The sequence below is a fragment of the uncultured Psychroserpens sp. genome, from assembly GCF_947500255.1.
Lineage (GTDB): Bacteria > Bacteroidota > Bacteroidia > Flavobacteriales > Flavobacteriaceae > Psychroserpens.
Genome location: NZ_CANMRL010000004.1, coordinates 1 through 115,343, shown reverse-complemented (window position 1 = coordinate 115,343; position 115,343 = coordinate 1). Strand labels below are relative to the sequence as shown.

The window sequence follows — 115,343 nt, the reverse complement described above, 5'->3', positions numbered from 1 at the left end:
CTTCTGGGAAATGGGAGAACAAGGGCCTTGCGGACCTTGTAGCGAGATTCATGTTGATATTCGTTCTGAAGATGATAAAGCAAAAGTTGACGGAAAGTCACTAGTCAATATGGACCATCCTCAAGTGGTCGAAATTTGGAATTTGGTATTCATGCAATACAATCGTAAAGCAAATAAATCACTTGAAAATTTACCTGAAAAACATATTGATACAGGAATGGGGTTTGAGCGCTTGTGTATGGTATTACAAGGTGTACAATCTAACTATGATACAGATGTATTCACACCAATTATTCGTGAGATTGAAACCATTACTGATAAAGATTATGGTAAAAATGACAAGGTAGATGTTGCCATTCGTGTTATTTCAGATCATGTTCGTGCGGTAGCATTCTCTATTGCAGATGGCCAATTGCCAAGTAATACTGGAGCTGGTTATGTGATTCGTAGAATCTTACGTCGTGCGGTACGTTATGGCTTCACATTTTTAGATAAAAAAGAACCTTTTATTTATAGATTGGTTGATGTACTCGTTAAGAAAATGAGTAAGGCATTTCCAGAATTAAAGGAACAGCGACAACTTATAGAAAATGTAATTAAAGAAGAAGAAACGTCTTTTTTAAGAACACTTGAGCAAGGTTTGATTCTTTTAGATCGTATCGTAGAAAATGCAAAGACTAAAGAGATTTCTGGTGCAAAGGTATTTGAGCTTAAAGATACGTATGGGTTTCCAGAGGATTTAACAGATCTTATCCTTCGTGAAAAAGGATTTACTTACAATGCTGAGGATTTTGAGAAGAAGCTTAAAGAACAGCAGGAACGCGGTAAACAAGCATCAGAGCTAAAATCTGATGATTGGACAGTTCTTATTGAAGATGAAGAGCAGGAGTTTATAGGTTATGATGCTTTAGAAGCAAAAGTAAAGATCACCAAATACCGAAAGGTGACTTCTAAGAAAGATGGAGAATTGTACCAGTTGGTATTTAATATGACACCGTTTTATGCAGAAGGTGGCGGACAAGTAGGTGATAAAGGCTATTTAGAAGATGCTCATGGTGATGTGGTCTACATTATCGATACCAAACGAGAAAATAATGTGGCGATTCATTTTGCTAAAAGTTTGCCTAAACATATCAATGAAACATTCAAAGCTTCGGTAGATGCTAAACAGCGCTATAGAACCGAATGTAATCATACAGCAACACATTTATTACATCAAGCACTTCGTGAGGTTTTAGGAACGCATGTAGAGCAAAAAGGATCTGCTGTACATTCAAAATATTTACGTTTTGATTTTTCTCATTTTTCTAAATTAACTGTTGAAGAACTTAGAGATGTAGAAAATTTTGTAAACAGACGTATTGAAGGGAAATTACCATTACAAGAACAACGTAATATTCCAATGCAACAAGCTATTGACGATGGCGCTATGGCTTTATTTGGTGAAAAGTATGGTGATACTGTTCGTGCAGTTCGTTTTGGACAATCGATAGAGTTATGTGGTGGAACCCATGTGAAAAATACAGGTGATATCTGGCATTTCAAAATTGTATCTGAAGGCGCAGTTGCTGCTGGTATTCGTCGTATTGAAGCTATTACAAGTGATGCTGTAAAAGACTTCTACCATGAAAATAATAGAGCATATTTTGAAATGAGAGATATGCTTAACAATGCCAAAGAACCTGTAAAAGCCTTGCAAAGTCTTCAAGATGAAAACGCAAGTTTAAAAAAGCAGATTGATACCTTGTTAAAAGAAAAAGCTAAGTCTATAAAAGGCGATTTAAAAAGTGAATTAACTGAGGTAAACGGTGTACAATTTTTAGCTAAGAAATTAGATTTAGATGCAGCAGGAATTAAAGATGTATGCTTCGAACTTGGAAGCCAGTTTAATGATTTATTCTTATTATTTGGTGCAGAACATAATGGTAAAGCTATTTTGTCCTGCTATATATCTAAAGAATTGGTAGCTAGTAAAGACTTGAACGCAGGAACCATTGTTAGAGAACTTGGTAAGCATATCCAAGGAGGCGGTGGCGGTCAGCCATTTTTTGCGACAGCAGGAGGGAAAAACCCACAAGGAATTGATGAAGCTCTTAAAGCAGCCAAGGATTATTTAAATTAGATGAATTGAATCTTCAAACCAAAATACCAATACAGCCACAATCGTTTAATCTAATCGATTACAACTCTAAAGTGTTGCTGTTAGGCTCGTGTTTTTCTGAGAATATAGGAGACAAGTTTGCGTATTTCAAATTTCAGAAACTACAAAACCCGTTTGGAATTCTGTTTCACCCTTTGGCTATTGAGACGTTGGTCACCAATGTGATTAATGAAAAAAAGTATACTAAAGACGATATCTTTTTTTATAATGAGCAATGGCATTCTTTTGATGCACATTCTCGTTTGAGTCATACCTCCGAAGAACACCTTCTTCAAGATTTAAATGCTCATATTAAACAGACACATCAATTTTTAAAAGAAGCTTCTCATGTAATCATTACATTAGGAACTGCTTGGGCTTATCGCTTTATAGAAACAGATACACTTGTGGCGAATTGTCATAAAGTTCCGCAGAAAAAATTCTTAAAAGAACTGTTATCTGTCGAACACATATCGGCTTCATTAGATGCTATTATTTCTTTAATTAGAAATATCAATCCCAAAATTTCAATACTATTTACAGTATCTCCTGTACGACATACAAAAGACGGTTTTATCGAAAACACTCAGAGCAAATCACATTTAATTGCTGCAATTCATCAGATAGTAGAACCTAGACATCACAACTACTACTTTCCGTCATATGAAATTATGATGGATGAACTTCGCGATTATAGATTTTATAGTGAAGATATGGTGCATCCAAGTTCCTTAGCTGTAGATTATATATGGGAACGTTTTCAGTCCACTTGGATTTCTGAGGATGCTCAAACCACAATGAATGCTGTAGAGGTTATTCAAAAAGGATTAACACATCGACCGTTTCATTCAGAATCTGATGCACATCAAACATTTATTAAAGAGCTTGATAAAAAAAAAGACCTACTAAAATCTAGGTTTCCTCATATCCAATTTTAGAACTTACAATTTGTAATTTCAACTTGACTTAGACGAAGGCAAAAGCAATCTTGAAAAAGGAATATTGTTATTAAAATTATAATTAGGCGTAATTTTTGTAAGATTACGCTTAATCTTTTTTAATTGCTTCTTGTCGAAAAAATCATACAGAACCTCGAAGTAAGTCATATATTCGTCTTGCTATTAATCAATTTTTATAAAAGAGCGTCAGTTAATTTTGTTGTCCCTAAAGGCCTATCAAATCTGATGCTTTTTTTATACCCAAAAGTGAACGAAAATTACTTATTTATCCTAACACTTTTTGGTACTAACTTTGTATAATCACCATCATTCCTTATCACATCTCTTACAATTGAAGAAGAAATATACGATGTGCTTGCAGCTGTTAATAAGAATACAGTTTCGATAGGTGCTAAATCCCTATTAGTATGAGCAATAGCTTTTTCAAACTCAAAATCTGCTGGATTTCGTAAGCCTCTTAAGATAAATTCAACATTGTTTTTCTTGCAAAAGTCTACAGTAAGCCCTTTATATGTCACGACCTTTACACTTGGTTCATCTTTAAAAGCATTTTCAATAAATTGTTGCCGTTCTTCAAGAGAGAACATGTATTTTTTTTCGGCATTGATACCAATGGCAACAATAACTTCATCAAAAAGTTTTACACTACGTTTTATGATGTCGTAGTGACCAAGTGTGATTGGATCAAATGACCCAGGGAAAATTGCTCGTTTCATAGGATAAAGATACAATTCTGTTTTAATTTGCCGTAGCTATAACTAGTGCCGATCAACTTCATAGATAAATTTCTCATGATATAAGTCTTTAATATCTTGTTTGGAAAAACGATCTTTTGAAAACTCCATATAATTTTTAGCTTTATCGATACTGTAAATTTTTGCTCGCCTGGGCGTACTTTCTATATTGTATATCACAATAATACTATCTTGAGTGATTTCAGTAATTTTCATGGTTGTGTAACGGTCTTTTCGTTCAAGTTTAATCGTGTAAACATCTCCAATCATAGGATTATTTATATAGTTCTTATCATTTATATCATCTTTAACCACAACAAAAATCAATAAAGAAATTAGAGATATAATAGCTACTAAACCACTAAATGACCAAATCGAATGTCGCGTTGATACTTCAGTTTTAAATTTAGCTTTAATGGGTTGTGGGAGATTTTTTAAAAAAAACTGTTCTGTGCATTTATCACATTCTATAATCTTTTTTTTGCCTATCGGAAACGTAGGAATCCAGAATACATCAATATATCTTCCAAATACGATATAATGCATTGAAGTCAAACTGTGACATTCAGGACATGTGACTTGCTGTAACCTGCCCTCCTTCAACTTTTTTTCTCTTTTTCCCCAAAGGATCATGATGCTATTTTAAAGAAGATTCAATAGCATTTTCAAATAATTCATTCAAGCTTATACCAGCTTCGGCTGCTTGTTGAGGCAAAATACTTGCGGCGGTTAAACCAGGGACCGTATTCACTTCTAATAGATGAGGTTCGCCATCTTTGAAAATATATTCACTTCGGCTAAAACCTTCTAATTTTAAAACCTCGTAGACTTTTTTGGCAACAACTCTTACTTTTTTAGCTTTATCATTATCAATTCGTGCTGGAGTAATTTCTTGTGATTCACCTAGATATTTGGCTTTATAATCAAAGAAATCATTATCAGAGACAATTTCGGTAATAGGTAAAACTTTCGTTTCGCCTTTATAGTTTATAACACCTACAGAAACTTCTGTGCCATCAAGAAATGCTTCTATGATTACTTCATCATCCTCTTTAAAGGCTACATCAAGAGCATGTTGAAGTTCATCTTTCTTATACACTTTAGTAATGCCAAAACTACTACCTGCTCTATTGGCTTTAACAAAACAAGGTAGCCCAACTTTATCAATAATGGCGTCTTCATCAATTGCATCTCCTAAATTGACAAAAAAGGATTCAGCGGTTTTAATGCCATAGGGTTTTAATGCGCTTAAACAATCTCTTTTATTAAAGGTTAAAGCTGCTTGATACATGCCACAACTGGTATGCGGAATTTGCAGTAATTCAAAATAGCCTTGCATAAATCCGTCTTCACCAGGAGAACCGTGAATGGCATTGAAGACACAATCAAAAGTAATTCGTGTTTCATTGACAAGTATCGAAAAGTCATTTTTATCTATTTGAAACTCTTCATTAAGATCATTAACAAAAACCCATTTTTCTTTAAAAATATGAATACGGTAAGCATTGTATTTTGACTTGTCCAAGGTATCATAAACGACTTGTCCGCTTTTAAGAGAAATTTCATATTCGCTGGAAAATCCTCCCATAATGATGGCAATATTTTTTTTCATAAGTCTAGTGCGCTGATGTGGAAATCTTTTTGTTTATATTCTAACGTATATCTTATTTAACAATAATATGTCGTAAATCGAGTTAAGCTAAAATAGCATATTAAACCCACAAAAAAAACGCTTTCGTTTTTATATATTTGTCGCACAGCAATTTTTTCGCATGAGTTTTATACAGTTTCTTAAGAGTAAAACATTTTTCAAACAATTGGGATTAGCCTTCGTGGCCATTATTGTCATATTATTCTTGACAATGCAGTGGTTAAAAAGTACGACCAATCATGGAGAATTTATTAAAGTTCCTGATTTAAAAGGTAAAACACTTGAAACTGTTGAGATTGAACTCAATGATAACGACTTAGTAATGGAAATTCAGGATTCTGCTAATTATAATCCAAAGTATCCTAAATATTCTGTTATTGAACAGTATCCCAAAGCAGGAGTACAGGTCAAAGAAGATAGAAAGATATATCTAACTCTAAACCCTTCAGGATATCGCAAAGTTGCGGTTCCTAATGTGGTGCGTCGAACCTTTCGTCAGGCCAAACCAACACTTGAAACACTAGGTTTTAAAGTTGGAAAAATAACTTACGTTGATGATATAGGAAAAGACGAGGTCATTTCTATTAAATTTAAAGGAGAGACAATCGAAGCTGGAAAATTGCTTCCACTTACTTCAGAAATTGACGTTGTTTTAGGAAATGGAAAACGCGGATCTAATTAATGACCACAGAAGATACATCAATTAATCAGAATGACGACGAGTTGTTCGAACATCACGCTTTTACAGTAGATAAAGGTCAAGCGCCACTTCGTATTGATAAATATTTGATGAATCGTATTGAGAATGCAACACGAAATAAAATTCAGACTGCTGCGAAAGGTGGAAGTATATATGTTAATGATACACCAGTAAAGCAAAATTATAAGGTGAAACCATTTGACCAGATTCGTGTGCTTTTCGAACATCCGCCATATGAGTATTTATTGACGCCAGAGAATATTTCGTTGGATATTGTCTATGAAGATGATGAGTTATTAGTGCTTAATAAACCTGCAGGAATGGTTGTGCATCCTGGTCACGGCAATTACTCTGGAACGTTGATCAATGCACTAGTTTATCATTTTGAAAATCTTCCAAATAACTCAAGTGAGCGACCAGGTCTAGTGCATCGTATAGACAAAGATACAAGCGGTCTCTTAGTTGTTGCTAAAACAGAAGAGTCTATGACTCATTTATCTAAGCAATTTTTTGATAAAACTAGTGATCGAGAATACATCGCCATAGTTTGGGGAAATGTTACCGAAGATGAAGGAACGATTGAAGGACATATAGGGCGACATCCTAAAAATAGATTGCAAAATACTGTGTTTGAAGGTGATGATATAGATAAAGGTAAGGCAGCCATTACGCATTATAAAGTCATTGAGCGCTTAGGTTATGTTACTCTTGTATCTTGTAAGTTAGAAACAGGGCGTACACATCAAATACGTGTGCATATGAAACATATTGGTCATACACTTTTTAATGATGAACGTTATGGCGGCGACCGAATTTTAAAAGGGACTACTTTTTCTAAGTATAAGCAGTTTGTTGAAAACTGTTTTAGAGTGTTGCCTAGACAAGCTCTCCATGCTAAAACTTTAGGATTTAAGCATCCAAAGACAGGAAAACAACTTAGTTTTGATTCACCAGTTCCAGATGATATGCAACAATGTATAGAGAAATGGAGGCATTATGCTAAGCACCAAGATGCGAAGTAAAATTTAATTTTGTAATTAAAAAAAAATGCTATTTTTGTGTAAGAAATTTAGTTCAAAAAAATGAAGAGAAGAGACTTTATAAAGAAATCAGGACAAACCTTAATGATAACCTCAGTAGCCAGTATAGTTGGATTGTCTGCAGTATCTTGTTCAACAGATTCTGACGACGATGACAATGGAATGTTTGATGATGGTTACTATGATGATGGGTACTATGACGACGGTTACTATGATGATGGCTATTATGACGATGGTTACTACGACGATGGTTATTATGATGACGGTTACTACGACGGTGGTTACTAATACTCTTCAAAAGAATTTAATACGATAATAGAATTTTAATTCTAGATATTTAGTGTTTTTTAAGTTATACAACGATGTGTAATTTAAAAAACACTTTTAGTTAAAAAACATATTTGTTAATCTTCCCTTACTTTTAACAAATCAAAAATTTTAAAAATGAGCTCTCTTAAAAGCGCTACTAATACATCTATTCTAGTTTATAAAAGTTATGGAGGGATAGGCGATATTTTTTTTACTATCCCGACGCTTTATATGCTAAAACAGCAGTTTAGAGAGGTGACTTACGCCACGCAGCCACGACTAGTTAATCTTTTCAAAACTCATTTGAAAGGCATCACTGTTATTGATGAGACTACAACAAATGAATCTGAATATGATACTGTTATTGAGCTTGGTAATTATCCAAGATTTAATAATGATCTTGAGAAGCAACCACAAATTGTTTATCATACACATAAAAAAGTAAAGCAACATTCTATCGAACATTATAAAGATGGGATCGTTTCTGAATTTCCAGATATTACTAAAACAAAAGACCCTTATCCTTATTTCGAAAGACGGGAAGCTTCAGAGTTATTTTATACTGTTCACCCAGGAGCTGGATTCATTTTAAAAGCCTGGCCAATAGATTATTATGCGCATTTGATTGAGTTAATTCATAGTCATTATCCGAAATTAAAAGCAAAAATTATTATTGGTCCTAATGATCCTAATCCAGAACCTTATTTTGAAAATACAACACTTGATTATGAGCTCATTACCGGAGACATAGATGAGGTGGCACATGAGGTTTCTGGAGCTCAATTTCATATAGGAAATGATGCTGGGATTACACATTTAGCAGGTGCATTTAATATACCAATACTTACAATTTATGGGCCAACTGGTCCCGGATCGTGGGGCGCCTTTTCTGAAAATGTTGAATTAATATGGGGCAAGAGAGGGAATTGTAATTTGAAATGTAATTACGACGTTATTATAAATTGCAATGATAAAGTGTGCTTAAATAAAGTACTTCCAAAAAAGATGCTCTTTCAGCTACTAAAATTACTTAATAAGATATTTAAGTCGCCTACGCAGTTATACATATTAAATCCAGATTTTAAAGTCATAATAGAAGGAGAGAGTTATATATTTAAAAGTAAAGACAACGAATATTTGTTAGAAATTAAAGATTTTGAAAGTCGTAAATTTTTAGCGAATAACTTAACCGATAAGGATATTAACATTCAGGCTATGCCAACACAATTTAATGAGACCTTCAAGGCTTTAGAGCAATTAGATGTGTTTTATCCGTATCCTAATATTAATCATAATATGAATGCCAATGCTTAATTTAGATAAGGTTACATTATTAGGTGTTGATTGTATTGATATTAATAGGTTAATACTAGCTGCAGATATTTCGCAAAAATTTGTCAATTTTAAATCAGTTAAGCTATTAACACATTTAGAGTCTAATGATTCTAGGATAGTTCAAATTCCTCAAATTGATTCTATTGAAGCTTATAGTCAATTTATGATTAAAGATCTTGATAAGTATGTAGATACCGAGTTCGTATTAATTTTTCAATATGATGGTTTTCTACTTAATCCAAATCGTTGGTCTGAAGACTTTTTAAATTACGATTATATCGGAGCTCCTGTTTTTTGGGGAATGGGAAATGGTGGTTTTAGTCTAAGGTCTAAGAAGTTATTACAAGTTCTGAGTGCTGATAATCACATCAAAGAGTACCATCCCGAGGATTTAAAAATATGTAAAACATATCGGTCGCATTTAGAATCTGAAGGTATTCAATTTGCTCCTGTAGATATTGCTCAAAAATTTAGTGTAGAAAATGACAGTTGGAATGGGCAATTTGGATATCATAATGCTGATATTTCACTTTGGGATAGCACGAAGTTTTTAGATACTGAAGCACATAAAGCATTTGTTGACAATATTCAAAATCAAGGGCATGATGCTAATGAAATTAAGCTAAGCTATGTTGTTCAGTTTTATTTAGAAGATAATAAATCTAACCCATTACAAGAACTCATTAGTATATATAGTAGTTATAGTCGAGATATTTTAAATAAAATTCATTTTGTTTTTGTAGATGATCATTCAAAAACCCCAATTGAAATTCCCGAAGATATCGTATTAAATTATACGCTGTTAAGAGTGACATCGGATATTACCTGGAATCAAGGAGGTGCGCGAAATCTAGGTGTAAAATATGCCAAATCTGAACATATCATAGTAACAGATTTAGACATCTTATTTCCCGAAAATCTTTTAGGTAGACTAACAGATTATAAATTACCAGGCAATTCAGTATTTAAGTTTAATACCATTTCTAATTTACAAAAAGTTAGACCTCATGTTAATGTGTTTTTTATGACCAAGTCTATTTACATGAAAACCAATGGAGTTGACGAAGAGTTTTGTGGACATTATGGTTATGAAGATATATTTTTCTATCATCAACAAAAGGCTTTAGGAACTAAGTTCTATTTGTATACGTACTCAAATATTGTACATAAAGAACATAGAAACTCTAAAACTACCCAACACAATAGTTTAATAAGAGATGTAGAAACTAACGAAAAACTTATAGCAGATAAGTTAGAAATTATCAAAACCTCAAAAAACCCTTTAGATGCGAGAAGTGATTTATACCTTAATTTTGAGTGGGAAGTCGTTTCAGAAGAAATTCAAAAATAAGAGCTATAAATTTTAATTATTACTGTATTAGATTTAGCATTAATACGTCTAATCTTATATGAGTATATCGTTGTATCTTTAATCTGAAAAATTAAAGAATTATTGTAATTTAGTTAACGAAAAATATAATATATGAAACTCGTACTCTCTCCAGCAAAATCATTAGACTACGATAGTAAGTTGCCAACAACTAAAACAACCGAAGCTTGTTTTTTAAATGAAGCTTTACGTTTAAATAAGTTGTTGAAGAAAAAATCTGCTAAGAGTTTATCTAAATTGATGAAGATCTCTGATAATTTAGGGCAGTTAAATTATGAACGTAATCAAGAATGGCACTTACCGTTTACTCAAGATAATGCCAGACAAGCAATCTATGCCTTTAGTGGTGATGTTTATAGAGGTCTGGATGCTTACAATATAGATGCAAAAAAAATAGATAAGCTTCAAGATACGGTAAGAATCATTTCGGGATTATATGGCGTACTTAAACCTTTAGATTTAATTCAACCATATCGTTTGGAAATGGGAACCAAGTTTCCCGTCGGAAAAAATAAAAACTTATACGAATTCTGGAAAAAGAAAGTCACTCAAGCTTTAAATGAGGAACTTGAAGATGATGAAGTGTTTCTTAATCTTGCTAGTAACGAGTATTTTAAAGCCATAGATACCAAAGCTCTAAAAGTACCTGTTATTACAGCAAACTTTAAGGATTTTAAAAATGGAGAATATAAAACAATTATGACCTTTGCTAAATTAGCACGAGGTTATATGACACGATATATTATTGATACAAATGCTAAAACCATTGATGATGTCAAAGGTTTTAATTATGAAAACTATCGTTTTTCAGAAGACCTGTCAAGTGAAACAGAACTTGTGTTTACAAGATAATTAGGCCTTTTTTCCTGGCTTGATTTTATCTTCGGTCTTTGGACGTTTTTTTATCCGTGGTCGTCTCACACCAAAAGTGCCTCTGTGTATTTTTCCACGCTTAGTTTTTTTGTCACCTTTTCCCATGGTTTTAAGTTATTTGGTTTACTATAAAATACGAAAAATAAAATTTAATATCAAGTAGAACGTGTTTCTTCACAAACATCCTTACAAACCTTTTATCCAGGACAATACGACTAAACTTATTGTAGGTACGTTGCCTCCTCCACGTTTTAGCACAGGAGAATTACTTGAAAAGGATGTTAATTTTTGCTACGGAAGTTATTACAATTCATTGTGGTTATTTATTGATGAAATCCATCAGCTTGGTCTTAGATATGACAATTCTCAAGAAGCTATTGATGAGCGCAAAGCATTTTTAATTGCAAATAAAATTGGTGTTTGTGATATTGTTGAAAGTGCTAAACGTGAGAAAATAGATGCTTCAGATTTAGGCATGAAAGATATTATACTGAGAGATGTTGTTGGGTATTTAAAACAATTTCCAAATATTAATACGCTTTTATTTACTGGTGGAAATAGTAAAAACGGACCAGAATATTTCTTCCGAAGACACCTTAAAACGTATGATAAAAAGTTAGATCTAGTCTCAAATGAGATTCCTAGAGTTCATGAGTTTAATCTTGATGGTAGACCTATTAAAACAGTATCGCTAACTTCAGGATCTGGTGCTGCAAATATTTCTATAAGTAGGTTGCCTCTATACAAACAACTCAAGGCAAGGAATCCTAAATTCAATACGTTTGATTTTAGAGTGCTACAGTATCGGGAGTTTTTTTAAAACTTAAACTAATGGTTTGGTTTTTTGTAAATACCAAATATGAAATCGGAAGGATTGTTTTTTAAATAGTCGTCTTCAAATTCAAAAAGAGCATCTAAGGCTTTTTTCTTTTCATCATTTAAATCAATAAAATGGTGAGAGATATCTTTAAGAACATTCATTAAAATATTTCCGCCATAAGACTTCTCAACAACACGATCAAAATGCTTGTGAATTGAAGGGATTATACTTTCCGAGTCTACACATTCTGAAGGATCAGCAATAACCATTCTTAAAAGCCCCGAACCAGAGAAACTATTTTTATGGGATGATGATTTGTAGCGTTTTCTGAATGTCTTTGGAATTAATCTAAGCCCTTCATTGATCTTCTGTATTTGCAGTCTTGAAAATTGCAGTCTATTAGGGCCAACATATTCATTAATCACCAGCAGTCCAGATGTATTTAAACAAGGTTTAATTTTTTTAGATAATAAAGCGTCTACATTTTTAAAATGATGAAGTGAAGCATTAAATAGAACAATATCATAATGATCGTCTTTAAAATTAAAATCATCAATATTAGAGCAAATAAACTCTATGTTGTTTAACTGTTTTTGCTCGGCGGTTTTTTTTGCTTCAGAGATTCTATATTCCGATAGGTCGAGACAGGTTATTTTTTCAAAATTATTATATTGAGCCAATTCTATTTCATGACTACAAGTACCACTTCCTAACGACAATAGCTTTAAGTTAGAAGCATCTTTGAGAGCCTCTGCAACAAGATATTGTTTATAGTTTTGATGCTCGTCATTGGTCATCAATTTATTCCATCTTTTTTTTACATATGGAATTTCCCACCAATTAGCACTAATGCTAGCCGAACTATTGAATGCGCTTTTTGTACGTTCACTATTACGCAAGTTGAATTTTGAAAGAATAAAATCCCAACCTCTTTGTTTTCCTTTAAAAAAAGTATCTCTAAAATCGTCTAGTGTAACTAATCTCATTAAGCGTAAAAATAACAACAATGCTTTGCACAAAGTTAACTATTCAACATCTAGGCAAAACCATAAACGGATTATTTTTTTAACTAAATCAAATATATAGAGTTAACCATTAAATTAACAGTACCTTTGCTCAAAATAACAGAGGTGATATTTTAATTAAATGGTCATCTCAAATGCCTTTTACTGGCCCAAATAATTTTTATGTCATTTCAATCTTTAGGCTTATCTGATGCCTTGTTAAAAGCAATTAGCAAAAAAGGATACACATCACCTAGTCCAATACAAGAAAAAGCGATTCCGCCTGTTTTAGAAGGAAGAGATGTTTTAGCTTCGGCGCAAACAGGAACAGGTAAAACTGCAGGTTTTACGTTACCATTATTACATTACTTATCAGAGAATCCTAAGGCTAAGTTTAGACCTATACGTGCTTTGATTTTAACACCGACAAGAGAGCTAGCTGCTCAGGTTTATGAAAGTGTTAAAGACTATAGTGAGTTTTTAAATATTAAAAGCGCTGTTATCTTTGGTGGTGTAAATCAAAAACCACAAGTAGCTACGTTACGACGAGGTGTTGATGTTTTGGTAGCCACACCTGGTCGATTATTAGACCTGCAAAATCAAAATTTATTATCCATAAAACGCGTTGAGATATTTGTGCTTGATGAAGCCGATCGTATGTTAGATATGGGGTTTTTAAGAGATATTGAACGCGTGATGAAACTGATGCCAGATAAACGTCAGAATTTGATGTTTTCAGCTACGTTTTCAAAAGATATCAGAAAACTTGCTAATGGGATTTTGAATCATCCTGTTAAAGTTGAAGCTACTCCGGAGAATTCTACAGTAGATGCCATTTCACAAAAAGTGTATCGCGTGGCTAAAAACAAAAAAACCGGACTTATCATTAAGCTTATTTCCGAAGGAAATTGGAAACAAGTATTAGTATTTACAAGAACCAAGCATGGGGCCAATCGTTTAACAAAAAAAATGATCTCTGCTGGAATTAGTGCAGCAGCTATTCATGGAAATAAAAGTCAAGGCGCAAGAACTAAAGCTTTAGCAGGCTTTAAAAATGGAAGTGTTCGTGTATTGGTAGCGACAGATATTGCAGCACGAGGATTAGATATTCCGTTATTACCACATGTGGTGAATTTCGAATTGCCTAATATTTCTGAAGATTACGTGCATAGAATAGGTAGAACAGGAAGAGCAGGAGCAAACGGACAAGCTATTTCTTTAGTGAGTGCAGACGAAACCTCGTATTTAAAAAGCATAGAGAAACTTATTGGAGAACGAATTGAAGTAGATATTGTCGAAGGCTTTGAACCAGATCCGAATGCTTCAACAGAGCCAATTAAACCAGGTCAAAATAGACAACGCCGTAATTCTAGAAATCCCAATTCAAAAAACCCTGAGCGACATAGAAATCGTAGAAATAAAAACAATAATAATTCTAGAAATCGCAAGGATAGACGTAATTAGCATGACTGAGGTTTTAAAGCAAAAAATAATAGAAGTTTGCAATAAAAAGATTGCGCAAAAAGGCGATAACGTGGGTGTTTCTTTTTATGCTTTTTTCAAGAATAAAAATGACAATCCAAAGTTATTAATGGAAGCTGCAATCTGGTGGATTGAAACACATCAATTAGATCATTTTGAAAAAGCAGTTAAAATCAAAAGTTTAGTAGAGAAATTATAATGACTGCGCAAAAGAACAACCCATTGCATGGTATAAAACTCGAACAAATAGTTACCGAGTTACAAGCCCATTATGGATGGGAATACATGGGTTATCAGGTCAATATTCGCTGTTTTACTCATGATCCATCAATAAAATCTAGTTTGAAGTTTTTAAGACGAACACCTTGGGCAAGAACGAAAGTTGAACAGATGTATTTAACAATGCTCAAAAATAAGCAGCGATAACTACTCTTCTCTAAAGAAGTAAATGGAGTTCTCGTCATCAAACTCAGTTGGTCTTGCAGAGCCACCAAACCCTACTGCCAAATGCATTTTGTTCTCATTTTCAAATTCTACAATACCAAATATTTTATTAGATTCATTAGTTTCTAGAATGGTAATGATAAAATCAAGCTCCATAGGTTTTGTGCTTGTATTTAATTTATAGGTCATTTTAGCTTTTTGACCTTTCATAATAAATTCTTTTCCTCCTATTTTTTGGTCTCCAGTTTCAAATAGAGCATAGCCTTCTTTGTCAAAATGCACAAAGCCAATATCACCTTTGTCTTCACCTTTCCATTTTCCTATAATGCTAACTTCAGTATCTACAGAATGAAACGCAAGAAAGGGAATTGTAAATAATAGTAGTATTAATTTTTTCATGTTAAGTTGTGTTTGTGAGTTATTAAATTTAGTCATAATTATTTTAAAATAATTCTTTAGATATATCTTCGTCGTCCTCTTCTTCTCTTTTTTCGACCTGTTCTATAAGGTCTTTGGGTAAATTATCTTTTTGGTTGAATTGCATCGGAAATGGGACAATACAAGCTAAAACAATTATAAAAATTAAGGCTATTAACCTTAATGTTTTTTTTATTTTCATAGTATAAGTGAATAAGGCATCTACAGAAATGTGATGCAGTTAAAAATAAGTGTGTCATCAACCAAAGATTGATGATTACTGAAATTACACTATGAAATTATTATAAACTATTTTGTTGTTTTTGGGAGTGTACGACTCCATATGAAGTTTTTCCAATCTTATAAAAAAAGCACTGTTCGTATAATATTTATACAAGGTTTGGGCATTTAAATTCTGTGTGTATTTATAATTAGAAAATGAAAATTTGTAATAAATATCAAAGCTAAAACTCAGAATCTTTTTTGCCTTTTGAAATTGAATTGAAAAGCGTGTTTCTGGTTGATAGTCTTCAACTACTAAAGCAGTTGTTACCGATTTGTTTGGTATATTATGTGCAGTACCAGAGAACGAGACTAAACTCAGTACAAGTGTTAGTCCAAAAAACAATACGTTCATGTTTTTCAAGCGTCTCATATTCAAATGTAACAAATAACTTAGAATATTTTAAAGAAGTTATGTTAATTAGAGTTGTTGTTCAGATAGGAACGATGGGAGTTTTTTGTCTTTCTTTTTATTGAGATAACGTCGCAAAACACCACCTCGCACATTGTTGACGTCAAACTCTACTATGAATGCATCTTTGTCTATTTTAGATACTATTCGGTATATTTTTTTAATATCAATACGATTAATGATCGTATGAATAATATCAAAGTCTTGTATTTCACCTGTACTACCAAAGCCCTTTTTTCCTTTATATAGGGTCATACCAGCGCCAAGTTCTTTAATGATAGCCACTTTAATTTGCTCGAATTCTTTTGAGACGATAGTGACTCCTATAAAATCTTCAAAACCTTCAATGACCAAGTCGGTCACCTTGGCTGTAACAATATAAGTGAGAATCGAATACATGGCTACTTCTGTTGATATAATAAAAGCGGTTATAGAGAATAAAATCACGTTAAAAAGGAGAATTACTTTTCCAATACTAACACCAAATCGATCATTTATAAATACGCCTAAAATTTCAGATCCATCTAAAACAGAACCATTTCTAATAGCAATTCCAATACCTGATCCAAGAAATAAACCTCCAAAAATTGAGATAAGGAACTTATCGTCAGTTATGGTGTCAAAGTTCTCAAAATGGATGAAAAGAGCTAATCCCAAGATGCTAATAATAGATTTAACGACAATTCGTTTTGAGACAGTGTAATAACCCAGAATTAAAAACGGGATACTTAAAGCGATTAACAAATAAGACAAGCTGATATCAACTTGAGTGCGAATTAAAAGTGCAACTCCTGTGACGCCACCATCCAAAAATCCGTTTGGAAGCAAAAAAGCTTTTAGACCAATACTGGCAAGAACTATACCTAATGCGATTTGAAAGTATTCGGAAAAAACCCTAAAATATTTGGATAACATGTATTTGCTATTGTAGCTGTCTTAACCCTTCATAAATCACAATACTCACCGCATTTGCAAGGTTTAAACTCCTTATGTGCTTGCTATATAAAGGTATTTTATAAAGCTGAGTCTTGTATTGTTCAATTATTGATTTTGGTAAACCAACCGATTCTTTTCCGAAGATAAGAAACAAATTGTTTTCAAACGGGATTTCCCAATGCGATGTCGAGCCATGGCTTGAGAAAAATGCAAAGTTTCCATTGGCATTTACTTTAAAAAAGTCGTCAACAGAGTCATAGATAGTCACATCTAGATGCTGCCAGTAATCTAATCCAGCCCGTTTGAGCCTGCTATCACTCAACTCGAAACCAAAAGGTTTTACTAAGTGTAATTTTGATCCAGAAGCTAATGCTAATCGACCAATATTACCTGTATTGTTTGGTATTTCAGGTTCAAATAAAACAATATTAAGTGGCATCGTGTCTTCTGTTTAATGTTTTGACGAGTTCTATAGTAATCAACGCAATTATATGTGAGGCTATACACATTGTAATATGTACAAAATGACTTTCTTCAAATATTGGAAAAATATTTTTAGGATCACTTTCTACATTTTTCCATATTATTAAAAAAATGGAGAATAGTACAATTGATAGAATGATATATACATAAATTGAAATTGATCTTTTTTTGGTGCGTTCAAAAGCTAATAAGATTAAAACTGCAAATAGTGACGGAGCACTCAAAACCATAAGAATTAGCATAAAAAAAACAAAACCTCTCAAATCATGAAAGCCCAGTGCATAGATTAAAGGAAATACTAAAACATAAACCAAGGTAAATAGTGCGATATGCCAATCTTTTTTCAAATGATTAATTATATTCTGATTTAATATTTAAAACGTGTTCTTCCAAATAAACCCAAACCTTGTGAATTATATCCTTTTTTTTCCATTTGCTTAGGGTTTAAGCTCCATTGTTCGGCAATTTTTTCCACATAATATTTTCCAGGCCATGGTATGGTATCTGCCACATAAACTTCTGTATCACCTACTGTTTCAACGGCATAGTTAAGATACTTGTATTTCTCTTCAAATCTGGTAGGATTCTTTGAGAATTCTTTGGTTAAGGCTTCATCTAAATTATAGGTAATACTTAAACTCTCCATATTGGTAAGTTGTTCGGCTTTGGTTATATCGCCCTTTTCCATTATTTCGCGAACATCATTATACCAAACAAAACGCTCAATAACTCCATTTTTTGACCAAACAATACACCGTATTTTTTCATGATAGAGATAATAGTGCACTTCGCCAAACTCTAAACTTAGTGTGTTTAAAAAACCAACAACATCTTGAGTTGATGGATGAGGTAAATTATATCCTGAAAGTACCAACCAATTGTTATTGATAACAGGAGATATAAATATACAGCTTTCATTTCGGTTGTTGTTTTTAGCATATTTAAATCCATATTTCCAATTGACAGGTTTGTAATCTTCCAATCCAATTACGGCAGCTACTTTTTTTTGATCTGTAGTTTTTAGCGTAAGCCACATTCCATAATTATATGGATAATCAATAAGAGTATCAGGAGTTTTAGATAATGCAATCTCTAACTCTTCAACAGTTTTGTACTCTTTTTGCCTTGAGTTACAACAAAGAAAAGTACAAATGAAAAAACAGAGGTAGATTAATAGTTTAATACGCATTAGTCTATAATTGATTTGACAAAATTGGTAATAGCATTGACACCTTGATTTGATAAATGTTTAATGAACGCACTTCCAATAATAGCACCTTTAGCATATTGTGTTGCTTGCGTAAAAGTCTCATTATTTGAAATTCCAAAACCTACAATTTGAGGGTTTTTAAGTTTCATGTTAGCAATGCGTTTAAAGTAAGCTGTTTGCTCATCTCCAAAGCCAGAGCTACTGCCTGTAACACTTGCAGAACTTACCATGTATATAAACCCATTGGAAATTGAATCTATAAAATTAATACGTTCTACAGAGGTTTGTGGTGTGATGAGAAATACATTTATTAATCCGTAGGTTTCAAAAATAGCCTTGTATTGATCATTGTATACATCAACAGGAAGGTCGGGAATGATCAATCCATCAATTCCAATGTCCTGACATTTTTTACAAAATGCTTCCACACCATATTGTAACATAGGATTAAAATAACCCATAACAATTAACGGAATAGAAACGGTTTTACGAATGTCCTTTAATTGATCAAAAAGCACATTGGTTGTCATCCCATTTTTTAGAGCCTCTGTCGAACTAGCTTGTATAGTCGGTCCATCTGCTAAGGGGTCGCTAAAAGGCAACCCGATTTCAATCATATCAACACCACTTTTTTCAAGATTTTCGATGATAGATACAGTATCGTTTAAGCTAGGGTATCCTGCAGAAAAGTATATGGAAAGAAGTGTTTTATCTTCTTTTAATTTTTGATTTATTCTATTCATTTTATAATTTAAAATAGTCAATATAATTCTGTAAGTCTTTATCACCACGACCAGACAAATTGATAACTACAATATCATCTGCTTTAAATGTCTTTTGATCTAGAACAGCAAATGCATGTGAGCTTTCAATGGCTGGTATGATTCCTTCTAGTTTACTTAATTCTAAACCTGCGACCATGGCTTCATCATCAGTAATTGAGATGAATTCGGCGCGACCAGAGGCATACAAATGTGCATGCATTGGCCCAACACCTGGATAGTCTAATCCAGCTGAAATAGAATAAGGCTCGGTAATTTGTCCGTCATTTGTTTGCATTAATAAGGTTTTGCTGCCATGAATAATACCTTCTCGGCCTAGAGCAGAAGTTGCAGCACTTTCACCAGAATGCACGCCTTTTCCAGCTGCTTCAACAGCGATAAGCTTAACATCAGTATCATCTAAATAATGATAAAACGCTCCAGCAGCATTACTGCCTCCTCCAACACAAGCCACTACATAATCGGGTTTTGATGTCCCTTCTTTTTCTTTTAGTTGCCATTGAATTTCTTTGGAAACGATAGCTTGAAAGCGAGCTACCATATCTGGATAGGGATGAGGTCCAACGACACTTCCAATGATATAATGCGTGTCCACTGGATTGTTAATCCAATCGCGAATGGCTTCATTGGTAGCATCTTTAAGTGTTCTACTTCCTGATAATGCTGGTCTCACTTGGGCGCCAAGCATTTTCATTCTCGCAACATTGGGTGCTTGTCGAGCAATATCAATTTCACCCATATACACGATGCATTCCATACCCATTAGCGCACAAACAGTAGCTGTAGCTACGCCATGTTGTCCTGCACCAGTTTCAGCAATAATTCTAGATTTTCCTAAACGTTGTGCCATTAAAATCTGTCCAATCGTATTATTGACTTTATGCGCACCAGTATGATTGAGGTCTTCGCGTTTGAGATAGATTCTCGTATTGTGTTTTTCACTTAATCGTTTAGCAAAATAGAGTGGTGATGGACGGCCTACATAATCTTTGAGTAATTGATCGAATTCTTCTTTGAATGAAGGTTCGGCCATAATCTTAAGATAATTTTGTCGTAGCTCTTCAACATTGGGATAGAGCATTTCTGGAATGTATGCGCCTCCAAATTCTCCATAATAGCCTTTGTCGTTAATATTGTAACTCATGTTTAAATGTTTCTAACTCATTTGTGTTTTTTAATCCAGGATCAATTTCAAATTTACTATTCACATCAATTGCATAGCAGTATTTTGAAACTTTAGTATGCTTAAAAGTGCTTAGCTTTTCAATTTCATTTAAACCAATACCACCACTTAAAAAGAAGGGTTTGGTTGATGGATATGATTTTAAAATATCCCAATTGAAGGTATATCCATTTCCGCCAGGTAACTTGCCTTTGGTGTCAAATAAAAAATAATCACAGACATTTTCATAAGTAGCCAAGACCGAAAAGTCAAAATCATTTTTAATACTAAAGACTTTAATGATTTCCATGACATTAATACCTGAGTCTACTAGTAGCTTTCTAAGATTTTTAATGTACTCAGAAGATTCTTGACCGTGTAATTGAATCGCTTGTAAGTTATGAGTATTTATGTTTTCTATCACGAATTTCAGAGGAGCATTAACAAATACACCTACTTTTTTGACGGTTTTTGGTAATTCTGGAATTGTACCATTAAAAAACCGACTTGATTTCTCATAAAATATAAAGCCCAAATAATCGGGTTGCAATTGAGCAACCTCTTTAATATTGTCTTTATATTTCATTCCGCAAACTTTCAGTTTCATTGTTCCAAGTCGTTTATAAATTGCGCTGCACTTTCTCCTGCATTATCAGTTTTCATAAAATTCTCACCAATTAGAAAACCTTTATATCCATAGGGTTGTAATATTTTAATGGCATCAATACTACTAATACCGCTTTCAGAAACTTTTACAAAATCGTTAGGAATCGACTCACTTAATCGTTTACTGGTTTCTAAGCTTACCTCAAAGGTTTTAAGGTTTCTATTATTTACACCTAGCATATCCAGACTAGGCATAATTGATTTATCAAGTTCCTCTTGGTTATGCACCTCGAGTAATACATCTAAATTCAGTTGTTTTGCCAATTCTGAAAACTGTTTGATTTCAGCTTTAGATAGAATTGCAGCAATTAATAATATCACATCGGCACCATGAGCCTTAGCTTCTACAATTTGGTATTCATCGATAATAAATTCTTTGCGAAGTAAGGGCAGATTACAGCTAGAACGTGCTGTTAATAGATCATCTAAGCTTCCGCCAAAATATTTCCCGTCGGTTAGAACAGACATACCACAAACACCTGCATTCTCATAACCTTTAGCAACATCAAATACATTTAAATTATGATTAATGATTTGTTTAGAAGGCGAACGTCGTTTATGCTCAGCAATGATCCCTGTATGGCTTTTTTTAAGTCGTTTTGCTAACGAAATGGTCTCACGTTCAAATAAGATAGATTGCTCTAGTTGTTTGATTGGAATTAATTGTTTCCGCAGAGCAACCTCGATACGTTTGTCCTTTACTATTTTGGTTAAAATATCCATTAATTGCTTAATTCTATTAACTTTTCAAGACTAGCTTTTGCTTTTCCATTATCTAAACTTGCTTTGGCAAGTTTAAATCCTTCTTTATGTGAAATTTGATTTACAGTTGCTATAGCCAAACCAGCATTAGCGCAAACGACATTGTTTTGCGCTGTAGTTCCTTTTCCATTAATAATGTTCTTAAAGATTTTAGCTGCTTCTCTTACTGTAGCACCTCCAAATATGTCAGATTGCTCTATTTGTTCAAGTCCTAAATCTGAAGGGCTTAGCATGGTTTCAGTATTGTTAGAAATGATTTTTGTATTCCCTGTAAGAGAAATTTCATCATAACCATCTAATGCATGAACAATACTGTATTTTTTATCTGTATTCTGGTATAGATATCCATAGATGCGTTGTAATTCTAAATTAAACACACCAACCATTTGATTTTTTGGAAATGCAGGATTTACCATTGGGCCCAACATGTTAAAAAAGGTTTTTACACCAAGTTCTCGTCTAATTGGTGCTACATTTTTCATTGCTGGATGAAATAATGGAGCATGCATAACACAGATTCCAGCTTGATCAATAGTGCGTTTTAATGTGTCGGTATTATTGGTAAATTTAACGCCTAACGCTTCCATGACATTGGAAGATCCTGAAGCCGATGACACGCCATAATTTCCGTGCTTAGCGACTTTTACTCCTGCGCCTGCTGTTATGAAAGATGCTAATGTCGAAATGTTAAACGTATCTTTACCATCACCACCAGTTCCACAAAGATCAATTGCATTAAAATCTGATAAATCTACAGGAATACAAAGTTCTAATAGTGCATCGCGGAAACCCTGAAGTTCTTCAATAGTAATACTTCGCATCATGTATATGGTTAGAAAAGAAGCGATTTGACTTTGGTTGTATTGCCCTTCGGAAATATTAACCAAGACGCGTTTTGCTTCGTCGCTAGAAATGCTTTCTTGATTGATTAATCTGTTTAGTATATGTTTCATGTTAGCTCTTTATCCAGTTTTCCAAAATTTGCTTTCCGTTAGGTGTTAATACCGATTCTGGATGATATTGAACACCTTTTACATCATAGACTTTATGTCGCAAGGACATCACTTGCCCATTACTATCGAAAGATGTGGCTTCTAATACTTCAGGTAAATTAGCATCAACAACCCAAGAATGATAACGACCCACTTCTATGGTTTTATCCATATTGTTAAAAAGGGATTCATCATCAACACAAATGTCTACTTCGGTAGCAACACCATGGTATACATCTTCTAAGTTAATAAGCGAACCACCAAAAACTTCACCAATAGCTTGCTGTCCTAAACATACACCCAAAATACTTTTAGTTGATGCGTAGATTTTTATAATATCCTTTAATAATCCAGCTTCGTTTGGAATACCAGGCCCAGGCGAAAGGACTATTTTTTGAAACGAATCAACCTCTTCAAGAGAAAGTTTATCGTTTCTTTTTACGGTGACTTCACAGTTTAAATCTTCCAAATAGTGGACGAGATTGTAGGTAAAACTGTCGTAGTTATCTATTACTAATACTTTCATATGTTTTCTGCTAATTCTATAGCTTTAGTTAAAGCACCTAATTTGTTATATACTTCTTGTAATTCGTGTTCTGGGTTTGATTTAGAAACCAATCCCGCTCCAGCTTGCCAATGGAGTTTATGGTTTTTACTCATAAAGGTTCTGATCATAATGGCATGATTGTAATTTCCATTAAAATCCATAAAACCAATAGCGCCTCCATAGAATGCTCTGCTTGTTTTTTCATATTGTTCAATAAGTTGCATAGCACGATGTTTTGGTGCTCCACTTAATGTGCCTGCAGGAAATGTATCTGCTACAACTTGCATTGTCGCTGTCTTCTTATGGATTTTCCCTGTGACTTTACTCACTAAGTGAATTACATGAGAGAAAAATTGTGCCTCTCTATAGGTTTCTACTTTTACATCACTTCCATGACGACTTAAGTCGTTACGTGCTAAATCAACTAACATCACATGCTCTGCATTTTCTTTATCATCATCAGCGAGTTGTTTTGCTAATTTCTGATCTTCTTCGTCATTTCCTGTTCTTCTAAATGTCCCAGCAATAGGATGAATTTCCGCTCTTTCGTTTTTTACAACTAATTGGGCTTCAGGTGAACTTCCAAAGATTTTAAAATTTCCGTAGTCAAAATAAAAAAGATAAGGTGATGGGTTGATACTTCGCAAAGCGCGATATACATTAAATTCGTCACCCTTAAAAGCTTGTGAGAACTTTTTGGATAATACTAATTGAAATACATCACCTCGAGCACAGTGTTTTTTAGCCAATTCTACATGACTTTTATATTCTTCATCAGTTAGATTTGATATGATATCAGAATCTTTTTTAAAGCTGTAAGACGCAAAATTTTTAGAACTAATGAGTTGTAAAACTTCATCAATATTATTTTCGGCTTCAAAGCAATGGGCAAAAATATAAGCCTCATTTTTAAAGTGATTAATGGCAATTATATTTTGATAGATGGCATAATAAATGTCTGGGATATCTAAAGAGTCAGGTTTTTTTCTAATATCAACATCTTCAAAATATTTTACAGCATCATAAGCCGTATAACCAAAAATTCCGTTGTTAATAAACTTGAACTCTTCATCAGAATTTACTTTAAAGCGCTTTGTGAACTTATGGATCTCTTCGGTTACAGAGATGTTTTTTGCCTTATTGGTTTTTGTACTTCCGTCTGGATAGTGTTGTTCAATAAGATAATTTTTAACTTTTATAGAGGCAATTGGATTAAAACAGATATAAGAAAAGCTATTATCGTTAGCGTGATAATCACTACTCTCCAATAAAATGCTATTTGGAAACTTGTCTCTGATCTTTAAATAAATACTTACAGGTGTGATAGTGTCTGCTAATATTTTTTTGTAATGTGTGTATAGACTAAATGTTTTCATTTTTTATTATTAAAAAAGGCTTGTCGTGAATGACAAGCCTTTTTGATATGTTATTTTAAATATACCTATAGGGTTAGTTCACGAAGTTTCGTTTCGAGACATCCACCACCAAGTATGATTTAAATTTGTGTTCATTGTTGTAATAAAGTTCAAATATAGAAATCAAATTTTAGTTTTCAAATTTAATTCTATAAAAAAGAAAAGATTCCCATAAACATGGGAATCTTAATCACTAAATGTTGCTATTAATCAAAATTATTTAAAACTTCAATGTGACATTTAGATCAAACTCGTCAGAAATAGCTTTGTCTTTTAGTCCGTCAAAAAAACTTGAAGAACCATACTTAATGCCATATTTAGTTCTATCAATTTTTAGATTAGCAGTAGCAGAGCCTTTTGTCACATTCATATTGAATGTCGACTCATGTGTTTTTCCTTTGATAGTTAAATCTCCTGTTACTTTGTAATTGCCATTGTTACCGTTAACATTTGTGATTCTAAATGTGGCTTTAGGGTAGCTGCGTGTGCCAAAAAAATCATCAGAATTGAGATGCCCTTCTAATTTTTCTTTTCCTTTTCCGGCTTTTAAATCTGTTACAGTAATACTTGTCATATCAATTGTAAAGTTTCCACCAGTAAGCTTTTTATTTTCAAATGTAAGCGTACCATCGCTTAATGTTATAGTACCTTCGTGCGAGCCTGTTATTTTATGACCTTTCCATGTAATTGTTGATTCTTTAACTTTTATTTCCTTTTTCAAAATAGTGGTAAAGGATACAAATGATAAAGCTAATACGACTAAAGTTGCTGATTTTAAAATGGTGTTTTTCATTGTTTTGTAATTTAAATTTGTGTTTGGATTATTATTGTGCTCTTAATTTATCTAGAAGTTTATTTAGTTGAGATAATTCAGAGTTACTTAAACTTTTGGTAATTTCTATGTTGCTTGCTTTTACTTTTTGATCTAATTCTGTCAATAGGTTGAGTCCTTTTTTGGTAATAAAAATTTCTATTTTTCTTCTATTTGATGCGCACGTTTGACGAGTTACTAAATCCTTTTTAAGAAGTTTGTCAATTAAGCGTGTTGTATTACTCATCTTATTAAGCATGCGATCTTGAATGGTGCTTAAATTAGCTGGATGACCTTTTTGGCCTCTTAAAATTCTTAGAACATTATATTGTTCTTGAGATAAATCATAATCTTTAAAAAACACGTGTGCTTTCTCTTTTAACCAATTATTGGTATAAATTAAATTGATAACAGTCTTGTCTTTTTCATCAAGTTTAACTGTGCTTTTAATTTCTTTTTCTATTGACATTTGTATATACAATTGTTGTGTGTACAAATGTAATATAAAAAATGATTCAATTTTCTAATGTTTTGTTAAATTTATTCATGTCCGTAATTTGATTCCTAAATTTATAACATGAAACATATGGCTCTTATAATCACTATTGTTTTAATGTCCTTTGGAAATGGGACATCACAGATAAATTATTTTGAAGAAACACATCTTAATCGTCCCGATAATAGTTTGAAAGTTTTCAATTTTGAAGAACTTCAATCGTATTTAAGCACAAAAGATGCTAAAAAAACCTATGTGATAAATTTTTGGGCAACATGGTGTGCACCATGTGTAAAGGAACTTCCATACTTTGAGCAGTTGAATGCTAAGTATTCTAATCATAATGTTGAAGTTATTTTAGTAAGTTTAGACTTTCCGAAGCAAATTGAAACAAAGCTTAAGCCTTTTCTGAAGAAGAACGCACTAAAAAGTGAAGTCGTTGTTTTAGATGATGTCGACTCAAATACATGGATACCCAAAGTAAATAAAAACTGGTCTGGAGCTATTCCAGCAACCTTGATTTATAATAAAGATAAAAAAGCGTTTTATGAACGCTCTTTCAATTACCAAGAATTAGAAACCGAAGTAAAACAATTCATTAAATAGAATCATCATGAAGAACACATTTAAAACACTATTAGCTATAGTTGCATTTATAGCAACTACTGCATTTACACCTGTTGGAACAGGTTATGATATTGGAGATATCGCCACCGATTTCAAATTAGAAAATATTGACGGAAAAATGGTCTCAATGGCAGATTTTAAAGACGCTAAAGGATTTATTGTCGTATTCACTTGTAATACTTGTCCTTATGCAGTAGCCTATGAAGATCGCGTTGAAGCCTTAAATAAAAAATATGCTGATAAAGGATATCCTGTGATTGCGATTATGCCAAATAATACCGATGTAAAACCTGGAGATAATATGGCAGCTATGAAAGCAAGAGCAAAAGCAAAAGGATTTACATTTCCATATTTAATGGACAAAGGTCAAAAGATTTACCCTCAATATGGTGCTACCAAAACACCTCATGTTTATGTATTAGAAAAAACGAAAAAAGGACCTCTGGTAAAGTATATTGGAGCTATCGATGATAACTATAAAGATGCAAGCGCTGTAACAAAAACCTATGTTGAAGATGCTGTAGATGCATTGTTAGTTGGTAAAGAAGTTCCAGAAGCCAAAACAAGAGCAATAGGCTGCTCAATTAAAGTATAATAACAATTTATTTTTAAATTTTAAGAATCCGAAGTGTAACACTTCGGATTTTTTTTCGTCTTTATCATAAGGAAACGTTAAATTTGCATGATTATTGATGTATAAAAAATATGGCTGATTTAACTCAACAAGAATGGACCTCTAAATTAAACGCAGATGAAAATGCGGTAATATTAGATGTTAGAACACCAGAAGAAGTAGCACTTGGGATTATACCAAATGCTATTGCTATTGATATTTATAAGGGTCAAGGATTTATCTACGAGCTTGAAGAACTCGATAAATCTAAAAACTATTATGTGTATTGTAAAGCAGGTGGTCGAAGTGCTCAGGCTTGTAGTGTAATGAATCAGTTAGGATTTAAAAACACATATAATCTAATTGGAGGCTTCAGCGAATGGAGAGGTGAAGTAGCTTCAATCTAAAAATCAATCAAAATGAAAAACAAGGTACTTATCTACTGTTTTGCACTTTTTGCTTTCGCATTTAGTTGCAAAGAAGAACCACAAAGCGAAATTAAAATGATTTCTGCTGAAGAGATGCAATCACGCTTAGAACTGGAAGATATCCAGTTAGTTGATGTTAGAACACCCGAAGAATACAAAGAAGGCTTTATAGAGCAGTCTCAAAATATAGATTTTAGATCTCCAACCTTTGATGAGGATATTGCCAAGCTTGATAAAACTAAGCCTGTCATTGTATATTGTAAGTCCGGTGGAAGAAGTTCCAGATGCTCAAAAGAACTTAAAGAGAAAGGTTTTGTGAAAATTTATGATTTAGAAGGTGGCTTTGAAAAATGGAAATTTGGTGGAAACCCCATCGAAACCTATCAATAAATAATATCAACCGAACATTATGTTCGGTTTTTTTATGCTTTTAGTTCTCGTTTTATAATCAAATCTTAAAGCTGGCGATTAATCTTTTAGTTTTTCATAAATTAGCGTCTTTCAAAACCTAATTATTTCTAATGAAGAATTTAATTATTACCCTACTTAGTTTATTGGTTTTTACAATAGCTTCAAAAGCCCAGGTATTAGAACCTGTAGAATGGGAAACGTCTGTTGAGAAAATTTCAGATACTGAATATGATCTAATTTCTACAGCAACAATAGATAGTGGCTGGCACTTGTATTCTCAAAACGTACCTGATGGTGGTCCAATACCAACAACATTTGTTTACAAGGTTAATGAAGCTTATGAATTAAGCGGAAAGACGAGTGAAGAAGAAGGGCATACTGTTGATGATCCTGTGTTTGACATGGTTATCAAATTCTTTGAAGATAAAGCCGAATTTAGACAGCGTATCAAAGTATTAAATCAAGAATTATCACTGGTTGAAGGTGAGGTAGAGTTTATGGTGTGTGATGATGAAAAGTGTTTACCACCAACCTATATTGATCTTCAATTTAATTTAAAAAAAAATGATGAGTCACAAGGCGGTTTAAGTTTATCTCCTTTTGATTCGCCAGATGATACTTCACAAATTCTTGAGCCTGTAAAATGGGAGTCCTCGGTTGAGAAAACTTCAGATACCGACTATATTTTAGTCTCAAAAGCTAGTATTGATAAAAACTGGCATTTGTATTCTCAAATACCTCCAAAAGATGCAGGTCCTATACCAACTACTTTTGAATATGATCTTGGAGAAAATGTTGAACTTGTTGGTAAAACTTCAGAAGGCAAAGGAAAAACTGTAGAAGATAAAGTCTTTGGGATTGAGGTAAAATACTTTGAAGATGTTGCAGAGTTCAGACAAAAAATAAAAGTTTCCAATGCAGAGGATGTCAAAACCGTGAAGGCTGAAGTAGGATTCATGGCTTGTGATGACAAGCAATGTTTAACACCTACTTTTATAGATTTAGATTATGATTTAACTAATGCGGTTAAAGTTGCAGATAAAGGAACAGAAGAGGAAGAAGGTGAAACTAGAGGATTGTGGTCTATTTTTTTAGTGGCTTTTCTTTCTGGTTTTGTAGCATTACTTACACCATGTGTATTCCCAATGATTCCAATGACTGTAAGTTTCTTTATCAAACAAAGTCAATCGAAAGCTAAAGGGATTAGAAATGCCATTATTTATGGGTTGTCAATTATTGTAATCTATGTGTTACTAGGTACGATTATAACAGCTATTTTTGGTGCAGATGCATTAAATGCATTAGCTACTAATGTATGGTTTAATCTCATATTCTTTGCATTACTGGTTGTATTCGCTATCTCCTTCTTAGGTGCTTTTGAAATCGTTTTACCTAACTCATGGGCAAACAAAGCAGATCGGCAAGCCGATAGAGGAGGGCTTATTGGAATTTTCTTTATGGCGTTAGCATTGGCTATTGTGTCATTTTCATGCACAGGCCCAATAGTAGGAACCATTTTAGTTGAAGCAGCATCAAAAGGAGGGATTGCTCCTGTTATAGGAATGCTAGGTTTTTCTTCAGCTATTGCATTGCCTTTTGCTTTATTTGCTGCATTTCCAGGTTGGTTAAATTCATTGCCTAAATCTGGAGGATGGCTTAACACTGTTAAAGTGGTTTTAGGGTTTTTAGAACTTGCATTAGCATTTAAATTTTTATCACAAGCCGACTTGGTGTTACAATTGCATTTATTAGAAAGAGAAGTGTTTATTGCAATATGGATTGCCATTTTTGGAGCATTGTCTCTATATCTACTCGGAAAAATAAAGTTACCGCATGATTCACCCTTGGAACATATTTCTGTTGGGCGATTAATGCTTGGGCTATTAACTTTATCATTTACCATTTATATGATTCCTGGGCTTTGGGGCGCACCATTAAATTTAATTAGCGCGTTCCCTCCGCCATTGGATTATAGCGAATCACCTTATGGTGTAGGTAATTCGAGAGGTGGCGGAAGCTCTGCAAGTCATTCAGGATTACCAGATGGAGGACATTTGTTAGCACCTCATGATATTCTGGCTTTTAACGATTATGATAAAGGTCTAGCTTATGCTAAACAAGTAGGTAAGCCAGTTATGATTGATTTTACAGGTTGGGCATGCGTGAATTGCCGTAAAATGGAACAAAATGTTTGGGTTAAACCTAAAGTGCTGTCTACATTAAAAAATGATGTTGTTTTAATCTCTTTGTATGTGGATGAACAAATAAAATTCCCTGAAGGTGAAGCTCCCGATTCTAAATTAAGACCAGGGAAGAAACTAAGGAATACAGGCCAAAAATGGAGTGAGATGCAAACCATAAAATATAAGACAAATACACAGCCCTATTACGTGTTGATGGATCATAATGAGGCAAATCTTATTAAACCTGTAGGTTATACTCCTGACGCTGATGAATATTATGATTGGTTAACTAATGGGATTAAGAATTTTGAAAACTAACTACCTCTCAAAATAAACCTCGTCAAAAGGCACTCTAAAACGAGGGCCATAAATGCCTTTGTCTTCATTACGTATACCACAACCAATCACCATATTGATTTCGGCACCTCTAGGTAAAGATAGAATTTGCTTTACTCTAAGCGTGTCACTTCCTTCCATAGGGCAAGTGTCATAGCCAATAGCCGACATACTTAACATAAAGTTTTCGGCAGCTAATGCGGCACTTTTATGAGCAACAATTCGCATATCACTTAAGCGTGTTTGACGATAAATAGGTCTAAACAACCCAACAATTTGAAAAATTAGATATTTAACAAAACCTAAAATTCCGAAGAGATCTGTATAAATGGTTGGAATGAGTTTGTTGTAATAATTGATTGCCATTTTTTTACGCTTTAACCATCGTTCCTCAAGGTCTGGTTTATCGTAAATCTTATTTATAAATTCAATATTTGCTTTGGCGCGTTTACGCCATAGGTCCTTTCTTGTGACCACAACAACAAGCTGTTTGGCGGTTTTCGCTGCATTTTGACCAAGGCAAGCTACTGTTAGTTTTTCGAGCGTGGTTTTATCTGTAACATGATAGAATTCCCATAATTGAAGGTTACTGCTTGTAGGTGCCAAAGAGGCATTATAGAGACACTGTTTTACTTTTTCAGTATCAATAGGGTCCTCTTTATAAATTCTGGTTGATCTTCTGTATTGTATTGCTTCTGAAACAGTTTTTTCCATAGGAATTGGTTAGTTTATCATTGTTAATATACAATCTTTCTTAATTTGATTCTTGAATGAATTGATGTGTCAAGTTAATTATTTTTTGAGGGATCTCTTCCTGTATAAAATGCTTCCCTTCTATGATATGTATATGCTTTGTTTCAATGTTTAAGGCTTGTTTCACCTGATCTTGTTGAGGTTCCCATTTTAAAAACTCATCATGCTTACCCCAAATAACTAGAACTTGTTGTTCTAATGTTGGAAGTAAACTAGAGTAATCAGGCAAATTATGACAGGTTTTAGAGAAGAAGTAATACATGCCTTTAATTTTCCCTTGTAGTAAAGGCGTCTTATAACCTTCAATATCATCTTTGGAGAGATTGTTTTCTAATAAACCAGATTTAAAAAGCCCTTTCATCAACATATTATTAGTGAGCTTGAAACTGTAAAGATTCATGACAAACTTAGTTATGAAATTATTTCCAAAACGCATTGGAGGAGTAAAACCAGGTTTTAAAATGATTGTATTTAAAATAATAAGTTGTTTGATGGATTTTGGTTGTTGTTTTAAAAGTTCCCAAGTCCACAAGCCGCCAGCATCATGAAGCATATGTGTCCATTTGTTGATGCTTAAATGTTCCATCAGTTTTGAAAGCCGCTCAGCTTGGAGTTTTTCGTGATATTTTTCATAACCCTTTGGAGAATCACTAGATCCATAACCAAACATATCAGGTACAATAACACGATATCCTTTTTGTACTAATTCTGGATGTATATGTCGATATAACCAACCAGAGGTTGGTACACCATGGAGTAACAGTATAGGTTCCCCATGACCTTCATCGATATAAGCGATTCGACCTTCTGGTAATTCAAAAAATTGCTGTTTACTTTTAAATTCAGTATAGGTCATAATCGTTTTGGTTTAGTCTTTCAGAATTAATTTGTTAAGCCATTTTTCAAGATCTTCTTTACGAGGATTACGTAATTTTTTAGAACCAATAGTTAGTGTTGGAAAATTAAGTTTTCTATTTAAATAAAGACCACGCAATTCATCTGCGTGGTCTTTATTAATTTCTACATCCAAAAAATCATATGGGAAGCCAGTTTCGTTAAGGAAACTTAAATAAAACTGTGTTTTATGGCATCGTTTTGCACCATAGAGTTTTATGGATGGAATAGACTCTTTCGTGTTCAATATAGCTTCAATTTATGTCACACGTGTTTTTAACTTATCTGCATGCAATTGTCTCAATTTTGCCAGCTTAGGTGTAATAACAAAACTACAGTAACCTTGTGTTTGGTTGTTTGCATAGTAATTTTGATGTACAGCTTCGGCTTCAAAGAATTCGCCTAAAGGACTAATCTCAGTGACAATAGGCATCTCATAATATGGTGTCATTTCCTTGATTACAACTTCTGCAATTTCTTTTTGCTTGTCGTTATGATAGAAAATTACTGAGCGATATTGTGTTCCAACATCTGCACCTTGACGGTTTAAGGTTGTTGGATCATGGCTTGTCATGAAAATGACCAGTAAGTCTTCATATGAAATCACATTTGGATCAAATGTGACTTGAACAACTTCGGCGTGACCTGTCAAACCCGAGCAAACCTCTCTGTATGTTGGTGTTCCAGGAACAGTACCACCACTATATCCCGATACTACTTTTTCTATGCCTTTTACTTCGTTGTATACAGCTTCAATACACCAAAAGCACCCTGCACCAACAGTTAGCTTTTCTAAGTTTTTATTTGTCATTAGTTTGTCTCCTCTACTTTAGAATCTAGTTGCATAGATTCAGAATTAATACAATAACGTAATCCGCTTGGCTCTGGTCCATCTGGAAATACATGTCCTAAATGTCCATCACAAGTATTGCACATCACTTCTACGCGCACCATACCAAAAGATGAGTCTTTTTCATACTTTATGGCATTTGGTTTGATAGGCTGTGTGAAACTAGGCCACCCTGAACCAGATTCAAATTTAATTGTCGAATCAAACAAAGGTGTGTCACAACATATACAGTTGTATTGACCTTCATCATAAATACTACATAAGGCTCCACTGTGTGGTCTTTCGGTACCTTTTTGACGTGTAATTCTAAATTGTTCAGGAGTTAATTGTTGACGCCATTCGGCATCTGTTTTTTCCACTCTTCGATCTGGCGTTGGATTTCCTTTTACAGCGAAGTTGATAACTTCTTTCCAAGTTAACATAGCTATTTGTCCTTTCTGTTTTAATTAATAAATATTGTATAATTAACTTATCGTTTTAGTCGAAAAACAAGTCATTTTCTTACAATTGGCACTCATGTTATAAAGAGCTTAATCGATCATACTCTATAAAGTTACGAGATTAATTATTGATGTTAAAGCAATAATGCATGTATAACGTCTGTTTTCTCAATTATATCGTATATAAAACATAACCTTAGATAAATACTATTTATGAAATTCACTTTAAAGTCCGTATGGCTCAAACGATTTTTTAAAGTTGGTGTGATTGGATTTTCCTTATTGCTGTTATTTTGGTTTTCGGTGTATATTGGATTGTGGGGAACATTACCTTCTAAAGACGACTTAAAAGATATCAAACAAGCCGAAGCATCATTATTATTAGATGCTGAAAGTGAACTACTAGGTAAATATTTCATTTTTGATAGGCAAATAGTGCCATATGAAGAACTTCCGAAGCATTTGGTTGATGCTCTTGTTGCTACCGAAGATGCTCGCTTTTATGAGCACGATGGCGTAGATTACGCAAGTTTGATGCGTGTGTTTTTTAAATCCATTTTGATGCAAAATAATTCATCAGGAGGTGGAAGTACGATTAGTCAGCAACTGGTTAAAAATATCTATGGAAGACAAGATCATGGTTGGTTTTCAATGCCAGTGAATAAGGTTAAGGAAATGATCGTTGCTAAGCGTTTTGAAAGCTTATATTCGAAACAAGAGATTATAGCCTTGTATTTAAATACAGTACCTTTTAGCGAGAATGTCTTCGGAATAGAAAGCGCGTCTCAGCGATTTTTCAACACCAAAACTAAAAACCTTGATTTAGCACAATCAGCAACGTTAATAGGAACACTTAAGGCAACTCATGGTTTCAATCCAAGGTTGTTTCCAGAGCGAAGCCAGTTGAGACGTGATGTTGTCTTACAGCAAATGGAGAAATATGGTTTTATTGATGAGGTAATTCAAAAAGAGACCAGTAATATGCCTTTAAAAATCAGCTATAAAAAGTTTGACCATACAGACGGTGTAGCTCCATATTTTCGAGAGAAAATACGATTAGAGGTAAAGAGCTTATTAGATAGTGTAAACAAGGCTGAAGACACTAAATATGATTTGTATAAAGACGGCTTAAAAATTCACACCACGCTTGATATTGATATGCAACGCTACGCAGAGTTAGCGATGCAACAACATATGAAAGCCTTACAGTCTCAATTCGAAAAGGCATATGGTAAAAATGCACCATGGCTTAAAAACAAATCATTAGTTAGTAAACGGATTAAAGATTTAGACCTTTATAAAACCTTAAAGAAGAAAAAATGGAGTGAAAAAGCTATCATGGACAGTTTAAATGCTAAAGGCAAATTTAGTCTGTTTTCATGGGAAGGAGATATAGTAAGAGAAGCTTCGGTAATTGATAGTTTGACCCATACCATGAGATTTTTAAATACAGGTTTTGTAGCTGTCGATCCAAGCTCGGGAGCAATAAAAGCTTATGTAGGAGGAATAGATTTTGAGCATTTCAAATTTGACCATGTCTCAGCTTCAAAGCGACAAGTAGGTTCAACATTTAAACCTATTGTTTACACCACGGCTTTAGAGAAAGGGATAGAGCCATGTAGTTATTATTCAGTTAAAGAGGTGACCTATACCAATCAAAAAGGATGGACGCCTACTAATGGAGGTAAAGAAGAAAATGACAGACATCTTAATTATTCCCTAGAAAAGGCAATGAGTCAATCTATTAATACAATTGCTGTAAAGGTATTGGAAGATGTTGGTATAGTCCCAGTGATCGAGCAAGCTCAAAAAATGGGGATTACTTCTTCGCTTCCAGAAGTGCCATCATTGGCTTTAGGTACTGCCCAATTATCGATGCTAGAACTTATAGGTGCTTATACAAGCTATGTTAATCAAGGGAAGGTGTCCAAACCATTTTATATTACTAAAATCACTGATAGATCTGGAGCTGTTATTTATGAGCGTCAGAAAGCAAAAGTAATGCCCGAAGCATTTTCAAAAGAGACAAGGCAAACCATGATTGAGATGATGAAGTCTACCATCAATACAGGTACGGCAAAACGAATGCGCTCTCAATACGGACTCAAGAACGATCTAGCAGGAAAAACAGGGACAACACAAAACAATAAAGACGGTTGGTTTGTTGGTATAAGTCCTAAATTAGTCATGTTGTCTTGGGTTGGGAATGATGATCATCGTATTGGTTTTAGTCATACATCTGTTGGTCAAGGAGCCAATTCTGCTTTGCCAATTGCAGCTTTGTTTTTAAAGCAAATGAATACAGACAAACAATTTAATTATATCACTCAAGCTAAATTTGAAGCACCATCTCAAGACGTTAAAGATGCATTGGCATGTGAAGAAGAAAAACGAGACGGCTTTTTAAAACGCCTCTTTAAGAAAGACAGAAAAGAGCGTGAATTTGAAATCGATTCTGAAGACGAAAAGACGAAAAAAAAGAAAGGTTTATTTGGGTTTTTGAGGAAAAAAGACAAAAAAGAAACCAATCAATAGGTGTGTAGATTTAATTTTAAAAACCTTTATAAGTGTTGTCTTTATTGATGTAATTTACTGCTGTGTCTTTTTTGTAACCCTTTTGTAACCCTATGCAATTAATTAAACAAAAACTGTTTTTATACATTTATACTATAAATGTATACCCCCTTTAAAATGAAACGTTTTTTCATAGGCTTCTTTTTTGTGCTATTATGCCAATCTTTTTTTGCTCAAACAAATAGCAATGACCTTACCAAAGAATCTCTAGACCGAAAGGTTAAAGAACTAAAGCAAAAAATTGAATCCTCTACAGAAGGAAAACGACTTAAATTGTTGGATAGCCTTTCAAGGCTTGTCAATAATAAAACAAAATATAGTTTCGATTCTATTGCTAAAATAACTATAGATTATGCTTACCAGTTGGATTCAATCAATATGGCATTGAGACACACTTCCAGCCTTATGTTTTATTATGCTAATAGAGCTTCTAATGCACAAGCTGGAGTGAAAGTCTTTGAAGATTTTAAAGCAAGAAAAACAAACAGTAAAGATTATGATCTTTTAGGACGGCTTTATACAAATGCTGCAGATAGTTATTATTTTTCAGGAAAAACAAATGAGTCTCTGGATTTATATAATACAGCCGAAAAGTTTTCTCTTAAAGCCAATGATTCTATATCCTATGCTTTAGCACGATCGTACAAATCTGGAGTTTACGACGTGACCGGAGATTACGCTACAGCATCTAAACTACTTTTAGAAACATCACAAATATTTGTTAGAGCTAAGGATACGTCTAATTTATTATGGACCAGAAATCAATTAGCGACTTTATATACTAAAATAGGTTTTACAGAAGAAGCGAAAAAGGAAAGAGACAAAACTATTGCTATTGCTCGCCATAGACATGACCACTTATCATTGATTCCAAACCTATTTAATGCAGCTTTAGAGCAAAACTTTCAAGGTAATCAAATCGCGAGAATTAGTTATTTAAAGGAAGCCTATAAGCATGTTACAGAGCCTGATTATGATTTGCCAAATAAACCAATCATATTTTACGGACTTTTAAATGCTTATGCTGTAACTGATAGTCTAAGTAAAGCCACGTATTTTTTTGACAAAATACAAAACAGTTTTGCAAAACAACACCCAATACCTAATGAATCTCATTACAGAACAGCTTTGGCAGACTATTACATTGCAACTAAAGAATTTAATAAGGCGTTAGACGAAGGATATTGGGTGTTGAATTATCACAAAAGAATAGGAAATGTTTGGGGTAAATACCATATGGATGAAAGGTTGTCAAAAATTTATAAGGCTTTAGGCAATATTGAAAAATCTCATACGCACTATGTAGATTTTGTTACGGTAAGAGACTCTATCAATAGTGTTAAAAGAGCGAATGCCTTATCGTATTACCAAACACTTTATGAAACTGAACGACAAGAATCTGAAATTCAACAACAACAGGCCGAAATAGCTCAACAAGAGTCCGAAATAGAAATCTTAGATGAGCAAAACAAAATTAAACAACAATGGATGCTTTTTGGAGGAATTAGCATTTTAGCGATATTCATCTTTTTTTATGCACGTTATAAACAAAGGTTAAAACTAAAAGTTTTAGAAAATGAGCTGCTAAGTTCTGAAATAGAACATAAGCAAAAAGATCTAAAGCATTTGGCATTAGATATAACAAATAATAAAGAATGGGCATTAACCTTATCAGAACAATTGGAAAGAGTTAAAGCCTCTACGGGGAAAAAAAGATCTAAAGAGTTGATGAATCTGGAGACAGAAATTAAAAATAAAATCTGGGTAGACGAGAGTACGGAAGATTTTCATAATAAGATAGAAACTTTAAGTAGTTCGTTTTATGAAAAGCTAAGAAGTAATTATCCCGATCTAACAAAAACCGAAATTAGATTGTGTTCATTAATCAGGATGAAAATGGACACAAAACAAATAGCTATTCTTCAAAATATCAATCCGTCATCAGTTAAAATGAGTCGTAATCGATTACGCAAAAAACTAAACCTTACACCTGGAGAAGATTTATACGCATTTTTATTGTCCTATTAAAATATGTCAAAAAACTCAGTATTTATAGGGGTTAGGTCTTTTTTTACGAAGCTTTTGTAACCCTTTTGTAACCCTGTATTTCTTTCATGTAACCCTTTTGTAAGCCTTTGGATTTCTTCTAAAGGAGGTGCCTTCATATAATTTTATCAAAAAATTAAACCCTTTTAATTATGAAAAATTATTTCTCAATTTATTCACTGAGTAACATATTAAAAATTATGAATGCCCCTTTTTTCGGTTTAAACAATCGACTTCTATTAACTTTTGTAGCTTTTATGCTTATGGTCTTTCAGTTACAAGCTCAAACATTTACAGTTACCAAAGTTGAAGACACCGATGACGGTGTGTGTGATACTGCAGACTGCTCATTGAGGGAAGCACTAAAAGCTGCTTACCTAGCCAATGGAGACAATATTATAAATTTTGCCTCTCCGTATTTTGACACACCTAGAACCATCACCTTGACACTTGGACAACTCGAGATCGGACCACCTTCTGGAGGTCATGGAGGTGATTATATTATTAATGGACCAGGTCAAGACCTATTAACTATTGATGGTAATTTACAGCATAGAGTATTTTATGCTGGGTTTGGACATATAGATGTTGAGATCAATAACTTAACTATAACTAATGGAAAACCCGATCAGCCAGGAACCGACAATGACAGCCAACCTTATCCACAATGGGGTGGTGGTATCATGAAATTAGGTGGAGATCCGGGATCTTATTGTCGATTGGTTAATGTCACCATTGAAAATTGCCAGGCCCTTAGAGGTGGAGCAATCTCATCTTACGGTGGTAATATGTATCTAGATGGCGTTACTCTTAGAAATAATCATTCTGATGGATACGGTTCGGCAATCGAAGAGGAAGGAAGGATTTTCGAGATCAAGAATTCTGCAATTTATGGCAATACAGGAAGTTCGCCCATACGAATGCATGCTAATATTGCAGATGTTGATTTTAAAATGGAAAATTCGACCATTAGTGGAAATACTACACCAAGTGGCGCTTCGGCGATTGAATTTATTACCAACGGAGGGCGAACGCAAATACATAATATAAACAGTAATACGATTACCAACAATACCTCAGGAAGTGATGGTGTAGCTGGTGCTGCAATTACTTTTGGTGGAACAGGCACAATTGATGGAACTATGGATAATTCTATTGTTTCAGGGAACCTAGCAAACGGCTCACCTTCAGATATTGGTTCAGATTTGTTTGATGCTGATAGTGATTATAATCTTATTGGAACAGGTGCTACCCAAATTGCCGGGCCAAATAATATTCTAAATGTCAATGACCCATTGTTGACTCCTTTAGCCGATAATGGAGGTAATACACTTAGCCATACGCCGTATGGGAATAGTCCTGTATTAAATGAAGGATTTACAAGCCTTACTACCGATCAGGTTGGTAATGCCAGAGGTATTTTTGGTACATCCGATATTGGTTCTATTGAGCTACAATCTGTGGGGAGTTATGTCGTGACTAAAACAGAAGATACTAATGATGGTGTTTGTGATACGGATTGTTCACTTAGAGAAGCATTTATAGCAGCTAATAACGATTCAGGAACAGATGTTATTGAATTTTCATCACTATTTAATTCACCTCAAACCATTATGGTTAGAGCACCAGAATATCAAGATCCAAATAATACATCGTCTCCCGTGCTTTTTGGTCAGATGGAAGTTGGAGCGGCTGGAGGATTTGGAGGCTCATTGATTATTCAAGGACCAGGCCAGGATTTATTGACTATTGATGGTAACAACGCTTCAAGAGTATTCTACAATGGTTTTGCACATTTAAATTTAAGTATAAGCGATTTAACCATTGCCAATGGTAATTCTTCAACTATACAAGGTCCGTATACAACCTATGGTGGTGGTATCCTGTTATTGGGGACTAACACAACGACTTTAAACAACGTAACAATTGCGTCGTGCACATCGCCTAATGGTGGTGGTATCTCTTCATGGACAGGTACTATCAACTTAGATGGAGTGACACTCAGAGATAATAGTGCTAGTTATGGTGCTGCTATAGAGAGCGAAGCCGGAACATTAAATATCAATAATTCAGCAATTGTTAACAACTCAGGTGCAGAGGCACTTATAGTTTGGGCTTCAAATTCATCATCAAGTCAAACCTTTATCATAAATAATTCCACAGTTAGTGGAAACACAGCGCCAACTGGAGGTTCAGCGATTGAAACGCGTACAAATTCAGGACGCACCACCACAATGATCATTACTAATAGTACGATAACCAATAATACAACTGAAGGCTCAGGAGATTCGGCAGCCATAAGCCATCAAGGTGCTCTCAATAGCACAACATGGACGGCACATAATTCAATAATTTCTGGTAATACAGCTGAAGATATTCCCGCAGATTTAGCATTTCATGATTTCGCAGAAGGAAGTAGCTACAATATTATAGGTACTGGAACAGCCATAACTGACGGTACTGATAATAATATTGTAGGTGTAGATGACCCATTGTTAGTACCATTGACGGATAATGGTGGTAATACATTGAGCCATCTATTTTATGAAAATAGCCCAGCTTATAACAATGGAAACTCTTCGGAATCTACAGATCAGATAGGGAATCCTAGAAATCAAGATGGTGGTTATGATATTGGAGCTGTAGAGTTTACGCCACCTCTTTTTCGGGGTCGTGTATTTTTGCAAGGTGCTGCGCTTAATCGAAGTACGAATGAGGATGAAGAGAACTTGATGCGAGACGATTTGAGAGTTTCTGATTTAATTCCTACCACCAGTCCTTATTCAGATGGATTGACCTGTGATGACAGTGTTTTTGCGGCTATTGATGACGAGAGTATTGTCGATTGGATATGGGTGGAGTTTAGAGACGTAGACGATAACACAATTGTAGTACATGGTCAGTCAGCATTGTTAAATCGTAGTGGCTACATTTTAGGCGTTAACGGACAAAATAATTTGAGACCTTCTGTCCCTAATGGAGATTATTACATAGTCATAAAGCATCGTAATCATTTAGGGATTATGACTGCATCTCCTATTACAATAAATAATAGTTCAGTCTTGGTTGACTTTGCAGATGCTAATAATGACATTACCTATGGTACAAATGCTCAATCGACTTATGGTATGCCAGAAGATATTTCGAGTATGTGGGCTGGTGATGCCAATAATGATGGTATCATACAATACTCTGGAGGAATTCCTGATAACCCAAGTATATTATCATATGCACTAAATGATTCAGGAAACTTCTTGAATTTACCCACACATTCGGTCAACGGATACTCAAAGAACGATATCAATATGAATGGAATCATTCAGTATGCAGGAGGTGATTCAGAATTACCATTCATTTTACAGAACGTGATTGGTTTTCCGGGAAACTTTTTAGGATTGAGTACCTGGCCTATTGTAGAACAATTACCAGAAAATGTTAATGGAAACGTCGGACGTTATATGGAACGAAGAAATGAATTTGAACAATCAAAACATTAATCCTATGACACCTCAAACTATATATATATACAACGAAAAAGAAAAATAAAATTTAACAATGTGTTTAACCCTTTTAAATCAGTTAATATGAAACAAATTACCCCTTTAAAAATGATAGTTGTACTAATAATGAGTATGCTATCAACAAAAAGTATATCTCAAAATTATGATTTTACATTGATACAAAATAGCAACTATAATTTTACAGTAGCCGCAGTGTCTCAATTTGATTCAGGAAGTTTTCAACCCATCACACAGTCTTATGGCTTTGTATTGGTCTTGCCAGATGGTATTTCGATAACAGTAGATCAAGCCCTACCAGCAGGAACTAGTGAAACAGTAACGCCTATACCAGGAACTAATGTTGCAGGATTAGATGCAAGTATGGCAGATAAAGAGTTGTTTTTAATTACAACAGATACCTCAGGAGGAACATTAAGTCCCCATGGAAATGGAGTTATTATTCCTTTGGTAACAATCACAGTTAATGGAACACCCACATCAGGTGAGATTAGGTTGTTAGAAAATGACTCAAACTTAGCGAGTCACCCAGCGCTTAATGGATCTTTAGACGCTTTTATGCAAATTGATGTTACCGATGATGCTACTGTAAATTTCTCTAATGAATTTAATATCGTAAGCGGAACGATGGCATTTAGTTTTGATACACTTTCTATAGAAACGGTAACAGAAGACTTAGATATTTCATTATATCCAAATCCTGCACAACATGAAATAACTATTGTTTCAACCAACATCATTATTAATCAAGTAGAAATCTACAATGTAAATGGAAAAATGGTGATGTTAATTGATAACCAATTTCAAAAAATAGATATAAGTCAATTACAATCTGCATTATATTTTGTGAAGTTGTACAGCAATAGTGGAAAATACAAAATGATAAAACTTTTAAAAAAATAAGAATTGAATGTTCAAGTCTTTTAATCCCCAAATTTCCCCTTAAGAATTGGATTAATTAATAGCCAAAGTAACTATTTATGATTAAAAGGGGCAAAAATGGTTGCTTAGTAATGCCTCCTTATTTAAAAGTAGGGAGGTTTTTTACTCAAACTTTTAATGTCTGTGTTATTATGAAAAAAGTAAACCTCGAATATTACAAAATGAGAATATTCTTAGTCTTATTTTATGGTTTAATTGTATTAGGGATATACATGTCTAATTAAAGCTTTATAAATCTAAACTTTAACATTTGGTTAGTTGTATGTCCTTATATTCTTTTGAAGGGTTATACAGTAAACCCATAGCATGGGAAGGCTATGGGTTTTTTTTAATTTGCAATGAGTTAAATTACAGCTTCATTTTAGATCTATAAATAAGATTAATAGGTTTCTTTAGAAATGCTTTCGTCTCTAATTAATCTATATCCAGAATTTAAATTCCAATTAGGCCATGTTGTCGTGTTTGCGATTTCAAGCCCGGTAAGAAAGTTTAATTGTGCATCAAATGTGATGTTGGCAGGATTAAAACCTTTATAAAATTCATCGGTTACTTTGTGATAATGATTTCTTACGTAGGCACCAATTTTCTCTTCTTCTTTTTTGTCGCCATTCATAGGTTCAAAATTTCCAATATTCCAGACTGCAGGAACCCCTTTTTTAACAAATGGATAATGATCAGATCTCTTAAACACGTTATTCGGAGGCATTTTTCCGTCACCTTTAAAAATAGCTCTGTCAAGTTTTGCAGCCGCAATGTTGACCAAAGTGTCTAGTTCTGTGAAACCTTCAATAACATTGACGACCATTTTCATTCGCTCTACTGCAAAACTCGCATCGGCATTAATGACACATGCGGTTTTGTGCAAAGGAAATATAGGATGATTCGCATAGTATTCTGATCCTAAAAGTCCCATTTCTTCGGCTGAAGTAAATAAAAAAATAATGGAACGCTCAGGTTTGTTTTTAAGTTTTGAAAAAGCTCTTGCAACTTCTAGTTGCATAGCAGTACCAGAAGCATTATCTATCGCGCCATTAAAAATTGAATCTTGTCCTAAATGCGCATCTCTTGTACCAATGTGGTCCCAATGGGCAGTATAGATCAAATACTCTTTAGGTCTTTTAGAGCCTTTTAATAACCCAACAACGTTTTTTGTTTTCATAACCTCTTTTCCAGTAGATTTAAGAGAGAGTGATGCTTTAGATTTTAAGGGAATAATTGAAAAATCTTTATCAAGAGCTTTATTAATATAATTAAATTGATTCCCTGAGGAAGCGATTAAATCTTCCATCATTGGTATCGATATCTGTCCAGAAAATTTAAGCCCGTCAGATGCTAAGGTTTCTTGACCTTTAATAAAAAGTGGTGTGTCACTTGTGTTATTTATTTTATTCCAATCTAAAGATTTATCATGAACCATCAATAATCCAATAGCACCTCTTTTTAAAGCTTCACGTTTTTTATATTTAAGACTGCCATAATAGGTTGGTTGTTTCCCTCTGAAAAGTTTGGGATCATTAGTGTAAAATCCAGGGTCATTATAAAGAACAATGACAATTTTTCCATGAACATCGATGTCTTTATAGTCGTCCCAGTTTTGATTTGAAGCAGTTATACCAAATCCTGCAAATACTATTTCAGTTGTGTCAATTTTTACAATTTTATCTAATTCAAAAGATGTATTAGCGTAGAAGTCCTTTGAGTGAGTATATATATTTTTTGAGTTTTCTGATACTATTTCGAGGTTACTACAATTTAAAAAGTTTACTTTTTGGATTGTAAATTCTTGAAAATAGCTACTATTATTTCCAGGACTAATATTTAAGTCTTCTAATTGATTTTTGATGTAATTGACGGTTTTGTGTTCGCCTTTTGTCCCAGGTTTTCTTCCTAAAAAAGCATCAGAGGCTAACCTTTCAATATGTTTACTAATATTTTCATTTGTAATAGTATTTTCAGGGTTTATATCTTGTTGTTTACATGAACATATCAATAGAATATTAGTTATAATTAAGAGCGTTAGCTTTTTCATTTTTAATGTTTTTGATTCTTAGTTTATTTTTAATCCGCTTTTATCTTCAAACTTACCAGTAATGAGCCAGCCTCCAAAATCTTCGGAAACGGCCATTAATAAAGTGTTTTTTCCTTTTTTTAAGTCTAAATAAATGCCATCAAATAGTCCTATGGTTCCTAAGTAGCGGTAATCTCTAGACCTCCATTTATTTGTGCCTCTATAAATAGGTTTACCGTTTAAAATAGTAACAACTCGATCACTATATCCGAAAGAAAAAAACTTTAGCTGGTCTTTATCTGAGTTAATTTCAATTTTTGCAAAAACAGTATTTCCAGGTTGTCCATTTCTCAATAATTGAATTCTTGAAATATTGGCGGCTGTACCTTCTTCAACATGTATATATCCTTGCCAATTTCTGTTATTGATTAAGCTTTTGTAGTTATTAGGATCATCAAGTAGTTGTTCTTCGAACATATCTGATATTTCCCATTTTGGAATAAGGTTTTCTATTGGCTTTCTTTCTTTAGGGTTGAAATTTTTTATCTCATGATTTGTTTTGTCTACAATAACATTTGCAATATGCATTGCTGTTCTACCGCCTCTAATCATTACATCTCCTTCTTTTGGTTTGTGAAAAAGCTTCCATGATAAATTTGGTGTTTCAGAATGATCCAGAAAAACTTGAGCTTTATCATTATTGACTACAATTTTTACATGAGTCCAATCATCATATTTAAACTCATGAGCGAATGAGTATTTTTCACCAAAATAGAATTGAAAAGCTGTAATACCTTTAATTGCTGGTGCTGCTTGAGTAGCATCTTCTAATCCAGATAGATGTGCTCTCATAAACCATAGCTCGCCATCTTGAAAATTATTTACGGCTCTAAAAAAAACGCCAGGATACATTCGATCTTCTTTTAAAAAGATATCAAATTCAATTGTTCCATTTAAAAATTTTGAATCTTTAAGAATAATTGCTCCATTTTGAATATAAATAGCATCTTTTCCTTTATAGTTTTCAAACATATATGACTTGGCACGAATATCCCAATTTGTGGTGTCTAGTGGAATTATATGTTGAGCGATGTGGACTTGTGTAAATACAACGAAAGTAATTATACATGCTGCAATGTGTTTTTTGAGTATCATGGTTTTAGGTTTTTTATAAAATTGTAAAAAGAATGCTAGATTCCTTAAAACAAGTTGGTACAAATTGATTCAATGTTGTACACATCATATTTTTTGAAGATTTTTGTGTTTAACTATGAGTGATAACAACGAACATAAACTATTATTAAAGTGTTTGCAGCTAATTGAAGACAAATTGGATTGGGGACCAGCAGCACAATGGCATAGTGATGTTTTTATCGAATTAAGTGAAGCTATTCAAAAGGAGACCCAAGTGTTATTGAGTCCCGTGACTTTAAAACGTGTTTGGGGTAAGGTAAATTATAAAAGTGCACCAAGCATAAGCACATTAAATACCTTGTCTCAATTTGCAGGTTACAGTAATTGGAGAGATTTTAAGAACTCGCAACACTTAAAAAAAGCATCTTGGTTTGAAACTAATATATCTCCAAATTTGGGTGTTATAATGTTTAGTGCGGCTATTATGACCATTGTATTTATATCACTTTACTCATTAACTGGATCTGAAAACAGTACTAATGAGATCGATGTGTCTAAAATTCAATTTAGCAGTAAACCTATTGTTGATGGCTTGCCTAATTCTGTGGTTTTTGATTTCGATTTAAATAGCACACAATCCGATAGTATTTATATTCAGCAGTTTTGGGATCCAACAAAAATCATAAAGTTAACTCAAGATCAAGTACAGGCTACAGGACAGTATTACTATCCAGGGTATTTTAGAGCAAAACTTATAGTTGACGGCATCATATTAAAAGAACATGATTTATTTATTAAGTCAAATGGATGGATTGGAACTTTAGATTATGACCCCATTCCTAAATATATAAATGATAAAAGGTTGAATTCAGGGAAATTATCATTTTCAAATTCAATTTCAGAAGAGATTAAAACAAGTGACAAACCACTTTTGGCATCATTTCACTATATAAATGATATTCCTAAAATATCTGGTGATGACTTCACTTTACAATCTTCAATAAAGTCGATTTATCATGATAAATGGGCTGTCTGTCAGAAAACATCAATTGTTGTTGTTGGGACTAAGAGTGCTTTTATTATTCCATTCTCCATACCAGGCTGTACTTCAGAATTAAATGGAATGGTAAGTGAAAAGGCTTTAAAAGGAAAAAACATGGACTTATCATCTTTAGGAATCGATTTTTCTTCTGAAAGACGAGTTCTAATTACTTCAAAGGATAAGGTTTTAAAAGTATATATTGATGATCTTGAAGTGTTTTCAAAAGACTATGCAGAGTCTATTGGAAATATTGTTGGTATACGATATCGCTTTTTAGGTATTTCTGAAATTAGAGATATTAAACTTTTAGACGAGTTTAAGCGTGAAAGATCTATTAAATGATTTATTAATTTTCAAGCTTAGCTACTTATTGGTAACGTCATATCGTAATTATTACTATTTTCATTACACTGAAAAACTATAGTATTAATGAACATTCTATCTGTCATATTCTTAATTAATGTTATTCAAGGTTTCTTTTTAGCGTCAATTTTAGCATTTAATTTAAAGAAGCAAAAGAAGAGTAATCTATTTTTAGTGATTTTGATAACTATTATTTCGCTTTACCAAATTAAGGCGATAATAGTACTTGAAGGGTATTATAATTCGTTTCCGTTTTTAATACAATTTTTCTTGCCCTTCCATTTTTTATTAGGACCATTGTTCTTTTTTTATATAAAATATACAGCTAGTATAGGTGATAAGTTTAAGAAAAAAGATGTATTACATTTCATTCCAGCTGTAATTTGTTTATTGACTTTGCTTCCATTTTATTTAAAGTCGGGAGCCGAAAAATTAGCAATTTATAGTCATCCAGAACCTGATAATTTTAGTGTTGATTCACAAAAAATCTACTATTATGTACCAATTTTGATATCCATTATTTTTTATTGTTGGAAATCATGGACATTTATTAAATCAAAAAACAAAAAAATAGATGGTAGGGCAAATAAAGATTATTTAGAAAAATTGATATGGTTACAAAAGTATACCACTATGTTTTTAGTGTTCATATGCTGCTTTTTAGGAGCCTTCCTTATTTTTGTTTTTACCGATTTCCATCAATTCTATGTTATGCTTGCCACTGTATTTGCGTCTTCAATTTTAATACATTATATCGCCTATTGGACTATAAAAGAATCGGGAGTTATGCAAAATCATGCCACTACAACAAAAACTACTAAAGGCATTCTAATGCAAGATCGAATTTTGGACTTAAAAAAAGAGATTGTAAGTATTTTAGAAGACGAGCAGCTATTTTTGAATAGTGATCTAACAGCCCGTTATTTTTGTGAGCGTTTAAAGATTAATTCACACTACCTGTCTCAAATCATCAATAATGAGTTTCAATGTAATATGTCTTATTTAATTAATTCGTATCGTGTAAGTTATGCTCAAAATATCATAAAAAGTGGTGCATATAATCACCTCAATTTTTTAGGTATTGCTAATATGTCTGGTTTTAATTCGGCAAATGCGTTTGCGAGAGTATTTAAACAACATGTTGGACAAACACCTTCACAATTCAAAAAGTGCCATGCGCTTTAATCACTCAATTTATAAATTGTAGTGTTTTAGACCCCTTTTCACTGAAACAGATTATTAATTTTCAAGTCTCATAATTATAGACTTAGTATAACGCATGTCAATTTATGAAGGTAGTTTGCATGTTTTTGAAATGAAAACAATTAAATTAATAATCATGAAAAAGTTCAAAGTAAAAAAGCGAATTTGGGTATTAATAATCGTTCTATTATTAGGAGGCTATTTTTTATACAATGTCATTTTTGTTAGTGATATTCCTATAACACAGCCTAATGTTAATCACAAAGAAGTTAGTGCTTTAGAGATAACTACAGATACGTTACATGATTATTTGAATAATAGACTAGCCATAATAGAGCAGGGAAGGTTAGTTGTTAAAGAAGACAGATCAGATTCACTTTCAAATCATATAGAACTCTATTTTGAACGCTTTAAATGTACCTCTAAAAATAACTTAGCGCCAATCATATTTTTGGCTGGAGGTCCTGGTTCTGCTTCCACTGATATTGGACGAACACCGTATTTTTATTTGTTTAGAGCTCTTTCAAAATACACTGATGTTATTTTATTAGATCAACGTGGCGTGGGGAATTCTATTCCTAATTTAGCTTGCAGAAATTCTCTAGATACACCAACAGATATTACCACAAATGTCCAAGAAGACATTTTAAAAGACATTATAAAAAAATGTAAAGCATGTGCTGATGAGTTTACCGATATGGGAATTAAACTAAACGCTTATAATTCGTATCAAAGTGTTTTAGATATAGAAGACTTAAGATTAGCACTTGGCTATGATACAATTTCGTTGTATGGTTATAGTTATGGTACAGAGTTAGCTCAATTATATATTAAATACTATGAAGATCATGTAGAAAAAGCTATTCTTGCTGGACCACTAGCGCCAGATCATGGTTTGAAGTTGCCATTTGAAATGCAAGGGCAATTCGAAAAAATGGATTCATTAATTAAGTTAGACAAGAAGTTGTCTAAATATATTCCTGATTTTATGCAATTGGTCAAGAACACACATAAAGATCTACAAGCTAATCCTAAATTTATTCAAGTGCCTTTGCAAGATGCCTTTAATCAGGATGAAGCTTCTGAACGATTTCTAGGAGACCTGATATCAAAAGTTAGGCCTACTTGGGATATGACATTGACACATGATCATTTTCAAATGATGATTTCAGATTATATAGGGAAAGATCAATGGATACAAGATTTTCCTAGTTTATACTATCAAATAAATCAAGACAGTTGTCGCAATGTTGGTAATTTACTCAGAAATTTTAGACGACGACGGCTGCCTAATGCTTTATTCTTTACAGTAAATGCGGCTTCAGGATATTCTGATAAGCGTTGGAAAATGTCTAAAGAACAAGAGCAGTCTTCGGTGTTTTCTCATTTCGGAATCTCATATGGGAGATATCCAGAAGTATACAATGCTTTTGGAGTTAATAAAATAAAAGACTTAAATTACCCAGTTTCAGCTGCAACTAAAACCTTACTAATTGGTGGTACTTTAGATGGTAGAACACCACCTAATTTAACCGATTCTATTGCAGTTAGGTTTCCAAATTACAATAGGATTATAGTAGAGAATGCTGGTCATAACAGCTTGATAGATAATACGATTATGGGACATATTATTGCTTTCATTACTAATAATTCATTGCAACGTCAGATTAAAATTCATCGAAACATTAAATTTAAACCTCCAGTGCCATATCGATATTCAATTACAGATACAATTATTCAAACGATAAACAAGAATGGAGTTAAAGAAGCCCTAAGTTTATATCAAAATTTATATAATGAATATGTGTCTGTTCAAGATTATACTTACGAATTTAGCGCAGATGCTATTGCTATGATTTATGCTAATTTAGTTGAAAAAGAAAACTATAATGCTGCTGTTGAATTTCTAGAATTTATGCTACATAAATTCCCAAAGGATAGTAGACTGTATCGAAATTTAGGCGAAGCCTATTATCATAACAATAACAAAATACAGGCTAAATTTTATTTAGAAAAAGCGTTAGATAAAGATTTTTTTGATCCCAAAACACAAGCTTTAATTTCTAAATTAAAAAACTGAGTTTTGTCTCCTATTTGTTTTTAACCCATCTTAATCACTAAAATTTAAACACCAATATCTTCATTCCAGAGCTCTGGACGATTTTCGATGAAGTCAGTCATCATTGTAATACATTCTTCATCATTTAGTACAACAACCTCGACGCCATTTGCTTTTAAATGGTCTTCAGCACCTAAAAAGGTTGTGTTCTCACCAATAATTACTTTTGGGATGCCATAGAGTAAAATAGCACCTGTACACATAGGGCATGGGGAAAGTGTTGTATAGATAACCGATTCTCTATAGACTGATGCTGGCTGCCGACCTGCATTTTCTAAAGCATCCATTTCACCATGTAAAACAACACTACCATCTTGAACTCTTTTATTATGTCCTTGACCTAAAATGTTGCCATTATGAATAAGGACACTTCCAATAGGGATACCACCTTCCTGTAATCCTTTTTTTGCTTCGGAAATAGCTATTTTTAAAAATTCGTCTTGCATATACAACAGTTTTACTAGTTAAGAATTGAAGGGATAAGATAGTAAATTTAAGATTGTTAAACCTATGTTGCTATGTATTAGAAAAACTTTTACGGCTTCATGATTTTAATCATTTTTTAAAGAGTGGTCATAGGCTAAATTTGTAAATAGTCTTATAATGAACGTATCAGTTTTTAAAGCTAAAAAATAATGTCATGCGGATATGAAAAAAGAACATCCAAATACCAGAATTTTAAAGCAATTTAATCCTGCAAATCCAAACACCTTGTCTGAGGTGTTAGACGAAGATTTCGTTTGGCATTATATTAACCCCAAATTGAAGGAGCTAGAAGGCGATTATTTTGGGCTTTCTGGTTTGACCGATTTTTTCAATACATTGTCTGGTCGTACAAAAGGTTCCTTTAAGGTAAATCCCTTATCTATAACGCCTTTAGGAGATGAGCTAATTATCACACATGTTAAAGACACAATGTTATTGGAAGATAAACAAATGCAGATCGATGCTATTGTTGTATGGTGTATTATTGATGGTAAGATTAAAGAGGCTTGGGATATTCCAATAGCACACACTGCTAAGGCTGTAGAATTATAATTCAAGTATTATGAAACTAGTTGAGGTTACACCAGAAAATGCATTAAAAGAAACATTCTTTTGTATCAAAGACACTAAAAGGATGGGATTTAAAGATAAACTTAAGTGGTTTGAAAAGCGTTACAATGAAGGCTTAAGAATAAAGATTCTTAAAAATAGTGAAGACAAAATGATTGGCTTTATTGAATATGTCCCAGCCAAATATGCCTGGCGACCAATAGACGCTGATAATTATATGTTTATTCATTGTACGTACATATATTCTAAAAAGGAAAGAAACAAAGGATATGGCTCAATGCTTATTGAAGATGCAGAAAATGAAGCAAAGCTCAAAGGATTTGATGGTTTGTGTGTCATGACAAGTAAGGGTGGATGGTTAGCTAATGCATCTCTTTTTGAAAACAATGGCTTCAAACAAATTGAAACGAAAGACCGATTCGAGTTATTATCAAAATCATGGAATAACCACTCTAAAACACCTAAATTTTGTGATTGGACTAGTCAGCAAAAAAAATACAAAGGTTGGCATATAGTCTATGCAGACCAATGCCCTTGGAATGAAAAATCGGTAGCGGCAATTTTGAATGTGGCTATGGATTATGATATAGATATAAAAGTATCAAAGATTAGCACAGTAAAAGAAGCAAAACGGGCACCTTCTGGATTTGGTGTTTTTAATCTTCTACGCGATGGCAAATTGTTAGAAGATCATTACATCAGCGCGACGCGATTTAGAAATATTTTGAAAAAAGAGCTTGATCTTTAAATACAACTGCATGAATCTTTGATTCTAGTATACAAAAACAACAAAATCCGTTCAAGCGAGCTTGACGGATTTCTTTTGTTTTCATTCACAAACAGTTATGAGTGTTGTGGATCCAACGGGACGAAAGTCGAACTATTTTGATGAAGACTTAAATGATTTAAGTAAAGTTTTAACTGTTTATTCAGACTTCATAATATGTTTAACTATGTTATCTAAATTTTTCAAGTCAGCTTTAGTTTTGAGATAATTATCTGTTATATATTCTCCCATATCTTGTACTCGATAATTAGGCAGATATGCTTTGAAGTTTAAAAGTATGAAAGTGTCTACTATGCGTTCTTTTATTGAATGAGGAACATTGTATTTAGCTATAATTGATTCTTCAATTCCAATATGAGTTATTTCATGTATGATTGTATTTGCTGGATTGTCATAATTTTTAAATTGTCCATTTTGTGTTGTGTAAATTAAGATTGAGCCTTCATCAGGGTTATAGCTTCCACCAGGACCATATAATGTTAGGTTTATTTGGTAGATGTCAAACACTTTAAAATCCCAGTTTCGTTCTGATTTATGTATTATAGAAACCATTTCATTGATGAGAGGACGTTGTTTTTCTATTTTATGATAACCTTGCTTATAATCCGATTTTTTATAAACACTATCTTTTATAAAAGTTTTCAAGGTTTCGTAATCATAATCGGAAAGGCTCTTTGCTTTTGCCTTATTTTTTAATAATTCGATATATGTGCCTTTTGGAAGGCTCACCTGATAACCATTTTGTTCAAAGAAGTCAATATCTTGGATAGTTCTCCAAATATAGTCTGTTTCATCATCAACAGTTGGGATATTAATTTGTATTCTGTTTTGACTTTTTGCTTCACATGAAATAAGTAAAATAGTCATTATTAATACATAAAATTTACACTTCATTTTTTGATGTTTTTTTAGATACTATTAAATAAAATGATATCATACCAATAATAATCCACAATCCTAAATTTGAAAAATTACCCTCAAGTTTTTGATTACCAAAATCCATTTCAAACAAGAAAATCATTACCGAATTTAGGGCACCATGAGCAAAAACTGCTGGCCATACACTTTTTGAATTAATGGTTAACCAACCAAAAAAGTAAGAAATAAATACAGTAGTTAATGGAAGAATTAGGAAAGCTCCCAATACTGGATATTCAGGATAGTTGAACCCATTAATGACGAGAGGAAAATGCCAAAACCCCCAAAGTAACCCTAAAAATGTTAGTGATGCAAATAAACTATTTCTCTCCAATAATTTCTTTTGAAGAAACCCTCTCCATCCAATTTCTTCACCTATAGCTAAGAGACTCATAATTAAAGAAGACATAATTCCTGTAACAAAAAAATTAAGAAGGAAAAAAGGAATACCTTGTTCGTTTGTGCCTAGTATGAGAAATATTTCAATACTATGAACTTTTCCGTTATCAATTAGAAAAACATTATTTGATGCTAATCCTGTGTATTCAAATATTAAAATTCCAAGAAGCGTAAAAAGAATTGGCAAAATTAGACTGAGGACTATGAATTTTATCTTACCAATATTCCAATTAATATACTTAAGACCTTGTTTAGTCTTTACTAAATAAATAATAGATCCAATACCAGGAAAGAACATTGTAAGACCTATAAATAAAGGGTGTAGTGCAAAATCTTTTCCGCTATTTGTTATAGTAATAATCTGAAACGCATAGGTGAAGAGAAATACTAAACCAATGTATAACCAAACGTTTTTTTCTAGTTTTATCATAATTATTATTTGAATCGAATTTATAGAAGGCTTATTATAAGGACTTCCAAAAGATTTTCAAATATGGCTATCTAAGAAGAGATAGTATAATTAAGTTAGTTCCAAATCGTCATTTGAAACTATTTAGTGCAGAGAATTTAGATATTCAGATGGGGTCATACCAGTTTCTTTCTTAAAAACCCTGTAAAATGAAGTCTTAGAATTAAAGCCTGACTTCTCGCTCAAACCTAAAATCGAGTATTTTTCATTATCATTATTGATTAGGTTTTTTTTAAATGCTTCAACTCTATAGCTGTTTATTAAATCAATGAAGGTTGTATGAAGTGTGTCATTTATGATTCTTGAAAGATTGTTTGTCGGCCAACCAAGATGTGTTGCTAGTTTTGATATTGTGAGTTCAGAATCCCTATAAAGTTCATCTTTAGTTAATACATAGAGTAACTCTTCTTTCTTTTGTCTCAAATCATTTTCAGAGAAATGAATTCTTAACATTCTATTTGAATAGTTTTCAATGACCTTGAGGTATTTTAATAAATATAAATACCCTAAGAAATAAATAAAGAGCCCTAAAATTATTCCAAGTGGTTTATAGAAATACGAAGAATTTTCATCTATGTTCTTTATGAAAAATAGTGCAATTGGGATAGCAAAAATTAGAAAGCCAACAAGAAAACACCAAGATATAATTAAATATTTAAGCCACCTTCTTACGGTTTTAAACTCTATCAATAGGTTTTTGGAGGTAATTGATTCACGATAAATCAAATAGGTATAGATAATTATCTGTACCATACCAATTAGGCCCATGATTAGTGCGAGTTTTTGAATGAAAGAAATATTAGAATAAGCCCAATCAGTATTAAATCTAATATAAGTGAAAAGCAAAGTAAAAAAAACACCATCTAAAAGCAAAGAGGGTAAAAAATGAAGAAAATCCTTCCATTTAAATATTCTCATAGGGTTTTTAATATACAATACATGAAAATAAGCCAAAGGACCGTACGATAGGCTAAATTCCATTGGAATAGGGAACTTTGAATTAAACGCTTGAACGGATTCCTCTAAGATTAAATGTAAAAGAGAAAGAGAGAATAAAAAAACAAGTATACCAAAAAAAAGATTTGGCATGCTATTTTTAAAACGAAATATAATAATACACGACAGCACAAAGCCTTGAAAAACAGCAATTAAAAAGTAGAAATTTGTTGAGTCTAGTGAGGTGTCTATCATTAACTTTGGTGATTTTTTTGAATAGTTTAATATATAAAGTTACAAGATAATTATTGAATTAAATATTAATTAAAAAAGCATCGTAAAGGTACTTTTAGATTGAAGTGATTGAGAACAGCAAAGCTAATCTCAATCACTTCAAAGTTGCAAATACAACTGCATGAATCTTTGATTCAAGTGTCTAAAAACAACGAAATCCGTTCAAGCAAACTTGACGGATTTCTTTTGTTTTCATTCATAAACAGTTGTGAGTGTTGTGGAGTCGGAGAGAATCGAACTCTCGTCCAAACAAGCTATTAAAGAGCTTTCTACACGTTTATTCTATTATTAGATTTTCGATTGTAAGCTGGCAAAAGACAACCCACTTACAACTTAGCTTCTTAATCTCGACAATACATCAAAGCGCTACACTGTCTTAGTTAATATTTACGATGCCTCTAAATAGAACGCCATTAACCAAGGCTTTCTGGAGACATTTAGCATTCCTACCTAGTAGGACGAGGCTTAATCTTACTATAATTCAGATTATGCAGCTAAAGCGTAGTTATTCTCGCCGTTTAAAATTTGGTCTAGCCTTTAACGTGTTTCAATGCCATTACACGACGTGCTTACCGTTTAATGAGTCTCGCTGTCAAAACCAGTCGACCCCATTTTAGTAATTTTATTTTGCGTTCCCTTTCAGGTCAGGCTCTCACTACTCACTCTCTGCGAGGAGTTCAAACAAACCGTTCCATCCTTAACGCGGGATGCAAAGTTATTAAAAAGTTTGTATAACCCTACTTTTACTAGTATTTTCGTGCAAATTTTGTACCAATAAAATGCACGAGCAAATTTGTCAGTTCGTTCATCTGTAAATCCAGTCACTATATGAAATTCGCCATCATAAAAGAACGTAAAAATCCACCAGATCGACGTGTTGTATTTTCACCAGAAAAGCTCGCCGAAGCTAGAGCGCAATTTCCGCAGGCAGAATTTGTTGTGGAGTCTTCAGATATTCGCGTATTTTCAGACGATGACTATAGAAATCAAGGATTTATAGTGACAGAAGATGTGTCAGATTGTGATGTGATGATTGGCGTAAAGGAAGTCCCTCTCGATGCATTAATTCCAAATAAAAAGTATTTCTATTTTTCACATACCATAAAAAAACAACCTTACAATCGTAAATTACTTCAAGTAATGCTTCAAAAGAATATCGAAATGTTTGATCATGAAACGATTGTCAAACAAAGTGGTGCCAGACTTATTGGTTTTGGTCGCTATGCTGGATTGGTTGGTGCTTATAACGGATTTAGAGCTTTAGGACTTAGAGATGGGTTATTTAATTTACCAAAGGTCGAACAGCTTGCCGATCTCAATGAGGTAAAAGCCGAACTTGATAAAATTACCTTGCCTAATATCAAGATTGTACTTACTGGAACAGGTAAAGTAGCCTTAGGAGCTAAGGAAATCTTAGATCATTTAAAGATAAAACAAGTAAGTGATGCATTGTATTTGACCTCTCAATTTACAGAGCCAGTTTATGTGATGGCAGATGTTATGGAATATGCCAAACGTCTAGATGGAAAGGTTGGTGATAAGTACGAATTCTATAAAGACCCTAGCGGTTATGAAAGTAATTTTATGCCGTATGCAAAAGAATCTGATATGTTCATTGCTGGTCATTTTTATGGTGATGGAGCTCCTTTTATTTTTACCAGAGAGGATGCAAAAGATCCAAATTTTAGAATCAATTTAGTGTCTGATGTGTCTTGTGATATAGATGGTCCAGTGGCTAGTACAATAAGGCCTTCAACAATTGCAGATCCATTCTATGGTTACGATCCACACACCGAAAGTGAAGTTCCTTTTAATGCCGATGAAGCCATAACGGTTATGGCTGTCGATAACTTGCCTTGTGAATTGCCAAAAGATGCTAGCGAGGGATTTGGAGAGATGTTTTTAGAACATGTTATTCCAGCATTCTTTAATGGAGACCAACGCGGTATTTTAAAACGAGCGCAGATGACCACAGCCGATGGAAAACTTACCGAGCGTTTTAGTTATTTACAAGATTATGTAAATGGCTTTTAGTTACTAATTAAATAGGATAGTACTCTACAACTTTTGAATGTTCATCACTAAGATCTAAATAAAAGTAATGCATTTTGTCTTTTTTATTGAATTCTCCATTACGATCAGTGTCTTCAATACTTTTAAAGAATAGTTTATTGGCTTCTAATATCATCTTCCATGTTACTAAATCTTGAAGATGAGGTGATAGTTTTCTAAATGCTGTACCGTTCAAATTACTAATATAAATTGATTTTAAATCATTGAAATCAAGGTCACCATCGGCATTAGTGTCTTTGTCAATAACTTCATAGAGGAAATAACCTTTGCCATTTTTTTTGAAAACCTTACGTAAAAATAAGATTGACCTTATGCTTACGGTGTTTTCTGTTAGAGGTTTTAATTCATTAGAATTGACATTTTGAAATTTTAAGTTAGAGATGTCACCAGTAATTCTATCACCACTATTGCTCGAAACATCAAAGGTGTTTGAATAGGAATCAGACCTATAATCGTCATATTCTGAATAGTCGGATTTGTTTCTGCTGAACACATAATTTCCTATAGGATGAATCAAGTAGTTTGTACTATCGATGTGAATAGGCAGATCTGCCATAACAACAGTCTTACGCTCGTTTTTTTCTTTTGTAATACCATCTGTCTGTTCAACCACTTTTCTATTGTCTGTTTTAGTGCATGCCGACAATAAAATAATACTGATAAATACTGTGATACAATTTTTCATAATAGTTTAAATTTTAGAGTTTGAAAAGGCTTTTAGCATCCAATAGCTTATGGCTAGAAATGATGCAAAAGTTAAAGTGAATATCCATGCTTCAAGGTTAGGCTCAAATAGGAGCCAAAACATGTCCGAAAGAATATCGATAGGGTTATTTACTATTTCCCATGAATTATACCTAAGGAATCGACCTAGATAAATACCAAAGGCTGTCAGTCCAAAAATGGAGAGCATTATAGGAAAAACAAATATGGGTTTTAGATACTGCTTTAATAATTTTTCCATATCAGAAAGTGATAGAAAAAATAAGATCAATCCATTAAAAGCAAATGATATAATAACCAATATGTCTAACCACATCAAATGAAATTTTGAATTGATCAAATGGAGTAAATCTGTTACGATATAAGGTGCATTAGGTAAAAAAAGGAGCCAGACACCAAACCAAAGTAAAAACAAGAATTTATTGATTTTTGATGTACTTGTAAGTCCTGTGCTAATAGCATATGGAATAATGGCTAAAAATAGATTCCAAACTAAAAACAACAAGTAAAAAGAATGGTGCAACTTCATGCGTATCATAAGTAAAACAATACTTAAGGCCATAGAAATGGTCAATAAGGATAAAATTTTGAATCTAGTAAAGATGAGTGTTTTTATTGTGTTCATGAGCTACTTGTTCTTTTGTCAATTAATAAAATGGTTAGGATGCCTAAGGTATAGGCAATAAGATCTGAAACTTCGAAAGTGCTTCCTAAAATAATGGTAGCCATTTCGTTATGTCTGAGATTCAAATAATCTAAAAGGTTAAACAGTTGCAGAAATTCTATTACAAAGGCGATGATAAACACAACAATGGCAATGTAAATAGGTTTGGTTTGAATAAAACTTCGCAAAAAGCAATAGATCAAAATGACCACCAAAAAATCTCCAAAGGTATGTCTAATAAAACCTTCAGATAAAAATGCTGCTATACCCACTTCTGTAAGTAACAGCAGCAGACTTGATGCAAAAAAGGGTTTGTTGAATTTGATGGTCATTTGATTTCTATTTTTTCTCCTAAAAATTTAGGTTCTACGTTAAATAATACATCCATAGATGCTTTTGCTCTGGCAAGGTATTCGCGAAGCTGTACTTTAAGTCCGTAACGCCCTTGAACATCTTTGGCATTATAAGCGATAGCATTGATGTTGTTGTGTTTTGCTAGGTAAATAGCACGTTCATTATGAAATTGCTGTGATATAATAGTTACCGAATCTTGACTAAATATTTTTTTAGAACGTATCACAGAATCTAATGTTCGAAATCCTGCATAGTCTAAAAAGATTTTGTCTTCAGGAATGCCTTGTGCTATCAAATCAGTTTTGAATGTGGTGGGTTCGTCATAACTCTTACTTCCATTATCGCCACTTATAAGTACAAATTCTATTTTACTAGCATTGTAAAGTGCTACAGCTGCATTAATTCTATAGGTATAATACAAGTTGATGTTTCCGTTAGATAAGAATTTTGAAGTTCCTAATAGTAAGCCCACTTTGTTTTTTGGAATGTCTGTTACCGAATCATAGATATAATCTTTAGCTTGATAGCTGACCATGTAATTGGTGATGATCAAGGCAAATAAAATAAATACGGCCAGTAATACTAGGAGTCTCAGTTTCTTCATAATTTTTAAAGTATATAGTCGATTACAATAATAGTATACAACATTGCAATAGGGATGTTAAGGATTAAAAGGAAAGTGCCTGTTGTAAAAGAAATTAGTGCTGTTTTTTTTGTCAGTGTTAGTCTATCCATTTGCGTTTGGTATTAATATATTACGTTGTTGCTTCGAAAAAATGGCATGTCTTAGATCTTCAATATTTACATGTAGTAAGTTCTTATAATTAAAATGATGAAACGGATTTGCGTTTTTTCCAATATGGTATGAACGGTAGTAATATTTATAGTAATCTGGTAAAATAAGGATGCCTAAAATCATAGCGCCATATAAATATAAACTTCGTTTTCCGTTTCCAAAACAAAGACATTGCAAAGCAATTTCATCTTCAACTCGAGTTCCATATCCTGTTAGCGTATGGTAGGCATCATGTCGTTCTACTTTGGCGATAAGTTCAAAATCATTTTCATCCAAAAACTCGCCTAGAGATCTACCAAATGATGCTTTGGGATAGGTGAGGAGCTCTTGTTTGTAAATTCCCCAAGGCTCATGGTTTTTAAATAGTCTTGTGTACAACTTTTGCGAGTGTACAAATAACCATTCTATAAATTGTTTTCGTATATGCTTCATCTTTGTTTTTCTTTAGCGAACCAAATCCAGGACTGACTCGTGGTTATAAAAGCGGAAGTAAAAAAAGCAATGATGTAGATGTCAAAACCGGAACTAATAATTCCAAATACGGCGATTCCAAAAGCTATTATAGCGTAATACGGATAAAAGGTTTTATAGACTTGTCTCTTGCTAAAATTCTCATTTACCCTTAGCCAAAAAATAACATATATAGAACCTAAAATTACTATAGTCGCTATAAAAAATATCGGTATGAAAGACAGAAAAATAACAAGAATCATGTCCATGTCCATATAGTCTGTACCTGCAATTATCCAGAAAATAACTGTAGCTAAAAGGCAAGATTTTGCGAGATTACTTACAACATGCATACTATTCAGAATTAGAGTTGTTATCTTCAATTAAAAAATTCTCATAACTCCACTCTTGCCAATCGCGCTGTCTAAGTGTAATCATATAGGTTCGGTATTTTGTGCTAATTCGGTTTTTGTCGCTTTCAGAAATACTTAAAGCGTCCTTTTTATCGTTAAGCAAAATGGCATTTCTATTTGAGAGGTTAATCAAATAATTGACATCAAAACCATTGGCATGTTTAAGATTGTATGCTGTTATAGTTTGATCCCAGTTGATGGTACTCATTAGTATGAGTACGATAAAAGCAATTTGGGTGTTTCTTCTAAAAAGGAAGACCATGTTTTTAATATTCAATACTTTTAAGAAAGTGGTAATGAGGCCAGCCAGAGTCAATAAAATATAAATGTGAACACCAATACGTTTATAGGTTAAACCAAAAGAAGTAATGTAGTTTTGATTTTTAATAGCGATTAAAGCAATGAGTATGATATTGAGAAAGATCCATAAAAAAGTCAAATTCTTTAAGGTTCTATTTTCAGTATAAAAGTTGAGGTTACCTCTAAAAAAGTAGAGAATAATAACAATAGCAATGACTATTGAAGCAATAAGCGTGTAGATTCCATTATGTACCAAGCTAGAAAGTGTTGGAGCACTGGTGTCCTCTCCAATGATAAGTGATGCAATATCGGTGATTATGTAGAGAACGATTAACAGGTTGAGTAAGCCTAGTAAAGTTGTTCCTAATTGTTTTTCTTTTTTTAATTTTTCTTCGGAAACGTCATCAGGTTTGACCAATTCATTTTTAGTATTCAAATCTGCTAAGGTTGCAGATTCAACTATGATAGGTTTTGAGATATTACTAAATAAATAATAACCTAAAACACAAAATAAGATCCACTGAACGTTAATGAACTCAAAACTTATCTTAGAAACCAAATTGTTAAACATTGGATTCCCATTTTTATATAAAAGAATAAATACGACAATAAAGACTAATGGGATACCAATAAGCTTTGTGAGATGAATGATATCTATGTCTTTTTTTAGACTTACTTTTTCGACATCATCATTGACTTCAAAATTTCTATGAAAGAAACCAGCAATAGAAGTATAAAGACCATTAAGCCAATACACATAAATTGAAGTTTTACCCTCTGATACAGCACCAATTAAAGTGAAAAACGCCACGCAATTTGCTATAATCGAAATGTAAGAGTGTTGCATAAATGCAACTATTGCCGTAGCGATGTATAGTATTGTGTGTATAATAGTGTATCTGTTTTTAAATGCTTTCGGGTTGTAAAAAGCTAATATAGCTATGGTAGCTAATGAAAAAATCGAAAGATTTAATCCGATACGCTGTTCATAAAAAAGAATGCTAAATAGGATTGCTGCAATACCAATTAAAATATGTTTCATAATATATGTTTTAAAGTACTTTGAATTTCAAAGTTTGATAATAAAAAAATAGTTGATTTCTATGAGTTTAAATGATTTAATGATTTTATATCTTCTTTATAGTTTGATGGTAATATCATCGCTTTTAGTAGGCGGTCTAGATGTATGAGCCTACTAAGCTTGTAAACCAAAATTAACGGACTTATAAGCGATACGTTTCTAAGTTCTAAAAATTGGCATACAGCTTTTGGTACAATTAGAATTTGTGATTCTAGTAACAATCGATATCTCATAAACCCAAGATGTTTTCTATATTGTTTGTATAGGTCTTTGGTAAATTCTCCATTATAAAGATGATGTTTGATATGGTGATGTCGCATATGTTTAAAAGCTTCATAGTCTTTAGGAAGGTCTTTTATATGCATTCGTTTACCTACTTCTAAAAACACATTAAAAATGTCTTGTCTTTCATGAGTTTTGAGTTGGCGTTCTAATAGTTCAAAAGACCTAATCGAGTAATCGATAAGCATAAATAAAACATCTCTATAGGCCCAATCTGGAATAGACTGACCACGTTTTTTTTCAACTGAACGGTGAATATTATTAATTGTTTCTATGGCTTTGTATGCAGATTCTTTTTCAGAGAACACAATTTTACGCGCATAAGAAACAGTCGAAAATAGGCGATCTAAAGGATCTTTAGGTAAGCGACCAGTAAAATAAAGCCAATCTACAGCTTTATTGAGCGCAAATTCAGCTGAAGCACCAGCAAATATGAGAAGTATAGTGTCGCTATTTCCCCAAATTTCTCGTACTATTGAGTTTTTATCTACAAAGTGTTTCATTGAATTTAGTTATTTTCTACTTTGAAATTCAAAGTAGATATATAAATTTTTTTATTGTTTATTAATTAGTTTTTCAAGTGCTTCTATGTGTTTTTTAAATTCTGCTCTACCTAATTTGGTAGTAGAGTAGCGTGTGTTTGGTTTTCGTCCAATAAATTGTTTTTCTACTTTAATATATTCTGCATTTTCTAATGCTTTGGTATGGCTTGCTAGATTACCATCGGTTGCTCCTAATAGTTCTTTTAACATGTTGAAATCGGCATATTCATTTACCATTAAAACTGACATGATGCCCAATCTAATACGATGGTCAAAGGCTTTGTTTATGTTATTGATAATGCTCACGCTTATGGTTTCAGATTAATGGTTCAAAGTTATGAAATGGCTAACTTATGTTGTTCTGTCGTATTTAAAATGCATAATTGTTCCATAGAAAATATGACAAACACCAAAGCCAAAGGCCCAAAAAAATAATCCGTAGCCTAAAAAATACGTTGAGATTAAACCAAGAACAATCATAGTAATTCCCAAATATCTGATATAACCTAAAGTATATTTGCTAGCATTCACACAGGCCAAACCATAAAAGATCATTGTAAGCGGTGCCACTAGAGCATACACGTTTTTTTCTAATAAAAGCATAATGAAAATCCCACCAGTAACCAGAGGAATCATGAAATTAATAATGAGACGCTTTGATGTAGAATCCCACATGCTTTCATTTTGCTTTTTTGCTTTTGCATAGCTTAAAACAATACCAGTAAGTATAGACATAACTACAACGGATATGGCAATTAAAAAAATTTGATTTGTACCTTGTTTTGTAATGATCAAAGTGTTGTAGCCATCTATAGTAACCAAATTATCAGAATAGATAATGCGATACCCTATATAGGCTCCAATTAAAGCATAGATTCCTGCTAAGATACCAGATAGGCCACTAATGGATAAAAAACGAGACGATTTACTCATCATGTTTTTGATATCACTTATATCCTGAAGATAGTTTTTTGATTCCATATTAAAGTACTTTGAAATACAAAGTAAAAAAATAAAAATGAAACAAACAATTATTTTTCAATTTTAAAATCTAAAATCTTTTCATTTTCATAATACAGACTCAATATATTTGAAGTATTTGATCGATACTTTAATGAAGCAACGTAGAGATTATTGTCTTTTTTTATGAGGTTGAGTTCTTTTGAATGCTTTTTGTTTTTAAACTTATAATAGATTTTTGAAGTATTTGCTTTTTCTTTAAAAACAATTCTAATGGTATTGTTCTTTTCTTTTAATTCTATAAGTCCTTTTTGATTATTGGCAACCCTCACGCCACTTTCGAAATATTTAGAATAAAAAATAGGGGTTTCAAAAAATGATTTGATGTTTATAGGGTGTGTTACAAACTGTAACACCGGATTTTCGGGTAGATGAGAATTTAAAAACTCATTTGGATTTGTAAAAAAGTAAAAATCGTTAAATCGCTTAGTCCATGATCTTGTATTCATATTTTCATAACCATTAGACCAGGTCACATCCACTAGTTGCCATTTGTCATTAATTTTAACAGCGTTCCAAGCATGATTTTTTATGTTTCGTGTAGAGTTAATTTCGTTTGTAGACAATTTGGTTATGCCTTTTATAATCTGTGAATCAATCCCAGATCTTAAGCAAAGTTCATTAAACAGTGTACTAAAACCTAAACAGATTGCCTTTTTACTAGTCAATGTTTTTTGTATTAATTTTTCATTTTTTTGCCTTTGAATACTTTTATTGAGACGCTCAGAATCAAAAGTAATTTGCATTTCAGGAGGACTAAAACTGTAGTATCTATTTAGGTCGTAGCTTATGTTATGTGAGATCCAAGTATAATAGGCTCTCACTTTTTCTTCATCTGTATTAAAATCGTTTGAAACTCTTAAGAGGAGCACTTCTATATTACTAAAGTTTGGGTATTTTTTTACTTTATTATCTATCCATTCATAGTTTTGTGAAAAGACAGTATTTACTAGAAACAGTGATAATGTTAAAAAAATGTATCTCATAAACTAAAGATAATAATTATATTTATAGGATAACAATAAATACTTTAAGATCATGATTGGACTACTATTAACTATTGCAAATATTTCTGGAGGTGTACTATTAGGTTTAGCAACCTTAGATAAATGGGATGGTGAGAGCAATTTCTTTAATAAAATTGCAGGTGTGTTAGCACCATTTCAAACAGTTATTGGAGGTGCACTTATTGTACTGGCGATACTGAAATTTTGGAATGGAACTTTGTATAATGTTGTAAGTATTTTAGGTGGAATCCTGCTCTTAGCGCATTCTATTGGTAAAGTGCCTGCTTTAGGTGATGGTCTAAAAAAATTGTCCGATAAATTAATGCCATTTAAAGCTATTATTGGTATAGCACTGCTAGTGATTGGTATTATAAGAATTTTCTAAATTGAGTGAACCCAGCTGAAGCCTACATATTAAAACAGCCTGAACCTTATAAGTCTATATTATTGCACTTGCAGATACTCATTGAGCATACCTTTCCAAATGCCGAAATGAAGTATAAGTGGCGAATCCCTTGCTATTATGTAGATTCTCGACCTATTTGCTATCTCAATCAGAGTAAGGATTATGTTGATGTTGGATTTTGGCATTCGGCACATCTCACAAAGTATACCGAATTTATGGTTTCTGAAAAACGCAAAGTTGTTAAGTCTATGCGTTATAAAGCGTTACAAGATATTAATGATGAACTGTTCATTAATATTCTTAAAGAAGTTGAAAAGCATAAGAACAAATCGTTTTTGAAATAAAACCTATAGATCTTTATACACGATATAGTTTTCAAAAACCTGCCCTTTATGTGATTTTTTCTGTTTTTTTTCGACCTCATAAAAATGGGAATCAAAAAAATCGAGCGCAGTAATACTCACATCAGATTTGATGGTATCAAAACCATTTATAGACACTCTTGATTCCATAATTCGCAATAGCTTTGAGGCTATGGTTCGTCTCTGGAAATCTTTATGAACAAATAAACCGTCTAAATAATAACCTTTACTTAGGTAGGAGAAACCCACAATGTTAGTTCCTATTTCTGCAACTAAAAAGTAAAACTTCTTAATGCGTTCTTCCCATTTCTCAATATCGTCAGCTCCAGAAGCCCAGACTTCAATTTGCTTTTCGTTGTAATCTCTACTGTTAACAGTTCTAACGGTATCTCTAAAAATCGATGTGATTTCTGGAATATCATCCAGCGTAGCTTCCCTAATTTCTATGTCTTCTACCATGATTTATAAACTATTCACCGTTTTTCTAATAGCAACTAGGTTGGTCAATAATGGCTCAAGATTATCCAAATGTAGCATATTGGCACCATCACTTTTAGCATTTGCTGGATCGAAATGAGTCTCTATAAATAAACCATCAACATTATTGACCACTCCGGCTCTCGCAATAGTTTCAATCATATCTGGTCGTCCACCAGTTACACCAACACTTTGATTAGGTTGTTGCAGAGAATGGGTGACATCTAAAACCGTTGGTGCAATAGCGCGCATTGTTGGAATACCTCTAAAATCAACAATCATGTCTTGGTAGCCAAACATAGTACCACGATCTGTAATCCAAGCTTTATCACTTCCGGAGTCTTTTACTTTTTGAACAGCATGTTTCATAGCTTCAGGACTCATGAACTGACCTTTTTTGAGGTTAACCACTTTACCAGTCTTGGCAGCAGCAACTACCAAATCGGTTTGGCGAACTAAAAATGCCGGAATTTGAAGCACATCAACATATTCTGCCGCTTTATCAGCATCAGAAGCTTCGTGAATATCAGTTACTGTTGGGATATCAAAAGTTTGGGATACCTTTTGCAAAATTTTAAGTGCTTTTTCATCTCCAATACCAGTAAAACTGTCAATTCTACTTCGGTTGGCTTTTTTAAAACTACCTTTAAAAACGTATGGTATATCTAATTTATCAGTTATAGATATGACCTTTTCAGCTATACGTAAAGCCATATCTTCCCCTTCAATGGCACAAGGGCCACAAAGTAAAAAGAAGTTGTTAGAATTAGTGTGTTTCAGTTTTGGAACGTCTGATAGATGCATCTGCTTAAAATTTCAAATTTCAGCGCAAAGATACAAATCACGAATGGTATTAAAAGCTTCTATTGAGACTATTTCGAATCATCCATAGCGCCATAACAAAGTTTGCAATAACAAATATGCCACCATAAACGATAAATTGTTTAGCTAACGACAGGCTTACTATATTAAAAATGTCTGAAAGATACGCTAGAATCAAATAAGAAGATAAGCACACAAAGGTGATGCCCAATGTGAAATTTAGTTTTTTATTAGGTTTTATCAATTGCCATAAAAATGGAATTCCAAATAAGAGAATAGGATACGCTGTCAGGCCTTCACTTCTATTTACATCGGTAAACCAATAGGCAATTACCGCTAAAAAGTAGAGGTAAGGCACAAATTTTGAATATTTACTAATCGTTTGCATCTGTTATTAAATTCAGATGTAAATCGCCAAATTTGTGGTTGGTAAGGAGGCTATTTACTATTAATCAACTTGATAACGAAAGATACGTATGGAAATTATATTCTGTTATGAGAATAACATTTAATTAACTTAAGCTTCGGAAATTTTAACACATCAACATAAAAACTTTAATTGTATTAATTATCAGACGATTATACAGTTTGTAAGGCCTTGAAGTTGCTTCAGAAGGCAATTAGAAAGTGAGAATTTTAATTATTCGCAAAGATTGATTGTTTAAGCGGAATTTAACGTACCTTTGCACGCTTAAAATAAGGCATTATTATGGCTACTATTAAAAACATTGCAATTATTGCGCACGTCGATCACGGAAAAACAACATTGGTTGATAAAATCATGTACCACTGTCAGTTATTTCGTGAAAATGAAAATACAGGAGATTTAATTCTTGATAACAACGATCTTGAGAGAGAAAGAGGTATTACTATTACCTCTAAAAATGTTTCTGTAAAATACAAAGACACTAAAATCAATATTATTGATACACCTGGTCACGCCGATTTTGGAGGAGAAGTAGAGCGTGTATTAAATATGGCCGATGGCGTATTACTTTTAGTTGATGCATTTGAAGGACCAATGCCGCAAACACGTTTCGTGTTACAAAAAGCGATCGATTTAGGTTTGAAACCTTGTGTAGTTATTAATAAGGTTGATAAAGAGAACTGTACGCCTGACGAAGTTCATGAAAAGGTATTTGATTTAATGTTTGAATTAGGCGCAGAAGAATGGCAGTTAGACTTTCCAACAGTTTATGGTTCGGCTAAGAACAACTGGATGAGTGACGATTGGCAAAATGAAACTGAAAATATCGAACCGCTTTTAGATATGGTGATTGAGCATATTCCTGAGCCAAAGATCGAAGATGGGACAACACAAATGTTAATTACATCTTTAGATTTCTCTTCGTTTACCGGTCGTATTGCGATTGGTCGTTTAACACGTGGTGAATTAAAGGTTGGTCAAAACATTTCATTAGTGAAACGTGATGGCAGTGTGGTGAAATCTAAAATAAAAGAATTACATACGTTTGAAGGTTTAGGACGAAAGAAAGTAGATGAAGTACAAGCCGGAGATATTTGTGCTATTGTTGGATTAGAAGGTTTTGAAATTGGTGATACTGTTGCCGATTGGGAAGCACCAGAAGGTCTTAAAACTATTGCGATTGATGAGCCAACAATGAGTATGCTTTTTACTATTAATGATTCTCCTTTCTTTGGGAAAGATGGTAAATATGTAACTTCAAGACATATTAAGGAACGTTTAACCAAAGAGCTTGAAAAGAACTTAGCATTACGAGTTGAAGAAACTGATAGTGCAGATAAGTTTATGGTTTTTGGACGTGGTGTATTGCATTTATCGGTTCTAATCGAAACGATGCGTCGAGAGGGTTATGAACTACAAATAGGACAACCACAAGTAATCATTAAAGAAATTGATGGTGTGAAATGTGAACCAGTAGAGGAGATGACTATCGATTTACCTGAAACAGTATCTGGAAAAGCCATTGAAATGGTGACCATGCGTAAAGGTGAAATGCTAAGTATGGAGGCTAAAGGTGAACGTATGGTATGTGAGTTTATGGTGCCTTCAAGAGGAATTATAGGGTTGCGTAACCAGTTGCTAACAGCTACTGCTGGAGAAGCGATTATGGCGCACCGTTTTAAAGAATACCAACCATTAAAAGGTGGAATTCCTGAACGTCAAAATGGAAGTTTAGTGTCTATGGAAAATGGTCAAGCCATTCCATATTCTATCGATAAATTACAGGATAGAGGTAAATTCTTTATTGATCCAGGAGAAGATATTTATGAAGGTCAAGTTATTGGAGAGAATTCTCGTGGTGATGATATGACAGTTAACGTTACTAAAACTAAAAAATTAAGTAACGTACGTAGTGCTGGTGCAGATGATAAAGCCAAGATTGTTCCTGCAATTAAATTTTCTCTAGAAGAAGCCTTAGAGTACATACAAAAAGACGAATATGTTGAGGTGACACCAAATCACTTAAGACTTCGTAAAATCTACTTAAAAGAAGTAGAACGTAAGCGTAATAAAAGCATTTAGTAAGTCATTATAAATAGGAATCTAAATTTAGATTCCTATTTTATTTTGAGTTTTCTATATTTACATCATGTTAGAAACAATACATATCTTATATTTTGATCCAGGATTAGGCGCAATGATTGTTCAAGCAATTGTCGCAGCAGTTGCAGGCGTTGTGTTATTTTCTAAAAATTTAATGTTCAAAATAAAATCATTTTTAGGAATTGCTAAACAAGAAGATGATGTGTTTGATGACATTGATGTTAAAGATTCTGACATAGAAAGCAAATCTCATAGTGACCAATAATAATAGACATTCTTCATCATTTAGAGATCCTTCAGGTTTTATTTTTGTTGACCGAGGTACTGTAAAACGGTCTATTTCTCCACTCTATTTTGAGCAATATAATGCTCTAAAAGATTCAGGTTTTTTTAAAAAGCTACATCATGCAGGACTATTAATCATGCATAAAGAAATTTCGACGTCTGATTCTGAAATCATTATTGAACCAGAACAGATTTCGTTTTTTACTTATCCTTACGAATGGAGCTTTGATATGTATAAAGAGGCCGCTTTGTTGACCTTGAAAATTCAGAAATTTGCTCTAGAAAATGGGTTTTCATTAAAAGATGCTTCGGCATTTAATGTGACATTTTATAAAGGTCGTATGGTATTTATTGATACACTTTCTTTTGATTTTTATCAAGAAAATACGCCTTGGAGAGCTTATAAACAATTTATATCTCACTTTTTCGGCCCATTAGTGCTAGCAAAATATAGTGGTGCAGAATCTTTAAAACTGATGAATACGTTTATAGATGGGATTCCAATTAAAATGTTATCGTCATTGTTACCTTATAAAACTAAATTAAACCCGTTTTTATATTCTAATATTCACTTATTAGCGAAATATGAAGATAAGCATAATGAGGACTACAAAGGAGAATTTAAAGCAGCACGACTAACAAAAAAAGCACAATTAAATATTGTAAAAGGACTTTACAATTATATTAAGAAACTGTCCTTGAATGAGACTAGTGAATGGGGAAATTACTACGATAAGACTAATTATGAGGATGACGCGTTTAATCAAAAATCGGTCATTATAAATAATTGGATTCATCAACAAAAAGCAACATCTGTTATTGATATAGGAGGAAACGATGGGACCTTCGTAAGACGGATAGACCAAAATTTACAGGAAGCATTGGTATGTGATATTGATAATAATGCTGTTGATGCCAATTTCAGATATACAAAACAGCAAAAAGAAACATTCATGCTACCGTTTGTGTTTGATGTTTTAAATCCGTCAGCAAATATTGGGTTCAATAATAAAGAACGAGACTCCTTTTTAGAACGTATTAAAACCTTTGCGCCAGATGTGAGCATGGCTTTAGCTGTGATTCATCACATGACTTTAAGTGGTAATATCCCTTTTGAAATGTCGGCACAATTTTTTGCATCATTTTCAAAGGTTCTTGTTATCGAATTTCCAAAACGCAATGATTCTTGGGTACAACGCTTATTAAATACCAAGGCCGAGTTTAAAAGTCATTTTGATTTTTATTCTATTGAGAATTTTGAGAAAGCTTATCTCAATCATTTTAAGTTAGAGGAGAAGTTACCTATTAATAATTCTGAACGAGTAATGTATCTATTTAAATCTGCCAAATAATGGGAGTTTTAACAAACTTAAAAACAAAAATAAGATCCTTTGCAAACAGCAATAAGGAATATCCAATTATTGCTGCTTTGGGTGCTGGGCTATATCCTTTTTTACATAATTATATTTCTAATTTTACATTAGTTAATTCCTGGAGTCAATTATGGTTTTTTTTGGTATTCTTTATTGGTCTACCAATGCTCGTTTTTTTATTGGCTAATCTTGCTACAAGACGTATTGAATTTCTAAAGAAATATCATCCGTATGTTCTTCCCATTTTAAATCTTACGACTTTAGTTTTCTTGATTATCATAAGTATTTATGGTCCTAAAAAAAAGCTCATAGCTTTAGGACTATTGGTTGCTGTTTTTTTAGCAATAATTTTGCGCAAACATTTTAAGAAAATTATAATATTCCAACTAATTTTAGCTGTAATCGGTTTTTTTAATTTGATTCCGAAATTTATGTTACCATTGAACTACTCTAACCAATGGATGACATCTAAAGATGATATTATTAGCGTCAAATTTAAAAAAACGCCTAATGTTTACATCATTCAACCAGATGGTTACACTAATTTTTCGGAACTAAAAAAGGAGAATTATGATATTGATAATTCCAAATTTGAAGCCTATTTAGAAAGTAATGATTTTAAGCTCTACAATGACTTTAGGAGCAATTACTTTTCGACGTTGAGCTCAAATAGTTCGATGTTTGCCATGAATCACCATTATTACAATAATGTAAAAGGACATACACACGAATTTTATAACGCCAGAAAAATTATAATTGGTGATAACCCCGTAGTATCTATATTTAAAGAGAATGATTACAAAACATTTTTAATACTTGAAAATTCCTATTTATTGGTCAATAGGTCTGAAATAAAATATGATTATTGTAATATTAATTATAACGAAGTTCCTTTTTTGGCTAGAGGATTTGGAATAAATAAGGATACTCAGGCAGATTTGGAGCAGGCTATTATCAATAATAAAAAAACTAACAATTTTTATTTTATAGAACAAATCTCACCTGGACATATTTCAACATTTAAACGAAACTCAAAAGGAAAAGAAGAAGAACGTAATATCTATATCGATAAATTGAAGGAAGCTAATCAATGGTTAACAAGTGTTATAAAAACAATTGATGAGAATGATAAGGATGCTATTGTAGTTATTGTTGCGGATCATGGTGGTTTCGTAGGTTATGACTATTCTTTAGAAAGTACAATAAAACAGGACGATCCAACTTTAATTAATTCTGCTTTTAGTGCTGCCTTAGCTATAAAATGGCCTGACAATAATCCACCAGAATACGATAGTAAGTTAAAAACTAATGTCAATTTGTTTCGTATTTTGTTTTCCTATTTAGGTGAGAATAAAGACGCCTTAAATTATCTAGAAAAGGACGATAGTTATATCATCATAAAGGAAGGTGCTCCAAATGGTATTTATAAAGCAATTGATGAGAAAGGCAATATTACATTTGATAAAATTGTTAATGATTAAAGTTAAATAATTTCAATTCTATTATTAGAGTAGAAACATATCATCCTGATAAAAAAGCAGAGTGGAACGCTTTTGTTTTTAGTTCTGAAACAACTACTTTTTTGTTTCATCGTGACTTTATGGAGTATCATCAAGATCGTTTTGATGATTTCTCTTTGTTGATTTTTGACAACAATAAACTTTTAGCTGTTTTCCCTGCGAATATGTCAAATGATGTCGTGTATTCGCATCAAGGGTTAACCTATGGAGGACTTATTTTTAAAAGAGACCTTGATACCAATCAAAAAGATGAGATATGTGCTGAAGTTATTCATTATTTAAAAACTCAAAAGGTGAAATCTCTAATTGTTAAACCTCTGCCAGAATTTTATAATTCTAAAACAGAGGAGGTAAGTAACTTTTGGCAAAGCCATAGTAATGTGATAAAGCAGCATCTTATTTTAGCGATTGATTATAATTCAGACTTCAAGATTCACAAAACAAAACTTAAACGGTTTAATAAATTAAAATCTAACGGATTCATTATCAAAGAAAACCCTGAAGAATTGAGAGTATTTTGGAATGAGATTCTCGTCAATCGCCTAAATGACAAACACAACGCTAAACCAGTACATAGCTTAACCGAAATAGAATACTTGAACAGCAAATTTAAGCAAGAAATACGTCAGTACAATATCTATCGTGATGATGAGGTATTAGCTGGAATTACCATTTTTAAAAAGGGTGACGTTGTAAAATCTCAATATGGAATGGCTTCTACTATTGGTGAAAAATTAAATGCCTTGGATATACTTTTTGTATATTTAATATACCTATTTCAAGATGAGGGGTTGAACTATTTTTCGATGGGAACAGTTAATGATAATTCAGAACGGGGTTATAGCGAAGGTATGCTAAAGCAGAAACAGGAACTGGGTTGTCGTATATTTACACAAGATATATGGAAAATAGACATTAATGATTAAATTTTTAGACTTAAATAAAATCAATGCTAGATATGAGGACGTATTTTTATCTCGATTTAAAACGTTTTTAGATTCTGGGTATTACATAAAAGGTTCTGAAGTAAAACAGTTTGAAAAACAGTTCGCGGCCTATTGTGGTACGCAGTACTGTATTGGTGTAGGTAATGGTTTAGATGCACTTACGTTAATCTTTAAAGCCTATATAGACCTAGGTAAATTAAATAAAGGGGATGAGGTTATTGTGCCAGCAAATACCTATATCGCGTCAATTTTATCCCTAATTAACACAGGTTTAAAGCCTGTTTTTGTTGAACCAGATGAAGCTACATTTAATATAGATCCTTCAGAAATAGAAAAGCATATTTCTGTAAGGACTAAAGCCATTTTGGCTGTTCACTTGTATGGGCAGTTGGCAGATATGACCGCAATAAATGCTATAGCCAAAATTCATGATTTACTGGTTGTGGAGGACGCTGCTCAAGCTCATGGAGCTTTATCAATTTCAGAAGGAAAAAAAGCCGGAAATCTCTCTCATGCTGCTGCTTTTAGCTTTTACCCAACTAAAAATCTTGGAGCCCTCGGTGATGCAGGGGCAGTAACGACAAATGATACAGAGTTGGCACATTATATTTCCTTATTACATAACTATGGAAGTTCAAAAAAATACGTGAATGAAACCATAGGTATCAATAGTCGATTAGATGAATTACAAGCTGCTTTTTTAAATGTTAAGTTAACTGATCTTGATGAAGACAATAAAATCAGACAAGGTATAGCAAAACGTTATTTAGAGGGTGTTACGAATGCGAAAATCAAGTTGCCATTTTATGATCTATCTGCCAATCACGTGTTCCATGTATTTGTTATTCGCGTACAAAATAGAGAGGATTTCATAGACTATTTAAATAAGAAACATATAGGGTATTTAATTCACTATCCTATAGCACCTCACCACCAAAAAGCTTTATTGCCATTTAAATCTTTATATTTGCCGTTAACAGAGGCCATTCATGAGACTGTGGTGAGTATACCAATGAGTCCAGTAATGACAAATGATGAGATTGAAACAATTGTTAATGCCCTAAACCTTTATTAATTGAAAAACTTAATAAAATACATTAATACTAATGTATTGTTTAAAGTTGCGCATCTTAACTCGGCAACTATTGTTACCAAGATCATAGCTGGCATTTTAACATCAAAAGCTATAGCTATTTTTATTGGTGTAGAAGGAATGGCGCTTATTGGAAACCTTAGAAACTTTCTAAGTGCAGCACAATCAGTATCTATTTTAGGATTTTATAATGGTGTTGTTAAGACTATAGCTAAGTTTAAAGAAGACAGTGTTAAGCTAAGTCAAACCTTATCAACAGCATATTATCTGTGCTTTTTTTCAACGATACTCGTATCGTTTCTCACGTATTATAATGCACAATATGTAAACGATTTCTTGTTTTCTTCTAATTATAATTTTGCATACATCATAAAAATAATGGCTTTAGCATTGCCATTTTATGCATTAAATATGATGAGTTTTTCAATAATGAATGGGTTTTCTAATTATAAAATGTTACTCATTATAAATATTATTGGTCAAATTTTAGGCTTACTAATCACTTTACTTTTAATCTACCAAAATCATATTGATGGCGCTCTAATTGCTGCTGTCGTTGCGCCTTCGTTAATATTTCTAATTACTCTTGTTGGAATTATGAATCGAAGAAATTTGATGACTTATATCAAAGCAGATCATATAAGCTTTACCATTTTGAAATCGTTTGGTCCATATGCAGCAATGGCATTAGTATCTGCTATTGCTTTGCCAATTATTTCAATTTACATTCGTAATTATATTATAGCTGAAGTTGGTATTAAAGAAGCCGGTTATTGGGAAGCGATGAATAGAATATCTGATTATTATTTGATGTTCATTACTTCAATTATTACGCTCTATATAGTGCCTAGGTTTAGCGAGATAGACAGTAAAAAAGAATTTAGAAAGGAAGTATTTGGATTTTATAAATCGGTGATGCCTATTTTTGGATTAGGCTTAGTCTTACTTTATTTTTTAAAACCATTCATAGTGCCACTTATTTTTTCTGATGAATTCAAACCTGTAGAAAATCTATTCTTTTGGCAACTTCTTGGTGATTTTGTAAAAGTGTTGTCTATTGTTATCGCTTATCAATTCTTAGCTAAGAAAATGTTTACCCACTTTATCATAATTGAAGTGTTCCTTGTAGTAATGCTATACATATCTAGTATCTATCTTATTGATGTTTTTGGTGTTGAAGGAGCAGTTATTGGCCATTTTTTAAGCTATTTAATGCACTTTGGAATTGTATTGCTTATTTTTGGTTCATCCCTATTTGGGATAATTACTGAAAGTTCTAAAGAGTGATAACAGGTAATGCCTAAACATAATAGCGATTATACGAATATTTTAAAATCTACTTCTCTCTTTGGAGCAGTGCAAGTATTTAATATTTTAATTTCTATCGTTCGTTCTAAAGTCGTAGCACTTTGGATAGGACCTGCAGGTATGGGAATTATCGGTCTTTTATCTTCGACATTGAAAGTCGTTGGAGAAGTCACCCGATTAGGCTTAGATACTACAGCCGTTCGTGAAATAGCTTTATCTGATAATCAAGATGATCAGAATAAAGTATCTGAGGTTGTTGCTACGATTCGAAAAGTAGTTTGGTTTACAGGGCTGCTAGGTGTTGTTATAACTATTGTCCTTTCTCCGTTTTTAAGTCAGTTAGCATTTGATAATTATGAGTACACTATCGGATTTATATGGATCTCTTTATCTCTACTATTTAATCAATTGTCATCAGGGCAGTTAGCATTACTCCAAGGATTTAGGAAACTAAAATTGTTGGCCAAAGCTAATCTCCTCGGAAATTTTCTTGCACTATTAGTAAGTCTTCCACTATATTATTTTTTTAGATTGGATGCCATCGTTCCAGTAATCATTATCTCATCTCTTGTGAGTTTGATTGTTAGTTGGATATATTCCAATAGTCTAAAATTTAAAACATTAAAACTAACAAATAAGGAAGCCTTTTCAAAAGCAAAAGACATGCTTAATTTAGGACTCATGTTGAGTTTAAGAGGATCTATAACTTTAATTACTGCTTACATTTTTCAAGTGTACTTGAGTAAAGTTGGTGGTATAGATGAAGTGGGGTATTATGTAGCAGGTTTTATGATTATAAATGCTTATGTAGGAATGATTTTTAATGCGATGCAAACAGATTATTTTCCAAAGTTATCGGGAATTATTTCGTCTGAAGAAAAAATCAATACAACCGTTAGTCAACAAGCCGTTATAGGTATTTTGCTTATAGGACCATTAATTGTAGTGTTCTTATCGTTTTTACCAATACTGGTAAGGTTGTTATACTCAAAAGAGTTTTTGGTGATTATAGGCTTTATTTCTTGGGCAATTTTAGGAATATTGTTTAAAACCCTATCTTGGTCAATGGGATATGTGATTTTAGCAAAAGGAGACTCAAAGTTGTTTATTAAAACAGCTGTTTTTTTTAATTCTTTAATGCTGTTTCTCAATATCGTAGGCTATTATTTTTATGGATTAGAAGGTTTAGGAGTTAGTTTTTTGGTATACTATATTGTGCATTTCATTGGATTAAAAATGATTACAAATAAGTTTTATAAATTAGAACTCAATTCCGAAGTATGGTCAGTATTTGTTGTCATTTTATTATTGGCAATAGCAGTATTTGCAGCGACTTATATAACTTCAGATTTGTATAGATATAGTGTTTGTGGTGTGCTAACTTTTGTTACAGTAGTATATTCGTATGCTCAGCTAAACAAAAGAGTTAATTTTCAAGCATTAAAAGAACGGATTTTTAATAAAAACAATAAATAACGATTTAGAATTGATTAGAACGGTGCTTAATAAATTGAAATTTTCATTATCGATTAATTGGTACAAAACCCTGTATTTCAATTTTAAGATGTTGCCATTCAATCAAGCTAAAAAGCTGCCATTTTATTTCTTCGGAAAAGTTAAATTTTCAAGCTTGACTGGAACTGTGAAAATAGAGGCTCCTATAAAAAGGGGAATGATAGGTTTTGGACAGAGATTTGAACAAATGACCAAGGCAAAGGGGATAGCCGAAATAATCTTGGATGGAACACTTGTGTTTAAAGGCCATGCGCATTTTGGAAAAGATGTGTTTTTAGCAATTAAAAAAGATGCTTATTGCGAATTTGGATTCATGGGCTGTTTGGGTTCAGATGTAAAATTATTGTGTACACAAAAAATTAGTATCGGAAATTGGACAGGCATTGGTTATGAGTCTCAAGTTGTTGACACTAATTCTCATCCTATGATCAATAGCAAAACAGGCGAGGCGTACCCAATTTCTGGACCAATACAATTAGGAGACTATAATGCGGTCTCTAATCGAGTGTCTATAATGCCAAATACCAAAACACCTAATCACTGTGTTATTGCCTCAAACAGTTTGTGTAACAAAGATTATACAGACTTGGGTAGTGAGGTTTTAATAGGAGGTGTTCCTGCTAAACTTATTAAAAGAGATTTTACTAGAGATTGGGAATCTGAAAAAGAGAACCTTATGTTTTATAAAAGGGTTAAACTTTAAACCTTTCTTTGGAATTTGGCGGGATTACCAAACCACACCTCGTCATTCGGTATATTTTTATTTACATAAGACAATGCACCCAAAATACAATTATCTCCTATGCTTATGCCGTGGTGAATAACACAATTTGTACCTATAAATACATTTTTTCCAATATCAGCACCGCCAATTTGTTCCTTATTGGTATTTAAGTTATTAGTCATTACTCTCGGACAAATATAACTGTGATCACCAATTTTTAAACCTCTGGCAAGAATACTATCATAGCGCACAATAACATGGTCACCAATCCAATTATCGCCAGAAGAACTAACTCTAGAATCAATCAAACAATTTTTGCCAATAACAGTGCCTTTTCTAAGTTCCACATAACTTTTGATAACGGTGTTATCTCCAATAACGACGTCGTCTTCAATGACACAATATGGACCAATTTCCACATTTTTTCCTATAGTTGCTTTATCTGAAATCATCTGCCAAATTCAATTTTTTGAAATTCTTTGTGTCCAAAGGGTAACATATTCATGAGCAATATTAATATAATTATGCTTGTCTTCTATAAATCGCCTAGCATTTTTTGAAATTATACCAATTTGTTCTGGATTATTAATTAACCATTCCAATTGTTCAACTAGGCTTTGAATCTCAGGTTCAGCATTAATAACTACAGTGTTTTTTTTCAAATTGTAGTATTCTAACCATTCTTGTTCGGCACCAGTAAATACGACCTTTCCAGCAGCCATAGCTTCAAGAGCGTTATAACCTTGGTCGTATGCATAGACCATATCCAGTAAGATGTGAGCCTTTTTATAATGATTTAAATAATCGCTGTATGGAATATTTCTAGTTGTAATAATGTTTACCTTATTGGCATAGTTTTTTGAAATAATGTCAAGAGCTTTTTCAAAGATGTCATTGCCTTTCTTGTAATAATTATCGGTATTGATCCCATGAAAAATCACAATCTTGTCGTCTATTGGGTTGTCAATCTTCACTATTTTTTCAGTATTAACTGGGTTTGGAATAAAACCTAAATACTGTGCATGATGTTCCAAAGGAAGATGGTAATCCATGTCAGATGCAATAACACCTTGAATGTTTTTATAGATATATGTATGTAAATTAACATAGGATTCCTCCATATATTTTAGCACAGGAAAAAAAGCTTTTTTCGATACTTTATTCTCAAAAAAAGGAGTGAGAACAGAGTATTTAAACTTTTTAGCAAAAGCGTATTGCACGCTTGGGAAATCACAACCACATGATAGTAGAAAAACAGATTTATTATTCTGAAATATAAACTCTAGAAGTCTTTTTTCCACTGAAGGAACAGTTTTAAAGGCATTTTCATTAATGAGCTGAACAATATCATAACCGACAAGATGGGGTTTATTAGTCTCAAATTGTTGACGTATTGCCAATGAGTTTAAATCTATCTTAAATAGCTTGTAAACCAATCTTTTAATGAATTTACCAAAGCCTCTTTTGTACTTATTCTTAATTTTAATATCAACGGGATAATCCTTAAAGCCGTCGCCATCTGCAATAAGAGTAACGTCATGTCCAATAGCTGTCAACCCCTCCTTTAAAGAGTTGTGCAATCTACTGTATTCGCCAATAAGAAGAATCTTCATTTATATTAGTACATTTGTTTCAAAGATAGTTTTTAATGGTAAAAACCAATAAAAAAAAGATTTGTATTGTAGTTTCATCATTATCTAAAGGAGGCGCAGAACGTTCGACTGCAATTTTATCACAAATGCTAGCTGCCTTAGAACATGATATTCACATTATCACAATACTGGATGGTGTAGATTATGATCATGCCGGAACAGTATACAACTTAGGTGAAATAAAAAAACAAAATGACACCTTTTTTGGTAGGTTAAACCGTTTCCGTCTTTTCAAAGCATATGTGTCAAAGCATAATTTCGACTTGATTATAGATAATAGAGCTAGAATAATTGCTTACAGAGAAGTTTTACTGTCTAAGGTGATATATCGTGGTGTTCCTGTTATCTATGTTATTCATAATTACAATACAAAAAAAGCATTTACAAAATATAAATGGTTGAATAAGTGGTTGTTCAAAAACCAATATATGACAGTGGTTTCTGAAGCTGCGCGCAAAAAATTTAAAAAGAAATTTGATTTAAAAGATATTCGTACTATCTACAATGGTTTCAATTTTCATGATATCAAGATGTCAGCAAATGAAACAATTTCAGTAGAAATCCCTGAGCATTTTATTGTGTTTTTTGGACGAATTGATGACAAACATAAAAATCTGAAATTGCTTTTAGATGCCTATGCGCAATCTAGGCTTAAAAAGCACGATGTGAAATTATTGATTTTAGGAAATGGTCCTGATATGGATAGTATACAAGCTTATGCGAATCAATTAGAACTTTCAGAAAGCACTATATTTATGGGATATATAAATAACCCTTATCCTTATGTGAAAAAAGCTAAATTTGCAACCTTGACTAGTAGATTTGAAGGATTTCCTATGGTTATACCAGAGAGTTTGTCATTGGGTGTTCCTGTGGTTTCAGTAGATTGTAACTCTGGGCCTAACGAAGTTATCAAAACTGGTTACAATGGTATGTTAGTAGAAAACTATAATGCTACTAAACTATCAGATGCTTTTAATAAAATGATAGAAGACGATGAGTTTTATAATACTTGTGCTTCTAATGCGAGCTTAAGTGTGCAAAAGTTTTCACAAGATAAAGTGAAGCAATCATGGGATGAATTAATAAATGAGATATGTCAATGACCAATTTAAACGAAATTAAATTAATAGATATTCCTAAAATCACTGATCCTAGAGGGAATCTTGCAGTTATTGAAAAAGATACTATTCCTTATGCTATTAAGAGGGTTTACTATCTTTATGATGTGCCTAGCGACGCTTATAGAGGCGGACATGCTCATAAAGAACAACAGGAATTTTTAATAGCATTAAGTGGAAGTTTTGAAGTTGTTCTTGATGATGGGGTAAATAAGAAAAAAGTAATGCTTAATAAACCTGATAAAGGACTGTTAATACCCACTGGTATATGGAGGGAGTTGGAGAATTTTTCATCAGGTGCAGTATGCCTAGTCTTAGCTTCTGACGATTTTGAAGAACAGGATTATATTAGAAACTATAAAGATTTTAAAGCCTACAAAGATTTATAATACACTTTTTTACCATTCAAACTTTTGATGTTGAGAAGTACATTCAAAACCCATTTTGGTAATAGTAATAACACATTTTGTTTCCAGGAGAGGTTCTTAGTGTCGATATTGTTCTTGTAATAATTATACGCCTGTTTATCGTTGTACAATTTGCTAAAAATTGCCAGCGTATATCTATTTCGATCCAGATATTTTTTTAGATGGATATTCTCTTTTTCTTCCTCGTAATATTTGTTGTGTTTAGGTTTATCATTAACATTGAAAGTCGTATTCGATAAACTTTTATCATTATAGACATAATAGACAAGAAGCTTATTTATGAATACAACGGGATAATGCAACCCTATTCTAATCCACAAATCAGTATCCTGACCAGATTTGATGCTTACATCAAAATTACCAGTCGTGTCTAAAACGGTCGTATTAAAAACAGTACTAGAGCCAGATAGTATGGCATGTTTTTTACTGGCCTCAAAGAAATCTAAAACTAGTACGTCATCATAGGTTTTAAAGCTGTATGGAACCGGAACTATATTATCGTCGTATTTATGCGCAATAGCACATGAGAATACAGATTGTTTTGGATGATTTTTTATGGCATTACCAATGTGCTCTAGAAATGTACTGTCCCAAATGTCGTCACCATCTAAAAGTGCAATAAATTGACCCTTAGCGACGCTCATTCCTTTATTTCTAGCTTCGGATGCGCCAAGATTATCTTGGTTAATAACAGTAATTCTAGAATCTTGAAATTGATGTATTAAATCTAAACTGTTGTCGGTAGAGCCATCATTCACAATGATTATTTCAAAATCATCATAGGTTTGATCTAGTACAGAATTAATGGTGTTAGAAATGTACTTCTCTTTATTATAAACCGAAATGATAACAGAAAAAAAGGGAGTCATTAGTTTGAATCTTGATAGCAAATGTAACTCAATTTATATAATTGAAGCATAAGCATACTTGGTTTTTTACTCAGTAAATTGGATGCAAAACGACCTTTAAATTTTTTGAATATCCAAGAAAAAAGAACATTCAGCTTCCATTGTTTTATTGTTCTAAACACAACAACTAAACTGTTTTCTGTAGTATTGATTAACCCTTGATTATCCAATTTCAACAAGGTGTCTACAGATTGTTCTACTTTATTTAAATAGGAAGCATTGGATTCTAAACCTAAGTGAAATACCTCATTGTCAATATGAAATATATTTGACTTTTCGGTTTTTAAAAGCGATCCAAAATAGTTATCATAACCATAGCCTTTGTAAGTGATTTTTGAATTGATGTTCTTAAACACTGATTTTTTTATCAGGAAATTTGCCGAAATAGTAATCTTATAAGGCTTCTTGTTTCTAATATCTGCTTTTACTTGCTCTTTAGATCTTCCATAAGTCCAACGCAATAAAAAGTCTGTTTGAGGTACTTCTTTGTTGTAAGCAAAGCCGCCATAAACAGCATCGTAATCGGAAGTCAAATACGCCAAGTAACTAGATACAAATGCGTCTGAAGTTGGCAATACATCAGCATCCAAAAATAAGAGCCAATCAAATGAGGCTTGTGCTGCCAATGCATGTCGTGTAGCCACTCTTCCCTTATTACTGGATGATACATGGTAAGAGGTATGTGCAAGTTGTTGTATTTCAGAATTAATAGAACCTATTTCCGCTTTAGAGCAATCATCAACACAAATGATCTCGAAGCTAATTTGTGCAGACATCAGTTGGTCGTGAAGTGTATTCACGAGTCCTCTAACATCATAATTATAAACAGGGATAAGTACAGATAGCATGCTAAGATCTTATTATCCAAAAATACACTTTTTATGGTATTAACTATTTTGAATGTCTATTTTTGGTACAGTAATTGGAAATACTAGTTTATGATACAACGATTACTCTATATTTTGTTATTCTTAGTTGGGCTTTCTCTAAATGCACAACAGGAATTTCATGTCTTTCCTAAAGATCATAAAGAAACACCTGGTACAGCCAATGGAACTGGTGCAATAGATGATCCATGGGATCTTCAAACCGCTTTAAAACAAAAGCCTAAAAATGTTAATGCTGGTGATATTATTTGGTTGCATGAAGGCATTTATAATGGAAAATTTGTGAGTACACTTAGATGTTTAGAACCTAATAAATATATTACAGTTTCTGCTTACAAAAATGATAAGGTTGTTCTCAACGGAAATGTGAGTTCTAATAAGAGGCATGTGCTTGAAGTACGCGGACAACAAGTTATTTATAAAAATTTCGACATTACGTGTTTGGGAGATTTCTCAAGAAATGGGGAGGATCCAGACTTTGTGCGTATTAATGGGTTAGAGCATTCCATTGGTGAAGATTGTCAGTTTATAAACCTAAAAATCTACAATAATCCAGGTCTTGGCGTTGGCTCATGGAAACATACAGGTGGTACTATTTTTAACGGTTGCTTGATTTATAATAATGGCTATATGTACAGAGGAAAAGGTGTTGGAGAAGGTGTGTACACCCAAAATAATAGTGAGAAAACGAGAGTGTTTGAAAATTGTATCATTTTCAATAATTATTATAAGGGCATTGAGGTATGGTCGGCCAATAAAAGGGCTAAGGTAGAATACGTCAAAAATTATCAGTTGAGAAGTAACGTCTTTTTTAATAATGGTTCACCTGCTGGTAGAACTAAAGATAATTTGATTGTGGCTTCTGGTGATAGAAATGGGATTAACATTGCAAAAAACATCAAGGTGTTAAATAATATTTTGTATCACAATACTAATGTGGCTAATGCTCAAGTTGCTGGTGATGGTGCATCCTTAACACTAGGATTTCATAAAAATGCACCTATTGAAAATGTGACAGTGAAAAACAACATTATTATTGGGAGAAATAACGGACTCCGAATTTTACATGCAAAATCATTAACCTTCGAAAATAATAAAGTGTATTGTGGTTATGTACATATGCAACCTTCAGTTTTAGAACATATATCGAAATGGAAGTTGAAAAAGAACACCTATTATACTAAAAACAATACAGGGTTTAGGATTTTAAAACATGAAGATTATGATTTAAAAAAGTGGCAATCAAATTTTGGTTTAGACGGAAATAGTAAATCTAAAAATATCGAGCAGTTTGATATGAAAACTGTCAGAAGTCTTGTGAGATTTAAACACCGTGAAAACGCGTTTAAAGTTGTGGTACTTGAAAAAGAAGGAGAATCTGTTTTGGTCGATTTCTCAAAAACTGGTCTGGCAGCTGGAATGGTCTACACTATTTATGATGTTGAAAACTTAAGTTCGGTTCTAAGTACAGGGACACTTTCCGAAGACCTTAAAGTGACGCTTCCAATGCAACAGACTGCATTTGAAAAACCGCTTCACAATACTAAAGCAAATAAAACCTTATCTAATTTTGGCGTGTTCATAGTCGAATTTGAAACACAGGAGATCGTAGAAGCATCTACCAAAAAAAAAGATAATGCTTTTAAAAGATTTTTTAAGTGGTTAGGATTTTAGCCTTTACGCTGTACAACTTCAAACACTTTGTTTTCGTCGCACTTTAACGTCTTACTTGGATATTTCAGTAATAAGGCATAATCGTGAGTGGCCATTAAAATAGTATTTCCATTCTTATTAATGTCAAGTAATACTTCCATGACTTCGATACTTGTTTGAGGATCTAAATTACCTGTAGGCTCATCGGCTAGAATCAATTCTGGATCATTTAATAATGCCCTAGCAATAGCAATACGTTGCTGTTCTCCTCCTGATAATTCATGCGGAAATTTAAAGCCCTTGGTTTTCATAGCTACTTTATCTAAAACAGCTTCAATACGTTCTTGTATTTCAGTCTTGTCTTTCCATCCTGTAGCTTTTAAAACAAATTCAAGATTACCATTGATGGTACGATCAGGTAACAATTTAAAATCCTGAAAAACAATACCCAATTTTCGTCTTAAAAATGGAATGTCTTTTTCTTGCATTGTTCTCAAATTGTAATCTACAATGTGACCTTCACCTTCAGTAAGTTCTAAATCGCCATAAAGCGTTTTCATGAAACTACTTTTTCCACTTCCTGTTTTACCAATAAGATAAACAAAATCCCCTTTATTCATTTCAAAATTCACATCAGATAATACCATGCTATCCCCTTGGTAGATAGATGCATTTTTGAGTTGTAAAACAGTTTCAGACATAATGTTTGGTGACGATTTAATAGAAATGTAAATGTATTATAAAAACTAGCAACTACCAATAGCCAAAAACTAAATTCTAAATGGCTTTAGATAAAACGTAAAGTGTAACAGAATCTTGCCTAAACAGTCTATTTAATAAGTCCGTGTATAATTATAGCACGATTGTTGCGTTATAGGTAGGAGATAAATTATCTTTGACATCAATTAAAAATCGAACTTAATGACTTTCAGAAAAATAAGTTTTGTACTTAGCTTTTTGTTACTGGCTTCTTATTTGCAAGCCCAGCAAACAGCTGCATATACTAGTGATCTAGTCGACTATCAAAAAGCACTCACACTCTATAATAATAAGCAGTATCAAGCAGCTCAATCTATGTTTGAAGCTATAAAAAATGATGCGCCAAATGAAACTGTAGAGTCAGAATGTGCCTATTATATTGCCAACTGTGCAGTGCGTTTAAATCAGAAAAATGCTGATGATCTTATTCAGGAATTTGTGGATAATTATCCAACGAGTACCAAAAGGAATACGGCATTTTTAGATGTGGCCGATTACTATTTCACAAATGAAAAGTATGCGTATGCTCGAAAATGGTATGATAAAGTAGATGAAAATAGTGTGTCGCGTTCCGAACGTGATAAATTTAATTTTAATTATGGTTATGCTTTGTATTCTACAGGTGACGAAACAGGAGCCAATAAGTATTTAAACCGAGTAATCACATCAAAAAAATACGGCTCACAGGCAAAATATTATATCGGTTTTATGGCTTATGAAGGCGACGACTATGACAAGGCCAATGAGTACTTTGATCAAGTTAGTGATCAAGAAAAATACAAAGAGAAGCTATCGTATTATCAAGCCGATTTAAATTTTAAACTAGGTAAATTTGAGAAGGCCATTACCTTAGCCAAAGCACAATTAGATAATAGTAGCCCGAAGGAAAAATCGGAACTGTCTAAAATTATAGGTGAGAGTCATTTCAACTTAGAACAGTATACCCAAGCTATTCCGTATTTAAAAGACTATAAAGGAAGACGTGGCAAATGGAATAATGTCGATTATTACCAGTTGGGTTATGCTTATTATAAGCAAGACGACTTTGAAAGTGCCATTTCGGAGTTCAATAAAATTATTGGAGGTGACAATAGCGTAGCACAAAATGCTTACTATCATTTGGGTGAGAGCTATATTAATTTAGATAAAAAGCAAGAGGCCTTAAATGCTTTTAGAAACGCTTCTCAAATGGATTATGATTTGAAGATCCAAGAGGATGCATGGCTAAACTATGCTAAGATTAGCTACGAGATTGGTAACCCTTATCAGTCGGTTCCACAAGTACTAACAAGTTATCTAGATAAGTACCCAGAGACGAGTTATAAAGAAGAAATAGAAACCTTATTGATAGATTCTTACATCACTTCTAGAAACTATAAGGAAGCTATAAAACTCTTAGAAAATAAACGAAGTTTTGAAAATCGTGTGGCTTATCAAAAAGTAGCATTTTACAGAGGTATTGAGGTATATAACGAGGGGAATTATAACGAAGCAAAAACTTTATTTAATAAATCAATAGATGAAGCTAAAGATCCTGTTTTTACAACAAGAGCAACATTTTGGAAAGCTGAAACAGATTACCATTTGAATAATTTTGATGAGGCGCTTATCGGTTTTAAACAATTCATGTTGCAAAGTGGGGCAGAAAATGTAAATGAAATTAATAATATCGATTATAACATCGCCTATACCTATTTTAAACTTAAAGATTATAATCAGGCTACAGCGAGCTTTCAAAAGTTTATTGCTAACCATAAAGATGATAAGCTACGCTTAAATGATGCTTATCTAAGACTTGGCGATGGGCATTTTGTGTCTACCAATTATAATAAAGCTATAGCTGCTTATGATAGAGCCATTGGGATTAACGAAATAGAAGGAGATTATGCCTCTTTTCAAAAGACAATGAGTTATGGTTATGTTGGTCAAGGCTCTAAAAAAATTCAAGGGTTACAATCGTTTATCGATGATTTTCCTAGATCTTCCTTACGAGATGACGCCATGTATGAGCTAGCAAATTCGTATGTAAAATCAAATGAAACAGATAAGGCGATGACGATGTATGAACGACTTATATCAGAATATAGAACAAGTGTTTTTATCTCTAAAGCCTTGTTACGTCAAGGGTTATCGTACTACAATGCTAATGACAATGAACGTGCCTTGCGTAAATTAAAAAAAGTAGCCAATAATTATCCATCTACAGGTGAAGCTAATCAAGCCGTTTCAACCGCACGACTCATCTATATTGATCTTGGTCGTGTTGACGAATATGCTGCTTGGGTTAAAACCTTGGATTATGTTGATGTTACAGATGCAGAGTTAGATAATACGGCCTATTTAGCTGCAGAGAAGCAGTATTTAGATAATAATACCGATGGTGCAATTCGTCAGTTTAATAAATATTTGAATGAATTTCCAAATGGAATACATGCGTTAAAATCACATTTTTATGTTGCCGAATTGTATTCGAAAAAGGAATTACCTGAGAATGCCAGATCACACTATGAATATGTGGTGAATAAACAAAAAGGTGAATTTACGGAGCAATCGATAGTAAAATTATCTGAGATCTATTTAAACGCATCAGATTGGGATAGAGCCATTCCGTTACTTAAACAATTAGAATCAGATGCCGACTATCCTCAAAATATCACTTATGCGCAATCTAATTTGATGAATGCTTACTATCAAAGAGAGAACTACACTGAAGCTGTTAACTATGCTGAAAAAGTACTCCAGAATTCAAAAATCGACAATAAAGTAAAGAGTGATGCGCAGATTATTATTGCGCGTTCGGCCATAAAAACAGGAGACGAAAACAAAGCTAAAGATGCTTATGCTAAAGTTGAAAAAATAGCTACCGGAGTTGTAGCTGCCGAAGCCTTGTATTACAATGCTTATTTCAAACACAAAGAAGGAAAATTCCAATCGTCCAATACAACGGTTCAAAAATTAGCCAGAGATTATAGCAGTTATAAATACTATAGTGCAAAAGGATTAGTTGTAATGGCAAAAAACTATGATGCTTTAGGAGATGCTTTTCAAGCGACCTATATTTTAGAAAGTGTCATTACCAACTTTGCCGAATTTGATGATGTAGTTGACGATGCTAAAGAAGAATTGAATAGAATTAAAGCCGAAGAAGCCAAGACAAATGCCTCTGTCGAATCCGAACAAAATTAGAACTATGCAAAACAAACTTAAATATATTGTCTTAGTCATTTTAGCATTAAGCGTTACTAAGACCTTCGCGCAAGAGCGAGAAAAAGATACGATTGATACTGATGTGGTAAACGTGGTTAAACCATACACACCAAAGATTTCTGATGCGTTTAAAATTAAAGAAACGCCATCATTAAACGATTCTACCACAACAAAAAAGAAGGAAATCAAGTATAATATTTTTTCAATACCAGTGGCATCAACATTTACACCTGCAAAAGGAAAGGCTGCTAATGTCGATAAAGAAAAGCCTGTAAAATTGTTCGATAACTATGCTTCTTTGGGTGTTGGAACCTACACTACGATTCTCGGTGAAGTCTACCTTAATCATGCCTTAAGTAATTCGGAACGAGTAGGTGGATATTTTAGTCATCATTCATCTGCTGGAGAAATTGATGGCGTGAATTTCGATAATAATTTTTCGGAAACTGGCTTAAATGCACATTACAGTCAGAAACTCAATGACTACTCATGGAAAGTTGAAGGTGGGTTCCAATTGCAAACCTTTAATTGGTATGGTGTTCCAGACCAAAGTATTCCAACCTTTGATGTCGATCATTCATTTTACGCAGCTAATTTTGGTGGAAATATCAATTTTGAAGATGCTATTATCAATAAAGGTAGTGTGTTGTATAGACGTTTTGGTGATAATCAAGATTCTGGTGAAAACAGGTTTGTTTTAAAATCAGAATTTGATGTACCTGTAAATGATGAGGTGATCAATACCGAAGTGACTATCGATTATATTGGAGGTTCATTTGATAGAGCTTACTTTAATACCAATGAGTTAAACTATAGCAATATCAATTTTGGATTGGCACCGAGCTATCAAATAATACAAGATGATCTTACAGTGAATTTAGGTGTTAATTTGGTATATCTTAATGATACTGAAGCTAGTGATGGTAAGTTTTTTATCTATCCTAATTTTACCGCGAGCTATCGTTTAGTTGATGAGTTATTAATTGCCTATGGAGGTATAGAAGGCGGATTGATTCAAAATTCATATTATGATTTTGCACAAGAAAACCCGTTTGTTTCCCCGACCTTATTTATCATTCCAACAGATCAAGCTTATAATGTATCTCTTGGATTAAAAGGAAGACTTTCTAATAGTGTGAGCTATGATGTTAGTGGACATTATTTAGCCGATAACAATCGCGCTTTATTTAAAGCTAACCCAGATGCAGGTGTTGATCGTGAAAACTATCAATATGGAAATTCTTTCGGAATAACTTATGATGATGTTACAACTTTTTCAGTGGCTGGAGCATTAAATATAGATGTGAATAGAAATTTTAAGTTAGGTCTAAAAGCTGAATATTTTGCCTATGATACTGATAATGAAGCCGAACCTTGGAACTTGCCAGATATTAAAGCCTCTGCCTTTTTAGATTATCAAATTAATAGACATTGGTTTGCTGGTGCCAACTTATTCTTTATTGGAGAGCGAAAGGACGAATTTATTACAGGCGTTGGTACATTAACACTTCCAATACGGGAAACAATTACGTTAGATAGTTATTTTGATCTAAACGCGCATTTAGGATATCGAATTAATGATCAATTGTCGGCATTTGCTAAAGCAAACAATATCGCAAACCAAGATTACAACCGTTGGTTAAATTATCCAGTGCAAGGCATTCAGTTTTTGGCTGGAGCGACGTATCAGTTTGATTTTTAAAATGTAGATTTAATAAATTATAGAAAGCATTCAACTTCTAAACTAAGAGATTGAATGCTTTTTGTATTTTTATACGTCTAAATATTCCAACTATGAAAAAACTAACCATTCTTTTACTTTTAATTGTGTCTTTCTCTTGTTCTAAAGAGCAGCAATCTGTAGATGCCATTGTAATTAATGCTAATGTGTATACTGTTAATGATGCTTTTACCAAAGCAGAAGCTTTTGCCATTAAAGATGGAAAATTCTTTGAAGTCGGAACTACTGAAGAGATTAAAGCGAAGTATACTTCAGCACGTGAAATCGATGCTGAAGGTAAAACAATCGTTCCTGGGTTTATTGATGCACATTGCCATTTTTTAGGTTTAGGATTTAACCAACAAGCAGTAAATCTTGTAGGAACAAAAAGTTTTGAAGACGTTGTAAAGCGTGTTTTAGATTTTCAGAATAAAAACAATGTGTCATTCATCACTGGACGAGGTTGGGATCAAAACGATTGGGAGGAAAAGAAGTTTCCAAATAACACACTGTTAAATAAAATGTTCCCAGATACTCCTGTCGCTCTAACACGTGTTGATGGTCATGCGATACTGTGTAATCAAGCTGCTTTAGATCTAGGGAAAGTTACTGTTGATAGTAAAGTAGAAGGAGGAGAAGTCGTTATTGAAAACGGTGAGCTTACAGGAGTTTTAGTAGATAATGCCGAGAATTTAGTCATGAATTATTGGCCTAAACCTACACGCGATGATACTGTAAAAGCGTTAATGGCAGCTCAAGATATTTGTTTTGATTTAGGATTAACTACAGTTGATGACGCAGGACTTAGTCAAGCTTCAATTGAAATTATTGATAGTTTGCAACAAGCAGGAGATTTAAAAATGCGTGTATATGCGATGGTGTCGTTTTCGAAAGACAATGTAGAGTATTACACAAAAAAAGGAATTATTAAAACCGATAGATTAAATGTACGTTCATTTAAGTTTTATGCTGATGGTGCTTTAGGATCACGTGGAGCTATGCTAAGAGCTCCTTATAGTGATAAACCTAATCATTTTGGATTATTGGTAACCGATTTAGAAACATTTAATGCTTCGGCTCAAAAAATTGCAGATTCAGAGTATCAAATGAATACACACGCCATAGGTGATTCGGCAAATCATGCGGTTTTAGAGACTTATAATAAGGTCTTAAACGGCAAACCTGATAGACGTTGGCGTGTAGAGCATGCCCAAGTGGTTTCTCAAGAAGATTTCAATCTCTATAAAAATGTCTTGCCATCCATTCAACCTACACATGCAACTAGTGATATGTATTGGGCTGAAGATCGTTTGGGAAGTGAGCGTGTTAAAGGCGCTTATGCTTATAAACAATTGCTAAATGCTTACGGAAAAGTAGCTTTGGGTACCGATTTCCCTGTCGAACAAGTGAGTCCGTTTTTAACGTTTTATGCGGCTGTAGCACGACAAGATTTAGAGCAATTCCCTGAAGATGGATTTCAGAAAGAAAATGGATTGACCAGAGAAGAAACCCTAAAAGGAATGACCATTTGGGCTGCGTATTCTAATTTTGAAGAAAACGAAAAGGGAAGTATAGAACAAGGAAAGCTAGCCGATTTTATCATTTTAGATAAAGATATCATGACGGTTGATCAAAATGAAATTCCTAATATTAAAGTAGAACAAACATTTGTTAATGGAGAAGAGCAGTAATTTTTACCAAATAATCAAAATGCTCACCCTCCATAATCTTTTCGCATTGTAAACCTACAGATTCACAAGCCAATTGTAAACGATCAAAATCGAGATATAGCCATTTCATTGGAGTTTCATCTTCGTTTTTGTAACTTAAAAAATAATCCAATTCGCCATAATAGTTAGCATTGGTGTCAATCCATAAGCCACCATCGTCATCTTCATACATATATTTTATATCTGAAGAATCTATTAAAATTTGACCTTCCGAATTTAAAAGTGATTTTAAATGTTTCAAATAGGTTGGTACTTGAGATAGTTCCTGAAAAACACCAGTCCCATTCATTAAGAGCAAAACGGTATCAAAGGTGTCAGTTTCATCTAGAATTGCTTTTAGTTCTATATGTTTAACACCTCTGGCTTTAGAGACGGCAACTGCACCTTTAGAAATATCAATAGCTTTAACATTAAACCCTTTCTCCTGTAAGTATAAACTATGATTCCCAGAGCCACAACCAACATCTAATATAGTTCCTTTGCACAATTGTAAGGCCTTTTGTTCTAGTTTGGGCATTTCAGAATAGCTTCTAAATAAGTAAGGAAGCGGTAATTCATCTTCTCCCGAAATATTAGTGGACGTAATGAGGTCTTCGGTATAATTATTGGTGTGATAATCTAGTAAGGCTTTCCCAAAAAGGTCTTTCATAAAAGTAGTATTTTTGTGTTATGCAAGACCTGATACATCATCTTCCAAAACTCGCCAAAGATAAGCATAAGGAAAATAAGACATTCTTTGTAAAGCTTAAAAAAAAGCCGCCTAAGCAATTAGATTATCTTATGCAAGAACTCCATGAGGCAGAATTTGAACGTACAGACTGCCTAGAATGTGCAAACTGTTGTAAAACTACAGGCCCTTTATTTACACCTAAAGATATTGAACGCATTGCTAAATTTTTTAAAATGAAGCAGCAACAATTTATAGATACTTACTTGCGTTTGGATGAAGAAAATGATTACGTATTGCAGTCTGTGCCATGTACATTTTTGGGAACAGATAATTATTGTTCTATTTATGATGTGAGACCAAAGGCTTGTCGTGAGTTTCCACATACAGATCGAAAGAAATTTCAACAGATATCTAATCTTACACTAAAGAATGTTGCTATTTGTCCTGCAGCATTTCATATAGTTGAAGAGATGAAACAACGCATTAAACTATGATTTAATATGAAAAAAATTGTATTATTTTTATTATTAACTTTTCCTATTCTTGGTGTCTCACAAGAAACAGATTGGTACACATCTCTTGAAGCAGCAAAACGATTGGCGCTTATTCAAGACAAGTTAATTCTTATGGTTTGGGAAGAATCTACACTATATCCAGAACCAGTTAAAGTAAGTAATGATAGAGGTGGTAGCATTGTCATTGAAAACATGTTCAAAAACGAATATATTAATAATTTAATTTGGGAGCACTTTATACCAGTAGTTGTAAATGAATCTCAGTATACAGAACTTTACGAAAAGATAAAAGGCAAGCACAGTAAAAAGTATATTGACAAATTTAATGATGATTCTATTAAAATTTTAGATGCTAATGGCACAATAATTAACAGGATTGTTGTGTATGATAACTTCTATCTAAATATAACAACTTTCGTCGAACGATATGCTTTAAGTACCTCTATTTTAAAAGGAGAACTAACTAATTACTCCAAACAAAAAGACTTTTATACTACATTTCGTTTAGCTTCTAAATATATAGATTTTGGTATTTACGTGAACAAAGAGGTTAGAGCCGAAATTATCAAGGTGTCTTCAATATATTTAGATGAGGCTAATACCTATTTAAATGACACAATAGAAAATAAGCAGACTTTGCTTCAAAGAATGGATTTGCTAAGAATAAAGCAAAGCCTTGTTCTAAATAAGCCCCGAAAAGCTTTACGACAGCTTAAACGCATGGATCCTTCCGAGATTATAGAAGCAAATACTGCGCTAGTTGATTTTCTTTATTACACTGCTTATGGTTTACTTAAAGATGAAAAGAATGCTAGTGCCTTGAGAAGTAAACTTTCTTTAGTAAATTTGAAAAAAGCAACTCAAATCATTAACAAGAACTTTTAGAACTATTGGAATCGATTGTCACTTATTTTGAAACCATACCATCGCTACACAGGAGTTTGATCCTTGTAGGTGGATTAACCTTATTCTGGCTTCTCGAAGGTACATTACCACTATTTAATTTTAAATATAAAAAATGGAAACATGCGGTTCCAAATTTGTTTTTTACACTAACTACGATCATTATTAATTTTGGTTTAGCATTTATGTTAGTTAAAACAGCAGATTGGGTGAAGGCAAATGATTTTGGTATCATTAATTGGATTCCTAATTTACCGCTTTGGGCTTATGTGCTCTTGGGTGTATTGCTTTTAGACTTTATTGGTGCTTATCTCGCACATTATGTTGAGCATAAAGTGAAACCACTTTGGATGGTGCATTTAGTGCATCATACAGATCATAATGTTGATACGACTACGGCAAATAGACATCATCCATTAGAAAGCGTTATTCGTTTTGCATTTACTTTGATTGGTGTCTTTGTTATTGGCGCTCCAATCGCCATTGTAATGTTATATCAATCGATGTCTTTGGTCGCAACTCAGTTTAGTCATGCTAATATCAAATTGCCTAAAACGATAGATAAAGCAATTAGCTATGTATTAGTTTCTCCAGATATGCATAAGGTTCACCATCATTATATGTTACCTTACACCGATTCTAACTACGGAAATATCTTCTCTATTTGGGACCGACTCTTTGGAACGTTCATGACTCTTGATAGAGATGCCATTGTTTATGGTGTTGATACTTTTCCAGATGAAGAGGCTAACGGTAAAATAGGAGAACTATTAAAGCAACCATTTCATAAATACAGAAAACCTACAACTATTAATTCTTCTGAATGATGCGTTATCTATGGTTGTTATGTGTTATTTGCTTAACGAGTTGCAATTCTGATAAGGTATTCGATGTTCAAGGGCATCGTGGCTATAGAGGCCTCTACCCCGAAAATTCATTACTTGGGTTTAAAAAGGCACTGGACTTGAATATTCAAACTTTAGAGTTAGATGTTGTCATCTCTAAAGATTATGAAGTCGTCGTATCTCATGAACCATTTATGAGTCATGACATTGCTTTAGATCCCTTCGGAAATGAGATTCTTCAAAATAACGAAAGGACATTCAATATATATGCTATGACCTATGATAGCATTAAACGATATTATGACTGCGGAACTAAACCTCACGCAAGATTTCCATTGCAAGAAAAAGTAAAACTCTCTAAACCATTGCTTGAAGAAGTAATTGATTTAGGCGAACATAAATCAAACCAAACCATTAATTATAATATTGAAATTAAAAGTAAGCCTGAATATGATGGTATTTACACACCTCAAGTTAACCATTTTGTTCAGCTTGTTCTTAATGTAATCAAGTCTAAAGGCGTCGAAAATAGGGTCATCATACAATCTTTTGACCTGAGAGCATTGGAGGAGGTGAAAAGGCAAAATGAAAGGATACAAATAGCACTGTTGGTTGATGAAAATGAATCGATTGCAACAAAGCTTTCGGTTCTATCTTTTAGCCCTGAAATTATTAGTCCGAATTTTAAACTCCTCAATCAGCAGATCATTTCAAATTATCAAGAAGAAGGGTTTAAAATTATTCCATGGACGGTAAATGAGATAGGAGATATTAATCTAATGATCGACTATAAAGTAGACGGAATCATATCAGATTATCCCAATCGAGTTCTTCAACTTAAAACATTAAAAAAGTAATAGCAGTGTTCGTTTAAGTGTTCATTTTTAAGGTTTTACGTAATTTTAAATTCAAATAAAATGTTTGATTTTTTGTAGTTTATCTATTTTTTAAACCAAAATTTTCTGTTCATCGTTGGTTTATCTTCTTTTAACCAACAACTTAGATTCTAGTCTTAGCCTCTTTTAACTTTGTAATATATTATTAATCCAATTCCCTCAAAAAAGAGGTTGGAATTGTTTTTAGTTTAATCTTTAAATGACCCCAATCATGAACAAGTTAACTATCCTTGGCGTGCCAATACATCGCCTATGCGTTATAGTGATGTTTCTACTTATGAGCAGTACCATTTTTGCTCAAGAAGAAACCTACACTACTATTCGAAAAAATGTAAACCCATTAGCATTTGATCTAGATCACAATCTGTCAAGCACTCAAGATTCTTTAGTGCTTGAAAACAAGTATTTGTTTAAAAAGGTACGTTTTCTCAATAAAACAACAGAAAAGGTATTTGAGTTTAAACCTGCTGTTAAACGTGTAAAGATTCCATTAGATGAATTGCCTTTAGGTAGCTATACCGTTATGTTCTACCAAGCAGATAAGATAATCGTTTTCCAAATTGATAGGGTATTACCATTTGATTATAAGTCTGCATTAGACACAAGAGTTGCTCTAAATGATGAATTAATTAAAAAAACGACTGATGCCGCTATGGCAGATATTATCAATCATGCTTTAGATTATGATTCAGCTAATCTCAGTTTGACAGTTGCTAATGCTGATAATGGATTTGAAACTTTTCAAACGCGAACTAAAAGAGCCTATAATATTTCAGATTCTAATCGCTCTAATATGATATCTAGAGCCGAATATAGACGTACGCATCTTAGGCCAAACGGAAAGCCTTATACTGATTAATCTATGAGAAAATGCTTTACTTCGGTTTTATTTACCGTTCATGGAGTTTTTTGCCAACCAACCAAAAAAGAAATTAGTTTTAAGGTTCGGGATTATAAAAATGCTATTAGTTCAAGTTTGTTGACGTTAACCAACGTTTGTAAATGAGAACAGTATTTATTATAATCTTTTTTAGTTTAATCACTTCGTTAAACTTTAGTATTCAAGCCCAAAATGACTTTGCAAAGCTTGAAAAAAATGTCAACACAAGAGCAAAAGGCTTAATTCAAGAACTTAATTCCTCTAAAGACACATTAATCCTTAAAAGTGATGCACTAATCAATAAAGTGTATGCTGTGAGTTCAGATTATGAGCGCGAAGTGGATATGATTATCAACAAAAAATATATTGAAATTCCACTTAATAACTTGTCAAAAGGAAAGCATGTTTTTGTTGCTGTACAATCTCCAATACGTATCGTATTTGTGGTTAAGATTTTTAGAGATAATGAATGGTTGTTGACAATGGAAAAGGAGCGACTTGCTTCTAAGAATGAAAAAAAATAGCTTCTAGTCGTAGACTAAATACTTTGCTCTAGTTTTTTTAAACGTATTGAGGCCTTTAATCCAAGTGTCCTTGATCTCTTTTTGAGACATACCAGATTCTATTTGCAATTGTAGTTCTTTTGTGCCTGCAAGTTTGATAAAGAAATCATTAAAAAAAACAGATTTGTCGATTGAGTTTTTATAAGCACGAATAAGATAGTTTAAATCTAGCGTGTTCATTTTTTCATGCGCACTTAGGTCCTCACCATAGCATAGTACTCCATCATGTTTCGGATATTTAGCGCCTTCATTTGGTGATGGAATATATTTGAAATTGTAAACGGTTTTATCTAGATACGGACTTCCATAAATCTGAAATTGCTTAGACGTACCACGACCAGCATTCACATTAGTGCCTTCAAAAAAACAAAGACTAGGATAAAGATTAATACTCGTATCATTTGGTAGATTTGGCGATGGTTTTATAGGTAAGCCATAAGTCTTATTATGATTATAGTTTTGCATTCCAATTACAGTAATGTCACAAGTAATACCATTTTTAAGCCAACCTTCTCCATTAATCATTTTGGCATATTCACCTATAGTCATACCATGTACAATAGGAATGGGGTGCATGCCTACAAAACTCTTATGTTCTGGTTCTAAAATAGGACCATCAATGTAGTGACCGTTTGGGTTTGGTCTATCTAAAATAAGCATAGGAATATTAGCCTCGGCACAAGCCTCCATTACATAATGTAAGCTAGAGATATAGGTGTAAAAACGTGCGCCAACATCCTGGATATCAAAGACAACTAGATCTAAATTTGCTAATTGTTCTGCAGATGGCTTTTTGTTTTTTCCATAGAGTGATACAATTGGGATTCCGGTTTTGGTGTCAATACCGTCTTTAACGACCTCTCCAGCGTCTGCTTTACCTCTAAAACCGTGTTCTGGAGCAAACACTTTTTTAATCTTGATATCTCGTTTTAAAAGGGAATCTACAAGGTGAGTATACGGCTTAGTTTTAATTGTATACTCGCGAAGATAACTATTGAAATAACTTTTATTAAAAATTACACTTGTTTGATTGGCAACAATTCCAACGCTCTTGCCTTTTAACAAGGATGTATAAGAGTCGGTCAAATTTGCTCCTACCACAATTTTTGTTAAATCGGCATCAGGAATTTGAGCTAAGTAAGGACTATTTTCAAGGACTTCATTCTGCCATTCTGTGATGTCTTTTGCAATAGTATGCTCTTTTGTTTTGTTTCCACAGGAAATCAAGACTAAAACAATCACGATAATTATTGGGAAAACCCTATTTTTGAACATCGATAAACGCATTTTTTAAATTTTGAATTACGAGTTTTTTATAGCTAAACGCATTATTGGCAGTAAAGCGTATAAAAGTAGTGTTTCGGCTCCAATAATAAAAATTGGTATTGCAGCTATTACTATTGGTATGATTGTGATGCTTATTGCGATTGCGACAGGTTTAGGGCTTCAAAAAAAAGTACGTGAAAAGGTAGTTGCTTTTAATGGTCATCTCACTATAAATGAGTTTAACAGTAACGAGTCGAACGAATCTTTTGTTCCTATTTCTATTGAGCAAGATTTTTACCCTAAGTTTAATTCTGTAGAAGGAGTCAAGCATATTCAAGCTGTAGCCACAAAATTTGGTGTGATTAGAACCGAAACCGATTTTGAAGGTATTGTGCTTAAAGGTGTAGGCTCAGATTACGACTGGACCTATGTTCAAGAATTTTTAGTTGAAGGAAAATTGCCAACCTATGAAGGTAAGCTAAGTAATGATGTTGTCATCTCTAGCTATTTGGCGAATCGATTAGGATTTAAGCTTGGCGACCGATTTCAAACAGTTTTTGGTAAAGAGAGTATTGACGAGATTCCATTCCAGCGAACCTTTAAAATTGTTGGAATTTTTAATTCTGGATTTCAAGAGATTGATAAAACCTTTGTGATTGGTGACCTCAGTCATATTCAGCGTATGAATAAATGGACGGCAACACAAATTGGTAATTTTGAAGTGTATCTTGAAGACTTCTCTCAACTCACCCAAATGGAAAAGAAAATTAGGGATAATACACCATCTCTTTTAAATACTCAAACCATAGAAGAGAAGTTTGACACTACATTTGAATGGATTAAAATTTTTGACAAAAACACTTATGGAATTATTACCATTATGATCATAGTAGCTGGAATTAATATGATTACTGCACTATTAGTACTCATTTTAGAACGTACCCAAATGATAGGAATTTTAAAGGCCTTGGGTAGTAGTAATTTTAGTATAAGGAAGATGTTTTTGTATAATGCGGCATATCTGGTTTGTTTAGGGTTATTTTGGGGAAACTTAATTGGTCTCGCTCTTTTATTTGCTCAACAACAATTTGGATTACTGAAATTTCCAGATCCAGAGCAATATTATGTGTCTATCATCCCTGTGCATATAGGATTGGACTATATTATTTTGCTTAATCTAGGAACCTTTATCGCTTGTTTCCTTATGCTACTAATCCCTTCAATAATTATCACAAAAATTTCTCCTGTTAAAGCGATTCGATTCGAGTAATTTTCCGAAGAAAACCTAATTAAATCTTGAGTTTTGTCTATTTTTGCATCGCAAAATAAATTAAATGGACTACGCAGAAAATATATTAGGTACAATTGGTAACACACCACTGGTAAAATTAAACAAGCTTACAGCAGATTTACCATGTTTAGTATTGTCAAAATACGAAACTTTCAATCCAGGTAATTCGGTTAAGGATCGTATGGCATTAAAGATGATTGAAGATGCTGAGGCTGATGGTCGTTTAAAACCTGGAGGTACTATTATTGAAGGTACTTCAGGAAATACAGGAATGGGTTTAGCTCTAGCTGCTATTGTTAAGGGTTACAAGTGTATTTTCGTAATTAGTGATAAGCAATCTAAAGAGAAAATGGATATTCTTCGTGCTGTAGGTGCCGAAGTTGTCATTTGTCCAACAGATGTTGAACCCGATGATCCAAGAAGTTATTATTCGGTTTCAAAGCGTTTAGGTCAAGAGACACCAAATTCTTGGTATGTGAATCAATATGATAATCCGAGTAATGCCACAGCACATTACGAAAGTACTGGTCCGGAAATTTGGAAACAAACCGATGGAAAAGTTACCCATTTTATTGTTGGAGTAGGTACAGGTGGAACGATTTCTGGTGTTGGAAAATATTTGAAAGAACAAAATCCTAATGTAAAGGTTTGGGGAGTAGATACCTATGGAAGTGTTTTTAAAAAATACCATGAGACGGGTGTTTTTGATGAAAATGAAATCTACCCTTATGTCACTGAGGGTATTGGAGAGGATATTTTACCAGAAAATGTTGATTTTTCAATTATTGACGGATTCACAAAGGTAACCGATAAAGATGCTGCAGTTTACACACAATTACTAGCCAAGGAAGAAGGTATGTTCTTAGGAAATAGTGCAGGAGCTGCTATAAAAGGGTTACTACAATTAAAAGAACATTTTACTAAAGATGATGTTGTTGTTGTGTTATTTCATGATCATGGCAGCCGTTATGTTGGTAAAATGTTTAATAATGATTGGATGCGTGAGATGGGTTATATAGAGTAGCCATCATAACACTGTATAATAATTCTAAAGCCTAATTGTATTAGGCTTTTTTTGTACAAAAGAATGACCATGTTAAATACCATAGATACGAATCCATTAGATTTGTAATCGATTGATAATTCGTTTACCCTTCTTCATTAAAAAACACTTTGTAATAGTGCATTTTTTTCTCTTCATCATAGCCGCGCTCTAAATATTCGGCAGACGCATCTGGTGCATCGACATCCAATTTAATTTCAATATTGGTATCTAATTTAATTTCTGTTTTAATTTTCTGCTTTTGCTTTTTTAGTACTTTTTCAGACACATCAAACTGATTTCTTATGAGAATATTATGGTCATTTTCATATGTTTTTTTGTAATCTTCAAATAGCTGAATAGTATCTTCCTTTTCAAAAACTTCTTCCTTAAATGATTCTATATTTACAATGTCATGCTCTTTAAAAAAGTCAACTGTTTTAGCTAAAAAATTACTTTGTTCTTGTCCGCCAAATTGTGGTTGCATGATTTCTTTTGAAAACTCTCGACACATCTCAATATAATGCTTAGTGTGTTGATTAGAATCGTCTGGATATTTAATATTCAAAAAACTCTTAATCCAATACTGTGCGTCATAATTGTTGTTATCTACACTCAATACTATTTTGCCCTCAGTATCTGCAGCATTTAAAATTAAAACCCCTTTATCTACTTTTTTTGTTGCGATTCCTTTTTGAGTGATAATATCATAGCTTCCATTTTCTAAATAAGTTTGAAAGAAATGCGATTTGTTTTCAATTTTAAAAATACCAATAGCATCGGTTTGATAATCTTCGTATTGGATGTCATGAAATAGACATATGATGACATCCCCAGTCTTTATTTGTGCAGAATTTGATTGTTCAAACAAATGCGTCACAATATGCTTGGAAATGTCTACAAAGTCTGTGTCATCTTGTAATAACTGTGAAGCATAACTATTTATCTCATTAAGCTCAACATTAGAATGATGATTGAACCTGTATGATTCTGCTAAACTAGTAAATGGTCGTAATAAATACGGAAGCATCAAGTCGTAACTTACCTCTTCGAAGTCGATAGGCTGTTCAGAAAAGGCATTTTTAGTGCTATTAAATTTGTTACCAACTTTATGAAGAATACACTTCGATATTGATGCTTTATTGCGTTTAATCATGACAAAAATTTAGAGGCACAATACTACTAATTTTGTCATTAATAAATAAGAAAACGCCAAAGAAATACTCTTTGGCGCCTTCATAAAGACTGAGGCATCGATTTGGTTGCCTTAAATACGTTATTGCGCTATAAATTCTACACGACGGTTTTGTGCTTTACCTTCTGGAGTTGAATTATCACCTACAGGTTCACTTTCTCCTTTTCCATCTGAAATGAGCCTGCTTGAATCAATTTTATAGACTTTGATTAGTGCTTGTTTAACGGCTTCGGCTCTAGATTTCGAAAGTTTTATGTTGTTTTCATCTGTACCATCAGCATCTGTGTGACCTATAATCTTCAATTGTATAGTCGCATCTTGTTGTAATACCTGTGATATTTGACGAATGATACCATAAGATTGCACTTGGATATTAGATGAGCCTGAATCGAAAAGGATACCATTGGTAGAGATTTTGCCTTCAGAGAGTAATTTACGTCTAAGATCAACGCCTCCTTCTGCAACTTTTAAGTTTTTTATAAATACACGCTCTTCACCATCTTTAAAATTATTGATATGGAATTTGATATGATTGAGTACGTTTGGAACTTCAATAAATCTAGGAATATCAACATATTTTGTTTGATTGACCCATAATCTATAACGTTTTTTAGTTACAGATATTGAAATATGAGGTTGGTTTAAAACGTCGTTTCGAATATCAGACTTTAATGCAGCTTTTATATCGCCACCACCTCTGTTAAAGTAGTTGGCAACTCTTATATTAAACGCTCCAAATTGTCCAAAAGGTAATGAAACATCTACATAATGTTCTAAGCCAGTATTAAATTTAAGATTGTCGCTTAGGTAAACATGAAATCTTGCTGTAGACGATGTTTTATTATCCAATCCACTAGTAAGTAAGTCAAACTCGATTGTAAAATCTTCTGGAAGATTTTCAATATCTGGAACGAAAAAAAGACCATAGCCAGATTTTAGTTCAAACCAATTTTCGCCTTTAATGTTTACTATTTCACCAGATCCATTGGTGTTCCACTTAGATGGAAAATCACCAACAAAGTCTTTAGAGAAGTCATCAAAAAATAACAGTTTATCTCCTGGGACAAAATCATATTTACTTAATATCTCTAGGTCATCAGATATATTTTTATTGTCTTCTACTTCGGAATCATCTTTGTCACTATTCGAATTCTCACTAGAATCAGCATCATTGTCTGAGTCTTTGGTGGAGTTATCCGTATCGCCTTTTTCTTCCTCCTCCTTGCGTTTACGCTCGCCTAAAAGAAGCTCTTTAGCAGTTTTTATGCTGTACTTCAATGCCTTTTTAGCTCTATTAATTTGTAATGTTGCTTTTCCTTGTTTGAGTACACTTTGTCCTTTTATATCTGATAGAATATCTGGAGCACTTTCACTTAAAACAGTGAGGTCTTCTAGGGCTTCCTCTAAAACATCAATATCGTCATCATCTAATGGTGTTCCAGCTGCAGCATAGCCATCATACATGTAAACTTTGTCATAAAGATCAAAAGATTCACGTACAAAATTGTCGACACTGGAAATACCTACTCTGCTTTTTGGTCTTTTGATTTTTTTTGTTTGCGAGTATGATAAGGGAATTATAAATAGAAACGCAAAACATGATAAAACAAGTTTTGAGCATGTGAATTTATATAGCATGAGGATTATAACAAATTGATTAATAGCATGTTTAAAGGTAATTAATCAAAATCAAACAGCAAAGAATGATGTATAAATAGTTGTCTTTTTTGTATAGTTGGTTAAAATGAGATTGCAGTCTTTTATCTAATCTCATAAACAATGATTGCATCATTATCTCCTTTAGTAATAACTTCTAAAGCATTATCTCGATCTATATTGTTCAACTCTAATTGTGAGTTTGCATACACTGGAAAATTAGCGATAGGTTTAGCTTGACTATCAAAAAGATAACCTCTTTTGGACTGTAAATCAGTTACTGTTATATATAATTTATCATTGATATAGAAAATTTTTGGAGCAGTATAATCTCCAAAATCTAATTCTATAGTTTTAGATTTTATCGTCAGTTTATTGTCATTCAGGACAACTAGTGTTTTGCTGGTTGTTGCAATTTTATGCTCGCTATTAGCATTTAGATTTTTGTGGTTCACATGGCCAGATTGATTTATTTCTAGAAGTTCACCGTTTGTATTAGACGTAGTAAATCGATTATTGTAGAGGTAGATTTCGTTTTCGGAAAAACTAATATTCTCCTTTGCAGTCACTCTTTTTCTGCCAACTCGATCCAAGATTTCAATCTTGTTTCCGTGAGCAAAAACAATATAGTCTTTGCGTCCAATTCTAAAATGTTTTGGCTGAGAAGAAATTGTATTCTGAGCAGATTTGTAAGTAAAGCCTGTTACAATTTTACCGTTTTTATCATACATCGATACAGATTTACCTTGTGTAATCATCAATCGATAATTTTTCTTTTTATCATAGTCGAACACTGATGCTGGTTGAGTGATAGGAGTGTTAAAACTCAAAGGAAAAGGCTTGACTTCATTGCCATTTCTGTCTAAAACATAAAGACGTTTTGAAGTGTTAAAAACAAGTTGTAAACGTCCATTTTTATAGATGTCGATTTGTTTGATGTCACCAATGATTTTGTCATTCAATTGTTTTTTCCAAAACACTTTTCCAGTATTGGAAATTAAATATAAATTGTTGTTTACATCTTGAACAACAATATCCATTTGATTGTTAGTGTGGTTTTTTATTAGCTGAGGTTTAGATAATAGATCAGCGTCAATTGAAATATTGAGTTCTTCATTTACAGAATTACTACGTGTTTTGTTTTTGTGAGTTTTAAAAACAGCATTTACATGTGCAAAGTTTGTGTCATAAACATATTGTATCGCTGATGTTTTAAATTGGGATGGATTTAATTTTTTATCGTCAGTAAAATTTGTGTTTAAGATTGCATTTAATTCGGTTGAATTACCAAAAATTAACAGTGAGGATTCGTCACTTAAATCTTGTTTTAGATTCTTGTAAGAAACATCTTCAGATAAAGTCGTGTTATTCTGATAGTTTGATATTATTGATTTTAAAAATGAAATATCATCTGAGAAAATAATGAAATCACTTATGGTTATGACGTTTTCATTTAATGATTTGGATTTTAGAATGGGATTGAAGCTATTCAAAATAGAATTTGAGTTTTCTAGTTCGTAAATAACGACAGATCTAAATTCGTTCCCTGTATAAGAAACGTTTAGGTTTTCCAATGTATGGGATGGGTCTATGGATTTCAATATAATAGCTTCTTGTCCTTTCTTTTTTATTTGTCCAATCTCTACAACATTCTGCAGTGCTTCATGTGTTGTCGTTGAATCTTGAAATTGATGTTTAATCAAATTTTGATGAAAGATGTCATAATTATCAAATGTTACACTTTTGAAATAATCTATGGTAGCTGGAGTAATTGTGGGGATTTGATTTTCTTGAGGTATGGTGTGCTTGAATATGTTGATTAAGCTTTTTGTAGAATCAGAAGCTTTAGTAATACCATTAATAAGAATTGAGTTTTGCGATATGTCGCTGTCAATCATCGTATAATTTGAAAATTGTTTATTATTTAATGTTGTGTCATTAAATATGATAGGTTTAATGTTTCCGTTTTTGTGATTGTAACATATGGAAACCATTTTTTTTGTGTCAGATGTATTTAATAAGGTTTCTAATTCTTGATGATCTGTCTTTTTTTTATTTGAAGCTTTTTTGGTGAGTTCTAATTTATTTGAAATAAATAGAGTACTATCTATAATTGTACTGTAAAAACTGTTGTTATTAAAATAAAACTTCTGTATGTTTTGATTTGAAACATACGATGAGTCTATTTTGAGTTCAGTGATTGAATCTGTCGAAATTCCATTTTTGGAAATGGGAATAATAAAACTTATATCTAAACTGTCATTTTCATTTTTAGATACCGCAATAAGGTTATTATTATTCTGAGTCTTATTTAATGGTATAAGTAACGAACTGAATTCTTCAATTCTAGTATAGTTTTTTATAGTTTGAATAAGTGCATTATTTTTCAAACCATTTTCTAGGCCCTCAGTAGAATTTATCTTAATTATAAGTTGTGTGTTTTCTGGAATAAGTGATACGTGGCTTGATGACTTTGACTTAGAATTTTTGCAGCTAACTATTAAAGTGCAACATAAAAAGACGAACCAGAATTTTTTCATGTAAAAAGATTTTTACAAATATAAAAAGTTACAATTCTAATTTGAGTTGTTCTGGCAATAATCTAAAAGATTTTCTATGATATTTTGTAATGCCATATTTTTTAATTGCTGCTCGATGTTCTTTTGTAGGATAGCCTTTGTTTTGTTTCCAATTGTACATTGGGAATTCTTTATGAATTTGTTCCATGTAATCATCTCTATATGTTTTGGCTAATACAGAAGCAGCAGCTATAGAAAGATATTTTGCATCACCTTTAATAATAGTTTCGTAGGCAATATCATTATAAGGTTTAAATCTATTCCCATCTACAATTATAAAATCGGGAGTAGTATCGAGTTGAGCTATGGATTTGTGCATAGCGAGTATTGAGGCGTTTAAAATATTGATGCTGTCAATTTTATCTGGAAATATATGGTAGAAAGAGTAGGCGATAGCCTGTTCTTCTATTAGCGGTTTTAGGGTGTTTCTTTTCTTTTCTGAAAGTTGCTTAGAGTCATTTAAGATCGTATTGGTGTATTCGATTGGTAAGATAACTGCAGCAGCAGTTACTGGGCCAGCTAAACAACCACGTCCAGCTTCATCTGTGCCACATTCGAATTTTGAATTTGAAAAAGTTGGTTTTAGTGTCAAAATGTTAAAGTTTGAGCAAAGTTAAAATTTTAACGCAACCTATTTAAGGTTTATGTATCTAATTACTAGTAATTATAAGGTTTTGCAAGCTAAAAATCGATTAAAGCCATTTCATTACTTGTTAACATTTTTTTAGTATAAATACTTGTTTATTTAATATATTATTAAGATGTTTGCGCTAGACTAACTCAAATAATTGTTTTATGAAATTAAAGTTAACATGGTTAATGACGCTATTTATGGCGTTTGTGATGCAACTCTCTTTCGCGCAAGAGAAAACGGTCACAGGAACAGTTACATCGGCTGTAGACGGGTTTCCGTTGCCTGGTGTAAGTGTAATAGTAAAAGGAACTACACGTGGAGTTCAAACAGATTTTGATGGTAATTATTCTATCAAAGCAAGTGCAAATGAAACTTTAGTGTTTACATATGTAGGTACTAAAACTATTGAAGAGGTTGTAGGAAGTAGATCTTCTATCAATGTTTCAATGCAGGAAGATGCAGCTGTTTTAGACGAAGTAGTAGTTACAGGGTATAGAACCCAAAGTAAAGCGACTTCAAGTGCTGCGACTGTAAGAGTAACAGCAGAGACTATTGAAAACAGACCGAATGCGAGTTTTGTTCAAACATTATCTGGTCAAGCACCAGGTTTGAATATTACAACTAGTTCAGGTCAGCCAGGTGGTAATTCATTAGTTCAACTTCGTGGTGTGGCATCTATTAATGGTAACACTGAGCCATTATTTATTATAGATGGTGCTCCTGTAGATGAGGACAACTTTAGATCTCTTAACCCACAAGATATTGCGTCTATCGACATCTTAAAGGATGCTGGTGCAACTGCAATTTATGGTAACAGAGGTGCAAACGGTGTAATTATCATTAAGACTCGTCAAGGTAATTTTGGAGAAGGACTTAAAGTAAACTACAACGGTTTTGTGGCTTACAGTACACTTCAAGATAATGACTATGACTTAATGGACGCTCAAGATCTACTTCGTTATGAAAGATCTAGAGGTAATGGTGCAGGTGCTGGTAACAGTACAGGTGTATTTAACCCTGGAAACGGGACACCTTTAACAGATGCTCAAATTGCAGCAGCTCCAAACTTTGACTGGAAAGACTTCTTTTTCCGTACTGGTGTAACTCAGAGTCATACATTATCATTAACAAGTGGTAGTGAGAATGCTTCTCAATTTACATCTATTGGTTTCCAAGATACTGAAGGTGTTTTAGAAGATTCAGATTTAAAGCGTTTTAACTTAAGAACAAACGTTTCTGGAAAATCAAACAATCAGAAATTTAGATATGGTATCAACTTAAGTATTAACTACTCTAAGTCTAATGAGCCAAATAGTATTGGTAGTGGAGCAATTAACAGAAACTATGTATTAGGTGCATATGAGTCTGTTCCTTACATTACTGCTTCTGATTATACAAATGGTGCAGATTTATTATCACCATTATCATTTACAAATACACCATTATTCTTATTAGATAGACTTAGAACTTATACTCGTTTCGAGGAAGAGGTTAAAGCGATTGGTAGTATTAACTTCAGTTATGATATTACAGACTGGTTAACAGCTGGTGTTGTATTATCTGGTGATTATCAAAGTGAGTTCTTAACTCGTGCTGAAGGGCCAGAATCATTTAACGCGATCTTATTCGGTGGTGCTGAAAACCCAACATCTGGTTTCCAAGATCAACAATCAACAAGACAGTTTGCTTATAACCAAGTAACGTCTTTAAACTTCAACAAGACTTTTGCAGATAAGCATACAGTTGATGTTGGATTATATACAGAGTACTTTAAAGCTCACTTTAGAACTTTTGGATATAGACAAAATGGTTTAGATCCTAAGACATTCTTCCCTGGAGATGGTAGTGGATTTATTGCTCCTGCTAACGGTTTATTCGGAGATTTTGCTAATGCAAACATCTTAAATGCAGGTTTATTCTCTTACTTTGCTTCATTAGATTACGATTACGATACGAAGTATGGTTTATCTGCGACTGTTCGTCGTGATGCATCTTACCGTTTCGCAGGTTCTAATAGATGGGCAACTTTCTATTCTGTTTCTGGTCGTTGGAATATCTCTAACGAAGCATTTATGGATGACTCAGCAATTGATAACTTAAAGTTAAGAGCATCTTGGGGTACAGCAGGTAACCAAAACGTAGCAGGTGGTGGATACTTTACAGGTCCAGATTTAACTGAAGATTTCTTCGCTACTGGTGCTGGTTATGGTAATGCTAACTCTATTGGACTAGCTCAATTAGGTAACCGTTCATTAGAATGGGAAACTGTTACTCAAACAAACATTGGTATTGACTTTGGTGTTTGGAATTCTAGATTACGTGGTGCTATTGATGTATATGAAAAAGAAACTTCTGATCTTTTCCAAAGTACACCATTATCAGCAACTACAGGTGTAACTCAGCAAAATGCAAACACTGGTTTATTATATAACAGAGGTGTTGATTTTACTGTTGATTATGATTTATTCCAAGCAAAATCTGAAGGAGGTTTCGCAATGAATGTTGGAATTGTAGGTAACTACAACATCACAGAATTAGAAGATCTTCCAAATGCGGAAGGTGAAATTATAGGACTAGGTCGTAATGGAGGTATCTTAAATGAAATCTTTACATTACGTTATGTTGGTGTTAACCCAGCAAACGGTGAATTATTATACTTAACAGCAAACGGTGACGTTACTGAATCTCCAGATGCTGATACTGACCGTGTATGGTTAGATAAAAACTTAACTCCTGAGTGGAATGGTAGTTTCAAAGTTAATTTTGATTACAAGAACTTCTTCTTACAAACTCAATTCAACTATATACTTGGTGTAGATCGTTTTGATAATGACTATGCAAGTTTCATAGATGAAGATGATGTAGGACAGTTTAACTTTTCAAGAGATATCCTAAGAGCTTGGTCTCAACCAGGTGATGTTACAGATATTCCTTCTCCAACAGCAGCGAACAGAAACTCTTTTGGATCTGATCGTTTCTTAAGAAGTGCTGATTATTTAAGATTACGTTTTGCAAGTTTTGGATACAATGTTCCTGCTAAATTTTTAGAGAACACAGGTATTTCTAATGCAAGAGTATTTGTAAACGGAGAGAACTTGATCACATGGTCTGAGTGGAGAGGTTTTGATGCTGAATCTAACGGTGGACAGAGATCATATCCAACTCCAAGAACAATATCTGTAGGATTTGAATTAGGATTTTAAAAAAAAAAACACATGAAAAAATTTAGTAAAATATTATTTGTCGGACTCTTAACAGTAGTTATGGGTTGTAACGACGCAATCGATATCAGACAGCCAGGTAGACTGGATGCACAGAATGCTTTCCGTTCGGTTGAAGATTTAAGGCTAGGATTATTAGCCGTATACAACCAATGGGATTTAACACCTGAGATTTCATTATCTGCTAACTTTACTGATGAAGTATCAGTAGGGTTTGATAGTGGTGGACAAGGATTTGCATTATACGATTTTGTATTAAATGCAGGTAGTGCTGCTGCTCAGGATTTCTGGGTACGTAACTTTAGAGTGAACAACAGAGCAACGATTCTTATTGAAGCTGCTACTCTTATTACACCTGAAGCTGGAGAAGAAGATTTATATAACAATGTATTAGCTCAAACTTATGCAATTAGAGCTTATGCAAACTTAGAGTTATTAACTTACTTTAGTCCAGATCCATCTGATGACACAACTTTAGCAGCTCCTGTTGTTGATTTTGTTGCTCCATTAGATTACCAGCCACTTAGAAATACAACTGGTGAAATGTGGACTTATATTAATGATGATTTAGCGACTGCTTTAAGTTTAAGTAATGAGCAATCTAATGCAACATTTATCTCTACAGATGCTATTAACGCTATGAGAGCTAGAGCTGCTTTAACTAGAGGTGATTACGGTACTGTTCAAACTTTAGCTAGTCAGTTATTATCTTCTTATCCTTTAGCTAACACTGCTCAATATCAAGCAATGTGGTTAGATAATGATAATTCTGAAGTTATCTTCAAATTAGAAAGAGCTGTTAATGACGGATATGATGGTCAAGTTAATACTGGTTCTGTTGCCACTGGTGGTGGATGGGCTGGTTCTGTATTTGCTTTCGTAGATGCAACATTATCTGGTTCTCCATATTTTGAAATGGATAGAGGTGTATTTAACTTATTAGATACTGATGACGTAAGATTTGATGTAATTGTTGCACCAACATCTGTTATCAATCCTAATTATGCTACTGATCCTGATCCAGTAAATACTGATATTTTAGTAATTCAAAAATACCCAGGATCTGAAGGTAGACCATTAATGAACGATTTAAAAGTATTTAGATCTTCTGAAATGTTATTAATGTTAGCTGAAGCTAGAGTTGCTACAAACAACGATTTATCTGGTGCTGCTAACTTAATCAAGCAATTAAGAGATGCAAGATTTGGTTCTGCTCAAGCGACACCATCTTATGGTTCTGCTCAAGAAGCTTATGCTGCTATCCTTGATGAAAGAAGAATAGAGCTTGCATATGAAGGTCACCGTTATAAGGATTTAAAACGTTTAGGTGTTGCTGCTAATAGAGGTGTAAACAGAGATCAAACAGATTGTACTACTCAAAGTGGAGCTTGTACATTAGCTGCGTCTGATTTCAGATTTACGTTACCTATTCCAATTATTGAGATCAATGCAAACGCTGGAATTGGAACACAACAAAATCCTGGTTATTAATAAAAAATTCTTATAATTATGAAAAATAATATATTAAAATTAACCCTTGCTTTATTAGTTGTATTCTCGTACACTAGTTGTGAGGAAGACTTAGTCATCTACGATGCAGATGGTGGTCAAACAGGATTATCTTTCGCTAGAGCTTCTCAAACTATTGAGTTCTGTGCTGGAAGTGGTACTGTTACTGTAGAGTCTACAACAAGATCTAACGCAGATAGAACAATTTCTATTAACGTGAATTCTGATCTTACATCAGCAATGGCTGGTGAGTACACTGTTGCAAATTCTGTAACGATTCCTGCTGGTGAGTTTGTTGGATCAACACCTATTGATGTTGACTTTTCAGCAATACCTGAAGGATCATCTAGAGTATTAGCATTAGATGTTGTTGCTCCTGATGGAACAGTTATTAATACAAGAGGTACAACACAGATTTCTTTTTCTAGTGCTTGTACTTTAAATGAAGTTAAGTTTGACTTTATCTTTGATAACTACCCAGAAGAGACAGCATGGCAATTATACGATGCTGATTCTGGAGACTTTATCGATGGTGATACTGGATTTGGAAACTATGATGACTTAGAGACATTCTCTGTAACATTATGTATTCCTGATGGAAACTATGATTTCGTAATTTTCGATCAGTTCGGTGATGGTATTTGCTGTGCTTATGGTAATGGTTCTATCAATGGTAATCTTATAGCTTGTGATGGTAATTCATCTCTATTTGATCAAATTGATGAATTTGGAGGACAGGTTGTTAGATCGTTCTCGGTAGGTAACTAATACATTTCACATATAAATATAAAAAGCGACCAATTTGGTCGCTTTTTTATTTTTTTTATGATTTCCTTATTGCAGAATTATTAATTTGCGCATTAATTGAATTTTATTAATATGTTCAGAACATTTATTGTTTATTTCTTTATCATTTTTTCTGTGAGTGTTTTACATGCTCAAACTTTAGAACCAAATAAGAATGTAAAAAGCAATAAAAAAGTATTGCAGCCTAATAGTTTTAATGATAGTACATCTGCAAGAAAAAAAAGTAATAAGGTAAATAACAGTATTGCAAAAATTGAGCAATATAAAACCTATGATCTAGAAGGAAATGTAGAATATATTGATACATCCTTAACAATTCAAAAAGAGTACAAGTTTAATTATTTAAGGAAAGATAATTTTGGCCTGATGCAATTCGCTAATATAGGTCAGACTTATAATCAATTATCTAGAGATATCTCACATGATAGATTACTTCCGCAATTTGGTGCCAGAGCTAGGCATTTTAATTACATGGAAGTTGAAGATATTAGGTATTATGAGGTGCCTACACCTTTGACTGAGTTATTTTTTAAGACAGCATTTAAGCAAGGTCAGTTATTAGATGCATTCTTCACTGTAAATACTTCAAGGTATTTTAATTTTTCTATTGCCTATAAAGGTTTAAGATCACTAGGAAACTATCAACATGCACTTACTAGTACGGGTAATTTAAGATTTACCACAAATTACAGAACTAAAAATGGTAAGTATAAAGCTAAAGCACACATTACAACGCAAGATTTAGAAAACCAAGAAAATGGAGGTTTAAAAGAAGATGATATACCAAACTTCACCTCTGGGAATGAGGATTTTATTGATAGAGGTGTATTTGATCCAAATTTTGAAAATGCAGAAAACATTTTAGTAGGCAAAAGGTTTTATTTAAATCATCAATATGAGATTATTCAACCAAATGACTCTTTGGGAAGCACACTATCATTAAAAAATATTATCAATTTTGAAGATAAATATTTTCAGTTTGATCAAACGACTAGATCAGACTTCTTTGGAGATTCATTTAATCAAAGTAATATTAAAGATAGAGCCACACTAGAAAATTTTCATACAGAACTGTCTTTAAATTTTGCACAGCCATTATTAGGTAGTATTGATTTCGGAATAGGATACAATGATATTAATTACGGTTATGACAAAGTAACTATTCTTAATAATCAACAAATACCGAATAGGATTAAAGATCAAATACTGAACTTAAATGGTAATTATTACAATGAGTTCGATAAATTCAGAGTTGATTTTCGTTTTGGAGTCAATGTCATTGGTGATTTTGAAGGGAATTACTTTTTAGGTCAAGTTCAATATAAGTTTAGTGAAGATTTAGATCTTAAGGGAACACTTGGAACAAGTTCTCAGGCTCCGAATTATAATTTATTGCTCAATCAAAGCGATTATATTAACTACAATTGGGATAACATATCAAACTTCAAAAATCAAAAGAACACCAGCTTAACATTTGACTTTGCTTCAAAAAAACTGCTCGATATCTCTTTAAAGTACATGTCCATCGATAATTTTTCATTTTTTGTTACTGAAGAAGAGTCAGGCGCTGTTAAGCCTAATCAATTATCTGAATCTCTTAATATATTTAAAGTTAGACTCGATAAAGAATTGAAGTATGGTAAGTTTGCATTAGACAATTCTATATTATATCAAAAGGTGGGTGATGAAAGTAAATCTTTGAATTTGCCTGAATTTGTTATAAGAAATACATTGTACTATTCAAATCATTTTTTCAAGAAGAAAGCACTGTATCTTCAAACAGGAATAACATTCAATTATTTTACAGATTATTATATGGACAGTTATGATCCATTACTTGCAGAGTTTTATACGCAGAATCAAACTAAAATTGGAGGATTTCCAAGGTTGGACTTTTTTGTTAATGCAAAAATAAGACAGACAAGATTCTTTTTTAAGTTTGAGCACTTTAATGCTTCATTTACAGGCTACGATTACTTTTCAGCTCCTAACAATCCTTATAGGGATTTTAATTTTCGTTTTGGTTTAGTGTGGGATTTCTTTCTTTAAACCAAACTCCTAACCGCTTCATATTAAGGCGTTCATGAGGGTTAAGAAAAAGATTTTAAAAAAAGATTAAAAAAGGTTTGGTGTAATAAAAAT

At 33.0% G+C, this 115,343-nt stretch carries 112 protein-coding genes and 1 other RNA gene (1 of these 113 running past the window's edge); 56 read left to right on the top strand and 57 right to left on the bottom strand.

Annotated features, from left to right (window positions below; translation table 11 throughout):
- Both alaS and Q0783_RS12605 read left to right on the top strand, forming a co-directional pair.
- Positions 1 to 2,122 carry the 3' portion of an alanine--tRNA ligase gene (gene alaS, locus Q0783_RS12610; protein WP_298895670.1) on the top strand. 494 nt of this gene lie to the left of the window's left edge, so only the last 2,122 of its 2,616 coding nucleotides appear in the window; its start codon lies off the left edge, out of view; its stop codon occupies positions 2,120 to 2,122.
- Positions 2,123 to 2,127: 5 nt separating this feature from the next.
- The gene (locus Q0783_RS12605; RefSeq protein ID WP_298895669.1) at positions 2,128 to 3,078 is read left to right on the top strand and encodes a GSCFA domain-containing protein; all 951 of its coding nucleotides are present in this window, start codon (positions 2,128 to 2,130) and stop codon (positions 3,076 to 3,078) included.
- 278 nt (positions 3,079 to 3,356) lie between these two features.
- Here the strand turns inward: Q0783_RS12605 and coaD are convergent, their stop codons facing one another.
- The 3 genes from coaD to Q0783_RS12590 are packed head-to-tail and all read right to left on the bottom strand — an operon-like array spanning position 3,357 to position 5,445.
- On the bottom strand, positions 3,357 to 3,815 hold the full coding sequence (gene coaD / locus Q0783_RS12600) for a pantetheine-phosphate adenylyltransferase (RefSeq protein WP_298895668.1): 459 nt from the start codon (positions 3,813 to 3,815) through the stop codon (positions 3,357 to 3,359).
- A 42-nt stretch (positions 3,816 to 3,857) separates the two neighbouring features.
- Entirely contained in the window at positions 3,858 to 4,466 is a 609-nt protein-coding gene (locus tag Q0783_RS12595) for a zinc-ribbon domain-containing protein (protein WP_298895666.1), read from the bottom strand.
- 4 nt (positions 4,467 to 4,470) lie between these two features.
- A complete protein-coding gene (locus Q0783_RS12590; protein ID WP_298895665.1) occupies positions 4,471 to 5,445 on the bottom strand; it encodes a D-alanine--D-alanine ligase in 975 nt (324 codons plus the stop codon).
- Positions 5,446 to 5,605: 160 nt separating this feature from the next.
- Between Q0783_RS12590 and Q0783_RS12585 the strand changes: the two genes are divergently transcribed.
- The 6 genes from Q0783_RS12585 to yaaA all read left to right on the top strand — a co-directional run bounded on the left by Q0783_RS12585 (position 5,606) and on the right by yaaA (position 11,110).
- On the top strand, positions 5,606 to 6,166 hold the full coding sequence (locus tag Q0783_RS12585; protein WP_298761557.1) for a PASTA domain-containing protein: 561 nt from the start codon (positions 5,606 to 5,608) through the stop codon (positions 6,164 to 6,166).
- On the top strand, positions 6,166 to 7,206 hold the full coding sequence (locus Q0783_RS12580; RefSeq protein ID WP_298761558.1) for an RluA family pseudouridine synthase: 1,041 nt from the start codon (positions 6,166 to 6,168) through the stop codon (positions 7,204 to 7,206). The genes Q0783_RS12585 and Q0783_RS12580 overlap by 1 nt, the downstream gene beginning before the upstream one ends.
- Before the next feature lie 60 nt (positions 7,207 to 7,266).
- Positions 7,267 to 7,512, top strand: coding sequence for a hypothetical protein (locus Q0783_RS12575; protein ID WP_230936508.1), 246 nt, complete (start codon positions 7,267 to 7,269; stop codon positions 7,510 to 7,512).
- Positions 7,513 to 7,668: 156 nt separating this feature from the next.
- The gene (locus tag Q0783_RS12570) at positions 7,669 to 8,847 is read left to right on the top strand and encodes a glycosyltransferase family 9 protein (protein ID WP_298895664.1); all 1,179 of its coding nucleotides are present in this window, start codon (positions 7,669 to 7,671) and stop codon (positions 8,845 to 8,847) included.
- Entirely contained in the window at positions 8,840 to 10,219 is a 1,380-nt protein-coding gene (locus tag Q0783_RS12565; protein WP_298895663.1) for a DUF5672 family protein, read from the top strand. The genes Q0783_RS12570 and Q0783_RS12565 overlap by 8 nt, the downstream gene beginning before the upstream one ends.
- 132 nt (positions 10,220 to 10,351) lie before the next feature.
- On the top strand, positions 10,352 to 11,110 hold the full coding sequence (gene yaaA / locus Q0783_RS12560; protein WP_298895662.1) for a peroxide stress protein YaaA: 759 nt from the start codon (positions 10,352 to 10,354) through the stop codon (positions 11,108 to 11,110).
- On the opposite strand, the gene Q0783_RS12555 is transcribed toward yaaA, so the two are convergent.
- Positions 11,111 to 11,236, bottom strand: coding sequence for a 30S ribosomal protein THX (locus tag Q0783_RS12555; RefSeq protein ID WP_230936504.1), 126 nt, complete (start codon positions 11,234 to 11,236; stop codon positions 11,111 to 11,113).
- Between the two features lie 61 nt (positions 11,237 to 11,297).
- Here Q0783_RS12555 and Q0783_RS12550 point away from each other — a divergent pair, with 61 nt between their 5' ends.
- A complete protein-coding gene (locus Q0783_RS12550; protein WP_298895660.1) occupies positions 11,298 to 11,951 on the top strand; it encodes a uracil-DNA glycosylase family protein in 654 nt (217 codons plus the stop codon).
- A gap of 8 nt (positions 11,952 to 11,959) precedes the next feature.
- Here the strand turns inward: Q0783_RS12550 and Q0783_RS12545 are convergent, their stop codons facing one another.
- Positions 11,960 to 12,937, bottom strand: coding sequence for a class I SAM-dependent methyltransferase (locus Q0783_RS12545; RefSeq protein WP_298895658.1), 978 nt, complete (start codon positions 12,935 to 12,937; stop codon positions 11,960 to 11,962).
- A gap of 201 nt (positions 12,938 to 13,138) precedes the next feature.
- On the opposite strand from Q0783_RS12545, the gene Q0783_RS12540 reads away from it, so the two are divergent.
- Genes Q0783_RS12540 through Q0783_RS12530 form a run of 3 tightly spaced genes read left to right on the top strand, consistent with a single transcriptional unit; the run spans position 13,139 to position 14,863 of the window.
- Complete coding sequence (locus Q0783_RS12540; protein ID WP_298895656.1) at positions 13,139 to 14,419, top strand: DEAD/DEAH box helicase; 1,281 nt, start codon at positions 13,139 to 13,141, stop codon at positions 14,417 to 14,419.
- A gap of 1 nt (position 14,420) precedes the next feature.
- Positions 14,421 to 14,636, top strand: coding sequence for a DUF6500 family protein (locus tag Q0783_RS12535; RefSeq protein WP_298895655.1), 216 nt, complete (start codon positions 14,421 to 14,423; stop codon positions 14,634 to 14,636).
- The gene (locus Q0783_RS12530) at positions 14,636 to 14,863 is read left to right on the top strand and encodes a VF530 family protein (RefSeq protein ID WP_298895653.1); all 228 of its coding nucleotides are present in this window, start codon (positions 14,636 to 14,638) and stop codon (positions 14,861 to 14,863) included. Before Q0783_RS12535 ends, Q0783_RS12530 begins: the two co-directional genes overlap by 1 nt.
- On the opposite strand, the gene Q0783_RS12525 is transcribed toward Q0783_RS12530, so the two are convergent.
- From Q0783_RS12525 to Q0783_RS12450, 16 genes are all read right to left on the bottom strand, one after another.
- Positions 14,864 to 15,280, bottom strand: coding sequence for a hypothetical protein (locus Q0783_RS12525; RefSeq protein WP_298895651.1), 417 nt, complete (start codon positions 15,278 to 15,280; stop codon positions 14,864 to 14,866).
- 43 nt (positions 15,281 to 15,323) lie between these two features.
- Positions 15,324 to 15,500, bottom strand: a complete 177-nt coding sequence (locus tag Q0783_RS12520; RefSeq protein ID WP_298761581.1) for a hypothetical protein — start codon at positions 15,498 to 15,500, stop codon at positions 15,324 to 15,326.
- Positions 15,501 to 15,584: 84 nt separating this feature from the next.
- A complete protein-coding gene (locus Q0783_RS12515; protein ID WP_298895649.1) occupies positions 15,585 to 15,935 on the bottom strand; it encodes a hypothetical protein in 351 nt (116 codons plus the stop codon).
- Between the two features lie 66 nt (positions 15,936 to 16,001).
- The gene (locus Q0783_RS12510) at positions 16,002 to 16,907 is read right to left on the bottom strand and encodes a YitT family protein (protein WP_298895646.1); all 906 of its coding nucleotides are present in this window, start codon (positions 16,905 to 16,907) and stop codon (positions 16,002 to 16,004) included.
- A 7-nt stretch (positions 16,908 to 16,914) separates the two neighbouring features.
- A complete protein-coding gene (locus tag Q0783_RS12505; RefSeq protein WP_298895644.1) occupies positions 16,915 to 17,367 on the bottom strand; it encodes a tRNA (cytidine(34)-2'-O)-methyltransferase in 453 nt (150 codons plus the stop codon).
- Positions 17,357 to 17,758 (bottom strand): hypothetical protein, encoded by a 402-nt coding sequence (locus tag Q0783_RS12500; protein WP_298895642.1) that lies wholly within the window; start codon positions 17,756 to 17,758, stop codon positions 17,357 to 17,359. The genes Q0783_RS12505 and Q0783_RS12500 overlap by 11 nt, the downstream gene beginning before the upstream one ends.
- A 20-nt stretch (positions 17,759 to 17,778) precedes the next feature.
- Entirely contained in the window at positions 17,779 to 18,600 is an 822-nt protein-coding gene (locus Q0783_RS12495) for a hypothetical protein (protein WP_298895641.1), read from the bottom strand.
- Positions 18,600 to 19,364 (bottom strand): tryptophan synthase subunit alpha, encoded by a 765-nt coding sequence (gene trpA, locus Q0783_RS12490; protein ID WP_298895639.1) that lies wholly within the window; start codon positions 19,362 to 19,364, stop codon positions 18,600 to 18,602. The genes Q0783_RS12495 and trpA overlap by 1 nt, the downstream gene beginning before the upstream one ends.
- A gap of 1 nt (position 19,365) precedes the next feature.
- Positions 19,366 to 20,547 carry a tryptophan synthase subunit beta gene (trpB, locus tag Q0783_RS12485; protein ID WP_298895637.1) on the bottom strand — a complete coding sequence of 394 codons (1,182 nt, stop codon included), beginning with the start codon at positions 20,545 to 20,547 and terminating at the stop codon, positions 19,366 to 19,368.
- A complete protein-coding gene (locus Q0783_RS12480; protein WP_298895635.1) occupies positions 20,531 to 21,172 on the bottom strand; it encodes a phosphoribosylanthranilate isomerase in 642 nt (213 codons plus the stop codon). The genes trpB and Q0783_RS12480 overlap by 17 nt, the downstream gene beginning before the upstream one ends.
- Positions 21,169 to 21,954, bottom strand: coding sequence for an indole-3-glycerol phosphate synthase TrpC (gene trpC / locus Q0783_RS12475; protein ID WP_298761597.1), 786 nt, complete (start codon positions 21,952 to 21,954; stop codon positions 21,169 to 21,171). Before trpC ends, Q0783_RS12480 begins: the two co-directional genes overlap by 4 nt.
- On the bottom strand, positions 21,954 to 22,946 hold the full coding sequence (trpD, locus tag Q0783_RS12470; RefSeq protein WP_298895633.1) for an anthranilate phosphoribosyltransferase: 993 nt from the start codon (positions 22,944 to 22,946) through the stop codon (positions 21,954 to 21,956). The genes trpC and trpD overlap by 1 nt, the downstream gene beginning before the upstream one ends.
- A 1-nt stretch (position 22,947) precedes the next feature.
- Positions 22,948 to 23,511, bottom strand: coding sequence for an aminodeoxychorismate/anthranilate synthase component II (locus Q0783_RS12465; protein WP_298895631.1), 564 nt, complete (start codon positions 23,509 to 23,511; stop codon positions 22,948 to 22,950).
- Entirely contained in the window at positions 23,508 to 24,908 is a 1,401-nt protein-coding gene (locus tag Q0783_RS12460) for an anthranilate synthase component I family protein (protein ID WP_298895629.1), read from the bottom strand. Before Q0783_RS12460 ends, Q0783_RS12465 begins: the two co-directional genes overlap by 4 nt.
- Positions 24,909 to 25,167: 259 nt before the next feature.
- Entirely contained in the window at positions 25,168 to 25,740 is a 573-nt protein-coding gene (locus Q0783_RS12455; RefSeq protein ID WP_298895627.1) for a YceI family protein, read from the bottom strand.
- Positions 25,741 to 25,771: 31 nt separating this feature from the next.
- Positions 25,772 to 26,227, bottom strand: coding sequence for a MarR family transcriptional regulator (locus Q0783_RS12450; protein ID WP_298895626.1), 456 nt, complete (start codon positions 26,225 to 26,227; stop codon positions 25,772 to 25,774).
- A gap of 108 nt (positions 26,228 to 26,335) precedes the next feature.
- On the opposite strand from Q0783_RS12450, the gene Q0783_RS12445 reads away from it, so the two are divergent.
- The 5 genes from Q0783_RS12445 to Q0783_RS12425 all read left to right on the top strand — a co-directional run bounded on the left by Q0783_RS12445 (position 26,336) and on the right by Q0783_RS12425 (position 30,834).
- Positions 26,336 to 26,860: a redoxin domain-containing protein gene (locus tag Q0783_RS12445; protein WP_298895624.1), complete on the top strand. Its 525-nt coding sequence runs from the start codon at positions 26,336 to 26,338 to the stop codon at positions 26,858 to 26,860.
- 7 nt (positions 26,861 to 26,867) lie between these two features.
- The gene (locus tag Q0783_RS12440) at positions 26,868 to 27,476 is read left to right on the top strand and encodes a thioredoxin family protein (protein ID WP_298895622.1); all 609 of its coding nucleotides are present in this window, start codon (positions 26,868 to 26,870) and stop codon (positions 27,474 to 27,476) included.
- A gap of 110 nt (positions 27,477 to 27,586) precedes the next feature.
- Positions 27,587 to 27,901: a rhodanese-like domain-containing protein gene (locus tag Q0783_RS12435; protein WP_298895620.1), complete on the top strand. Its 315-nt coding sequence runs from the start codon at positions 27,587 to 27,589 to the stop codon at positions 27,899 to 27,901.
- Between the two features lie 12 nt (positions 27,902 to 27,913).
- Positions 27,914 to 28,312, top strand: a complete 399-nt coding sequence (locus Q0783_RS12430) for a rhodanese-like domain-containing protein (RefSeq protein ID WP_298761612.1) — start codon at positions 27,914 to 27,916, stop codon at positions 28,310 to 28,312.
- A gap of 131 nt (positions 28,313 to 28,443) precedes the next feature.
- The gene (locus Q0783_RS12425) at positions 28,444 to 30,834 is read left to right on the top strand and encodes a thioredoxin family protein (protein ID WP_298895618.1); all 2,391 of its coding nucleotides are present in this window, start codon (positions 28,444 to 28,446) and stop codon (positions 30,832 to 30,834) included.
- Here Q0783_RS12425 and Q0783_RS12420 read toward each other — a convergent pair whose 3' ends face one another.
- Genes Q0783_RS12420 through msrB form a run of 5 tightly spaced genes read right to left on the bottom strand, consistent with a single transcriptional unit; the run spans position 30,835 to position 33,771 of the window.
- Positions 30,835 to 31,566, bottom strand: coding sequence for a nitroreductase family protein (locus tag Q0783_RS12420; protein WP_298895616.1), 732 nt, complete (start codon positions 31,564 to 31,566; stop codon positions 30,835 to 30,837). It lies immediately after the preceding gene.
- A gap of 40 nt (positions 31,567 to 31,606) precedes the next feature.
- Positions 31,607 to 32,461, bottom strand: coding sequence for an alpha/beta fold hydrolase (locus Q0783_RS12415; protein WP_298895614.1), 855 nt, complete (start codon positions 32,459 to 32,461; stop codon positions 31,607 to 31,609).
- A gap of 12 nt (positions 32,462 to 32,473) precedes the next feature.
- Positions 32,474 to 32,746 carry a glutaredoxin family protein gene (locus tag Q0783_RS12410; RefSeq protein WP_298895612.1) on the bottom strand — a complete coding sequence of 91 codons (273 nt, stop codon included), beginning with the start codon at positions 32,744 to 32,746 and terminating at the stop codon, positions 32,474 to 32,476.
- 12 nt (positions 32,747 to 32,758) lie between these two features.
- Positions 32,759 to 33,310 carry a peptide-methionine (S)-S-oxide reductase MsrA gene (gene msrA, locus Q0783_RS12405; RefSeq protein WP_298895610.1) on the bottom strand — a complete coding sequence of 184 codons (552 nt, stop codon included), beginning with the start codon at positions 33,308 to 33,310 and terminating at the stop codon, positions 32,759 to 32,761.
- A complete protein-coding gene (gene msrB, locus Q0783_RS12400; protein WP_298895608.1) occupies positions 33,310 to 33,771 on the bottom strand; it encodes a peptide-methionine (R)-S-oxide reductase MsrB in 462 nt (153 codons plus the stop codon). The genes msrA and msrB overlap by 1 nt, the downstream gene beginning before the upstream one ends.
- A gap of 231 nt (positions 33,772 to 34,002) precedes the next feature.
- On the opposite strand from msrB, the gene Q0783_RS12395 reads away from it, so the two are divergent.
- The 4 genes from Q0783_RS12395 (at position 34,003) to Q0783_RS12380 (ending at position 42,830) form a co-directional block, all read left to right on the top strand.
- On the top strand, positions 34,003 to 36,324 hold the full coding sequence (locus tag Q0783_RS12395) for a transglycosylase domain-containing protein (RefSeq protein WP_298895606.1): 2,322 nt from the start codon (positions 34,003 to 34,005) through the stop codon (positions 36,322 to 36,324).
- Positions 36,325 to 36,480: 156 nt separating this feature from the next.
- Positions 36,481 to 38,391 (top strand): helix-turn-helix transcriptional regulator, encoded by a 1,911-nt coding sequence (locus Q0783_RS12390; protein WP_298895603.1) that lies wholly within the window; start codon positions 36,481 to 36,483, stop codon positions 38,389 to 38,391.
- 170 nt (positions 38,392 to 38,561) lie between these two features.
- Positions 38,562 to 41,906, top strand: coding sequence for a CSLREA domain-containing protein (locus tag Q0783_RS12385; RefSeq protein WP_298895601.1), 3,345 nt, complete (start codon positions 38,562 to 38,564; stop codon positions 41,904 to 41,906).
- A gap of 87 nt (positions 41,907 to 41,993) precedes the next feature.
- The gene (locus Q0783_RS12380; protein ID WP_298895600.1) at positions 41,994 to 42,830 is read left to right on the top strand and encodes a T9SS type A sorting domain-containing protein; all 837 of its coding nucleotides are present in this window, start codon (positions 41,994 to 41,996) and stop codon (positions 42,828 to 42,830) included.
- Positions 42,831 to 43,248: 418 nt separating this feature from the next.
- On the opposite strand, the gene Q0783_RS12375 is transcribed toward Q0783_RS12380, so the two are convergent.
- Positions 43,249 to 44,898: a M20/M25/M40 family metallo-hydrolase gene (locus tag Q0783_RS12375; protein WP_298895597.1), complete on the bottom strand. Its 1,650-nt coding sequence runs from the start codon at positions 44,896 to 44,898 to the stop codon at positions 43,249 to 43,251.
- Positions 44,899 to 44,916: 18 nt separating this feature from the next.
- A complete protein-coding gene (locus Q0783_RS12370; protein WP_298895596.1) occupies positions 44,917 to 46,032 on the bottom strand; it encodes a hypothetical protein in 1,116 nt (371 codons plus the stop codon).
- A gap of 115 nt (positions 46,033 to 46,147) precedes the next feature.
- Between Q0783_RS12370 and Q0783_RS12365 the strand changes: the two genes are divergently transcribed.
- The 3 genes from Q0783_RS12365 to Q0783_RS12355 all read left to right on the top strand — a co-directional run bounded on the left by Q0783_RS12365 (position 46,148) and on the right by Q0783_RS12355 (position 50,699).
- Entirely contained in the window at positions 46,148 to 47,395 is a 1,248-nt protein-coding gene (locus Q0783_RS12365; RefSeq protein WP_298895595.1) for a hypothetical protein, read from the top strand.
- An 87-nt stretch (positions 47,396 to 47,482) separates the two neighbouring features.
- A complete protein-coding gene (locus Q0783_RS12360; RefSeq protein WP_298895594.1) occupies positions 47,483 to 48,601 on the top strand; it encodes a helix-turn-helix domain-containing protein in 1,119 nt (372 codons plus the stop codon).
- A 154-nt stretch (positions 48,602 to 48,755) separates the two neighbouring features.
- Positions 48,756 to 50,699 carry an alpha/beta fold hydrolase gene (locus Q0783_RS12355; protein ID WP_298895593.1) on the top strand — a complete coding sequence of 648 codons (1,944 nt, stop codon included), beginning with the start codon at positions 48,756 to 48,758 and terminating at the stop codon, positions 50,697 to 50,699.
- 44 nt (positions 50,700 to 50,743) lie between these two features.
- Here Q0783_RS12355 and Q0783_RS12350 read toward each other — a convergent pair whose 3' ends face one another.
- Positions 50,744 to 51,184 carry a nucleoside deaminase gene (locus Q0783_RS12350; protein WP_298895591.1) on the bottom strand — a complete coding sequence of 147 codons (441 nt, stop codon included), beginning with the start codon at positions 51,182 to 51,184 and terminating at the stop codon, positions 50,744 to 50,746.
- Between the two features lie 202 nt (positions 51,185 to 51,386).
- Here Q0783_RS12350 and Q0783_RS12345 point away from each other — a divergent pair, with 202 nt between their 5' ends.
- Both Q0783_RS12345 and Q0783_RS12340 read left to right on the top strand, forming a co-directional pair.
- Entirely contained in the window at positions 51,387 to 51,776 is a 390-nt protein-coding gene (locus tag Q0783_RS12345; protein WP_298895589.1) for a nuclear transport factor 2 family protein, read from the top strand.
- A 10-nt stretch (positions 51,777 to 51,786) separates the two neighbouring features.
- The gene (locus Q0783_RS12340; RefSeq protein WP_298895587.1) at positions 51,787 to 52,542 is read left to right on the top strand and encodes a GNAT family N-acetyltransferase; all 756 of its coding nucleotides are present in this window, start codon (positions 51,787 to 51,789) and stop codon (positions 52,540 to 52,542) included.
- Between the two features lie 177 nt (positions 52,543 to 52,719).
- Here the strand turns inward: Q0783_RS12340 and Q0783_RS12335 are convergent, their stop codons facing one another.
- The 4 genes from Q0783_RS12335 to ssrA form a co-directional block, all read right to left on the bottom strand.
- A complete protein-coding gene (locus Q0783_RS12335; protein WP_298895585.1) occupies positions 52,720 to 53,475 on the bottom strand; it encodes a hypothetical protein in 756 nt (251 codons plus the stop codon).
- A complete protein-coding gene (locus tag Q0783_RS12330) occupies positions 53,465 to 54,328 on the bottom strand; it encodes a type II CAAX endopeptidase family protein (protein ID WP_298895583.1) in 864 nt (287 codons plus the stop codon). The genes Q0783_RS12335 and Q0783_RS12330 overlap by 11 nt, the downstream gene beginning before the upstream one ends.
- A gap of 123 nt (positions 54,329 to 54,451) precedes the next feature.
- Complete coding sequence (locus Q0783_RS12325; protein WP_298895581.1) at positions 54,452 to 55,558, bottom strand: helix-turn-helix domain-containing protein; 1,107 nt, start codon at positions 55,556 to 55,558, stop codon at positions 54,452 to 54,454.
- A gap of 254 nt (positions 55,559 to 55,812) precedes the next feature.
- Positions 55,813 to 56,207, bottom strand: a transfer-messenger RNA (tmRNA) gene (gene ssrA, locus Q0783_RS12320).
- A gap of 218 nt (positions 56,208 to 56,425) precedes the next feature.
- Between ssrA and Q0783_RS12315 the strand changes: the two genes are divergently transcribed.
- The gene (locus Q0783_RS12315; RefSeq protein WP_298895579.1) at positions 56,426 to 57,631 is read left to right on the top strand and encodes an NAD(P)-dependent oxidoreductase; all 1,206 of its coding nucleotides are present in this window, start codon (positions 56,426 to 56,428) and stop codon (positions 57,629 to 57,631) included.
- A gap of 7 nt (positions 57,632 to 57,638) precedes the next feature.
- Here Q0783_RS12315 and Q0783_RS12310 read toward each other — a convergent pair whose 3' ends face one another.
- The 10 genes from Q0783_RS12310 to Q0783_RS12265 form a co-directional block, all read right to left on the bottom strand.
- Entirely contained in the window at positions 57,639 to 58,355 is a 717-nt protein-coding gene (locus tag Q0783_RS12310) for a hypothetical protein (RefSeq protein ID WP_298895577.1), read from the bottom strand.
- A 6-nt stretch (positions 58,356 to 58,361) separates the two neighbouring features.
- The gene (locus Q0783_RS12305) at positions 58,362 to 59,018 is read right to left on the bottom strand and encodes a DUF1361 domain-containing protein (protein WP_298895575.1); all 657 of its coding nucleotides are present in this window, start codon (positions 59,016 to 59,018) and stop codon (positions 58,362 to 58,364) included.
- A complete protein-coding gene (locus tag Q0783_RS12300; RefSeq protein WP_298895571.1) occupies positions 59,015 to 59,389 on the bottom strand; it encodes a DUF2809 domain-containing protein in 375 nt (124 codons plus the stop codon). The genes Q0783_RS12305 and Q0783_RS12300 overlap by 4 nt, the downstream gene beginning before the upstream one ends.
- On the bottom strand, positions 59,386 to 60,015 hold the full coding sequence (locus tag Q0783_RS12295) for an ElyC/SanA/YdcF family protein (RefSeq protein WP_298895569.1): 630 nt from the start codon (positions 60,013 to 60,015) through the stop codon (positions 59,386 to 59,388). The genes Q0783_RS12300 and Q0783_RS12295 overlap by 4 nt, the downstream gene beginning before the upstream one ends.
- A gap of 123 nt (positions 60,016 to 60,138) precedes the next feature.
- Positions 60,139 to 60,639 (bottom strand): Coq4 family protein, encoded by a 501-nt coding sequence (locus tag Q0783_RS12290; RefSeq protein WP_298895567.1) that lies wholly within the window; start codon positions 60,637 to 60,639, stop codon positions 60,139 to 60,141.
- A gap of 372 nt (positions 60,640 to 61,011) precedes the next feature.
- The gene (locus Q0783_RS12285; protein WP_298895565.1) at positions 61,012 to 62,412 is read right to left on the bottom strand and encodes a DUF4153 domain-containing protein; all 1,401 of its coding nucleotides are present in this window, start codon (positions 62,410 to 62,412) and stop codon (positions 61,012 to 61,014) included.
- A 59-nt stretch (positions 62,413 to 62,471) separates the two neighbouring features.
- Positions 62,472 to 63,236, bottom strand: coding sequence for an oxygenase MpaB family protein (locus Q0783_RS12280; protein WP_298895563.1), 765 nt, complete (start codon positions 63,234 to 63,236; stop codon positions 62,472 to 62,474).
- A 51-nt stretch (positions 63,237 to 63,287) separates the two neighbouring features.
- On the bottom strand, positions 63,288 to 63,581 hold the full coding sequence (locus Q0783_RS12275; RefSeq protein WP_230936455.1) for a transcriptional regulator: 294 nt from the start codon (positions 63,579 to 63,581) through the stop codon (positions 63,288 to 63,290).
- A 45-nt stretch (positions 63,582 to 63,626) separates the two neighbouring features.
- Complete coding sequence (locus tag Q0783_RS12270) at positions 63,627 to 64,256, bottom strand: hypothetical protein (RefSeq protein ID WP_298895559.1); 630 nt, start codon at positions 64,254 to 64,256, stop codon at positions 63,627 to 63,629.
- 50 nt (positions 64,257 to 64,306) lie between these two features.
- A complete protein-coding gene (locus Q0783_RS12265; RefSeq protein WP_298895557.1) occupies positions 64,307 to 65,281 on the bottom strand; it encodes a transglutaminase domain-containing protein in 975 nt (324 codons plus the stop codon).
- A gap of 52 nt (positions 65,282 to 65,333) precedes the next feature.
- Between Q0783_RS12265 and Q0783_RS12260 the strand changes: the two genes are divergently transcribed.
- Together Q0783_RS12260 and Q0783_RS12255 are read left to right on the top strand one after the other, a co-directional pair.
- On the top strand, positions 65,334 to 65,687 hold the full coding sequence (locus tag Q0783_RS12260) for a hypothetical protein (protein WP_230936452.1): 354 nt from the start codon (positions 65,334 to 65,336) through the stop codon (positions 65,685 to 65,687).
- A 5-nt stretch (positions 65,688 to 65,692) separates the two neighbouring features.
- On the top strand, positions 65,693 to 66,052 hold the full coding sequence (locus Q0783_RS12255) for a DUF1801 domain-containing protein (protein ID WP_298895555.1): 360 nt from the start codon (positions 65,693 to 65,695) through the stop codon (positions 66,050 to 66,052).
- A gap of 3 nt (positions 66,053 to 66,055) precedes the next feature.
- Here the strand turns inward: Q0783_RS12255 and Q0783_RS12250 are convergent, their stop codons facing one another.
- Genes Q0783_RS12250 through Q0783_RS12240 form a run of 3 tightly spaced genes read right to left on the bottom strand, consistent with a single transcriptional unit; the run spans position 66,056 to position 67,757 of the window.
- Entirely contained in the window at positions 66,056 to 66,529 is a 474-nt protein-coding gene (locus tag Q0783_RS12250) for a GNAT family N-acetyltransferase (RefSeq protein WP_298895553.1), read from the bottom strand.
- A 3-nt stretch (positions 66,530 to 66,532) separates the two neighbouring features.
- Positions 66,533 to 67,351 carry a 3-deoxy-8-phosphooctulonate synthase gene (kdsA, locus tag Q0783_RS12245; RefSeq protein WP_298895551.1) on the bottom strand — a complete coding sequence of 273 codons (819 nt, stop codon included), beginning with the start codon at positions 67,349 to 67,351 and terminating at the stop codon, positions 66,533 to 66,535.
- Positions 67,352 to 67,400: 49 nt separating this feature from the next.
- Entirely contained in the window at positions 67,401 to 67,757 is a 357-nt protein-coding gene (locus tag Q0783_RS12240) for a hypothetical protein (RefSeq protein WP_298895549.1), read from the bottom strand.
- Positions 67,758 to 68,078: 321 nt separating this feature from the next.
- Between Q0783_RS12240 and typA the strand changes: the two genes are divergently transcribed.
- The 9 genes from typA (at position 68,079) to Q0783_RS12195 (ending at position 78,643) form a co-directional block, all read left to right on the top strand.
- Positions 68,079 to 69,878, top strand: a complete 1,800-nt coding sequence (typA, locus tag Q0783_RS12235; protein WP_298895547.1) for a translational GTPase TypA — start codon at positions 68,079 to 68,081, stop codon at positions 69,876 to 69,878.
- Positions 69,879 to 69,945: 67 nt separating this feature from the next.
- Entirely contained in the window at positions 69,946 to 70,164 is a 219-nt protein-coding gene (locus Q0783_RS12230; RefSeq protein WP_298895545.1) for a hypothetical protein, read from the top strand.
- The gene (locus Q0783_RS12225; RefSeq protein ID WP_298895541.1) at positions 70,154 to 71,536 is read left to right on the top strand and encodes a class I SAM-dependent methyltransferase; all 1,383 of its coding nucleotides are present in this window, start codon (positions 70,154 to 70,156) and stop codon (positions 71,534 to 71,536) included. The genes Q0783_RS12230 and Q0783_RS12225 overlap by 11 nt, the downstream gene beginning before the upstream one ends.
- Entirely contained in the window at positions 71,536 to 73,038 is a 1,503-nt protein-coding gene (locus Q0783_RS12220; RefSeq protein ID WP_298895539.1) for a sulfatase-like hydrolase/transferase, read from the top strand. The genes Q0783_RS12225 and Q0783_RS12220 overlap by 1 nt, the downstream gene beginning before the upstream one ends.
- Positions 73,039 to 73,157: 119 nt before the next feature.
- Entirely contained in the window at positions 73,158 to 74,003 is an 846-nt protein-coding gene (locus tag Q0783_RS12215; RefSeq protein ID WP_298895537.1) for a GNAT family N-acetyltransferase, read from the top strand.
- Positions 73,996 to 75,099: a DegT/DnrJ/EryC1/StrS family aminotransferase gene (locus Q0783_RS12210; RefSeq protein WP_298895535.1), complete on the top strand. Its 1,104-nt coding sequence runs from the start codon at positions 73,996 to 73,998 to the stop codon at positions 75,097 to 75,099. The genes Q0783_RS12215 and Q0783_RS12210 overlap by 8 nt, the downstream gene beginning before the upstream one ends.
- On the top strand, positions 75,100 to 76,404 hold the full coding sequence (locus Q0783_RS12205) for an O-antigen translocase (protein WP_298895533.1): 1,305 nt from the start codon (positions 75,100 to 75,102) through the stop codon (positions 76,402 to 76,404).
- A 9-nt stretch (positions 76,405 to 76,413) separates the two neighbouring features.
- A complete protein-coding gene (locus Q0783_RS12200) occupies positions 76,414 to 77,901 on the top strand; it encodes an oligosaccharide flippase family protein (protein WP_298895531.1) in 1,488 nt (495 codons plus the stop codon).
- 34 nt (positions 77,902 to 77,935) lie between these two features.
- Positions 77,936 to 78,643 (top strand): transferase, encoded by a 708-nt coding sequence (locus Q0783_RS12195; protein ID WP_298895529.1) that lies wholly within the window; start codon positions 77,936 to 77,938, stop codon positions 78,641 to 78,643.
- Here the strand turns inward: Q0783_RS12195 and Q0783_RS12190 are convergent.
- Both Q0783_RS12190 and Q0783_RS12185 read right to left on the bottom strand, forming a co-directional pair.
- Positions 78,640 to 79,116, bottom strand: coding sequence for a DapH/DapD/GlmU-related protein (locus tag Q0783_RS12190; protein ID WP_298761906.1), 477 nt, complete (start codon positions 79,114 to 79,116; stop codon positions 78,640 to 78,642). The genes Q0783_RS12195 and Q0783_RS12190 overlap by 4 nt on opposite strands.
- A 9-nt stretch (positions 79,117 to 79,125) precedes the next feature.
- Positions 79,126 to 80,277: a glycosyltransferase gene (locus tag Q0783_RS12185; protein WP_298895527.1), complete on the bottom strand. Its 1,152-nt coding sequence runs from the start codon at positions 80,275 to 80,277 to the stop codon at positions 79,126 to 79,128.
- Positions 80,278 to 80,312: 35 nt separating this feature from the next.
- On the opposite strand from Q0783_RS12185, the gene Q0783_RS12180 reads away from it, so the two are divergent.
- Together Q0783_RS12180 and Q0783_RS12175 are read left to right on the top strand one after the other, a co-directional pair.
- Positions 80,313 to 81,422 carry a glycosyltransferase gene (locus Q0783_RS12180; RefSeq protein ID WP_298895525.1) on the top strand — a complete coding sequence of 370 codons (1,110 nt, stop codon included), beginning with the start codon at positions 80,313 to 80,315 and terminating at the stop codon, positions 81,420 to 81,422.
- Positions 81,419 to 81,826: an FdtA/QdtA family cupin domain-containing protein gene (locus tag Q0783_RS12175; protein ID WP_298895522.1), complete on the top strand. Its 408-nt coding sequence runs from the start codon at positions 81,419 to 81,421 to the stop codon at positions 81,824 to 81,826. The genes Q0783_RS12180 and Q0783_RS12175 overlap by 4 nt, the downstream gene beginning before the upstream one ends.
- Here Q0783_RS12175 and Q0783_RS12170 read toward each other — a convergent pair.
- Together Q0783_RS12170 and Q0783_RS12165 are read right to left on the bottom strand one after the other, a co-directional pair.
- Complete coding sequence (locus Q0783_RS12170; RefSeq protein WP_298895520.1) at positions 81,811 to 82,734, bottom strand: glycosyltransferase family 2 protein; 924 nt, start codon at positions 82,732 to 82,734, stop codon at positions 81,811 to 81,813. The two genes, Q0783_RS12175 and Q0783_RS12170, sit on opposite strands and share 16 nt — an antisense overlap.
- Positions 82,734 to 83,621 carry a glycosyltransferase family 2 protein gene (locus Q0783_RS12165; RefSeq protein WP_298895519.1) on the bottom strand — a complete coding sequence of 296 codons (888 nt, stop codon included), beginning with the start codon at positions 83,619 to 83,621 and terminating at the stop codon, positions 82,734 to 82,736. Before Q0783_RS12165 ends, Q0783_RS12170 begins: the two co-directional genes overlap by 1 nt.
- A gap of 90 nt (positions 83,622 to 83,711) precedes the next feature.
- Here Q0783_RS12165 and Q0783_RS12160 point away from each other — a divergent pair, with 90 nt between their 5' ends.
- Complete coding sequence (locus Q0783_RS12160; RefSeq protein ID WP_298895516.1) at positions 83,712 to 85,334, top strand: hypothetical protein; 1,623 nt, start codon at positions 83,712 to 83,714, stop codon at positions 85,332 to 85,334.
- Here Q0783_RS12160 and Q0783_RS12155 read toward each other — a convergent pair.
- Positions 85,331 to 86,014: an ATP-binding cassette domain-containing protein gene (locus Q0783_RS12155; protein WP_298761914.1), complete on the bottom strand. Its 684-nt coding sequence runs from the start codon at positions 86,012 to 86,014 to the stop codon at positions 85,331 to 85,333. The two genes, Q0783_RS12160 and Q0783_RS12155, sit on opposite strands and share 4 nt — an antisense overlap.
- A gap of 220 nt (positions 86,015 to 86,234) precedes the next feature.
- Here Q0783_RS12155 and Q0783_RS12150 point away from each other — a divergent pair, with 220 nt between their 5' ends.
- The 3 genes from Q0783_RS12150 to Q0783_RS12140 all read left to right on the top strand — a co-directional run bounded on the left by Q0783_RS12150 (position 86,235) and on the right by Q0783_RS12140 (position 92,690).
- Positions 86,235 to 89,258, top strand: a complete 3,024-nt coding sequence (locus Q0783_RS12150; RefSeq protein WP_298895514.1) for a tetratricopeptide repeat protein — start codon at positions 86,235 to 86,237, stop codon at positions 89,256 to 89,258.
- A gap of 4 nt (positions 89,259 to 89,262) precedes the next feature.
- The gene (locus tag Q0783_RS12145; protein WP_298895512.1) at positions 89,263 to 90,981 is read left to right on the top strand and encodes a TonB-dependent receptor; all 1,719 of its coding nucleotides are present in this window, start codon (positions 89,263 to 89,265) and stop codon (positions 90,979 to 90,981) included.
- 92 nt (positions 90,982 to 91,073) lie between these two features.
- On the top strand, positions 91,074 to 92,690 hold the full coding sequence (locus tag Q0783_RS12140) for an amidohydrolase (RefSeq protein ID WP_298895510.1): 1,617 nt from the start codon (positions 91,074 to 91,076) through the stop codon (positions 92,688 to 92,690).
- Here Q0783_RS12140 and Q0783_RS12135 read toward each other — a convergent pair.
- On the bottom strand, positions 92,671 to 93,378 hold the full coding sequence (locus Q0783_RS12135) for a class I SAM-dependent methyltransferase (RefSeq protein ID WP_298895508.1): 708 nt from the start codon (positions 93,376 to 93,378) through the stop codon (positions 92,671 to 92,673). The two genes, Q0783_RS12140 and Q0783_RS12135, sit on opposite strands and share 20 nt — an antisense overlap.
- A gap of 20 nt (positions 93,379 to 93,398) precedes the next feature.
- On the opposite strand from Q0783_RS12135, the gene Q0783_RS12130 reads away from it, so the two are divergent.
- From Q0783_RS12130 to Q0783_RS12105, 6 genes are all read left to right on the top strand, one after another.
- Entirely contained in the window at positions 93,399 to 93,893 is a 495-nt protein-coding gene (locus tag Q0783_RS12130; RefSeq protein WP_298895506.1) for a YkgJ family cysteine cluster protein, read from the top strand.
- 6 nt (positions 93,894 to 93,899) lie between these two features.
- Complete coding sequence (locus tag Q0783_RS12125; protein ID WP_298895504.1) at positions 93,900 to 94,799, top strand: hypothetical protein; 900 nt, start codon at positions 93,900 to 93,902, stop codon at positions 94,797 to 94,799.
- 5 nt (positions 94,800 to 94,804) lie between these two features.
- Positions 94,805 to 95,644: a sterol desaturase family protein gene (locus tag Q0783_RS12120; protein ID WP_298761926.1), complete on the top strand. Its 840-nt coding sequence runs from the start codon at positions 94,805 to 94,807 to the stop codon at positions 95,642 to 95,644.
- The gene (locus Q0783_RS12115) at positions 95,641 to 96,519 is read left to right on the top strand and encodes a glycerophosphodiester phosphodiesterase family protein (protein WP_298895502.1); all 879 of its coding nucleotides are present in this window, start codon (positions 95,641 to 95,643) and stop codon (positions 96,517 to 96,519) included. The genes Q0783_RS12120 and Q0783_RS12115 overlap by 4 nt, the downstream gene beginning before the upstream one ends.
- Positions 96,520 to 96,769: 250 nt before the next feature.
- Positions 96,770 to 97,417 (top strand): hypothetical protein, encoded by a 648-nt coding sequence (locus Q0783_RS12110; protein ID WP_298895500.1) that lies wholly within the window; start codon positions 96,770 to 96,772, stop codon positions 97,415 to 97,417.
- Between the two features lie 143 nt (positions 97,418 to 97,560).
- On the top strand, positions 97,561 to 97,962 hold the full coding sequence (locus tag Q0783_RS12105; RefSeq protein WP_298895498.1) for a hypothetical protein: 402 nt from the start codon (positions 97,561 to 97,563) through the stop codon (positions 97,960 to 97,962).
- 3 nt (positions 97,963 to 97,965) lie between these two features.
- On the opposite strand, the gene Q0783_RS12100 is transcribed toward Q0783_RS12105, so the two are convergent.
- Positions 97,966 to 99,288, bottom strand: coding sequence for a DUF1343 domain-containing protein (locus Q0783_RS12100; RefSeq protein ID WP_298895495.1), 1,323 nt, complete (start codon positions 99,286 to 99,288; stop codon positions 97,966 to 97,968).
- A 10-nt stretch (positions 99,289 to 99,298) separates the two neighbouring features.
- On the opposite strand from Q0783_RS12100, the gene Q0783_RS12095 reads away from it, so the two are divergent.
- On the top strand, positions 99,299 to 100,537 hold the full coding sequence (locus Q0783_RS12095; RefSeq protein ID WP_298895493.1) for an FtsX-like permease family protein: 1,239 nt from the start codon (positions 99,299 to 99,301) through the stop codon (positions 100,535 to 100,537).
- A gap of 64 nt (positions 100,538 to 100,601) precedes the next feature.
- Positions 100,602 to 101,582, top strand: coding sequence for a cysteine synthase family protein (locus Q0783_RS12090; protein ID WP_298895491.1), 981 nt, complete (start codon positions 100,602 to 100,604; stop codon positions 101,580 to 101,582).
- A gap of 124 nt (positions 101,583 to 101,706) precedes the next feature.
- Here Q0783_RS12090 and Q0783_RS12085 read toward each other — a convergent pair whose 3' ends face one another.
- The 4 genes from Q0783_RS12085 to Q0783_RS12070 form a co-directional block, all read right to left on the bottom strand.
- The gene (locus Q0783_RS12085) at positions 101,707 to 102,756 is read right to left on the bottom strand and encodes a nucleoid-associated protein (RefSeq protein ID WP_298895489.1); all 1,050 of its coding nucleotides are present in this window, start codon (positions 102,754 to 102,756) and stop codon (positions 101,707 to 101,709) included.
- Positions 102,757 to 102,876: 120 nt separating this feature from the next.
- Positions 102,877 to 104,433 (bottom strand): OmpA family protein, encoded by a 1,557-nt coding sequence (locus tag Q0783_RS12080; protein ID WP_298895487.1) that lies wholly within the window; start codon positions 104,431 to 104,433, stop codon positions 102,877 to 102,879.
- Between the two features lie 122 nt (positions 104,434 to 104,555).
- The gene (locus Q0783_RS12075; protein ID WP_298895485.1) at positions 104,556 to 106,991 is read right to left on the bottom strand and encodes a ribonuclease HII; all 2,436 of its coding nucleotides are present in this window, start codon (positions 106,989 to 106,991) and stop codon (positions 104,556 to 104,558) included.
- 28 nt (positions 106,992 to 107,019) lie between these two features.
- A complete protein-coding gene (locus tag Q0783_RS12070; RefSeq protein ID WP_298895483.1) occupies positions 107,020 to 107,622 on the bottom strand; it encodes a ribonuclease HII in 603 nt (200 codons plus the stop codon).
- A 203-nt stretch (positions 107,623 to 107,825) separates the two neighbouring features.
- Between Q0783_RS12070 and Q0783_RS12065 the strand changes: the two genes are divergently transcribed.
- The 4 genes from Q0783_RS12065 to Q0783_RS12050 all read left to right on the top strand — a co-directional run bounded on the left by Q0783_RS12065 (position 107,826) and on the right by Q0783_RS12050 (position 115,250).
- The gene (locus tag Q0783_RS12065; RefSeq protein ID WP_298895481.1) at positions 107,826 to 110,867 is read left to right on the top strand and encodes a SusC/RagA family TonB-linked outer membrane protein; all 3,042 of its coding nucleotides are present in this window, start codon (positions 107,826 to 107,828) and stop codon (positions 110,865 to 110,867) included.
- Positions 110,868 to 110,879: 12 nt separating this feature from the next.
- Complete coding sequence (locus Q0783_RS12060) at positions 110,880 to 112,376, top strand: RagB/SusD family nutrient uptake outer membrane protein (protein WP_298895480.1); 1,497 nt, start codon at positions 110,880 to 110,882, stop codon at positions 112,374 to 112,376.
- An 18-nt stretch (positions 112,377 to 112,394) separates the two neighbouring features.
- Complete coding sequence (locus Q0783_RS12055) at positions 112,395 to 113,162, top strand: hypothetical protein (protein WP_298895479.1); 768 nt, start codon at positions 112,395 to 112,397, stop codon at positions 113,160 to 113,162.
- Positions 113,163 to 113,315: 153 nt separating this feature from the next.
- Entirely contained in the window at positions 113,316 to 115,250 is a 1,935-nt protein-coding gene (locus tag Q0783_RS12050) for a putative porin (RefSeq protein WP_298895477.1), read from the top strand.
- The last annotated feature ends 93 nt before the right edge of the window (positions 115,251 to 115,343 follow it).

Coding starts and splice junctions, on each gene's coding strand:
- trpA (WP_298895639.1), bottom strand. CDS start 19,364: ATGAATAGAATAAATCAAAAATTAAAAGAAGATAAAACACTTCTTTCC.
- Q0783_RS12545 (WP_298895658.1), bottom strand. CDS start 12,937: ATGAGATTAGTTACACTAGACGATTTTAGAGATACTTTTTTTAAAGGA.
- Q0783_RS12240 (WP_298895549.1), bottom strand. CDS start 67,757: ATGCAAACGATTAGTAAATATTCAAAATTTGTGCCTTACCTCTACTTT.
- trpB (WP_298895637.1), bottom strand. CDS start 20,547: ATGAGTTACAATATTAACGACAAAGGCTATTATGGAGAATTTGGAGGC.
- Q0783_RS12540 (WP_298895656.1), top strand. CDS start 13,139: ATGTCATTTCAATCTTTAGGCTTATCTGATGCCTTGTTAAAAGCAATT.
- Q0783_RS12115 (WP_298895502.1), top strand. CDS start 95,641: ATGATGCGTTATCTATGGTTGTTATGTGTTATTTGCTTAACGAGTTGC.
- coaD (WP_298895668.1), bottom strand. CDS start 3,815: ATGAAACGAGCAATTTTCCCTGGGTCATTTGATCCAATCACACTTGGT.
- Q0783_RS12150 (WP_298895514.1), top strand. CDS start 86,235: ATGACTTTCAGAAAAATAAGTTTTGTACTTAGCTTTTTGTTACTGGCT.
- Q0783_RS12380 (WP_298895600.1), top strand. CDS start 41,994: ATGAAACAAATTACCCCTTTAAAAATGATAGTTGTACTAATAATGAGT.
- Q0783_RS12420 (WP_298895616.1), bottom strand. CDS start 31,566: ATGGAAAAAACTGTTTCAGAAGCAATACAATACAGAAGATCAACCAGA.
- Q0783_RS12065 (WP_298895481.1), top strand. CDS start 107,826: ATGAAATTAAAGTTAACATGGTTAATGACGCTATTTATGGCGTTTGTG.
- Q0783_RS12155 (WP_298761914.1), bottom strand. CDS start 86,014: ATGTCTGAAACTGTTTTACAACTCAAAAATGCATCTATCTACCAAGGG.
- Q0783_RS12430 (WP_298761612.1), top strand. CDS start 27,914: ATGAAAAACAAGGTACTTATCTACTGTTTTGCACTTTTTGCTTTCGCA.
- Q0783_RS12585 (WP_298761557.1), top strand. CDS start 5,606: ATGAGTTTTATACAGTTTCTTAAGAGTAAAACATTTTTCAAACAATTG.
- Q0783_RS12055 (WP_298895479.1), top strand. CDS start 112,395: ATGAAAAATAATATATTAAAATTAACCCTTGCTTTATTAGTTGTATTC.
- Q0783_RS12565 (WP_298895663.1), top strand. CDS start 8,840: ATGCTTAATTTAGATAAGGTTACATTATTAGGTGTTGATTGTATTGAT.
- Q0783_RS12315 (WP_298895579.1), top strand. CDS start 56,426: ATGAAATTCGCCATCATAAAAGAACGTAAAAATCCACCAGATCGACGT.
- Q0783_RS12520 (WP_298761581.1), bottom strand. CDS start 15,500: ATGAAAATAAAAAAAACATTAAGGTTAATAGCCTTAATTTTTATAATT.
- Q0783_RS12080 (WP_298895487.1), bottom strand. CDS start 104,433: ATGCTATATAAATTCACATGCTCAAAACTTGTTTTATCATGTTTTGCG.
- Q0783_RS12450 (WP_298895626.1), bottom strand. CDS start 26,227: ATGTCAATAGAAAAAGAAATTAAAAGCACAGTTAAACTTGATGAAAAA.
- Q0783_RS12140 (WP_298895510.1), top strand. CDS start 91,074: ATGAAAAAACTAACCATTCTTTTACTTTTAATTGTGTCTTTCTCTTGT.
- Q0783_RS12210 (WP_298895535.1), top strand. CDS start 73,996: ATGATTAAATTTTTAGACTTAAATAAAATCAATGCTAGATATGAGGAC.
- Q0783_RS12570 (WP_298895664.1), top strand. CDS start 7,669: ATGAGCTCTCTTAAAAGCGCTACTAATACATCTATTCTAGTTTATAAA.
- Q0783_RS12555 (WP_230936504.1), bottom strand. CDS start 11,236: ATGGGAAAAGGTGACAAAAAAACTAAGCGTGGAAAAATACACAGAGGC.
- Q0783_RS12445 (WP_298895624.1), top strand. CDS start 26,336: ATGAAACATATGGCTCTTATAATCACTATTGTTTTAATGTCCTTTGGA.
- Q0783_RS12145 (WP_298895512.1), top strand. CDS start 89,263: ATGCAAAACAAACTTAAATATATTGTCTTAGTCATTTTAGCATTAAGC.
- Q0783_RS12265 (WP_298895557.1), bottom strand. CDS start 65,281: ATGAGATACATTTTTTTAACATTATCACTGTTTCTAGTAAATACTGTC.
- Q0783_RS12390 (WP_298895603.1), top strand. CDS start 36,481: ATGAAACGTTTTTTCATAGGCTTCTTTTTTGTGCTATTATGCCAATCT.
- typA (WP_298895547.1), top strand. CDS start 68,079: ATGGCTACTATTAAAAACATTGCAATTATTGCGCACGTCGATCACGGA.
- Q0783_RS12220 (WP_298895539.1), top strand. CDS start 71,536: ATGGGAGTTTTAACAAACTTAAAAACAAAAATAAGATCCTTTGCAAAC.
- Q0783_RS12350 (WP_298895591.1), bottom strand. CDS start 51,184: ATGCAAGACGAATTTTTAAAAATAGCTATTTCCGAAGCAAAAAAAGGA.
- Q0783_RS12125 (WP_298895504.1), top strand. CDS start 93,900: ATGAAAAAAATTGTATTATTTTTATTATTAACTTTTCCTATTCTTGGT.
- Q0783_RS12345 (WP_298895589.1), top strand. CDS start 51,387: ATGAAAAAAGAACATCCAAATACCAGAATTTTAAAGCAATTTAATCCT.
- Q0783_RS12375 (WP_298895597.1), bottom strand. CDS start 44,898: ATGAAAAAGCTAACGCTCTTAATTATAACTAATATTCTATTGATATGT.
- Q0783_RS12250 (WP_298895553.1), bottom strand. CDS start 66,529: ATGGTAGAAGACATAGAAATTAGGGAAGCTACGCTGGATGATATTCCA.
- Q0783_RS12415 (WP_298895614.1), bottom strand. CDS start 32,461: ATGACCTATACTGAATTTAAAAGTAAACAGCAATTTTTTGAATTACCA.
- Q0783_RS12170 (WP_298895520.1), bottom strand. CDS start 82,734: ATGACTCCCTTTTTTTCTGTTATCATTTCGGTTTATAATAAAGAGAAG.
- Q0783_RS12175 (WP_298895522.1), top strand. CDS start 81,419: ATGACCAATTTAAACGAAATTAAATTAATAGATATTCCTAAAATCACT.
- Q0783_RS12340 (WP_298895587.1), top strand. CDS start 51,787: ATGAAACTAGTTGAGGTTACACCAGAAAATGCATTAAAAGAAACATTC.
- Q0783_RS12105 (WP_298895498.1), top strand. CDS start 97,561: ATGAGAACAGTATTTATTATAATCTTTTTTAGTTTAATCACTTCGTTA.
- Q0783_RS12190 (WP_298761906.1), bottom strand. CDS start 79,116: ATGATTTCAGATAAAGCAACTATAGGAAAAAATGTGGAAATTGGTCCA.
- Q0783_RS12260 (WP_230936452.1), top strand. CDS start 65,334: ATGATTGGACTACTATTAACTATTGCAAATATTTCTGGAGGTGTACTA.
- Q0783_RS12465 (WP_298895631.1), bottom strand. CDS start 23,511: ATGAAAGTATTAGTAATAGATAACTACGACAGTTTTACCTACAATCTC.
- Q0783_RS12285 (WP_298895565.1), bottom strand. CDS start 62,412: ATGAAACATATTTTAATTGGTATTGCAGCAATCCTATTTAGCATTCTT.
- Q0783_RS12135 (WP_298895508.1), bottom strand. CDS start 93,378: ATGAAAGACCTTTTTGGGAAAGCCTTACTAGATTATCACACCAATAAT.
- Q0783_RS12075 (WP_298895485.1), bottom strand. CDS start 106,991: ATGAAAAAATTCTGGTTCGTCTTTTTATGTTGCACTTTAATAGTTAGC.
- Q0783_RS12505 (WP_298895644.1), bottom strand. CDS start 17,367: ATGCCACTTAATATTGTTTTATTTGAACCTGAAATACCAAACAATACA.
- kdsA (WP_298895551.1), bottom strand. CDS start 67,351: ATGCATCTATCAGACGTTCCAAAACTGAAACACACTAATTCTAACAAC.
- Q0783_RS12580 (WP_298761558.1), top strand. CDS start 6,166: ATGACCACAGAAGATACATCAATTAATCAGAATGACGACGAGTTGTTC.
- Q0783_RS12365 (WP_298895595.1), top strand. CDS start 46,148: ATGAGTGATAACAACGAACATAAACTATTATTAAAGTGTTTGCAGCTA.
- Q0783_RS12200 (WP_298895531.1), top strand. CDS start 76,414: ATGCCTAAACATAATAGCGATTATACGAATATTTTAAAATCTACTTCT.
- msrA (WP_298895610.1), bottom strand. CDS start 33,310: ATGACAAATAAAAACTTAGAAAAGCTAACTGTTGGTGCAGGGTGCTTT.
- yaaA (WP_298895662.1), top strand. CDS start 10,352: ATGAAACTCGTACTCTCTCCAGCAAAATCATTAGACTACGATAGTAAG.
- Q0783_RS12060 (WP_298895480.1), top strand. CDS start 110,880: ATGAAAAAATTTAGTAAAATATTATTTGTCGGACTCTTAACAGTAGTT.
- Q0783_RS12385 (WP_298895601.1), top strand. CDS start 38,562: ATGAAAAATTATTTCTCAATTTATTCACTGAGTAACATATTAAAAATT.
- Q0783_RS12370 (WP_298895596.1), bottom strand. CDS start 46,032: ATGATACTCAAAAAACACATTGCAGCATGTATAATTACTTTCGTTGTA.
- Q0783_RS12435 (WP_298895620.1), top strand. CDS start 27,587: ATGGCTGATTTAACTCAACAAGAATGGACCTCTAAATTAAACGCAGAT.
- Q0783_RS12575 (WP_230936508.1), top strand. CDS start 7,267: ATGAAGAGAAGAGACTTTATAAAGAAATCAGGACAAACCTTAATGATA.
- Q0783_RS12110 (WP_298895500.1), top strand. CDS start 96,770: ATGAACAAGTTAACTATCCTTGGCGTGCCAATACATCGCCTATGCGTT.
- Q0783_RS12360 (WP_298895594.1), top strand. CDS start 47,483: ATGAACATTCTATCTGTCATATTCTTAATTAATGTTATTCAAGGTTTC.
- Q0783_RS12085 (WP_298895489.1), bottom strand. CDS start 102,756: ATGATTAAACGCAATAAAGCATCAATATCGAAGTGTATTCTTCATAAA.
- Q0783_RS12305 (WP_298895575.1), bottom strand. CDS start 59,018: ATGAACACAATAAAAACACTCATCTTTACTAGATTCAAAATTTTATCC.
- Q0783_RS12440 (WP_298895622.1), top strand. CDS start 26,868: ATGAAGAACACATTTAAAACACTATTAGCTATAGTTGCATTTATAGCA.
- Q0783_RS12525 (WP_298895651.1), bottom strand. CDS start 15,280: ATGAAAAAATTAATACTACTATTATTTACAATTCCCTTTCTTGCGTTT.
- Q0783_RS12300 (WP_298895571.1), bottom strand. CDS start 59,389: ATGACCATCAAATTCAACAAACCCTTTTTTGCATCAAGTCTGCTGCTG.
- Q0783_RS12130 (WP_298895506.1), top strand. CDS start 93,399: ATGCAAGACCTGATACATCATCTTCCAAAACTCGCCAAAGATAAGCAT.
- Q0783_RS12590 (WP_298895665.1), bottom strand. CDS start 5,445: ATGAAAAAAAATATTGCCATCATTATGGGAGGATTTTCCAGCGAATAT.
- Q0783_RS12230 (WP_298895545.1), top strand. CDS start 69,946: ATGTTAGAAACAATACATATCTTATATTTTGATCCAGGATTAGGCGCA.
- Q0783_RS12460 (WP_298895629.1), bottom strand. CDS start 24,908: ATGAAAACATTTAGTCTATACACACATTACAAAAAAATATTAGCAGAC.
- Q0783_RS12330 (WP_298895583.1), bottom strand. CDS start 54,328: ATGATAAAACTAGAAAAAAACGTTTGGTTATACATTGGTTTAGTATTT.
- Q0783_RS12395 (WP_298895606.1), top strand. CDS start 34,003: ATGAAATTCACTTTAAAGTCCGTATGGCTCAAACGATTTTTTAAAGTT.
- Q0783_RS12325 (WP_298895581.1), bottom strand. CDS start 55,558: ATGATAGACACCTCACTAGACTCAACAAATTTCTACTTTTTAATTGCT.
- Q0783_RS12215 (WP_298895537.1), top strand. CDS start 73,158: ATGGAGTATCATCAAGATCGTTTTGATGATTTCTCTTTGTTGATTTTT.
- Q0783_RS12530 (WP_298895653.1), top strand. CDS start 14,636: ATGACTGCGCAAAAGAACAACCCATTGCATGGTATAAAACTCGAACAA.
- Q0783_RS12425 (WP_298895618.1), top strand. CDS start 28,444: ATGAAGAATTTAATTATTACCCTACTTAGTTTATTGGTTTTTACAATA.
- Q0783_RS12290 (WP_298895567.1), bottom strand. CDS start 60,639: ATGAAGCATATACGAAAACAATTTATAGAATGGTTATTTGTACACTCG.
- trpC (WP_298761597.1), bottom strand. CDS start 21,954: ATGGATATTTTAACCAAAATAGTAAAGGACAAACGTATCGAGGTTGCT.
- Q0783_RS12295 (WP_298895569.1), bottom strand. CDS start 60,015: ATGAAGAAACTGAGACTCCTAGTATTACTGGCCGTATTTATTTTATTT.
- Q0783_RS12160 (WP_298895516.1), top strand. CDS start 83,712: ATGATACAACGATTACTCTATATTTTGTTATTCTTAGTTGGGCTTTCT.
- Q0783_RS12535 (WP_298895655.1), top strand. CDS start 14,421: ATGACTGAGGTTTTAAAGCAAAAAATAATAGAAGTTTGCAATAAAAAG.
- Q0783_RS12270 (WP_298895559.1), bottom strand. CDS start 64,256: ATGGAATCAAAAAACTATCTTCAGGATATAAGTGATATCAAAAACATG.
- Q0783_RS12495 (WP_298895641.1), bottom strand. CDS start 18,600: ATGCGTATTAAACTATTAATCTACCTCTGTTTTTTCATTTGTACTTTT.
- Q0783_RS12100 (WP_298895495.1), bottom strand. CDS start 99,288: ATGCGTTTATCGATGTTCAAAAATAGGGTTTTCCCAATAATTATCGTG.
- Q0783_RS12185 (WP_298895527.1), bottom strand. CDS start 80,277: ATGAAGATTCTTCTTATTGGCGAATACAGTAGATTGCACAACTCTTTA.
- Q0783_RS12455 (WP_298895627.1), bottom strand. CDS start 25,740: ATGAAAAACACCATTTTAAAATCAGCAACTTTAGTCGTATTAGCTTTA.
- Q0783_RS12480 (WP_298895635.1), bottom strand. CDS start 21,172: ATGAAACTGAAAGTTTGCGGAATGAAATATAAAGACAATATTAAAGAG.
- Q0783_RS12280 (WP_298895563.1), bottom strand. CDS start 63,236: ATGAAACACTTTGTAGATAAAAACTCAATAGTACGAGAAATTTGGGGA.
- Q0783_RS12165 (WP_298895519.1), bottom strand. CDS start 83,621: ATGCTATCTGTACTTATCCCTGTTTATAATTATGATGTTAGAGGACTC.
- msrB (WP_298895608.1), bottom strand. CDS start 33,771: ATGTTAACTTGGAAAGAAGTTATCAACTTCGCTGTAAAAGGAAATCCA.
- Q0783_RS12595 (WP_298895666.1), bottom strand. CDS start 4,466: ATGATCCTTTGGGGAAAAAGAGAAAAAAAGTTGAAGGAGGGCAGGTTA.
- Q0783_RS12355 (WP_298895593.1), top strand. CDS start 48,756: ATGAAAAAGTTCAAAGTAAAAAAGCGAATTTGGGTATTAATAATCGTT.
- Q0783_RS12510 (WP_298895646.1), bottom strand. CDS start 16,907: ATGTTATCCAAATATTTTAGGGTTTTTTCCGAATACTTTCAAATCGCA.
- trpD (WP_298895633.1), bottom strand. CDS start 22,946: ATGAAACATATACTAAACAGATTAATCAATCAAGAAAGCATTTCTAGC.
- Q0783_RS12180 (WP_298895525.1), top strand. CDS start 80,313: ATGGTAAAAACCAATAAAAAAAAGATTTGTATTGTAGTTTCATCATTA.
- Q0783_RS12090 (WP_298895491.1), top strand. CDS start 100,602: ATGGACTACGCAGAAAATATATTAGGTACAATTGGTAACACACCACTG.
- Q0783_RS12335 (WP_298895585.1), bottom strand. CDS start 53,475: ATGAAGTGTAAATTTTATGTATTAATAATGACTATTTTACTTATTTCA.
- Q0783_RS12310 (WP_298895577.1), bottom strand. CDS start 58,355: ATGAAAAATTGTATCACAGTATTTATCAGTATTATTTTATTGTCGGCA.
- Q0783_RS12515 (WP_298895649.1), bottom strand. CDS start 15,935: ATGAACGTATTGTTTTTTGGACTAACACTTGTACTGAGTTTAGTCTCG.